Genomic DNA, 114,243 nt, shown 5'->3' with positions numbered 1-114,243 from the left:
GCAGCTCGCCCTGGGCCTTGGCCTTGTCCAGCAGTTCGACCCCCACTTCGCTCCAGCGCAGGAAAGGTCCGCTGCGGTCGAGCCCCTGGGCCTGCTGGTCGAGCGACAGGCGGACGCCCGCCCGGACCATGGGGTCCGTCTGCAGGCGGTAGGCGTGCAGGACCACGGTGTCCACCAGCTGCTGCACCATGCAGGCGCGCTCGGGGATGGGCACGTTGAGGTCCTGGGCGTGCAGGACGCCCTCGGCGAGGTGTTCCTTCGAGGGGAAGTGGAAGTACAGGGCTCCCTTGGTCACTCCGGCGCTGGCGAGGATCTCGCTGACGGTCGCCGCCTGGTAGCCGCGTTCCTCGAAGATCCTGGCTGCCGACGAGAGGATCGCGTGCCGGGTCCGGACCGCCCGCTCCTGCTTCGCCATGCCGGCCTCCTCCTGTCGATGAGCCCGGAGACCCAATAAAAAAACCGTCCAGTTTGTATATTACAGCTGTTTGGTGTTTGCGTACCCCCTTCCAGCCGTACGACATTCAATCAGTTGTGGAAAAGCATCGCCGGAGGAGCAGGAGTCCATGGACGGATCGCATGACGGCGTGGCCTCGGCGGGCGAAGGAGACCCCCGGTGATCCTGGTGACCGGGGCGACGGGGACGGTGGGCCGGGAACTGCTCGGGCGGCTTGCGCCCGGCCGGCGTGTCCGCATCATGGCCAGGCATCCCGCGAAGGTGGCCGGGGCGGCCGCGACGGCGGAGACGGTCGCCGGGGACTACAGGGATCCGCGATCGTTGGCCAGGGCGCTGGACGGCATACGGACGGCGTTCCTCGTCACGACCAGCGTCGCCGGTGACGACGACGACCGGTTCGTCCGCGCGGCACGAACGGCCAAAGTGCAACGGGTGGTGAAGCTCTCCGCCGCCACGGTGCTGGACGAGCAGGCCGATGATCTCATCACCCGTTGGCAGCGCGCCAACGAGGATCTGCTGCGCGCCTCCGGCCTGGAGTGGACCCTGCTGCGCCCGCGCGCGTTCACCTCCAACGCCCTGTCGTGGGCGCCGTCCGTCCGGTCCGCGCGCACCGTTCGCGCGCTGCACGGGACCTCGGGCAACGCCTGTGTGGACCCGAGGGACGTCGCGGAGGTCGCCGCACGCGTCCTGACCGAGGAGGGGCACGCCGGCCGCGCCTACACGCTGACCGGACCCGAGGCCGTCACCGCGGTCGGGCAGACGCAGCAGCTCGGCCGGCTGCTGGGCGTCCCGCTGCGTTTCGAGGAACTCACCCCGGACGACGCGCGCGCCGCACTCGCACGCCGTTATCCGGCGCCGGTGGTCGAAGCGCTGCTGGAGAGCGCGGAACGCCAGCGCGCAGGCGCGAAGGCCGGGGTGGAGGACACCGTCGGCACACTGACCGGCCGCCCGGCGGGCACGTTCGGTGCGTGGGCCGAGGACCATCTGGCGGCTTTCGCACCGGGCGGGTGACCGGCGGGCGGACCCGAGTGGCATCCGCTTCCCCCAAAGAGCTGCGGCCTCCCCGGGGGAAGCGGATGCCCGAGGGCGGTCACCGGAGGGGCGGGGCCATGGTCACGGTGCACCGGAACACGGTCGCCCCGCCCTGCCGGCCGGTGACGAGCACGGTCCTCGCGCCCTCCTCGCCCGTCCCCGAAACCAGGCACGCCTCGATCGCACAGGGGGCGTCCAGCTCGACGTACCGCAGGAACTCGCTGGCGACGGCGAGCGGCAGGCGGGCGTGTCCCAGGGTCGCCGCCGCGGCCTGGCGGGCGGCCTCGAGGAGCAGCATGCCGGGCACGTGGTCGACCATGTGGTCGAAGAGCACGGGGTGGCGGGTGTCCACCCTCAGCTGCCACCGGTCCGGCTCGCCGACGGGGGAGAGGACCACGTCCATGGGGGACATGCGCCCGACGGTCTGCGGTGGCTCCGGGGCCGTCAGCGGGAGGACGCGCGCGCAGCCGGGGTCGCGGACGGCACGCAGCCGCTGGTGGATCCGGGGGGCGATGCACGTCAGCGTGCCGCCTCCGGTCGCGACGAGGTCGCCGTCGCGGTAGATCTCCACCTCGATGCGGAACCCCGTCACCTCGCCGCGGCGCTCCTTCACGTCACGGCACCTGACGTCGAGTTCGAGCGAGGCGGGAGTTCCGTTGACGCGCAGATGCGCAGGCCGTACCGCCACGCTGAGATCGCTCACGAGGAAGTGGTGGCCGAACGGGACCCCGTACTCGGCGTGCGCCAGGAGCAAGCCGCTCTGGCGGATCGTCTCGGCGGCGATCAACGGGTCGTGGCAGCCGTCGACGTTCGTGAAGAAGCTGTGCCCGCGAGGCCACTGGGCGGCCAGGGCGAAGTGGTGATCGCCCCTGCGCGCCCAGTCGGTCAGCATGACCTCGGCGACGCTCGCGCGGTGAACGAGTTCCTTGGGAACAGTACTGGTCAGAGGCTGGAGGGCGAGGACGCCGCCTCCTGCGGGGGCTGCATGGCCCCCCAGACCCGTCATGCCGGGTATCACGCGGTTCATGCGGTACGTACTCGTAGACATGGTTCCCCCGAGCCGCCTAGGCCTTGGCCTGAATGTGGGTGCTGGATCCCCGAGGACATGGAAGATACATACCACCCGGTTTAATTTCTAGAAGGAATGCGAAGTTCCAATGTGCAATATGTGGACCGAGTAGTTCCAAATATGCAGAGGAGTGCCCGTATCCCTTCATGTCGACCCGAAACGGGCAAGCCGTCCGCGGTCGCGGCGCCGTGGACCACCTGCGGTCCACGGGGTGTGCGGGAGGCGTCACCCGCCCGCCCCTCGAGTCGCCCTCGAGCGGACTGTCCGACGGTGTCTTTCGGGGAAAGGGAAAGACCCTGATCAAGGCAGGTCGTCGGCGGCCGGGCGAAGCGAACCGGCCGTGGTCCGGGTGTTGCCCCGCCGCGGGAAGGCGCGGTGGCCGTGGGTGGGGAGGCGCCGGTGGCCGGATTTCGTCGACGGCTGGATCCGCGTCCCGGCGCATCGGAAAACAGCGCCGAAGCGGCACTGGCTTCGCTGTATCTTCGCAGGTAAAATAGAGACCGCGTGTGCGGTTTGTTATCATCGTCCTCGTCGGCCGGGCCGCGAAGGTCCATGAGTGAGGAGCGCAAGTCCGATCCCATGGGCCCGTGTCGCGCGGCTCGGTGGGCGGCCGCGCCGACCACCCGGACACGCCTGCGGGTACGCGCCCGGTCCCTCGCGGGGCCTCGTGCGAACCGCGCCGGTCTGTCTTCCCGTGTGCACGCGCGGGCGCGGCAACCCGCCCCCGGCAGGCGCCGCACGAGCAGGCACGAACGTGAGAGCCGGTCCGCTGTGCGGCCGGCCGACCGCAGTCAGGGGAGATCCGTCGATGGTGAAGCAGGAGCGTGCCGCGCGCACGCGCGAGTCCTTGGTGCGAGCGGCGGCCGAGGTGTTCGCACGAGACGGCTTCGCTGTGGCCTCGCTCACCTCCATCAGCAGGAGGGCCGGAGTGAGCAATGGTGCGCTGCACTTCCACTTCGAGAGCAAGCAGGCCCTGGCGCGCGGGGTCGAGGACGAGGCGGCCGCCGTGGTCCGTGCGATCGCCGCCTCGGCGCAGACGGGCAGCCCCGATCCGCTGCAGCGGCTCATCGACGCCACCCATGCCCTGATGGAGCGGCTGGACCAGGACGTCGTGGTCCGGGCCGGCTTCGAGTTGGGCAGCGGCCCGCCGCGCCGCGACAGGGCCGTGGATCTGCGCGGACAGTGGCAGAGCTGGGTCGAGGAGGTGCTCGAGGACGCCGAGCGCGAAGGCGTCCTCGCCCAGGGGGTGTCCGCCGCCGATGCCTCGGTCACGGTGGTGGCGGCGACCGTCGGTTTCGAGCAGCTCGGCGCGGACGACCGTACGTGGACGTCGGCGCAGACGCTGGTGCAGTTCTGGGATCTGTTGCTGCCCCGGCTGGCCTCGGCCGACGTCCTGAGCGGGCTGAAGCCCGGTGGTGCGACGGCCGCGGCGTCCCGCCCGGGATAGACGGCGCGTGCAGTCCCGCCCGGACCCGGCCGGGACCGCTCCCTCGACGCGGCGGTCCTGTGCCGGGACAAACTGCTGCGCGACGAGGTACTGCCGGTGCTCGCCGCCGCGTTCGGCCGGCTGCGGCACGGCACTGCCTCGCCCGCCGAGTCCCTCGGCTGCGGCGAGCGTCGCCAACGCGAGGGACGCCTCCGGACACCCCGCAAACGCATCGAGACGGGCGTTGGCGAGGACCGGGAGGGGCGAGAGCTCCGGCTGAGGAGGCGGCTCGGCAATCAGCGCAGCAGAGCCGCAACGCTCTCCCGAACGCGTCGAACAAAACCCGGCCACCAGCCGCGCTGGACATCGCGACGCACGGACAGACGTGCGGTCCAGCCATCCTGTAGCAGGCCTCAAGGGATTGAGTCTCGTTGACATCCTCCCCCTCTTGAAAGAGGGGGATTCCAACCCAAAGGGGTTGAGGTTCACGGGCGTTCGGACGGCCGGTGGCCGTTGTCGCCCCTCCGGCACCGGCTGTGCGCCGGGGGCGGGGGATCCCGCCCTGTCCTGCCGCGACGTTGACTGATGCGTTCTTGTCGGCGTTGCAGGTGAAGCCGCAGGAGGAACAGACGGACTCGGCTTGGCTATTGCGCGAGTTCTTGTCGATTTCTTCGCGCGGTCAGTCGAACGGGGCGGCCCGCAGGGTCGAGGTGAACACGGGCCGGCCCTCCTGGCGGCCCGTGACGAGAACCGTCTCCGGGTCCTCGGGCGCGGCCTTGGGCAGGCGCAGGGCCTCGATCAGGCAGGGCAGGTCCAGCTCCACGTACCTCATGAAGGCGCAGTCGAGGCCGAGCGGCAGGATCGAGGGTCTGTCCAGGACCGCGGTCGCCGCCTGGCGGGCGGCCTCGAGGAGCACCATGCCCGGAGCGTGGTCGGCCTGGTGGTCGAAGAGGGTGGGGTGGCAGGTGTCCACGCGCAGTTGCCAGCGGTCCGGCTCGCCGGTGGGGGAGAGGACCACGTCGGTGGGTGAGAAGCGCCCCACGGCGGCCGGGGCCACCGGAGCCGTCGGCGGGAGGGGGCGGTCCCCGGCGTCGAGGACGCGCTGCGGACGCAGCCGCCGGTACACGGCCGGAGTGATGGTGCTGAAGGAGATCCGTCCCGACGCGGCGAGCCGCCTCTCGCGCAGCACCCTGGTCTCGACACACATGCCGGCCAGCCGGTGGCCTCGCTTTTTGATCTTCGAACAGGTGACGTCGAGGTCCAGTGCGGCGGGCGTCCCGCCGACCCGTATCTCCTCGGGACGCACGGTGAAGGCCAGCTCGTCCAGCAGGAACTGGTGGGCGAAGGGAACGCCGAACTCGGCGTGGGCGAGCAGGGCACCGGCCTGGCAGATCGTTTCAGCGGCGATCAGCGGGTCGTGGTGGGTTCCGTTCACGGGAGTGAAGAAGCTGTGGCCCCGCGGCCATTGGGCGGTCATCGCGAAGTGGGCGTCGCCCAGGCGCTGCCAGCCGGTGAGCACGACCTCGGCGACGGCTGCCCGGTGCACCAGTTCCCTGGGGACCGTGGTGGTCAGGTGCCCGTGAAGCGGTTCGGTCGACCGGAAAGGTGACTGAGCGGCTTGCGTCGTCGTGTGCTCGATCGACGGACCTTCGAACCGGAACGTGCTCGCGTTCATCGCTCCCCCTGAAACGAGACGGAGATGGCTGTGGAGGAAAATAGGGGGCAACCGGTTTGGTTTCCAGAGGAATCGGAGCCTCCGTACGGGATCGTTCGCCGTCGCCGCCCGCGGTCGGTGGCACCGCTGTGCGCAGCCCGCCCCTTCTCCGGCTCACAGCGTGGGTGGCGGTTCGGGCCGCCTGCTCCGGCGCCTCTTGAGCGGCACTGAAGTGCCTCTGTAGCGCGGTACCGGACGGTGGCCGGAACCGAGAGGAGCGGACATGGGTGAAGCGGACGTCACACCCCTCGCGCTGCGGGTCGAGCGCGGACGGGCCGACGATGACGAACTCGCCGCGGTGGCCGTCGTGCTGTGCTCACTGCTGGCCGGGCGGACGGCGGTGACCTGTGAGCAGGAGCCGCTTCCCGCCGTCCCGTCGTGGCGCCGTCCCGAGGACCCCGGCGGCGAGTGGCGTTCCCCGTACGGCTGGCGATAGAGCCATGAGCGCCGGCCGCGAATCGGCAGGCGCTTTTTCCAACGCTGATTCACGCGCGTGCCAGCCCTCACCTCATGTAAACCGCATAGCGGTTTGTCGACTGGGTGCAGTCCGGCCGCGCTCATGAGGGAGGCAGGCACAGTGACAGTCCTCAATGACATTCTCCAAGTGACCGCCGAGCCTTCGGACGCGCGCGGCCGGGTGGCGGAACTGCACGCGATCCGTGCGGAGGCGCTGCGCGGCCCCAGTGAGAAGGCGACCGAGGCGCAGCACGCCAAGGGCAAGCTGACCGCCCGGGAGCGCATCGAGCTGCTGCTGGACGCGGGCTCGTTCCGGGAGGTCGAGCAGCTGCGCCGGCACCGGGCGACGGGTTTCGGCCTGGAGGCCAAGAGGCCGTACACGGACGGTGTGATCACCGGCTGGGGCACGGTCGAGGGCCGTACGGTCTTCGTGTACGCCCATGACTTCCGGATCTTCGGCGGCGCGCTGGGTGAGGCGCACGCCACGAAGATCCACAAGATCATGGACATGGCCATCGCGGCCGGCGCGCCGCTGGTGTCCCTGAACGACGGCGCGGGCGCCCGTATCCAGGAGGGCGTCTCCGCGCTGGCCGGCTACGGCGGCATCTTCCAGCGCAACACCAAGGCCTCCGGGGTCATCCCGCAGATCTCGGTGATGCTGGGCCCGTGCGCCGGCGGCGCGGCCTACTCCCCGGCGCTGACGGACTTCGTGTTCATGGTCCGGGAGACCTCGCAGATGTTCATCACGGGCCCGGACGTGGTCCGTGCGGTGACCGGCGAGGAGATCACCCAGAACGGCCTCGGCGGCGCCGACGTGCACGCCGGCACCTCGGGCGTGGCGCACTTCGCGTACGACGACGAGGAGACCTGCATCCTTGAGGTCCGCTACCTGCTCTCCATGCTTCCGCAGAACAACCGCGAGTACCCGCCGCGCGCGGAGTCCGCGGACCCGGCCGACCGCCGCAGCGAGGTGCTGCTGGACCTGGTTCCGGCCGATGGCAACCGCCCGTACGACATGGCCAAGGTGATCGAGGAGCTCGTCGACGACGGCGACTACCTGGAGGTCCACGAGCGCTGGGCGCGCAACATCATCTGCGCCCTGGGGCGGCTGGGCGGCCAGGTGGTCGCCCTGGTGGCCAATCAGCCGCAGTCGCTGGCCGGTGTGCTCGACATCGAGGCCTCGGAGAAGGCCGCGCGGTTCGTCCAGATGTGCGACGCCTTCAACATCCCGATCATCACGCTGCTGGACGTGCCCGGCTTCCTGCCCGGTGTCGGACAGGAGCACGGCGGCATCATCCGCCACGGCGCCAAACTGCTGTACGCGTACTGCAACGCCACCGTCCCGCGGATATCGCTGATCCTGCGCAAGGCCTACGGCGGCGCCTACATCGTCATGGACTCCCAGTCCATCGGCGCCGACCTGACCTACGCGTGGCCCACCAACGAGATCGCGGTGATGGGCGCCGAGGGTGCCGCCAACGTCATCTTCCGCAAGCAGATCGCCGAGGCCGAAGACCCCGAGGCCATGCGCGAGCGCATGGTCAAGGAGTACAAGGCCGAGCTGATGCACCCCTATTACGCCGCTGAGCGCGGCCTGGTCGACGATGTCATCGACCCGGCCCAGACCCGCGAGGTCCTCATCAACTCGCTGGCGATGCTCCGCAGCAAACACGCGGACCTGCCCTCTCGCAAGCACGGCAATCCCCCGCAGTGACGGAGCACTCGATGGCCGAACAAGAACGTGCGGTGCGAACGCGGGAGAGGCTGATCGGATCCGCCGCCGAGACCTTCTGCCGCGAGGGCTTCGCGGTGGCGTCCCTCTTCGTGATCAGCGCACAGGCCGGAGTGGGCAGCGGAGCGCTGCACTTCCACTTCGCCGGCAAGGCGGCCCTGGCCGACGCCGTGGAGAGCGCCGCGCTGGACCGGTTGCGGATCATCGCCGGGGTGGCGTCGCGGGAGGGGGCGGGCCGGCTCCAGTGCCTGGTCGATGTGACCCACGGGCTCGCCCTCGGGCTGCGCGGGGACGTGGTGCTGCGGGCGGGTTTCGGGCTGGGCCGCGACACGGCCCGTGTGACGCCCGGCGGTCTGCGTGAGCACTGGCGGTGCTGCGTCGAGGAGGCCGTGGCGGAGGCCGGGAAGGCGCGGGAGCTGCGGCCGGGGGTGGCGCCGGAGAACGCCGTGACCGCGGTGGTGGCCGCGACCGCGGGCTTCGAGGCGCTCGGCTCCCGGGAAGAGGTCTGGCTCATGCCGCGTACGATCGCCCGCTTCTGGGAGCTGCTGCCGGCGCTGGCGGCAGGGGACCGCCTCGCGGCGTTGGAACCGGAAGGATCATCCGGCGACTAGGAAAGACCAGGCGGTTTGTTTCCGCTCGCTGATGAAATCTCGACCCCGGCTGCCCATGTACCGCGTTTCATCAGGTGAGGGCAGGTGCGGCAGATGGCCCCTGCTCTTCGCGAAGAGCAGGGGCCGGGGCCGCTTGCGTGCGGCAGTGGGGAAGGTTTCGGACATGTCGTGGTGACCCTCTTTCGCCGGTGTTCGGCTGGATCGGTGCGCCGACTTGCCTGGAAATACAGGTCAATTGGCGCCCGGATGGGAGCAGCTGGGGTGGTCATGGAGTCAATGAGTGGCTGGAAATAGTCTGCCAGACCCCCCAGATGGGCATCTGGGATTGACAAACCGACCGTGCTGTTTTTTTATCAAGGGGTCCGGTTGGCTGCACACCCGGGCCCCGGCAGCGGGAAACGCGGGAAACGCGCAGGCCGGGAACGGCTCCAGGCGACCTTTGGGGAAAACGTGGACATCGAAGTGCTTGGTGCGCTGTCCGTTCATGAAAACGGGGTGTCGATCACGCTGACGGCACCCAAGCCGCGGCAGGTCCTGGCCCTGCTCGCGCTCCACGCCGACCATGCGGTCCCTGTGGCCACGCTGATCGAGGAGTTGTGGGAGCAGAACCCGCCGCGCAGTGCGCGCACCACGTTGCAGACGTACGTCCTGCAACTGCGCGAGCTCATCGGCGTGGCACTGGCGTACGGCGAGAACGAGCGCTGCACCCCGAAGGACATTCTGGCCACTCTCCCCGGCGGCTACCGCCTGGAGACCCGTGGCGGAAGCGTCGACTACCGGGAGTTCGAGCGCAGGGCCGGTGCCGGCTACCGGGCGATGGACGCCGACGACTACCAGGGCGCCGCGCGCCGGCTGGCGGACGCGCTCTCGCTGTGGACCGGTCCCGCGCTCACCGACGTACAGGCCGGGAGCCGGATCGAGACGGAGGTCAGGCGCCTGGAGGAGCTGCGCCTGTGCGCGCTCGACCAGCGCATCGAGGCGGATCTGCGCCTGGGCCGCCACCGCGAGCTGCTGTCGGAGCTGACCGTCCTGGTCAAGCAGTACCGCCTGCACGAGAGCCTGCACGGTCAGTTCATGCTGGCGCTGCACCGCTCGGGCCGACGCGGCGAGGCGCTCAACGTCTACCAGCGGCTGCGCACCATGCTCGTCTCCGAGCTGGGCCTTGAGCCCTCGGCCGCGCTGAGCAGGCTGCAGCGCTCCATCCTGATGGCGCACCCCGAGAGTGCGGCCCCGCCCAAGGCGACTCTCCCGGTGACCGCTCCGGCGGGGGCCGGCGGCGGGCGGCTCGTGGCGCGGACGAACTGACCGCCCTGGCCTCGCGGCAGCCGGCGGCATGACCACTGAAGCCCTTCTCCCGACCCCTCGAACGGGGGGTCGGGAGAAGGGCTTCAGTGCTGTGCGCGGGGCGTCGAGGGCGGCCGTCAGCGGCTCGCCGCGCGGTCCGTGGCCAGCTGCTCGAAGCGGTCGGTCAGTTCTCGCTGCTGCCGGCTCAGGACCTCGATCTGGTGGCGCAGCCGGGCCACCTCGGCGCCCAGCGGGTGCAGGCCCGCCGCCCCCTCCGTTTCTCCGGTTTCTCCGAGTGCCGGGTCCTGCCGGTGGCGGATCGACTCCATACGGCCGCGCAGTACGGGCCCTGGCTCCACTCCGAGGTCGTGCACGAGCCGGCGTCGCGCCCGGTCGTAGACGCCCAGTGCCTCGGCCTGGCGCCCGCACTGGTACAGCGCGGTCATGAGCAGCTCGTAGAACCGTTCACGTAGCGGGTGAGAGGCCGTCAGCTCCGCCAGCTCGCCGGCGACCTCCCCGGCCCGGCCGGCCCGCAGGCAGGCGTCGTACAGCGTCTCCAGGGTGATCAGCCGGCTCTCCTCCAGCAGCGATGCCTCGGTCGAGCAGATGGTGCCGCGGCCCGCGCCCTCCAGCGCGGGGCCGCGCCACAGCGCCAGCGCCTCGCGCAGGACCTCGGCCGAACGGGCCGGGTCGGTGGCGGCCAGCGAGCGGCCCCGGGCCGTGAGGTGGTGGAAGCGCTGGGCGTCGGTGCCGGCCCGGCCCAGGCGCAGTACGTAGCCCAGCGGGCGGGTCACGAGCCACTCGTGGTGGCTCTCGCCGGAACCGGAACCGGAACCGGGTGCGGGGACGGGCAGCAGCCGGCGCAGCCGGGCGATATGGGTCTGGAGGGCATTGGCGGCGTTGGCGGGCGGATGTTCACCCCACAATTCGTCGACGAGCCGGTCCGGGGAAACGACCTGGCCGGCCTTCACGACGAGCGTACCCAAAAGGGCGCGCTGCTTGGCGCCGGCCGGCGTGATCCGCATATCGGCGCGCTCGCCGAAGACCTGGACGGGACCCAGGATCCCAAACTCCATCTCATCCTCGCACGGGGAGAGTCGGCAAGTACGCGGCCGTAGATCCGTATTCGGCATTCACTCAGAAATGGCCGCGGACAGATCCTTTCGCTCTTACCGGACTCTAGGCGCTTCTCGGCGCCAGCGGAGGATTTGTCAGCCGTACGCGGGGAGTCGTGGAGTGTTCCTTGAGGGGGATTCAGGTGCCTCGCGTTTTCACGGCTGGTCGCCGGTCAGGTCCGGAAAGCCTACCTGCACCCCGCGCCGATGCCAGGCGCTCAGCAGTCGCAGCAGGGTCTTCGGATCGGGCAGGCCCTGCAGCCCGGGCGGGCCTGCAGCCCGGGCTGCAGGGCCTGCGGCCTGGTCCCGGGCGAGTCGGTTCAGCAGCCCGCGGGTGAGCGGGTCGGCGCTGCGCGCCGTCGAATCCGTTGCCATGGCCGGAAACCTAACAGCGCCGCCTAGGGCGCCGGAAGAGAACTCGGTCGGCCGATATGGGCCTTTACATGACACGCCGGTGTTTTCTCGGCGCTGTGTCGGCTGCCTGTGCGCCGGGTCCGGCGGCCCCATTGGAAGGTCGCTCAAGACGCACTCAATTTCTGCATATGCGACGGTCGGGGGAGGATATGGTGCCACTCGTCCGCCGTCGACGGAAAAGACAAGAAGGGCCGGAAGGCGACACTATTGAAAACTCGAACACCGACTTGTTGCCGAAGTCGGCCGGCAAAGTGCGGAGGGGAATAATGAAGATCAAGGTCCTGGGTCCGTTGAATGTCGAAGTCAACGGTATATCGGTCGTCCCGACTGCGGGCAAGCCGCGCCAGATCCTGGCGCTGCTCGCGCTCTACCCGGGCAGGGTGGTGCCCGTGTCCACGCTGATGGAAGAGATCTGGGGCACCCACCTGCCACAGAGCGCGCTGACCACGCTTCAGACCTACATCCTCCAGCTGCGTCGCCGACTGGGCACCGCCATGGGCCCGGACGCGCCCGGCTCGGCCAAGGACGTGCTCGCCACCCGGTACGGCGGCTACCTGCTCCAGATCCCGGCCGAGGCGGTCGACGTGCGCGCGTACGAGTGCCTGGTGGCGGAGGGGCAGCAGGCGCACGAGGACGGCGAGGACGCCCGGGTGGCCAAGTGTCTGCGCGCGGCACTGGACCTGTGGGAGGGGCCCGCGCTGGTGGACGTACGCGTCGGCCCGATCCTCGACATCGAGGTGATGCGGCTGGAGGAGAGCCGCCTCGTGGCCCGCGAGCGCCGCATCGACGCCGACCTGCGGCTGGGCCGGCACATCGAACTCATCGCCGAGCTCACCGACCTGATCGCCCGCCACCCCCAGCACGAAGGGCTGCACTCGCAGGCGATGGTCGCGCTCTACCGGTCGGGCCGGCAGGCCAGCGCGCTCGACGTCTACCGCCGGATGCGCCAGCGGCTGATCGCCGAGCTCGGCGTGGAGCCCTCGCCGCAACTCCAGCGGCTGCACCAGGCGATGCTCGCCGTCGACCCGCGCCTGGACGTGGCCAGCGGGCCGCGGCGCACCTCGACCTTCGATCTGTACGCAGCCTGAATCGAGCACCACTCAAGCCACACAGGTGAGGCTCGGGCCGCGGCGGCGCCGTACGACGAACGTTTCCGCACAGCTTCCCTGAGGAGGGCGACCGATGGCTTCGCTGACGGCGGTAGAGGGGGCGGTGGGGCGGCGGGTACGACTCCACTGCCTTGCCCACGCGGGCGCGGGGGTGGCCAGCTACCGTCGCTGGCCCGGCGCGGCCGGGCCGGGCGTGGACGTCGCGGCGCTGGTGCTGCCGGGCCGTGACAGCCGGCGGCGGGAGCCGCGCATCACCGAGCGCGCAGGACTCCTGGCGGATCTGCTGCCTCCGCTGCTGGAGGCGGCCCGGTCCGGACCGTACGCGCTGTACGGCCACAGTCTGGGCGCCCTGGTGGCGTACACGCTCACCCGGGCGCTGGCGGACGCCGGGGTGCCGCCGCCCCTGTTCCTCGCGGTGGGCGCCTGCCTGCCCCCGCACGCCAGTGCCGCCTTGGTGGCCGCGGCGGAACACTCCGACGAACTGCTGCTGCCCCTCCTGGGTGAGCTCGGCTCGCTGCCCAAGGGAGCAGCCGCCCACCCCGGCGGGCTATGGCACCGCAGTGTGCTGCCTGTCCTGCGCGACGACCTGCGCCTGGCCCGAGCCCTGCGCCAGGCGGCCCTGGACCCCGTCACCGGCGGATCCGTGGACCTGCCCCTGCTCGTCTTCGCGGGCAGTGACGATCCGCTCGCCGTGCCCGCCGCCCTTGAAGAGTGGCGGCAGTGGACCACCGGGCCGATCACCGTACGCACCGTCGACGGCGACCACTTCTTCGCGGGCGCGGACGTACTGCCGGCCCTGGTCGGCGAGGCCTGCCGCGAGTACGAGGCGGCGGATGCCGCCGGGACCGCGGCGAGCGCGAGCGCGGGGGGTGTGCGGTGAAGCGCGTGGTCATCACCGGGGTCGGCGTGGTGGCCCCCGGAGCCGTCGGCACCGCCAACTTCTGGTCCCTGCTGACCTCGGGCCGTACCGCCACCCGGGGCGTCACCCTCTTCGACGCCGCCAGCTACCGCTCGCAGGTCGCCGCCGAGGTCGACTTCGACGCCGCCGCGCACGGCTTCACCCTCGCCGACACCGAACGCATGGACCGGGCCGCCCAGTTCGCGCTGGTCAGCGCCCGGGAGGCGATGGCCGACAGCGGCCTGCACGCCGTACTGGCCGCAGGGAACCGGCTGCGCACCGGGGTCAGTCTGGGCAACGCGGCAGGCTGCACCACCGGGCTCGCCACCCAGTACGCGCTGCTGAGCGACTTCGGCAGCACCTGGACCGTCGACCACTCCCGGGCCGCCGAGTGCCTCTACGACTACTTCGTGCCCAGCTCGCTGGCGGCCGCCGTGGCCCGCGACAGCGGCGCGCAGGGCCCGGTCAGCCTGGTCTCCAGCGGCTGCACCTCGGGCCTGGACGCGATCGGGCACGCCGCCGAGCTGATCCGCGAGGGCAGCGCCGACATGATGATCGCGGGCGGGGCGGAGGCACCGATCTCTCCCATCGCCATGGCCTGCTTCGACCGCATCCGCCTCACCAGCCCCCGCAACGAGGACCCCGCCACCGCCTCGCGCCCCTTCGACCGCACCCGCGACGGCTTCGTGCTCGGCGAGGGCGCGGCCGTGGTGATCCTGGAGGAGTTGGAGCACGCGCGCCGCCGGGGCGCCCACGCGTACGCGGAGCTGTCCGGCTTCGCCTCGTACAGCAGCGCGCACCACATGACGGGGCTGCGGCCGGGCGGCCAGGAAATGGCCGACGCCATCCGGGCGGCACTCGACGAGGCGCGGCTGAACCCGGTCGACGTGGACTACATCAACGCGCACGGGGCCGGCACCCTGCACAACGACCGGCATGAGACGCACGCCTTCAAGCAGGGACTGGGCGACCACGCCCGGCGCGTCCCGGTCAGCTCCATCAAATCGATGATCGGACACGCGCTCGGCGCCGCCGGAGCCCTGGACGTGGTGGCCAGCGTGCTGGCCATCGAGCACAGTACGGTGCCGCCGACCGCCAACCTGCACCAGCCCGACCCGACCTGCGACCTGGACTACACACCGCTGTTCGCCCGCGAGCAGCGCACCAGTACGGTGCTCAGCGTCGCCAGCGGCTTCGGCGGCTTTCACGCCGCCACCGTGCTGACCCGGCCCCGGCTGCGGGAGACGGCATGAGCGGCGTCAACGGCGCGAGCGGGGGCGTGCGCAGCCGGGCCCGGGTGCTGGTCACCGGCATCGGCGTGGCCGCGCCCAACGGGCTGGGTACCGAGGCCTGGTGGAGCGCCATGCTGGAGGGCCGCAGCGGCATCGTCCCGATCACCCGCTTCGACGCCTCCGGCTACCCGGTGCGGATCGCGGGCGAGATCCGCGGCTTCGTCGACGAGGACCACATCCCCAGCCGCCTGCTCCCCTCCACCGACCGGGTGACCCGCCTGAGCCTGGTCGCGGCCAAGGAGGCCCTGGAGGACTCGGGTGCCGACCCGGCCGCGCTGCCCGGCTACCGGGCGGGCGTGATCACGGCCAGCTCCGCAGGCGGCACCGAGTTCGGCCAGCGAGGGCTGGAGGCATTGTGGGGCAAGGGCGCCCAGTACGTCAGCGCGTACCAGTCCTTCGCCTGGTTCCACGCGGCGGGAACCGCCGAGATCTCCATCCGGCACACGCTGCGCGGCCCCGCCTCCGCCATGGTCAGCGAGCAGGCGGGCGGGATCGACACGCTCGCCCGCGCCCGGCGCGAGATCCGCAAGGGCGTGGGCCTCATGGTGACCGGAGGCGTCGACTCGGCGCTGTGCCCCTGGGGCTGGGCCGCGCACCTGGCAGACGGCCGGCTGAGCACCGACCCCGATCCGGCGCGGGCCTACCGGCCCTTCGACGCGGAGGCCCGCGGCCATGTCGTGGGTGAGGGCGGCGCGCTGCTGGTGCTGGAGGACGCGGCGGCCGCCACCGCGCGCGGCGTCAGCGGGTACGCCGTGGTGGCCGGGTACGCGGCGACCTTCGACGGCGAGCCTGGGGAGGAGCGGCTCAAGGAGGCGGCCGAACTCGCTCTGGTTGATGCCCGGGTGGGACTGGACCAGGTGGACGTGGTGTTCGCCGACGGAGCCGGGGAGCGGGCCGCCGACCGGGCCGAGGCCGAGGCGCTGGCCGCGCTGTTCGGGCCGCACGGGGTGCCGGTGACCGCGCCGAAGTCGATGACGGGCCGGCTGGGCGCCGGGGGTTCCTCACTGGACCTGGCGGCGGCGGCGCTCGCGCTGCGCGACAAGGTGGTGCCCCCGACCACCGGGACGCGGCGGGTCGCCGCGGACTGCCCGCTGGATCTGGTGACGGGCGCGGCGCGGGAGCTGCCCGGGCTGCGGACCGTGCTGGTGCTGGCGCGGGGCAGGGGCGGCTTCAACTCGGCCGCGGTGTTGCGGGCGGCCGATGCCTGAGCCGGCCTGCGGAAGGATGGGCAGGCCGGTTGTTCGCAGACCGGCGGCTCGACGGACCGGCGCCGCGGGGACCGCACGCGCCGGAGAGGGAGATCGCACGGACCGCTTCGGACCGGCTGAGCGCTGACGAGGAGGGCGCGGACGAGTCTCACGCTTCGCATCCCCAAAGAACTCCACGCCCGGCTCACCGCCCGGGCCCCCGCTGACCGGCGGCCCCTCAACGCCGAGATCCTGCACCTGCTCGAGATCGCCCTCGAAGCCGTCAAGGCGACGACGAATCGCCCTGACGGCGATTCCTCTGCCCCTGCCCTGCTCCGCAGCAGCTCGCATTCACCCCCCGGCCTGAAGGCCGGGGCACCCCGCAAGGAAACGAGGTGGAGGGCGCGCCGGCCGCGGGCTTCGGGGCCGGCTGGGCGTACCAGGAGGAAGCGTGAGCCGTTGCTGAGCCCGTAGTCAGGTCTCAGCCTTCCGGGCATTTCTGCCTGGAAGGTCCGTCACGTCACCAGAGCTTCAGGGGCTCGGCTTGAGGACGGTCTCCCGTTTCTGTCTGCTGCTGGTGCGGCAGGGTTGCGCCACCTGCCCGCCCCGTCCCCGTCTTGCGGCGGGGGCGGGTGGTGCGGGTCTTGTGGTCGGCTCCACGGGGCTTCGACACCGCCGGGGCGGTGTCCTGGTCTCCGGCCACTCCGGTACCAGTCGTGCAGGCTGTTGCTGCGAGGGCAGCGAGGTTTCGTGCCGCGTTCGTGTCCCGGTCGATGACCAGGCCGCACGCGTCGCATGCGTAGGTCCGCACGTGCAGCGGCAGTTTGGCTTTCACTGTGCCGCACCCGGAGCAGGTCTTGGAGGAGGGGAACCAGCGGTCGGCCGCGATGATGCGGGTGGCGTGGCGCTGGCGGGTCTTGTAGGTGAGCTGGCGGCGGATTTCGCCGAATCCGGCGTCGGCGATGTGCCGGGCCAGGCGCCGGTTCTTCACCATGCCGGCGACGTTGAGGTCCTCGATCACGACGGTGCCGTACTCGCCGGCAACGCTCGTGGTGAGCTTGTGCAGGGCGTGCGCGCGGAGGTTCGCGACCCGGTGGTGCACGCGGTTGCGCTGGGCGTTGGCTTTTTCCCACCTGCGGGAGGGTTTCTGTCCGGTGCGCTGGTCCGGGCCCCGGCGCCGGGAGACGGTGCGGGAGGCGCGGCGCAGCTGCTTCAGCGCGGTGCTCAGGTGCCGCGGGTTGGGGACCTCACGGATCTCGCCTGCACTGTCGGCCATGACGGCCAGGGTCTTGATACCGAGGTCGATGCCTACCGCGACCTGGGGGCGGGTGACTCGGACGAGGTCGCGCTTCACCTCCACCTGGAACGAGGCGAACCAGCGTCCGCACTCGTGGCGGACGGTCGCCGACAGGATGCGCGCGGTCCCGGCCATGATGCGGGCGAGGAGGCCGCCAGTGGACTCGCGCGTGCGGATCGCCCCGAGGCGGGGCAGGGTGACGTGCCGGCCGTCGGCGTCGACACGGATGGTGCCGGTGGTGAACCGGCAGGACAGACGCGCCTTCCGCTTCGACTTGAACCGCGGCGCACCCATCCGGACGCCCTTGCGCTTGCCGTTCTTCGACTTGGCGTAGTTGTCGAACGCGGCCGACGCGTTGGCGAGGCCGGTGTTGTACGCCTCCTTGGAGTTCTCCTCCCACCAGGCAGCGAAGCGCGGATCAGTCTTCTTGGCCTGGTTGAACTCCTTGCGCAGCGCGGGCAGCGACCACGGCCGCCACTCGGTGAGCCGGTCGGCGGGGATGCCGTAGGACTCCTCCGCGCGGCGTTGCCACCAGGATGCGGTCACCCAGCCGACAGCCCAGTTGTACGCCGCGCGCGCCGCACCGCAGTGCGAGCGCAACGCGTGCTCCTGGGCGGCGTTCGGGTCCAGCGCGAAGCGGTACGCCTGCACCACGAACCCGGGCTGCGGCCGGAACTTCTTCACTCGAGGGCCTCGCCGGTCGCCACGGCCACCGCGCGGGCGGCCCGGGTCTTCGCCGCCCGCTGCCCGTACAGGCGGGCGCACATCGAGGTGAGCACCTCGGTGACGTCCCGCACCAGGTCGTCTGCTGTCTCGGCAGGGTCGAGGACGACCAGGCGCCTGCCGGACGCCGACAGCGCGGCCTCGAGGTGCTCGACGCCGAACCGGGTCAGCCGGTCACGGTGCTCGACCACGATCACAGCCGTGCCCGGGTCGGAGAGGAGCAGGTGCAGCTTGCGGCGGCGCCCGTTCAGCCCCGACCCGACCTCGGTCATGACCTCCGCGACGGCCAGGACCAGTCCGTTCGCGCCGGACACCACCCGCGCGGCCTGCCGATCCAGGTCGGCCCTCTGGTCTGCTGACGACACGCGGCAGTACGCCACCACGCGTCCGGACGGCTGGGCGGCAACCTCGTCGACCAGCCACGTCCCGGACGGCGCCTGGCGGACCGGCACGGGCATCTTCCCGTCCTTCACCCACCGCCAGGCGGTCTGGTAGCTCACGCCCTGCTGACGCGCCCACTCCGACAGCCTCACAAAACCAAGCTACGTGAGATGTCTGACCAGAGACGACTATGAATGATTAGAAAATCCATAGCAGCTGTCACCCCTGTTGCGCCGTGCCGCGGAAGTCTTGGACACCCCGGCGGCGCGCAGCCCGAAGCCGCCCACCAGGACGGGGGTGGCCGGGTGGGCGGCGGTCACGAGCCGGGCCGGGGAAGGGGAGCTGCCCGGGACGCCGGAGGCGTCGTCCGTCAGGTCGACGCCGCCTGAGCTTCCGCCCGGAGAGTCTCGGCGGCCGGGCTCGAGGACGGCTCAAGCGGCGGGGGCTCGAACCCTCCCGCGAGACCGGCGTACGTCCAAAAGGGGAGGCCGGGCCTTCGGATCGAGGCGGACGCAGCGGGTGGCTGGAGCCGCGCTCCAGTCAAGCCCATGCGGTCTGCGAGCGGTTCCGGACAGTGTCGTGGGTACGGCCGTCAGCCCAGCGCCGCACGACAAGGTCTGTCGGCGGCCCTCAGCGGCAGGCGGACGGGTTCGCCGGTGCGAGGTCACCGGCGCAGTGATGGCACCGTGCCGGGCGGAGGTCGGAGTCCCGCCGCAGCCCGGACGCCGCCGGTCGGAGCCGGCCGGCGTACGAATGAGGAGGGTGTGGAAGATGTCGGATGCGCGTGTGCACCGCACGGTCCACGAAGTGATCGCGGCGGCCCCGGCCGGAGTGATGTACGGGCTGATCGCGGACGCCACCCGGTGGCCGTTGTTCTTCCAGCCCTGTGTCCATGTCGAGCAGCTCGACTTCGACGGGAAGCGGGAGCGGTTGCGCATGTGGGTCACCGCGGGCGAGACCGTCAAGTCCTGGGTGTCCAGCCGGCACCTGGACGTGGAGCGGCTGCGCGTGGAGTTCACCCATGACCTGCCCGCCGCGCCCACGCGGTCCATGAGCGGCGTGTGGACGGTGGTGCCGCTGGGTGAGTACGCCGCCAAGGTGACCCTGGAGCACTCCTTCACCGTCGCCCGGGACGTGCCGGCGGACGTGGCCTGGGTCGAGCAAGTCACCCGCGACAACAGCCGCGCCCAGCTGGACCGGCTGGCCGAGCTCGCCGAGCGCTGGACGCGTCTGGACGACCTGGTGTGGTCCTTCGAGGACACCGTACGGGTCGACGCCCCCGGCGAGCCGGTGTTCGACTTCCTGTACCGGGCGCGGGACTGGCCCGCCGGCCTCCCGCACGTCAACCGGGTCGACCTGGTCGAGGACGAGCCGGGAGTACAGCTGATGTCCATGGGCAGCCTGTCCGTCGACGGCGGCGCGCACAGCACCGAATCGGTGCGCATCTGCTTCCCGGGCACCCAGCGCATCTGCTACAAGCAGACCCGGACCTCGCCCCTGCTGACCGCGCACACCGGCGAGTGGTCGATCGAGCCCGACGAGTCCGGGGTGAACCTGACGGCCCGGCACAGCGTGCTGCTGTGCGAGGAGAACATGGAGAGCGTGCTGGGCGAGGGCACCGACGCGGTGGCCGCCGGCCGGCACGTGCGCGAGGCGATGGGCCAGGCAGGCCTGTCCGTACTGCGCCACGCCGCGCAGTACGCCATCGACTCGATCCGCGTCCTGTGACCGCGGTCCAGGACACCATGGTCCCCGCACGGGACGAAGGTGAGGCGGCGCCCGCCACCGCGTCCGAGCGCGCCGCCCGGCTGGAGGCGGCCCTCGGCGACCCCCTTGATCCGGACAACCCGCACGGACACCTGGCGCTGCTGCGCGCCGACGAGGCCCGCGACGCGCCGGCGGCCACCGAGGCACTGCTCGCCGAGGCGGGCCTGGGCGCCGAGTTCGTCCCGTACGACCTCGGCGGCCGGCTCACCGATCTGGAGGAACTCGCGCGGGTACTGCGCCCGTTGTTCCGCCGCGATCTCGCGCTCGGCTACGGATTCGGCATCACCTCGCTCTTCGCCGCCTGCGCGGTGTGGACCGCGGGGGACGAGCCGCAGCGCCGGGCGCTGGCCGCGCACCTCCTCGACGGAGGCCGGGTCACGATCGTGCACCGCGAGGTGGCGCACGCCAACGCGATCCTGCGCAACGAGGTCGAGGCGGAGCCCGGTCCGGACGGCGGCTGGGTGCTCAACGGGCACAAGGACACGGTCATCAACGCCCACCGCGCCCAGGCCTTCGTCGTGTACGCGCGCACCGCGCGCGAGGAGGGTCCGCGCAGCCACTCCGTGCTGCTGCTCGGCCCCGAGCCGCCCGCCTCCGGCGAGGTGCGCAGGCTGGGCAGGGTCGAGATGCCGGGCATGCGCGGCGCTCACTTCTCCGGACTCGAATTCGCCGATGTGGCCGCGGGACCCGAGGCGCTGGTCGGCGAGGTCGGCGAAGGGGTGTCGCTGGCGCTGCGCAGCTTCCAGATCAGCCACTGTCTGATTCCGGGCGTGGTGCTGGCCGGCGTGGACAGCGTGCTGCGCCAGGCGGTGCGCGCGGCCGTGGAGAACCGGCCCGACGGATGGCCTGCCCGGCGGTGGCAAAAGGTGCTCGCCGGGGTCTTCGCGGACCTGCTGGCCTGCGACAGCATGGCCGTCACCGGGCTGCGGGCGATGAGCCTGCTGCCGGAGGACTCGTACCTGCTGGCCGCCGCGGTCAAGTACACGATGCCGGACCTGCTGCGTGAGGACCTGGAGGAGCTGGCGACCGTGCTCGGCGCCCGCGGGTACGACCGCGGGCCGCTGCACGGCGGCTTTCAGAAGCTCGTACGGGACCTGCCGGTGGCCGGTCTCGGACACGCGGGGACGGCCGTATGCCAGGCGGTGCTGGTGCCGCAGCTGCCGGCGCTGGCGCGCACGGCGTGGTTCCGTACACCGGAGCCGCCGGCGGGGCTGTTCGAACCGGGGGCGCCGTTGCCCCCGTTCGACCACCGGCGCCTCGCGCACTCCGGTACGGACGACCTGCTGACGGCGACTCTGGTCGGCGCGGCGGGCCGGCTGGCGAAGGGGCGCTCCGGGTACGCCGACGGGTCGCCGCACGCGGTGCTGGCGGGGCTCGCGCAGGCGTTCGTGGCGGAGCTGAGGGTGCTGAGGGCGCGGTGCGCCGCGTTGAGCGCGCCGGTCGGCGGCACCGGATTCGATGCGCAGGCCTGCGCGCTGGCCGACCGGTACGCGCTGGTGCTCGCGGCGGCGGCGGTACTCGGCATGTGGGAGGGGCAGGCCGGGACCGGATCGTTCCTGGAGGAGCCCGCCTGGGCCCTGCTCGCGCTGAGCCGGATCGCGCGGCGGCTGGGGGCGGTGGTGCCGAACCTTCCCGAGAGCGTGGTGGGCTCGGTGCTCGGTGAGGTGCTGGAGCGGTGCCGGGAGGGGCGGAGCCTCGACCTGTACGGGACGGCGCTGGCGGGCTGAGGCGTGCGGTGACCTCGCCCGCCCGCCTTCGGGTCACGGCACCGGAGACGTGTCGGGGCGGTGGACGAACGCCTCGGCCAGATCGCCGTCCGCCCCGCGGGACCGGGACGGACGGCACTACACGCAGGAGACGACGATGGACCAGGTGAGATGCGCCGCCCCCCTTCGTGTGCCGCGGCCGCACGGTCCGTGGCACGGGGTGAAGGAGAACCTGACCGGGCTCGGCAACGCGGTGGTCCACACGACCTGGAGCGAATGGCTGCCCAGCGTGCTGACCACACCCCGGCTGCGCGAGCTGCTCGGGCCGGACTGGGACCGCTACCGGCGTACCCCCGACGCCACCGTGCGCTACCGCTTCGCGGCCGCCCGGCTGCTCATCAAGTACACGGCGGCGGCGGCGCTCGGCATCCCGCCGGAGTACCTCGACCTGGCCTACCGGCTGGGAGGGCGCCCCTATCTGCGCGGCTTCGACCAGATCGAGCTGAGCCTGTCCCACACCGGCGACCTGATGGCCGTCGGGCTGAGCCGCACGGGCCGGATCGGCGTGGACGTGGAGCTGGCCGGCCGCAACGTACGGCTGGACCTGCTGGAGGCGCAGATCCTGACCCCGGCCGAGGCGGCGGAGATCGCCGGGTTGCCGGAGGCGGAGCGGGTCCCGTACGCGCTGAAGCTGTGGACCCTCAAAGAGGCGTACAGCAAGGCGCTCGGGCAGGGGCTGCGGCTGGGCTTCAAGGAGTTCGGCTTCAAGGAGTCCGGCTTGACGGGCGCGCGGCTGCACGCCGCGGACGGCAGCGCGGCGACCCGGGGGGAGTGGGGCTTCGCCACGCACCCGGTGATGGGCCGCTACCTGCTGAGCACGGCCTGCCACGACGCGGGGCTGTACACCGCCAACGACACGTCGGTGGGGACCATGCTCGACCAGGGGTTCCTGTCGGCGATGAACCAGAGCGCGAGCTGACCTGCGGCCTGGGTCCGGGGCTTGAGGGTCCGGGGCTTGAGGCGCTCTGCGGCGGACTTCGAGGCGCGCCAGCGCTCTGCCAGGTCCCCGGCAGCGGGTTGCTCCACAGTGGACCCGGGAGTGCCGCGCCCTCGGGCGCCCCGCTCTCCGGGTCCCCCGGCGTTCCGGGCGCCCCGTACGGGATGATCTGGACCGGAGGAGGGCGACCACATGGCCAGGCCGAGCCGCCCGCGCGCGGGCCGGGGACGAGGCGGTCGCCAGGCAGGCTCCGCCCTGCCGCTGACCTGGTGGCAGCACGACCTGCTGCTGGACTCACTGGAGCACCGCGGCACCGGCCGCCACGTCGAGCAGCTGTCCTGGCGCTGGTGCGGACCGCTGGACACCGAGCGGTTCACCGCAGCCTGGCAGTCCGTCACCGACCGGGAGACGGTGCTGCGCGCCGCCGTCGACTGGGAGCCGTGGCCGCGCGTGGTCCTGCACGACCGGGCCGCCGTCGAGGTCGTACGCCACCGGGCCGGCGCCGTCGACTGGGACGAGCTGGTGGAACGCGACCGGCTGCGCGGCTTCGACCTGCGCGGCCCCGGACCGCTGCGGGTCACCCTGGTCGACGACCCGGCGCCCGCCGCGCGCGTGCTGCTCACCTTCCACCACGCACTGCTGGACGCCTGGAGCGTGTTCGTCCTCCTGGACGAGTTCTACCGGGCCTATCTGGCCGGCGGCGCGCTGCCCGGAGGGGAGAGGCGGCCCGACATCCGCGACTGGGCGCGCTGGCTGGAGCACCAGGACCCGGGCCCGGCACGGGAGTTCTGGACCCGGACGGTACCCGAGGGCGCGCCTGCCGTGCTGCCCGCCGCGCCCGGCCCGGACACCCTGGAGAGCGGCTGCGGCCGCGCCGAGGCGCGCTTGTCGGCCCAGGAGGCCGAGCGGCTGTACCGCTGGGCCGCGGCCCAGGCGGTGCCCGAATCCAGTGCACTGCAGGCGGTCTGGGCGATGCTGCTGTATCGCGGCGCGGGCCTGAGCGGCCCCGCGCAGGTCGGATTCGGCGTCACCGTTTCAGGGCGCGGCATCGCCCTGGAGGCCGTTGAGCGGCTGCCCGCGCCGATGCGCAACTGCCTTCCGATGTCCGTCCAGGTCGATCCGGCGCACCGGCTGGGGCGGCTGCTGACGGTGCTGCGCGACCGCGCGCTGGACATGGCGGCGTACGAGTGGGTCTCCGCCGGGCAGATCCACGAGTGGACCGGCCGGGCCACGGGCGGCGGGCCGCTGCTGGCGAGCCTGGTAGCCGTCGGAAGCGTGCCGCGCCCGCCGCGGGAGCTGCGCGCCGGGCTGGCCGACCACGGCGTGCGGATCGAGCCGCTGTACGCGAGCGGTGCGCACACCGCCTTCCCCGTGGCCCTGCTCACGCAGCGCGGCCCCGACGGCTCGCTGACGCTGACCGCCGCACACGACCGGTCCCGGATGTCCGGAGCCGATGCGGTCCGTCTGGTCGGCCACTGCGCGCGGCTGCTGCGCGAACTGCCCGCCACCAGCGCCGAGACGACGCTCGCCCAGGTGCTCGCCGTCCTCGAAGGGGACGAGCCGCCGCGGATCGCCCAGCGGCGCGGCTCGGCCGCTCAGCGGGCGGCACGCTTCCGCCTTCACTCGATCGGTGAGCGATCCGACGTCGAGTGGATCCCTAGCGGGTCTTGACACCGTGGGACGACTCATCGTGAAGGAGCCGCCCATGTTCACCTACGACATCAGGCAAGATTTCCGGGAGGTCGAGATGTTCTTCTTCGGCTTGGTCCCGGTGGGGGTCGCGCCGCCGCTGCGGCTGGCCGGCGTGGACGAGGACGACACGGAGTTCCTCGAGGAGTCCACCATCGTCCGCGGTATCGACTAGCCCGTGTCGTACGGGACACCACCGGCCGACCGGCTTGCCGGCCCTCTCTCCGCTCGGCTCTCCACCCGCCTCTGCGCTCACCCGACCATTCGCGTCGCGCGGCTGCGCCGTGTTGTCCGGCTCGCCGTGAGGGGTGCGGATCCGGCCGTCGGCCGCCCCGTCGGCCCGGCCCTCTGGGTGGCCCATGGCCGAAACCAGACGGTTCCGAGTGGAACTCGATCCATCGCGTAGCGCCGCTCCAGCCCCGGCCGAGCGGTCTTTTGCACGCTGCCTGCCTGGACCCGGGCCGCCTGGCGGACCGGGTCGGCCACCGCCGGGTCCGCCCCCGTGCGGGACGGCGCCGCCGGCCTCGCCGCGGCCGTCGAGCACCAGCGAAAGAAAGGAATCACCCGATGTCGCTGTCGAAGCAGCGCGCCGGCGCACCGCAGGTGTCGCCCTCGGTCGAGGCGTTTCTCAACGACCCCGAGCACGCGGGCGTGCTCACCACCGTCAGGCCCGACGGGACACTGCACACGGCGCCCGTACGGTTCACCTGGGACGGGACGGCCGGCCTTGTCCGGGTCATGACCGTCGCCTCCTCGCGCAAGGCGCGCAACCTGCTGTCCGACCCCGGCGGCCGGGTGGCGATCTGCCAGGTGCAGGGCTTCACCTGGGTCACGCTGGAGGGCTCCGGCACGGTGGTGCGCGAACCTGAGCGGGTGGCCGAGGGAGTCAAGCGGTACGCCAAGCGGTACCGGTCGGCGCCGCCGAACCCGCCCGGCCGGGTGGTGATCGAGATCGAGGTCGACCGGGTACTGACCCTCAACACCTGAGCAGTACCTGCGCACCACCGCAGCCCCGGCACCCGAGCGCGCGGCGGCAGCCTTCCCGGCTGCGCCGCGCGCTCACCCGTATCGCGCGCGCCTACGCGACCGGCGGAGGAGTGCCGTCCGCCCACAGCAGGCGGAAGGACAGCAGGGTCAGCCGCCATCCGACGGGGGTGCGCAGGGCCTCGCCGTTGACGAAGGTGCCGGTGGTGAACAGCGGCGCGAGCACGCCCTGCGGCGGGACGTGGCGCGGGTGGTGCACCTGGGTGGAGATCAGGTTGGCGCGGAGGGTGGCCCGGTCCCCGTCCAGGACGACCACGGCCGGGGAGCCCAGGTGCTGGGTGGCGGCGAAGGACGACAGGGCCTTGCGGTGGAACCCGGCCATGCCCTCGGTGCCCTCGTGCCGGCTCATCGGCGGGAAGGCCACCACCGCGTCCGGGGTGAACAGCTCCGCCGCCCAGGCGTCGTCGAGTTCTTCGTCGTCGAGGGAGACCAGATAGCGGTTCAAAAGGGCCGCCACAAGAAGGCTTGCGGTGCCGGATTCCTCGAGGATTTTGGTGGAGGTCATCCTTGAGAATGCGCCTGGCCCGTCCCGTCCGGGCAACCCCGCCTGACAAAGATCTGACATTGCTGACGCTTTTCTGTCATTGATTGTCGAAGGTCTGTATCAATCCGTCTTTACGCCCCGCCCGGGCCCTCGTGATACTGGCCGAACACCAGTGGGAAGAGGCGGGATGAGCACCTTTGATGTAGATGCCATTGTCGTGGGAGCCGGGCCCACCGGACTCATGCTCGCGGGCGAGTTGAGGCTCAATGGAGCCTCGGTGATAGTCCTTGACAAACTTGCCGAGCCGATTATGGAATCCCGGGCGCTCGGCTTTTCTGCGCGGACCATCGAGGAATTCGCCCAGCGCGGCCTGATCGCCCGCTTCGGCGAGGTCGGCGTCATTCCGGTCGGCCACTTCGGCGGCGTCCCGCTCGACTACCAGGTGCTCGAAGGCGGCTCGTACGGCGCCCGCGGCATCCCGCAGGCCCGTACCGAGGGCGTCCTCGGCGGCTGGGCGCGCGAACTGGGCGCCGAGATCCGCCGCGGCGTCGAGGCCACCGGCCTGGCCCAGGACGCCGAGGGCGTGACGCTCACCGCGCAGGGCGCGGACGGCACCCTCACCCTGCGCGCCCGTCACGTGGTGGGCTGCGACGGCGCCCGCAGCATCGTGCGCAAGCTCGCCGGCATCGACTTCCCCGGTACCGAGCCGGCCGTCGAGCTGCGCTTCGCGGACGTGGCCGGCGTACCGCTGCGCCCGCGCTTCAGCGGCGAGCGCGTCCCCGGCGGCATGGTGATGGTCATTCCCATCGGCCCGGACCGCAGCCGCGTCATCTACTTCGACAGCGCCGAGCCTCTGCGCAAGAGCCCCGAGGCGATCACCTTCGAGGAGGTGGCCGCATCCTGGCAGCGCCTGACGGGCGAGGACATCAGTGGCGCCACGCCGCTGTGGGTCAGCTCCACCACCGACAACAGCCGCCAGGCCGCCGAGTACCGGCGCGGCCGGGTCTTCCTGGCCGGTGACGCCGCGCACATCCACCTGCCCATCGGCGCGCAGGGCATGAGCGCGGGCATCCAGGACGCGGTGAACCTCGGCTGGAAGCTCGCCCTGGACATCCAGGGCCGGACGCCCGAGGGCCTGCTCGACACCTACCACGCCGAGCGGCACCCGGTCGGGGCCCGGATCCTGACCAACACGCTCGCCCAGCGCATCCTCTACCTCGGCGGCGACGACATCACCCCGATGCGCGAGGTCTTCACCGAGCTGGTGGAGAACCACGAATCGGTCCGCCGCCACCTCGTCGGCATGGTCACCGGCCTCGACATCCGCCACGACGTCGGCGCGGGCGACCACCCGCTGCTCGGCCGGCGCCTGCCCGACCGGGAACTCGTCGTCGACGGCGAAAAGACCTCGGTCTTCGCGCTGCTGAACGCCGGCCGCGCCGTGCTCCTCGAACTCGGCGGCGACCACGGCCTGCGCGAGGCGGCCGCTGGCTGGGCCGACCGCGTCGAGGTGGTCCGCGCCGACCAGCCCGACTGCGACGCCCCGGTGGACGGCATCCTCGTCCGCCCCGACGGCTACGTCGCCTGGCTCGCGCCCGAAGGCGCCGGCTCCGAAGGCCTCACCGACGCTCTCACCCGCTGGTTCGGTCCCGCCGGCTGAGCGCTTTTCCGTCCCGCTCCGTCCGTACCCTCCACAGGAAGCGAAGAAGAATGCCTTTCATCTCCCTTGAGGACAAGCACCTGACCGTCCTCAACCTCTTCACCACCGACGCGCCTGAGAAGCAGGACAGCCTGATCGAGGAGATGCGGAAGATCGTCGACGCGGCGACGTACGACGGCTGGATGAACAGCACCGTGCACGCGGGCGTCGACAGCCTGGGCACCGCCAACTTCATCCAGTGGCGCAGCGGCGAGGACCTGGAGCGGCGATACGAGGGCGAGGAGTTCAAGCACCGCACCCTCCCCGTCTTCGGCGAGATCACCACCTCGATCAAGCTGCTGCAGAACGAGGTCGCCTACACGCTGACCTCGGGCGCCCTCGACGGCAAGGTCGAGGTCGGCCCGCACCGCGACGACTACACCGTCCTCGGCGTCTTCTCCGTGACCGACGACGGCCAGGACGAGGCCATCGACGCCCTCGGCAAGGGTCAGGACTTCTTCGCCGAGGTCCCCGGCTTCCGCTCGCACGTGGTCCTCAAGGGCCTGCGCGCCCGCGGCCTGGACGGCAAGTTCGTCGTCTCCTACTCGCAGTGGGACAGCAAGGAGGCCTACGACTCCTACCGCGACCAGGCCCCGGAGCAGCAGTCCGCCGCGCGCCAGGAGGCCCAGAACCGCGTCCGCGCCGTCTCCACCGGCGCCCCGTACATCAACTCGTACACCGTGGTGCACTCCCGCTCTGCCGGCGAGTGAACCGGCGCGCTTTCCACGGCGCGACGGGACCGCAATGCCCTGGACGCCCGGCACCCCGCTCAGGGCGCCGGGCGTCCCGCGTACGTGCCCCCCATCCATGAGAAGGCGCACTGTGCACCCGCTCCGGCGGAATTCGAGAATCCCCCGTGCGGCGCGCTATCGCCAGGCGGGACCGTCAAGCCAGTGGCGAATTCAGGCCGCCACACAGGCCGCGTTTGCACCGCGCTCTCCCGCGCACACGCTGAGGAGCCAAACCTTATGCACAGCACGTTGATTGTCGCCCGGATGGCAGCAGCCTCGTCCGTCGATGTGGCAAAGCTGTTCTCCGAATTCGACGCGACGGACATGCCCCAGCGCATGGGAACGCGGCGCCGCCAGTTGTTCTCGTACCGGGGCCTGTACTTCCACCTCCAGGACTTCGACGAGGACAACGGAGGCGAGCTGATCGAGCAGGCGAAGGGCGACCCGCGCTTCGTCGGGATCAGCCAGGACCTCAAGCCCTTCATCGAGGCCTACGACCCCAAGACCTGGCGCTCACCGGCCGACGCGATGGCCGCGCGCTTCTACAACTGGGAAGCGTCCGCATGACCCGCCGACGCGTCGTCATCACCGGAATCGAGGTGCTCGCCCCCGGTGGTGTCGGCAAGGAGAGGTTCTGGAACCTGCTGAGCGAGGGCCGCACCGCCACCCGCGGGATCACCTTCTTCGACCCCGCGCCCTTCCGCTCCCGGGTGGCCGCCGAGATCGACTTCGACCCGTACGCCCACGGGCTGACCGCGCAGGAGGTGCGCCGCCTGGACCGGACCGCGCAGTTCGCGGTGGTCGCCTCGCGCGGCGCGGTCGCCGACAGCGGCATCGAGCTGGGCGGGATCGACCCGCACCGCATCGGTGTCACCGTGGGCTCCGCGGTCGGCGCCACGATGAGCCTCGACGAGGAGTACCGGGTCGTCAGTGACGGCGGCCGGCTCGACCTGGTCGACCACGCCTACGCGGTCCCGCACCTCTACAACCACATGGTGCCGAGCTCCTTCGCCTCCGAGGTCGCCTGGGCCGTGGGCGCCGAGGGCCCCTCCACCGTGGTCTCCACCGGCTGTACCTCCGGCCTCGACTCGGTCGGCTACGCCGTCGAGCTGGTCCGCGAGGGGTCGGCGGACGTGATGATCGCAGGCTCCTCGGACGCCCCGATCTCCCCGATCACGATGGCCTGCTTCGATGCCATCAAGGCCACCACCCCCCGCCATGACGATCCGCACAGCGCCTCGCGCCCCTTCGACGGCACCCGCAACGGGTTCGTGCTGGGCGAGGGCACCGCCTTCTTCGTGCTGGAGGAGCTGGAGAGCGCCAAGAAGCGCGGCGCGCACATCTACGCCGAGATCGCCGGCTATGCCACGCGCTCCAACGCGTACCACATGACGGGCCTGCGCCCCGATGGCCTGGAAATGTCCGAGGCCATCAACGTCGCCCTCGGCGAGGCCCGCATGAACCCCGAGGCGATCGACTACATCAACGCGCACGGCTCGGGCACCAAGCAGAACGACCGGCACGAGACGGCCGCCTTCAAGCGCAGTCTCGGCGACCACGCCTACCGCACGCCGGTCAGCTCCATCAAGTCGATGGTCGGGCACTCGCTCGGCGCGATCGGCTCCATCGAGATCGCCGCGTCCGCCCTGGCCATGGAGTACGACCTCGTACCGCCCACGGCCAACCTGACGACGCCCGACCCCGAGTGCGACCTCGACTACGTCCCCGTCACCGCGCGGGAACAGCTGGTCGACGCGGTCCTCACGGTCGGCAGCGGATTCGGCGGCTTCCAGAGCGCCATGGTGCTGGCCAGCCCTGAAAGGAACCTCGTATGACCGCGTCGGTAGTGGTCACCGGCCTCGGCATCGCCTCCCCCAACGGGCTGGGTGTCAAGGACTACTGGTCGGCGACTCTTGGCGGAAAGAACGGCATCGGCCGGATCACCCGCTTCGACCCGTCAAGTTACCCCGCCCGCCTGGCGGGTGAGGTCCCCGGCTTCGTCGCCGAGGACCACCTGCCCTCACGCATCCTGCCGCAGACCGACCGGGTCACCCGGCTCGCGCTGGTGGCCACGGACTGGGCGCTGCAGGACGCGGGCGTCGACCCCGCGGAGATGTCCGGGTTCGACATGGGCGTCATCACGGCCTCGGCCGCGGGCGGCTTCGAGTTCGGCCAGGGTGAGCTGCAGAGCCTGTGGGGCCGGGGCAGCCAGTACGTCTCGGCGTACCAGTCCTTCGCCTGGTTCTACGCCGTCAACAGCGGCCAGATCTCGATCCGCAACGGCATGAAGGGCCCGGCCGGCGTCGTGGTCAGCGAGGGAGCCGGCGGCCTCGACGCCGTCGCCCACGCCCGCCGCCAGATCCGCAAGGGCACCTCGCTGATCGTCACCGGAGCCGTCGACGCCTCCATCTGCCCGTGGGGCTGGGTGGCCCAGCTGTCCACCGGCAAGCTGTCCACCAGCGACGAGCCCGCCCGCGCCTACCTGCCCTTCGACCGCGACTCCCGCGGTTATGTGCCCGGCGAGGGCGGCGCGATCCTCATCACCGAGGACGCCGACGCGGCGCGCGCCCGCGGCGCCCGCATCTACGGCGAGATCGCCGGCCACGGCTCGACGATGGACCCCAGGCCCGGCAGCGGCCGCGAGCCGGGCCTGCGCAAGGCCATCGAGCTCGCCCTCGCCGACGCGGGCGTCGACTCCGGCGACATCGACGTCGTCTTCGCCGACGGCGCCGGCGACCCCGAGCCGGACCGCATCGAGGCCGAGGCGATCACCGCCGTCTTCGGAGCCCGGGCCGTCCCGGTGACCGTGCCCAAGACAATGACCGGACGCCTGTACTCGGGCGCGGCCCCGCTGGACCTGGTCGCCGCCTTCCTCTCCATCCGCGACGGGATCATCCCGCCCACCGTGCACGTCGACCCGTGCCCGGACTACTTGCTCGACCTGGTCCTGGGCCAGCCGCGCCCGGCACCGGTGCGCAGCGCGCTGGTCCTGGCCCGCGGCAGCGGCGGGTTCAACTCCGCCATGGTCGTGCGCGCCGCCGAGTAGGGCGGCCTCGTCCGCACGTACGCCACCACCCACGCAGCATCATGATGAAAGGGACTCCACCATGGCCACCAAGGCGTTCACCCTCGACGACCTCAAGCGCATCCTGAAGGAGGCCGCGGGCGTGGCCGAGGGCGTCGACCTGGACGGCGACATCCTCGACACCGAGTTCGACGTGCTCGGCTACGAGTCTCTCGCCCTGCTGGAGGCCGGCAGCCTCATCGAGCGCGAGTGCGGCATCTCCCTCGACGAGGAGGCCGTCAACGACGCGCACACGCCGCGGACCTTCATCGACGTCGTCAACATGCAGCTCGCGCCTGCCACGGCTGCCTGAAGGGATCCGGACATGACCCAGCACGCCACCCCCAAGGTCGCCGTCGTCACCGGCGCCACCAGCGGCATCGGCCTCGCCTCGGCGCGTCTGCTCGCCTCGCAGAACCACAAGGTGTTCATCGGCGCCCGCAACGCCGACAACATCGCCGCCACCGTCAAGGAGCTCCAGGCCGAGGGCCTGGACGTGGACGGCGCGGTCGTCGACGTCCGCGACACCGCCTCGGTGGACGCCTTCGTCCAGGCCGCCGTCGACCGCTTCGGCACCGTCGACGTCGTGGTCAACAACGCCGGCCGGTCCGGCGGCGGACCGACCGCCGACATCACCGACGAGCTGTGGCAGGACGTCATCGAGACGAACCTCAACAGCGTCTTCCGCGTCACCCGCGCCGTGCTCAGCACCGGCGGCATGCGGCACAAGGACCGCGGCCGGATCATCAACATCGCCTCCACCGCGGGCAAGCAGGGCGTCGTCCTCGGCGCTCCGTACTCCGCCTCCAAGCACGGCGTCGTCGGTTTCACCAAGGCGCTGGGCAACGAGCTGGCCCCCACCGGCATCACCGTCAACGCGGTCTGCCCCGGGTACGTCGAGACCCCGATGGCCCAGAAGGTCCGCCAGGGCTACGCGGCCGCCTACGACACCTCCGAGGACGCCATCCTCGAGAAGTTCCAGGCGAAGATCCCGCTCGGCCGCTACTCCACCCCGGAGGAGGTCGCCGGCCTGGTCGGCTACCTGGCCTCGGACACCGCCGCCTCCATCACCTCGCAGGCGCTCAACGTCTGCGGCGGCCTGGGCAACTTCTAGCAGGGCCCGCCCCCACGCACCCCCCGAACACCACCTGAGGAGAACCCGTCATGACCACGCGTGAGGTCGAGCACGAGATCACCGTCGGCGCCCCGGCCGCCGCCGTGTACCAGTTGCTCGCGGACGTGAGCAACTGGCCGCGCATCTTCCCGCCCACCATCCACGTGGACCAGGTCGAGGCCGGGGGCGCCGAGGAGAAGATCCGGATCTGGGCGACCGCCAACGGCCGGCCGAAGAACTGGACCTCGCGCCGCACCCTGGACCCGGCGGGCCTGCGCATCACCTTCCGCCAGGAGGTCCCGGCGGAGCCCGTCAAGCACATGGGCGGTACCTGGATCATCGAGCCGCTCGGCGAGGCGGAGTCCCGCGTCCGGCTGTTGCACGACTACAGCGCCATCAACGACGACGCGCACGACCTGCTGTGGATCGCGCAGGCGGTAGACAAGAACAGCACCTCCGAGCTGGCCGCGCTCAAGGTCAACGTCGAGGCGGCGCACGCCGCGGAGACCGAGGAGCTGACCTTCTCCTTCACCGACACCGTCCAGGTCGCGGGCTCCGCCAAGGACGTGTTCGACTTCATCAACGAGGCCCAGCTGTGGGCCGAGCGGCTCCCGCACGTGGCCGTGGTGCGCCTCGAGGAGGACACCCCGGGCCTGCAGGAGCTGGAGATGGACACCCGCGCCAAGGACGGCTCGGTGCACACCACCAAGTCGTACCGGGTGGTCTTCCCCCACGACAAGATCGCCTACAAGCAGGTCACCCTGCCGGCGCTGATGACCCTGCACACCGGCGAGTGGACGTTCGTCGAGACCGACGAGGGCACCGCCGCATCCTCGCAGCACACCGTCAGCCTCAACACGGAGAACATCGCGCGCATCCTCGGAGACGAAGCCACCGTCGCCGACGCCCGCGCGTACGTGCACACGGCGCTGTCCACCAACAGCTGCGCCACCCTCGCGCACGCGAAGGCCTACGCCGAGTCGAAGGCCTCCTGAGCATGGCGCCCGACCTTGCAACGGGCGGTGCCGAACCGGCACCGGGCGGCGCGGGCCGCCCGGACCGGCTCGGCACCGAGGTCCTGGTCGTCGGTGCCGGACCCGTCGGGCTGATGCTCGCTGCCGAACTCGCACGCGGCGGCGTGGACGTGGTCGTGGTCGAGAAGCGCAAGGCCCCGTCCACCGAGTCCCGGGCCTCCACGCTGCACGCCCGTACCATGGAGATCCTCGACGCGCGGAAACTGCTGCCCGACGTCGGCACGCCGCCCCACGAGCCGCGCGGCCACTTCGGCGGCCTCCCGCTCGACCTCACCCTGCCCAGCACCCACCCGGGCCAGTGGAAGGTGCCGCAGACCAAGACCGAGGCGGTCCTGGAGGAGTGGGCGATCTCGCACGGCGTCAACATCCGGTGCGGCCACGAACTGGTCGCTGCCGGCGAGGTCGGCGAGTACGTCGAGGCCGAGGCCGTCGGACGGGACGGAGTCCTGCGGCTGCGTGCCCGCTACCTGGTCGCCTGCGACGGCGAGGACAGCACCGTACGGCGGCTGACCGGGGTGGACTTCCCCGGCCACGACGCCGGCCGGGAACTGCTGCGCGCCGACATCGAGGGCATCGACATCCCCAACCGGCGTTTCCAGCGCCTGGAGCGGGGGCTGGCCATCGCCTGGCGCAACGACAAGGGCGTCACCCGCGTCATGGTCCACGAGTTCGGCTCGACGGCCGGCCCGCGCACCGCGGACGCTCCGTTCGAGGAGGTCGCCACCGTCTGGAAGCGGGTCACCGGAGAGGACATCAGCGGCGGTACCCCGCTGTGGGTGAACTCCTTCGGCGACGCCTCCCGGCAGCTCGCCTCCTACCGGCACGGGCGCGTCCTGTTCGCGGGGGACGCCGCCCACCGGCAGATGCCGGTCGGTGGCCAGGCCCTCAACCTCGGTCTGCAGGACGCCTTCAACCTCGGCTGGAAGCTCGCGCTCACCGTGCGCGGGCTGGCTCCCGAGGGCCTCCTCGACACCTACCACGAGGAGCGGCACGCGGTCGGCCGCCGGGTCCTGGCGAACATCCGGGCCCAGGCCCTGCTGCTGCTCGGCGGCCCCGAGGTGGAGCCGCTGCGCGCGCTGGTGGTCGAGCTGACCGGCCTGGAGGAGGCACGGGCCCACCTGGCCGGGATGATCAGCGCACTCGACGTGCGCTACCCGGTGCCCGGCCCCGCGCACCCGCTGCTCGGCGCCCGGCTGCCGCACACCGTCGTGCGGTCCGGCGGGCGCGAGCGCGGCAGCACTGCCGAGCTGCTGCGCGCCCGCGGCGGTCTGCTGCTCGACGTGGACGGGACCGGCGTACGGGTGCCCGCCGGCTGGGCCGACCGGGTCACCGCGGTCGCCGGCGACCCGGAGCCCGGCTCGCTCCCCGGTGAGCCGGGGGCCGTTCTCGTACGGCCCGACGGCCACGTGGCGTGGGTGGGCCGGGACGAGGTCGGGCTGGCCGAGGCGCTCGACCGCTGGTTCGGCCCGGCCCGCCCACCGACCCCCTGAGCGTCCCCGGAGCGGGGGCACGTCCGCAATCCCCCCCACGATTGCGTCCCCACATGTACGTCCGCACCCCGCCGCACACCCACGCACAACCCAGTCACCAGTGATCCCCACTGTCAGGAAGGACAGCCCATGCAAGGGAGCGAAGGGACAGCGGCGGACACCGACGTCATCGTCGTCGGCGCCGGCCCGACCGGACTGATGCTCGCAGGCGAACTGCGCCTGGGCGGAGCTCGCGTCGTCGTGATCGAGAAGCTGGCGGCGCCTACCGGGCAGTCCCGTGGCCTGGGCTTCACAGCCCGTGCCATGGAGGTGTTCGACGAGCGCGGGCTGCTGCCCCGGTTCGGCCAGGGCGAGACCCTCGCCACCAGCCCCGTAGGACACTTCGGCGGGGCCCAGTTCGACTTCACCGTCCTTGAGGACGCCCACTTCGGCGCCCGCGGCATCCCGCAGGGGCAGACCGAGGCCGTGCTGGAGGGCTGGGCCGCCGAACTCGGCGCCGACATCCGGCGCGGCTGGGAGTTCGTCTCGCTCGCCGGCGGCTTCCTCGACGGGGACCACGTCGAGATCACCGTCCGTACGCCCGAGGGCGACGAGCAGCGGCTGCGCGCCGCGTACCTGGTGGGCGCCGACGGCGGCTCCAGCCGCGTCCGCAAGGCGGCCGGCTTCGAGTTCCCGGGCACCGACGCCACCCAGGGCATGTACCTCGCCGACGTCACCGGCTGCTCGCTGCGGCCGCGGTTCCTCGGCGAGCGCCTGAGCAACGGCATGGTGATGGCGGCCCCGCTCGCCGAGGGCGTGGACCGGATCATTGTCTGCCCCGACGGCCGGCCGGCGCACGACCGCGAGCGGACCGTCACCTTCGAGGAGGTCGCGGAAGCCTGGCAGAGCATCACCGGCGAGGACATCTCGCACGGTGGCGCCGACTGGGTGTCCTCCTTCACCAACGCCACCCGCCAGGCCTCCGAGTACCGGCGGGGCCGGGTGTTCGTGGCCGGCGACGCGGCGCACATCCACCTGCCGGCCGGCGGCCAGGGCCTGAGCACCGGCGTGCAGGACGCGGCCAACCTCGGCTGGAAGCTGGTCGCCGTGGTCCGCGGCGACGCCCCCGCGGCGCTGCTGGACACCTACCACGCCGAGCGGTGGCCGGTCGGCCGCCGCCTGCTGGCCAACACCCGTGCCCAGGGGATCGTCTTCCTCGGCGGCGCGGAGTCGGACCCGCTGCGCGAGCTGTTCGGCGAGCTGGTCCGGTACGACGACGTCAAGCGGCACCTGGCCGGAGCGGTCAGCCACCTCGACATCCGCTACGACCTCGGCGCAGGTGAGGACGCCCACCCGCTGGTCGGCCGCCGGATGCCGGCGCGGCTGCTGGTCGGCGCCGACGGCGAGCAGCGCACCACGCGACTGCTGCACCTGGGCCGGGCCGTACTGCTCGACTTCGCCGACGATGCCGGGGCGCGCCGTACGGCAGCCGGCTGGCAGGGCCGCCTCAACGTTCACACCGTGTCCGCCAAGCCGGTTGACGGCCCGGACGTACTGGTCGGCGTCCCCGCGCTGCTGCTCCGTCCCGACGGGTACGTGGCCTGGGCCGGCGAGCCCGCGCAAGGGCTCGCGGCCGCACTGGAGCGGTGGCTGGGAGCCGCTTCCGCCTGACCACCTCAGGGCGCCGCAGCCCCCGCCCCGCCGTCCGACCGGCGGGGCGGGGGCTCCGGCGTGCGGGGGGCGACGTACGGGGCGGGCACGCGGAAAGCCCCGGTTCCGCGTCGGGGAAACGCGGAACCGGGGCAGCTCAGGGCGGCGCGTCAGACCGCGATGGCCTCCACGACCGAGACGGCCGCAGCGGTCTCCACGACCCGCTCCAGCTTGAAGCCGGCCTTCGCCACCAGCTCCGCGTACTGCGACCGGGTACGCTCCTTGCCGCCCACGAGCAGCAGCAGCCACAGGTCGACGAGCTTGCCGGAGTGCGGCCCGTCGCCCTCCGGGACCACCATCTCCACCAGCAGCAGCTTGCCGCCCGGCTTGATCGCGGCGCGCACGTTGCGGAGGATCTGCAGAGCCTGCTCCTCCGGCCAGTCGTGCACGATGTGCTTGAGGACGTACGCGTCCGCACCCGACGGCATCGGGTCGAACAGATCGCCGTCGGCCAGGGCCACGCGGTCCGCGACACCCTGCGCCGCCAGGAACTCCGCAGCGCCGTTCGCGGCGATGCGCGGGTCCGAGAGGATGCCCTTGGTACCGGGCGCGCTGTCGAGGATGCCGGCCAGCAGCCCGCCGTTGGCTCCACAGAAGTCCAGGACCGTGCCGAACTGCGAGAAGTCGTACGCGGCCACGACCGGTGCGGTCTCGGTGGAGGACATGTTGCCCATCCCGCCGATGAACACCGCACCGTATTCCGGATTCTGCATGAGGTATTCGAAGGCGCCCATTCCGCGCCGCTTCGGCAGGCTCGGCTCGCCGGTTCGCACCGAGTCCAGGAAACCGTTCCAGTCGTCCCAGTGCGTCGGGTGGCCCATCAGCACACAGAGGTCGCGCATCGTCACCGGGTGGTCGGCGCGCAGCGCGTCGGCCATCGGAGTCAGCGCCCAGAGGCCGTCGTCCTGGCGCGTGAACACGCCCTGGGAGGCGAGCAGGCGCAGCACCCGGCCCAGCGCCTCGGCATCCGCGCCGACCTCAGCGGCCAGGTCTTCGATCGGTCGCGGACCGGCCTGCAGGGCCTCGGCCACGCACAGTTCGGCGGCGGCGTACAGGGCCTGGGTCACCATGGAGCCCATGGCCAGTTCGAGCAGGGCGAACGGGGGCGGGGCCAACTCCCGGACCTGCTTCTGCAGGTCCGCCCGGGTCTTCTCCGCGGCGCGGACGACTTCGGGGGGCGGCACAGCGGGCATGTGGTTCCTCCATGGCAAGAGCGAGAACTCTGTCCCAACCGCCGGAAGGGACCCGTCCCGCCACGGTAAGGAAGAGGGATAGACCCGCCCTGGAAAGCGACTTGTACATATCTGGAGCGGGGCGGACGCCTCGCACGCCCCAGGAGTTTCGCCGCGGCCGCCGGACGGCCGGCCCAGAACTGCTCGGCGGCCACTCGACGTGGGCCGGAGACCGGTTCGTTCGGGACGAAGTACTGGGCATCCTTGGCCCGGCATCGCGTTGCGCAGTCCGACGCCCCTGGAGGTCGTCCGTGTCCGTTCGTACCGAGCCGTTGCTGAGTCCGTAGTCAGGTCTCAGCATTCCGGGCATTTCGGCCAGGAAGGTCCGTCACATCACCAGAGCGTTAGGGGCTCGGCTTGAGTACGGTCTCCCGTTTCTGTCTGCTGCTGGTGCGGCAGTGTTGTGCCACCTGCCCGCCCCGTCCCTGCCTTGCGACGGGGGCGGGTGGTGCGGGTCTTCCGGTCGGCTCCACGGGGTTTCGACACCCGGGGGGTGTCCTGGTCTCCGGCCACTCCGGTACCAGTGACTGCGGTTGCTGCGAGGGCGGCGAGGTTGCGGGCTGCGTTGTCGTCCCGGTCGATGACCAGGCCACAGGCGTCGCATTCGTAGGTCCGGATGTGCAGCGGCAGTTTGGCTTTCACTGTGCCGCACCCGGAGCAGGTCTTGGAGGAGGGGAACCAGCGGTCTGCCGCGATGATGCGGGTGGCGTGGCGCTGGCGGGTCTTGTAGGTGAGCCGGCGGCGGATCTCGCCGAATCCGGCGTCGGCGATGTGCCGGGCCAGGCGCCGGTTCTTCACCATGCCGACGACGTTGAGGTCCTCGATCACGACGGTGCCGTACTCGCCGGCAACGCTTGTGGTGAGCTTGTGCAGGGCGTCCGCGCGGAGGTTCGCGACCCGGTGGTGCACGCGGTTGCGCTGGGCGTTGGCCTTCTCCCACCTGCGGGAGGGCTTCCGCCCGGTGCGGCGGTCGGGGCCGCGTCGGCGGGAGACCGTGCGGGAGGCCCGGCGGAGCCGTTTCAGGGCGCTGTTCAGGTGCCGCGGGTTGGGCACGGTGCGGATCTCGCCGGTGCTGCCGACCGCGACGTCGGGGCGTGCGACGCGGCGGATGTCCCGCGCGGTCTCGACCTGGAAGGCGACGAGCCAGCGTCCGCGTTCGTGGCGGACGGTCGCGGACAGGATGCGCGCGGTCCCAGCCTGGACACGGGCGAGGAGCCCGGCCACGGGCTCGTGCGTACGGATCGTGCCGAGCCTGGGCAGTGTGACGTGCCGTCCGTCGGCGTCGAGGCGGATGGTGCCGGTGGTGAACCGGCAGGACAGGCGCGCCTTGTGCTTCGACTTGAACCGGGGCGCACCCATCCGGGCGCCCTTGCGCTTGCCGTTCTTCGACTTGGCGTAGTTGTCGAACGCGGCCGACGCGTTGGCGAGACCGGTGTTGTACGCCTCCTTGGAGTTCTCCTCCCACCATGCAGCGAAGCGCGGATCAGTCTTTTTGGCCTGGTTGAACTCCTTGCGCAGCGATGGCAGCGACCACGGCCGCCACTCGGTCAGCTCCGCCCCGGCGACGCCGTACGTCTCCTCGGTCCGGCGCTGCCACCAGGACGCGGTCACCCAGCCGACAGCCCAGTTGTACGCCGCGCGCGCCGCACCGCAGTGCGAGCGCAACGCGTGCTCCTGGGCGGCGTTCGGGTCCAGCGCGAAGCGGTACGCCTGCACCACGAACCCGGGCTGCGGCCGGAACTTCTTCACTCGGCGGCCTCGCCGGTCGCCACGGCCACCGCGCGGGCGGCCCGGGTCTTCGCCGCCCGCTGCCCGTACAGGCGGGCGCACATCGAGGTGAGCACCTCGGTGACGTCCCGCACCAGGTCGTCCGCGGTCTCGGCAGGGTCGAGGACGACCAGGCGCCTGCCGGACGCCGACAGCGCGGCCTCGAGGTGCTCGACGCCGAACCGGGTCAGCCGGTCACGGTGCTCGACCACGATCACAGCCGTACCCGGGTCGGCGAGAAGCCGATGCAGTTTGCGACGGCGCCCGTCCGGCCCTGACCCGACCTCGGTCACGACTTCCGCGACGGCCAGGACCAGTCCATTCGCGCCGGACACCACCCGCGCAGCCTGCCGATCCAAGTCGACCTTCTGGTCTGCTGACGACACGCGGCAGTACGCCACCACGCGTCCGGACGGCTGGACGGCCACCTCATCGACCAGCCACGTCCCGGACGGCGCCTGGCGGACCGGCACGGGCATCTTCCCGTCCTTCACCCACCGCCAGGCGGTCTGGTAGCTCACGCCCTGCTGACGCGCCCACTCCGACAGCCTCACAAAACCAAGCTACGTGAGATGTCTGACCAGAGACGACTATGAATGATCAGGAAATCCATGGCAGTTGTCGCCCCCCTCGCCGGAGACCGGCGCGCCGTGTGCACCCTGCCCGGGGACGCCCTCCTCGGCACCCCGGCCGGCGCCGCGCCCGAGCGGGCCACCGCTCCCGCCGAGGTGCAGGCCCATGCGCTTCCGCCACCGAGACGGCATCAGCGTCCATCTCTCGTACTCGACCGGCGTGCACCCGGCCGAGACCCCTGACGGGCTCCCCGCCCACCTGCGTAGCTCGTCGACGGCATGGCCGCCGAACCCGCGTTCGCCCGCGACCTGCTGACGGAGCACGGCCTGAAGGAGCTGCCGTGACCACCCTCTCCACCGCCGCGGCTGCGGCCCCGCCGCACACCGCGCACCGGCAGTTGCCTCGCGCGGGTGAGGAACGGACCTCAAGGATCGCCTGAGCGATCCTGCGGTCCCGCTGCACCGCCCCTCGACCCCCCTGGTCTTTTCTGAGGATCAACCGTCTGTATGGAGGAATCGAAAATGGCAAAGAGCGCGATCATCGTGGGCGCTGGGCCGGTCGGTCTGATGCTCGCGGGCGAGCTGCGGCTCGGCGGCGCGGACGTCGTCGTCTACGACAAGCTGCCCGCTCCCAGCGGCGAGTCGCGCGGCCTTGGGTTCACCAGCCGTACCGCGGAGGTCTTCGACCAGCGCGGGCTGCTCGGCAGGCTCGGCGACATCCGCTGGGGCAAGCAGGGCCACTACGGCGGTGTCCGCATCGACTTCTCCCTCCTGGACGAGAGCCACTTCGGCATCATGGGCCTGGCCCAGTCCGTCACCGAGGACATGCTCGGCCGCTGGGTCGACGAGCTCGGCGTCGAGGTGCGCCGCGGCTACGACCTGACCACCCTGACCGAGACCGAGGACGGCGTGGTCCTCGGCTTCCAGGGCCCCGACGGGTACACCGAGGCCACCGGCACGTACGTCATCGGCTGCGACGGCGGCAAGTCCACCGTGCGCATCCTGGCCGACATCGACTTCCCCGGCGACGAGGCCACCCGCGGCATGTACCTGGCCGACGTCGTCGGCGCGGACGTGCGCATGAGGCCCATCGGCGAGCGCATCGAGGGCGGCGGCATGGTGCTGTCCGTCACCCTGGAGCCGGGTGTGGACCGCATCGTCATCCACGAGCCCGGCGTCCGCCCGCACCACGGCGAGGGCGAGCTGGAGTTCTCGGAGCTCGCCGACGCCTGGCAGCGCATGACCGGCGAGGACATCCACGGCGCCTCCGCCTCCTGGATGTGCGCCCTGACCAACGCCACCGGCCTGGCCGCCCAGTACCGCAAGGGCCGCGTCTTCCTCGCCGGCGACTCCGCCCACGACCACGCCCCGCTCGGCGCCCAAGGCGTCAGCGTCGGTCTCCAGGACGCCGTCAACCTCGGGTGGAAGCTCGCCGCCGTGCTCGGGGACCGGGCGCCCGAGTCCCTGCTCGACACCTACCACGCCGAGCGCCACCCGATCGGTGAGCAGCTGATGCGGGACGTGCACTCCATGTCGATGCTGTACCTCGCCGGCGAGGAGATGGAGCCGCTGCGCGCCGTCGTGCGCGAACTCGTCACCCTGCCCGAGGCCGCCCGGCGGCTCGCGGGCCGCGTCTCCGGCCTGCACATCAAGTACGACGTGGGCGCCGAGGGACACCCCTTCCTGGGGCTGCGGCTGGCCCCGCACCGAGCCGTCGAGCGCGCCGACGGCAGCCGTACGAAGGTCGCCGAGCTCCTGCACGCAGGCCGCGGCGTGCTCATCGTCTCGGACGGGGACGGCGGCCCGGCCGAACTCGCCGCCCGCTGGGCCGACCGCGTGGACGTCATCACCGGCGCCTGGGCCGACCAGGAGGCCGACCACCCGGGCGCCCCACAGGCCGTGCTGGTCCGCCCCGACGGCTACATCGCCTGGGTGGCGCCGGCAGGCGGCGACCTCGAAGCCGCCCTCACCCGTTGGTTCGGGGCGCCCGCGGCTGTCTGACGGCCCGCCGCATGACACCCCCCGGCCGCCCGCGCCCCCGAGGAGGGGCCGGAGCTGATCGGCCGGTACCTGCTGGTCTTCTTCGCCTGACCACCGCCGACCTGGCGCTGCCCCATGCGCGGCAGCTCTGATGTTTGAGGAGTAAGACATGGCAAAGGGCGCGATCATCGTCGGCGCCGGGCCGGTCGGGCTGACGCTCGCCGGCGAACTGAAATTGGGCGGCGTGGACGTCGTCGTCCTCGAGAAGCTCCCCGCGCCCAGCGGCGAGTCCCGCGGCGTGGGCTTCACCCGCCGCGCGGCCGAGGTCTTCGACCAGCGCGGCCTGCTGGAGCGCTTCGGCGACGTCGAATGGGCCCAGGGCCACTTCGGCGGGGTCCACATCGACTTCTCCAAGCTGGACGACAACCACTTCAGCGTCCGCGGCATCCCGCAGTTCCGCACCGAGGAGATCCTCGAAGGCTGGCTGAAGGAGCTGGGCGTCGAGATCCGCCGCGAACACGAGGTGCTCGGCTTCCGCGAGACCGAGGACGGCGTCGTTGTCGAGTACGAGGGCCCCGCCGGCCGCGGCGAGGAGAGCGCCGGCTACCTGGTCGGCTGCGACGGGGCGCGCAGCATCGTCCGCCGGCTCGCCGGCATCGACTTCCCCGGCTGGGAGCCCACCCGCGGGATGTACATGGCCGACATCGTCGGGGCGGACGTACGCCAGCGCCCCATCGGCGAGCGCGTGCCCGGCGGCATGGTCATGGCCTTCAACCTGGAGGACGGCGTCCACCGGATCGTCATCCACAACGAGTCGCTGCGGCCGCCGGAGGACAAGAGCGGCCTCACGTTCGAGACCATCGCCGACGCCTGGCAGGACATGACCGGCGAGCGCCTGCACGACGCCGAGGTCCGCTGGATCAGCTCCTTCACCGACACCACCCGCCAGGCCGCCCAGTACCGCAAGGGCCGGATCTTCCTGGCCGGCGACGCCACCCACATCCACATGCCGGCCGGCGCGCAGGGCATGAGCGTGGGCGTGCAGGACGCGGTCAACCTCGGCTGGAAGCTGGCGGCCACCATCAACGGTTGGGCGCCCGAGGGCCTGCTCGACACCTTCCAGTCCGAGCGGCACCCGGTCGGGGAACTGCTCATGCGCAACACCCGCGCCCAGACCAAGCTCTACCTCTCCGGCGAGGAGATGGAGCCGCTGCGCGCGGTCATGCAGGAACTCGTCCAGGACGTCGCGGTGGCCCGCCACCTGGCCGGCCAGGTCTCCGGCCTCGACGTGCGCTACGACATCGGCTCAGGCAGCCATCCGCAGCTCGGCCTGCGGCTGCGCCCCGACACCCCGCTCAAGCTCACCGACGGTAGCCCCGCCACCGTGCGGGACCTGCTCAAGCCGGCCCGCGGCGTGCTGTTCGTGACCCCCGCGGCGGCCGACTCCGACGCACTGCGCGCCACCGCGGCGCGCTGGGGTGACCGGGTGGACACGGTCACCGGCGACTGGGCCGAGGGCGAGGGGGCCGTGTCGGACGCCCCGCACGCGCTGCTGGTCCGCCCCGATGGCTACATCGCCTGGGCCGCCCCGGACGAGGCCGGCCCGCATGAGGCGTTGGAGCGCTGGTTCGGAGCCGTCTGAGCGAGTTCTTCAGCGCTGATCTGCTGTGTGGGCTGATCTCCCCGTTCGAGGAATGTGAAGAGCTGTCGGCAGATTGCACGCTTGAGGCAGCGTCCGGAGCGCGGCCCCAACACCCAGGCGGCGCCCGCGCTGCGCGGGACCGGCCCGAGAGCACCCCCCGCTCCACGCGAGGGGTTGGCAACTGCTGCTCGTTGACTGTGCGCAAGCATGTTCTGGCGTGAGTGGGTGAGTGTCGGCGACCTCTGTCCGCGCGAAGTCCGAGGGGGAACGGAGGTTCTTGTCTCGAATGGGTGACCTTTTGCGGGTGGTGATCGTTGGGTGGGGTGACGGGGTGTTTGGGCCGGTCTGGGCTGGCGGTGAGCGGGTTGGGTGGGTTGCGGGTGGTGAGGGCGTCGTTCGTGGTGCCCGGTCCCTCGGGTGTGGCGGTCCGGGACCGGCTCAAGGGGCTGACGGTCGGGGACGAGAGGGTGCTTCGGCTGGTCGGCGGCCATCTGGGTTCGCTGGCGTCGGGGGACCTCAAGTTGCGGTGTGCGGCCGGTCTGGAGCACGACAACGAGTCGTGGGCGTCGCGCAAGCGGGAGCTGACCGGGCTGTCGTCGTCGCGGTGGGCGGGGTCGTTGACGAAGGCCACGCATGACCTGTGGGCGTTGGCCCGGCGTGGCCAGGCCGCGCACATCCGGCAGCTCGAGGTCGGGGTGAAGACGATCCGGCACCGGCTGTCATTGCCTCTCGGGGAGAAGGGCAGTAAGCGGGCTGCTGGTGGTTATCGGAGTCGGCGGGAGTGGCATGCCAAGACGCGTCGGCTGCGGGTGCTGGAGGACCGGCTGGCTGTGGCCAGGGCCGACTGGGCGGCCGGGCGGGTGCGGGTGGTGCGGGGCGGGAAGCGGCTGCTGACCAGCCGCCAGCACCTGGAGCAGGCGCAGCTCACCGAGCCGCAATGGCGTGCGCGGTGGGAGGCGTCGCGCCGGTTTTTGCAGGCGGACGGTGAGTCCGGCAAGCGGTACGGCAACGAAACGATCCGGGTCAGCCCCGACGGCCAGGTGAGCATTCGGCTCCCGGCCCCGCTCGCCCCCCTGGCCAACGCTCCGCACGGCCGCTACGTCCTGGCGGCCAGGGTGTCGTTCGCGCACCGGGGTGCGACATGGCGGGACCGGGTCGGGACCAACCGGGCGGTGGCCTACCGCATCCACGAAGACGTCCAGCGCCAACGCTGGTACCTGACCGCCTCCTGGACCATCCCACCCACCCCCAGCATGCCCCTGGCCGCTGTCCGGGCGGGCGGCCTGATCGGCGTGGACACCAACGCCGACCACCTCGCGGCCTGGCGGCTGGACCAGCACGGCAATCCGGTCGGCGCCCCGCGCCGCTTCGACTACGACCTGTCCGGCACCGCCGACCACCGCGACGCCCAGGTGCGCCACGCCCTGACCCGCCTGCTGCACTGGGCCACCCGTCACCGCCTGGCGATCGCGGTGGAAGATCTCGACTTCACCGCCGAGACCAGCCGGGAGAAACACGGCCGCCGAAAGAAGTTCCGCAAACTGATCTCCGACATGCCCGTGGCCCGGCTGCGCGCCCGCCTGGTGTCCATGGCCGCCGACCTCGGCATCCCGCTGGTCGCCGTCGACCCCGCCTACACCAGCAAGTGGGGCGCCCAGCACTGGCAGAAACCCCTCACCAGCACCACCAGGAACACCACCCGCCACGGCGCGGCCGCTGTGGCCATCGGAAGGCGCGCCCTGGGGCATCCGATCCGGCGTCGGACGGCACCGCCCCGTACCCACCAGAGCGATGGGTACGGGCATCGGACCGTCCAGGCCCGACCGGCCACCCCGGGGCGTGAGGAAACCCGCCCCCGCATCCCCGGACCACGGACACGATCCGTGCCGCCCGGACGCGCAGCGAACGCGGTCAACCAGAACGCCCAACACCGTCCGGGGCGTTCGACTGAGCATGAGTCCTGGCAACAGGACTCACTCCCGCTCAGTCTCTAGGAACGGTGCTCTTCGCGTGTCACGGGGCCCGTACGCGTGCCCGACCGGCCCGGACGGCGCCCGAGACCGGTCCAGGACCGGTCTTCCACTCGGATCCGAGCACTGGTTGAGCGGCGGGACCGACCGTTGGCGGACACCACCCTGACCCCCGGGGGCAGGCCGGGCAGGCACACCGGCGGGGCCGACGCGTCGGCCCCGCGGTCCAGCCGTCCCCCGTCTCCTGAGCGGAGTGCTTCGTGACTAGCGGACGTATGGAAGTGTGCCTTGTCGGCGCCGGACCCCGCGGGCTGTCCGTACTGGAACGGCTCTGTGCGCAGGAGCGGAAGTCCCCCCGCTGGGACCAGCTGACCGTGCACATCGTGGAACCGGACCCACCGGGCTCCGGCCGGGTCTGGCGGCCCTCCCAGTCCCGGCACCTCCTGATGAACACCGTCTCCTGTCAGGTCACGGTCTACACCGACACCAGTGTGGCCATCGAAGGGCCGCTGGAGGAGGGTCCGAGCCTGTACCAGTGGGCCAAGGCGCTGGGCCCCAGCGCTCTGACGCCCGGAGCGGGCACGCCGTACGACGACGAGACCCTCGCCGAGGCCCGGGACCTCGGGCCGGACACATACCCCACCCGCGCCTTGTACGGCCAGTACCTGACCTGGGTGTTCGGCCGGGTGACCGCGAGCGCGTCCGCGAACACCACCGTCCGTGTGCACGCCTCGCGCGCCGTGGCCCTGGAGGACGCCGAGCCCGGCACGGGCCCCAGCGGGGCGCAGACCGTGCTCCTGGAGGACGGCACCCGGCTGACGGGCCTGGGCGCGGTGGTGCTCGCGCAGGGCCACGTGCAGGTGCGGCCGACCGACGTGGAGCGGGAGTTCGCCGCGTACGCCGCCCGGCACGGGCTGACCTACATCGCGCCGAGCAACCCTGCGGACGTCGACCTGTCCACCGTCGCCCCCGGCGAGACGGTGCTGCTGCGCGGCCTGGGCCTGAACTTCTTCGACTACATGGCGCTGTTCACGCACGCTCGCGGCGGGCTGTTCGAACGCGTCGACGGCCGCCTGGTGTACCGCCCCTCGGGCCGCGAGCCGCGGCTGTACGCGGGCTCCCGCCGCGGCGTGCCGTACCAGGCGCGCGGCGAGAACGAGAAGGGCGCGCACGGCCGCTACCACCCGCGGCTGCTGACCACCGATTTCGTGGCGTCCCTGCGCGCCCGGGTACGGGGCGGGGAGCCGATCCGCTTCGGCACCGAACTGTGGCCGCTGATATCCAAGGAAGTGCGCACCCTCTACTACGAGACGCTCCTCGCGCAGCGCGCGGAGCCGGCCGCGGTGGCCGCCTTCGGGGAGGCGCTCCTGCAGGCAGGGGATGACGAGGCCGAGGACCTGCTGCTCAGCGCGGCCGGTATCGGCAACGACGAGCGCTGGGACTGGGACACGGTCGCCCGGCCGTACGACGGGCAGGTCTTCCGGGACCTGGCCTCCTTCCGCAGCTGGCTGCGCGGCTACCTCGACGAGGACGTGCGCCGGGCCCGGGAGGGCAACGTCAGCGGCCCGTTCAAGGCAGCCCTGGACCTGCTGCGGGACCTGCGCAACGAGCTGCGTCTGGCGATCGACCACGGCGGCCTCGACGCCCACTCGCACCGCGACGAGCTCGACCGCTGGTACACGCCGCTCAACGCCTTCCTGTCGATCGGTCCGCCGGCCTCCCGCATCGACGAGATGGCCGCCCTGATCGACGCGGGCATCCTCGACGTAACCGGTCCGGGGCTGCGGGTGGCCACCGACCCCCTCGACCCCGCGGGCGCGGCCTTCGTCGGCACCTCCCCGGACATAGCCGACCTGCGGGTGCGGGCCACAGTGCTGATCGAGGCCCGACTGCCGGAGATCGACGTGCGGCGCACCGCCGATCCGCTCATGGACCGGCTGCTGAGCACCGGTCAGGCCCGGACCCACCGCATCGCGGGCGCGGACGGCTCGTCCTACGAGACCGGAGGCCTGGCCGTCTCGCAGCGCCCGTACCACCTGCTCCAGGGGCAGGGGGTGCCGCACCTCAGACGGTTCGCGTACGGGGTGCCCACCGAGGCCGTGCACTGGGTGACCGCGGCTGGCATCCGGCCGGGCGTGGGCTCGGTGACGCTGGAGGACTCCGACGCCATCGCGGCGGCGGTGCTGGCGCTGCCGGAGCCGCGCCCCGCGCTGCGGCTGCCCGGGACGCCGGCGGTCGCGGCGGGGCCGGCGATGTCCGGCAACGCGGGTGCGGGAGCGGTTGCGTGAGCCAGGCCGCCGTCCGCACCGCGGGCCCGGACACGGGGCTGCTGTCCCCGGTCCGGGCCGGCACGCCCGTCGAGGCCGCCGTCGCCGACGACGGCTGGGTCCAGGCGATGCTCGACGCCGAGGCTGCGCTGGCCCGCGCCCAGGCGCGGTGCGGCACGGTCCCACCGGCGGCGGCCGCCGCGATCACCGCCGCCGCCCGGGCCTCGGACTTCGACACCAGGGAGCTGGCGCTGGCCTCGCGGGAGACCGCCAATCCGGTGGTGGGCCTGGTCGCGGCGCTCACCGCGCGGGTCGCGGCCCGCTCGCCGGAGGCGGCCGAGTACGTGCACCGCGGCTCCACCAGCCAGGACATCTTCGACACCGGCGCGATGCTGGTGGCGACCCGGGCCCTGCGGCTGATCGTCGCGGACCTCAGGGCGGTGGCCGACGCCCTCGCCGGCCTGGCGGCCGACCACCGGGACACGGCGATGGCGGGACGCACCCTCGCCCTGCACGCCGTACCCACCACCTTCGGGCTGAAGGCGGCGGGCTGGCGCCAGCTGGTCCTGGAATCCATCGAGCGGCTGGAGCGGCTGGCCGAGGGCGGCCTGCCGGTCTCCTTGGGCGGCGCGGCCGGCACACTGGCCGGCTACCTCCAGTACGCGGGCGACGGCGCCGACCCGGCGACCGTCCTGGCCGAGCTGGTGGACGCCTTCGCGGACGAGACCGGGCTGGCCGCACCGGTGCTCCCCTGGCACGCGCTGCGCACGCCGGTCGCCGACCTGGGTGCGGCCCTCGCGCACACCACCGGGGCACTGGGGAAGATCGCCGTCGACGTGCTGGTTCTGGCCCGCACCGAGATCGGGGAGCTGGCCGAGCCGGCGGTGGCCGGGCGGGGCGCCTCCTCGGCGATGCCGCACAAGCGCAACCCGGTGCTCTCGACGCTGATCCGCTCCGCCGCCCTCCAGGTCCCGGCGCTGGCCGCCGTCCTCGTGCAGTGCCTGCCGCACGAGGACGAGCGGTCGGCGGGGGTCTGGCACGCCGAGTGGCAGCCGCTGCGCGAGGCGCTGCGGCTGACCGGCGGGGCCGCGCACACCGCCGTGGAGCTGGTCCGCGGGCTCACCGTGTGCCCCGAGCGGATGGCGGTCAACCTGGAGGTCACTGGCGGGCAGCTCGTCTCCGAGCGGGTCTCCGCCGTGCTCGCCCCGAGGCTGGGCAAGGTGGCCGCGAAGGAACTGCTGACGCGGGCGTCGCTGCAGTCGGCCGAGACGGCCCGCCCGCTGGCCGCCGTGCTGGCGGAGTCCGACGCGCTGCGGGGGGTGCTCACGCCCGCGGAGCTGACCGCGCTGCTCGACCCGGCCGGTTACACCGGTGCGGCCGGGCCGCTGGTCGACCGGGCGCTGGCCGTCGGCCGCTTCGACGCCGATACCTGAGGGCTGTCCGCAGAGTCCCGCCTGCCCCGCGCCCGGCTGTTCCTCCTGGACGGTCGAAACGACGCAGGAGCAGCGTGGATCTCGGACCTCCGGTACCGGAGGAATTCGGTCCACGGGCGCGGGGGCGAGGCGTCAGACGGTGCCGAGGCGGAAGCCGACGCCGCGGACGGTGACGATCCAGCCGGGGTTGCCCAGCTTGCCGCGAACGCTGCTGACGTGGGTGTCCACGGTGCGGCGCGACCAGGAGTTGCCCCACACCTGCTGGAGCAGCTGCCTGCGCGGGACGACGGTGTCGGGATGCTGCGCCAGCAGGCACAGCAGGTCGAACTCCTTGCGCGTGAGGGTGACCGGCGCGCCGTCGACGGTCACCTCGCGGGAGCCGACCTCGATGCGCAGCCGGCCGTGCCGGATCTCCTGGGCCGGGCCCGCGGCCGCCGTCGGCTGCCACTGCGTGCGGCGCATGACGGCCTCGATCCGGGCCAGCAGCTCGCGGATCCCGAAGGGCCTGGTGACGTAGTCGTCCGCGCCCGCTTGGAGTCCGAGCACGCAGTCGATCTCGGACTCGCGGGAGGTGACGATGATGAGCGGCACCCGGCTGACCGACCGGATCGCCCGGCACACCTCCAGCCCGTCCAGGTCCGGCAGTTCGAGGTCGAGCAGGACGAGGTCGGCGCTGCCGTAGGCCTGCAGGGCCGCGCCGCCGTGGGCCGCCCTGGTACAGGTGTGGCCGTGTCGGCGCAGCTGGTGCGACAGCCCGTCCCCGGCGTCGGCGCCCACGACCAGGATGTGCCGACCGGAGACCGCGGGCGCCGGCCGGGGTGCGGCCCTGCCCAGTCCGTCGCGGGGCGACGTCTGACCGAGGGCGCCCGGTCCGGGCACGCTCTGGACGGGGCTCCTCTGGCCGGGCGCGTGCTGGCCGGGGGGCCACGCGCCAGAGGATCCGGGGCGCGGCGGCCACGCCTCCCGTACCAGCGCGCGGGCCCGCGGCTCATCGTGCTCGGGGTGTGGAGCGGACGTCTGGTGCTCCGGCAGTGCCTGTGCCTGAACCTGACTCATGCCTCCCCCGGGGGGTCGTGGCGAGGCCGGACCGGTTCGGCCGCCGCCCGCGCCGACGCTAGCGGTGTGCGGTCGAATCCTGGTGCAGGGCCGGTCCAGGGTCCGCCCGGCCGCTCGCCGTCCGCGGCCGGCCCGCCCCCTACACCGCGAACACCTCGGTGGCGCCGTGGTTCGGGTCGCCCGCCCGCAGGTGCAGCTCGCCCGCCCCGGGCAGCATGACCACCGAGGCCACCGTCCTCTCCAGGCGGTAGATCCCGTGGTCGGCGATGCATACCGGTGGCCGGCACAGCACCGCGAAGTGCTCCTCCGCAGGGGCCTGTGGGTCGAGTCCGGCCAGCCCCTTCGTCACGGCCTCCAGCCGGTCGTCGGAGTTGACGCGGTCGGGGGCCGACTGCCGGTCGAGCGGGGTGAAGTCCTCGTGCAGGTAATGGTTGGTGTGCACGGCCTCCCGCGAGGCGGGCTCGGTCACCCGCAGCCCGGTCCCGCACACCTCGGCGTACACCGCGCGCCGCCGGTCGCACAGCACCAGGTTGCGCGAGCTGGACAGGGTGAGCCCGGCCAGTATCTCCAGGGCCTCGTCCACGCTCCCGGCACGGTCCAGCAGGTGGCGGATGGTCAGGTACGGCGTGACGCCGGGCCGCCACAGGCCGTCGGTCACCAGGTTCAGCCCGATTGCGAGCCCGTCGCTGTTCATGCCGAGATACCCGAGCAGGCCCGCGAAGCTGAGCACCGTCACCCGGCGCGGCCCGCCCGCCCGGGCCAGCGACAGCACCGCGATGTGGCTGTCGATGTCCGCGTTGAGGTCCACCGTCTGCGCCAGCACCGGCCGGGCGGCCGGCCCGGTGCGCGCGTACGCCGTGCAGTCCCCAGCGCTCGGCACCCCGGTGTAACCCATGACCTCGCGGCGCAGCTGCAGCAGCCACGCCTCGTCCTCGGAAATCCCGGCCCCCGCCGCCAGCCCCGCGACCTCCTCGGCGAGGTCCGGGACCGCCGCCGTGATCTCCGCGCGGTACGTGGTGATCGACGGCAGCAGCCCGGCGAACGTCAGCGGCCGGTCGGTGAGGGGCTCCAGCCGCGCCAGGCCGTCGCGGAGGAAGCCGCGCAGCGGGCCGGCGAGTGCCGCCCCGTGGGTGCGGCCCAGTTCGAAGGGGGTGCCGGCGGCCTTGACGTACGCGACGCTCATGCGGAGGCGGCCGCCTTCTTCGGGCCCTGGGAGAGGGCGTCGAGCACCTGCGGCCACTCGGCGCGCAGGATGCTGTAGAAGACCGCGTCGCGGCGGCGTCCGCCCGGCATGTAGTTGAAGGAGCGCAGGGTGCCCTCCTCGGTGGCGCCGATGTTGCGCAGGCCCTTGCGGGCCTGGACGTTGAGCTCGTCCGTCTTGAACTCCACCCGCTCGGCCTCCAGCACCTCGAAGGAGTGCTGGAGCAGCAGCAGCTTCGACCAGTGGTTGATGCCCTTGCCGCGGAAGTCGTGGCCCAGCCAGGAGGCCCCGATCTCCAGTCGGCGGTCCTTCTCGGCGAAGCTCAGCAGGCTCATGCTGCCCGCGATCCGGCCGCTCTTCCTGTCGGTGATCACGTAGACGGCGCGGCGGCCGGCGGTGTGCTCGGCGAGGTTCGAGTCGAAGAACGCCTCGAAGTCCGCGTCGTCGCCGACGACGACCGTGAAGTAGCGCCAGATCTCGGGGTCGAGGGCCACGGCGCGGATGCCCTCGCGGTCCGCCTCGCTGAGCGGGGTCAACAGGACGTGCTCGTTCTCCAGCGTGGTGGCGGCTTTCTCGGACCAGCTCATGGTGAGGGACTCCATAGGGCGAAGAGGGGATGGCAAGAGGATGGTGGGGCGAGTCCGGACAGCCGGGTCGGGCTTTTCCGGGATCAGTCCGGATCAGTCCGTCAGCACACGGAGTTTCTCCAACCGGCTGTGCACCACGTCGTGGTGGACGAGGAAGTCCTCGGGCTCGCGCGGGCTGCTCCGCACACCCTCCTCGGCCAGGGCCTCGCCGAAGTTCTGCCCGTACTCCGCGGTGCGCTTGGCCGCCGCCTGCACCGCCCGGTAGGCCTGGTCGCGTTCGACGCCGGCCTCCAGCAGCTCCACCAGCACCGACGACGAGCACACCAGCCCGTTCGTGGCGGCGATCGAGTCCCGCATGCGGTCCGTGTCGATACGCAGGTTCTCCAGCAGGTCCGCGGCCCTGACCGTCTGGAAGTGCGCGACCATCAGCGCGTCCGGCAGCAGCACCTTCTCGACCGCCTGGTGGGCCAGGTCCCGCTCGTGCCACAGCGCCACGTTCTCGAGCGCCGTGTTGGCGTACCCGCGCAGCAGCCGAGCCAGTCCGCACAGCAGCTCGCTGCCCGTCGGGTTGGCCTTGTGAGGCATCGCGCTGGAGCCCTGGTAGGCCTCGACGCGCTGCTCCTCGACCTCGCGCACCTCGGTACGCTGCAGCAGCCGCAGCTCCAGGGCGATCTGCTCGATGCAGGCACCCAGCACGGCCACCGCCTGGATCAGCTGGGCGTGCCGGTCGCGGGCCACGACCTGGCTGGGGGAGGGCTCGACGCCCAGCCCCAGCTGCTCGCACACGTACGTCTCTACGGCCGGGTCGATCAGCGAGTACGTGCCGACCGCGCCCGACACGGTGCCCACGGCGACGGCCTCGCGGGCGGCGGCCAGCCGCTGCAGGGACCGCTCGACGGCGAAGGCGTAGCCGCCCAGCTTGTGGCCGAGCGTGGTGGGCTCGGCGTGTACGCCGTGGGTGCGGCCCACCATCACCGTGTCCCAGTGCTCGAAGGCCCGGTCGACGAGCACCTTGCGCAGCCGCTGGGCGGCGGAGGTGAGCACGTCCGTGGCGCGGGCCAGGGTGAGGCCGAGGGCCGTGTCGACCAGGTCGTAGCTGGTCATGCCCAGGTGCACCCAGCGAGCGGAGGACTCCGGCATCTGCTCGGTGTACGCGGTCAGGAAGGAGATCACCTCGTGGTCGCGTTCCTTCTGGATCTCCACGACCCGGGACGGCAGCGGGGCCGTGGCCGCGCGCATGTCGTCGAGGACCGCGGCCGGTACGCGGCCGAGCCGCACCTGTGCCTCGGTCGCGAGGATCTCCACGCGGACGTAGGTCTCGTACCGGTACTCGTCCGAGAAGAGGTGCGCCATCTCAGGCAGGGTGAAACGAGGAATCATGGGACAGCCTTCGTCGGTTGCGGTTGCGGTTGCGGTTGCGGTTGCGGTGGTCGTGGTCGGGCCTCCCGGGCGTCAGAAGGCCGCGAAGTACTCGCGCTGCTCCCACTCGGTGACCTGGCCCGGCACCGGGGCGGCCTGCAGGGCCCAGGCCTCGTACCGGCGCACCTCGCTTTCCTTGAGCCTGGCCAGACAGGCGGCCAGCGGGTCGCCCAGCAGCCGGGCGGCCCGGCCCGCCGTGAACGCCTCCAGTGCCTCGCGCAGGGACTGCGGGACGGCGTCCGAGCCCTCGCGGGGCCCGTCGGCCGAGCCCCCGGCGAGCCCGTCGAGGCCCTCGATGCCGGCGAAGAGCTGGGCGGCGATGTTCAGGTACGGGTTCGCGCTCGGCTCGCCGACGCGGTTCTCGATGTGCGCGCCGGCCCCCGAGCCGACCACGCGCAGCATGGCCGTGCGCGACTCCAGGCTCAGGCTCACCCGGGTCGGGGACAGGGCGTGCTGCGTGCCCAGGCGCTGGTAGCCGTTGACCGTGGGCACCGACAGCAGGAACAGGTCGCGCAGCCAGTCCCGCAGGCCCTCTGCGTACGCCTTGCTCGTGGGGGAGAGCCCCACCGAGAGGCCCTCGGAGCTGAAGACGTTGCGGCCGGTGGCGGTCTCCAGGACGGACTGGTTCAGGTGCCAGCCGCTCGGGTCCGCCCCGGCGATCGCCGGTTGCGACATGAACGAGGCATGCAGGCCCCGGGCCGCGCACCAGCGCTTGGTGAAGACGCGGAAGAAGAGCATCGCGTCCGCCGTGTCCAGCGCCGACATGGGGTCGAACGTGGTCTCCACCTGCCCGGGGCCCATCTCGTGCTCCATCGACCGCACCGGCAGCCCCAGGCCGAGCAGGGCGAGGGCCAGCGGGTCGGTGACCGGGGCGACCGTGTCGTACGCGGCGTCCAGGTTGAACTGGTAGCCCGCGTTCATCGCGGCCACCCGCGGGGCCGGGCCCTGCAGGCCGAAGCCGTTCCCCTCGTTGCCCGGCTCGTCGTCCAGGCGGCGCGCCAGGTACCACTCGACCTCCAGGCCGAGTACGGGCGTCAGCCCGCGGCCGGCGTAGCGGTCCAGCACCCGGTGCAGCACGTGCCGCGAGGACAGCGGGTGGGGGCGGCCGTCGCGCAGGTACTCGTCGCCGATCACCCAGGCCGTGCGCGCCCCCTCGCCAGGCAGCACCAGGAAGGTCAGCGGGTCGGGCACGAGCACGAAGTTGCCCAGGCCGGCGATCTCGTCGACGCCGATGCCGTGCTCGCCCCGGTAGTCCACCGCCGTGGTGCAGGCTGTGTCCTTCAGGAACGGGCCGGGGCTGTAGTTCATGCCGTTGCGCAGCACCCCGCGGAAGGTGCGGGCGGTCAGTGTCTTGGAGCGCACCAGGCCGTGCGGGTCACCCCACACCAGACGGACGAAGTCGATCCCGTCCAGCCCCGCCCCGATCCGCTCGGCGGCCGCCAGCCGGGCGTCGTCCCACAGCCCGTGTTCGGCGACGAACGCGTGGCTCCCGACGCTGCCCTCCGTGGCAGGGGTCGACCATGATCTGGAATACATGACGGGGAGCGTCCTTTCGTCAGGAGGTCGACAGGGGGCGTGTCAGGGGCGACGGAGGTCCCCGCAGGCCGGCGGCCGGCCCGCGGGGAGTCGGCTAGCCGACCCGGGACCGGGGCGGCTCCGGGGCGGCCCCCTCGACCGGGGTGCCGGTGATGGACCTCCAGTGCCAGGCCGAGTCGAAGGCCGTCACATCGGCCTGCTCCCCCTGCTCGGCGAGCGCGGCCGCCTGCTGCGTCATCCGGGCGATGAAGGCGGCCACCCGGTGCGCCGCGAGCATCTCCTGCTCGGTGTACGGCTCCCCGTCGGCGCGGACGATACGCAGGTCCATGAATCCGTTGAAGGGTCGGCCGCACACCTCGACCGACTGGGGGCTGCGGATCGTGAAGCGCACCATGTTGTTGACGTGCCCGTGGTGGTGCTGGTCGGAGAAGTGGGCGATGTCGGGGATGGTGGGCGGCACGAAGTGGTCGCGCTCCAGGACCTTTGAGGTCCGCGGCAGGTTGCCGGCGATGAAGTGCCAGGAGTTGTACTGCATGCGCGAGGACATCGCCCAGGCGGTGTCGGCGAGCGTGGCGAGCGAGTCGCCGTAGTGCCGCCGGGCCTCCTGCGCGGGGACCACGCAGCAGAAGAAGTCCGTGATGCCCCAGGCGCTGATCTCGTCCCAGGCCTCCGCGCGCAGCGCGCGGACCAGCTCCGGCAGCGACCGGATGCCGCGGCTCATCGAGAAGTCGGCCCTGAACGCGGCGGTGGTGGCGGCGACCGCCTCGTACACGACCGCCTCCAGACCGGTGCCGAACTCGCCGTAGGGGCGGGCCAGCCAGGCCGGGTCGGCGTCGTCGGCGAGCCGCAGCTCGGCCAGCTGGTCGCCGACCACGGGCAGCGTGGCGCGCAGGTGGTCGGTGACCTGCCGGTCCCGGTCCGCGGCCACCTTGCCGTGCGGGGCCGCTACCTTCTCCACCTTGTGGATCAGGGCGCCGTGGATCTCGCGGTACAGCTGGACGGTGCGGGTCACCTCCGGGCGGTGCGCGCCCAGCCCCGTGGCCAGGGCCATCAGCGCGTCGATGCCGGCGTCGGGACCGGCCGCGGGGATCCGCTCCCCGCCCAGGGCTCCGTTGTAGTTGCGGCGGGTGCGCTCCAGCAGCCGGCCCACGTTCTCCGGGGTGAGCTGCGAGCCGTTGACTTCTTCGATGCGGCCGTACCCGGCCGAGCGGATGAGCAGGCTGATGCCCACGACCAGCAGGGCGTCGTGGTCCGACCACAGCTCCAGCGGCAGGCCGGCCAGGCTGGCGAACACGCAGTCCGGGTGGCCCGGCCACAGCGTCTTGCCCACGACCGTGTTGGTGTCGCGGAAGTTCGTGTACTGCTTGTCCTCGACGTAGAGCATGAAGGGGGCGGTGCGCCGCGCACCCTCGGTCAGCTGCGCCAGCAGCGCCTCGCGACCCTCGCGGCCCTGCTCCGCCAGCCAGCGGCGGCTGTCGGCCGCGTCGCGGTCGAACCGCTCCTGAGCCGTCGTCACCTCGCGCTGGTAGTCGTCCAGGTGCCGCAGGGTCCACGGAACCCGCAGCACGCCGGCGACCAGCGTGTGCTGCTTGGCGAGCGGCTGCTGGGAGGGAACGCGGACGACGACCCGGCCGCCGGTGGTCAGGCCGATCTCACCGAGGAACACGGTGCGCTCCGCGGGGTCCGCGACGGCCCCGGCCGGTTCGCGTGCGGCTCCGGACAGGCCGGCGACGACCTTCAGCGCGGCGGCGTCCGCGGTGCGCAGGGCGCCCTCCTGGACCTCCGCGGGCACGTGTCCGTCGAGCGTGAGCAGGGTGTCCAGGGCCGCGCGTATGTCGGCGGCGGCCGAGGCCTTCCGCCACACCCGGGCCAGCAGCCCGGGGAACCCGGCGTCCTCCTCGCGTACCCGGTCCGGCTTGGGCGTGGCGCCCGCCGCCAGGCCCAGGCGGCTGGGCCGCCGGCTCTGGCGCTTGCGGGAGTTGGCGGCTCGACGGGATCCTTCGCGGTCTACGGGCGCGGTCATGCGGTGCCTTTCCCGGTGAGTGCGATGTGGCTCCACATCGCGTCGTCGGTGGGCGTCCAGTCCTCGTCGACGTAGATGCAGTCGACCGGGCACTCCAGGACGCAGACGGGGCAGCCCGAGCACAGCTCGGAGATGATCACGACGTCGAGCCCGCGGTCGAAGATCGCGCCGAATTGTTCCGGGCAGCTGCGCAGGCAGCTGTCGCAGGTGATGCACTCGGACGTCTCGATGCGGCGCGGGGGCTTGGTCCAGTTGCCGGCGCGGCTGCGCGTGGCGATCCGCAGGTCTCGCCCGGACGGCACATCTGAAGAAGCGTTGTTTTCCACGGGCATGAGACCCCTTAGGCGTCGTGTCGATGACGGCTCGAACGGACGCTTCGAGCATCCGGGGTTCCTCTGGACCAACTCCTGAACCCCGGTCGGGGCGTGCTGGAGCGTCACACCCGGGACGCCGTCACGCCGGCCGGGCAGGAGCGTTTCTTAGAACTGACGGCCCCGGATCGCTGGCGTCACTCAAGCTGAGCGCGATGCGTACACGGCAGGCTGCTGATGGATCTACACGTTGTGAGGTGCGTATGACACAGCAGCAGAAAGGGCCGTTGAGTGCATTCGGGAGCGTTACGGTGAGCCCCTGGCCCTTGCACGGATCGCAGAAAGCGCTCTGCTCAGCCGGTTCCATTTCACCTGACTCTTGCGAGGATGCCCCGGCGTTCACGCCGGGGAGGAATCGCATCCTGCTTACGGCAGTGTGGAGCGTCGCCGTGTGCGGTGTCTGGGGCGCGGAGGGCCCGCGGGGCCGCCGCGGGCGGAGAAGGCGAACATGTGTGCCCTCGTTCGCTGGTTGTGGTGGCTGTGTCGTGAGGAGGGTACGGGTGTGCGTGTGCCGCACGTACGGTCTCGTGGTGGAAGCCGGGTGAGCGGGAGTCGGGATGTGTGGGAGGGGGCGTGGTGTCGGGGGTGAAGGGGGCCGGTGAGGGCGGGCATGCCCGGTACACGTACCGGCTTCGCGTGTCGTCGACGGCTCGTACGGCGCTGCTGGCGGAGTGGGACCGGTGCCGGTGGATCTGGAACGAGTGCGTCGCGCGTTCCAGGAAGGCCCACCGTGAGGGGGAGAAGTGCGGTCCCGCCGTGCTGGACAGGATGCTGACCGGGGCCCGTGCCATGACGCCGTGGCTGGCGGCGGGTTCGTCGGTGCCGTAGCAGCAGATCGTCCGGGACTTCGGCAGGTCCCGCGCCAAGGTGCTCAAGGACATCAGGGATCGGCTGCCCGTCAGGCAGCGGGCCGGGATGCCCGGGCACAAGAAGAAGCACGGCTGTGATCCGACGCTGAACTACACGCGGCGGGGTTTTCGGCTCAAGGACGGGCGCCTGCACCTCGCGGGCGGGACCGTCCTGACGGTGGTGTGGTCGCGGGACCTGCCCGCCGAGCCGTCCAGCGTGCGCGTGTACCGCGACAGCCTCGGCCACTGGTACGCCTCGTTCGTCGTCCCCGCCGAAGTCCGGCCGCTGCCCGCCACCGGCCGGGTGATCGGGATCGACTGGGGTGTGAAGCAGACCGCCACCACCACCTCGGACGCCCACGACCTCCCCCACCCCGAACACGGCAGGAAAGCCCGGGCGAAACTGACCCGGTACGACCGGATGACGGCCCGCCGCAGGCCCGAGAAGGGGCAGGCTGCGTCGAAGGGCTACCGCGAGGCGAAGCACCTGCGCGCCAAGGCGCACAAGAAGGTCGCCCGGCAGCGGCAGGACACCGGACGCAAATGGGCGAAGAAGGTCGTGCACGACCACGACGCCATCGCGGTGGAGGATTTCCGGCCGAAGTTCCTCGCCAAGTCGACCATGGCCCGCAAGGCCGCCGACGCCGCCATCGGCGCCACCAAGAAAGCCCTGCTGGAGATGGGCCGCAAGCACGGGCGGGACATCCGCCTCGTGCACCCCGCGCACACCACCATGGACTGCGCACAGTGCGGAGCGAGAACCAAGCACGCACTGCCGCTGTCACAACGCACCTACACCTGCACCGCGTGCAAAACCGTGTCCCCCAGGGACAAGAACTCCGCACGCGTGATGCTGCTCCGGGCCGGTCTCGACCCGACTGGCGTCGAGGGCGCAAGACCTCCTGGAGCGCTGCTCCAGGAGGCGGCCTGAGCCAGGAATCCCCTCCCTTCAGGGAAGGGGAGGTTTCAAGGCATCATGTCCTGCCTGGTCTTGAGCCCCTCGGCGAGCAGGCTCCATTCCTTGCCGATGCGCTCGGCGATCGGGGCGATGACGCCGAGCCAGTGGGCCGGAACCACGTCGATCAGCTCCCGCCAGCCGTCGTCCGGCTCGGCGGCGTGCAGCTGCATCCAGCGGAGGAACTCCCGGCCGCCCGCGGTGTAGCGGATGGTGGGATCGGCGGCCATCTTCGCCGCCACCGTCGTCCAGGCCGGAATCTCGTCGGTGCGGTCCCTACGCTGCGGCGCGCTGTCGATGCTCGGTGCCACCTGCAGCGGCACATGGGCTGCGCCACCGGAATCCGCGCCGCCGGGAACTGCCGAGACGGGCCGCGACGGTTCCCCGGACAGCTGTACGGACCGCACGGGGTGGACGGGGTGGGCGGGGTGGACGGATCGCAGGGGCTGCGCCGCCGCGTCGGGTGTCCGGCGGCCGCTGCGCTCGGGGCTTTCGCCACGCCGCAGCCGGGCGCTCACGTCGTGGACCGTGCCGAGCGACACGTCGGTCTCCCGGGCGACCTGACGGAGCGGGGCGTTCGGGTGCTCGGCGATGTACTCGGCGGCCCGCAGCCGGCCCTCGCCCGGGCCCACCGGACGCCGCCTGCCGTCCCGGCCGATGCGCTTGCCGTCGAGCGGTGTTCCCTCACTCGACTTCTCGCGCAGCGACGCGATCGTCTTCGCGCTCAGCCCGGTGATGCGGGCGACGGCACGGTCGGACCAGTCCGGGTGGGAACTCAGGACACGCTGGGCTCCGGACACGCGGTCGGTCTTCGACAGCGGCAGTCCGTGCGAGACGTTCGCCTTCATGGCGATGACGAGCGCCTCGGAGTTCGAACAGTCGACGAAGCGCGCCTTGATGCTGCTGTCGCCGCGCAGCTTGGCGGCTTCCAGCCGGTGCAGGCCGTCGATGATGCGGTAGCCGTCGATCTGGACCAGAACGGGCGGCAGCTCCGCCGAGCCGGCCGCGTCGACGAGAAGCTGGATGTGCGCGGCGTCCGTGCCGCTCCGGCGCAGAGACACGCCCGCCGACAGCGCGTTGACGAGGATGTCGCAGGCGGGAAGCTGCTCGAGGTTCTTCAGATCGAATTCGCTGCGGGCCGACGCGTCGACGCCTTCCGTCCTGACGGAGCCGAACGCGTTCGTGATCAAGATGGCCTGCGCGCTGCTCTGAGCCATTCCTTCACTTCCTCTCTGCTGCCGCTGCCGATGAGCATCGCAGGAGGGGCTCCAGCTGCAGTTGAGGGGAGATTGAAGTTTCCTGGAAATGCAGGACAGCGGGTGTCCGCCGGACCGGCGGACACCCGCCGCGGCAGCACCGCGGCGACGGCCGGCAGGGCGGCCGCCCGGAGTGCGAGCATCCCTGCGGGCCACGAGGCGGACCGTGCGGCGGGCTGTGTGGCGAGGCGGTCGAATACCTTCGCGGTGAGCGTGCCGGGGGAGACGGTGAACCACAGCGCGGGTAAAGGGGTCCCCGTCTGTGATATCAGGAAGGTCATTCCGTTCAGTAGGCGTCGGCCTGCCCGGTTTTGAACGATGGCCGCCGCTTTACGTAAACGGCTATTTTATTTCCGTTATGGCTCTCCGCGGAAGCGGATGTTGCATCTGCCTACTTTCCTCAGTTGAACCCGGAAATCCATGAAGGTGGCTATGAAATCATTCGTGAATGGTTCGGCGAGCACGGGGCGGCCAGTGATCGGGATCTGTGCGCGGACCGCGCCGGTCACGTTCCAGGGCAGCGAGATGGTCGTCAGCTTCGCGCTCCAGTCTCACCTGGCCTTCCTGACCGCGGCGGGCTGCACGCCCCTGCTGCTTCCGCTGCTGCCCGGCGTCGAGGCCATGGCGGACCGGATCGACGGCCTGCTGATCCCGGGTGGCCCCGATGTGGATCCGGCGCTGTACGGAGAGAACCCGCACTCCGGCACGCGGGCGATGACCCCGGAAGCCGACCGCGCCGAACTGGTGTTGATCCGGGCGGCACTTGACGCCGAGCTGCCCGTGCTGGGCATCTGCCGCGGCATGCAGCTGCTCAACGTGCTGCACGGAGGCACGCTGCACCAGCACCTGCCCGAAGTCACGGGCCACGATGGCCACCGCCCGAACACGCCGTCCTTCACCCTCGGCTCCCACCCGTTGAAGCTGGAGCCGGGCAGCCGGATCGCCGGTGTCCTCGACGAGGACGTGCCGGTGACGGCCTGCCATCACCACCAGGCCGTCAACCGGCTCGGTGCCGGCCTCACCGCCACCGGCTGGGCGGAGGACGGTACCGTCGAGGCCGTCGAAGTCACGGATCGCCCCTTCGCCGTCGGCGTGCAATGGGAAGCAGGATTCACACCCGACCAACGACTTCATCACGCACTCGTGCACGCTGCCGGACGCTGACCCGCAGGTCTTCGGTGATCACCGAACGTGCCCCGCCCCGGGCGAACCTCTCAGTCATGTGATCCGATGAACCCGGCGGCGCCGGTGACGGGAATGCCGTATTTCCCCTCAGGGTTTCCGGTTCGCGTGCTGAGAAAAGCCGGAAGGGCGGAGGCGGGCCTTGTCCCGGCACCACCCGGCCGCCCTCGTTGCCGGCGCCGCCGCCCGACAGCGTGGTGAGTGGTCGGGCCGTTTCGCAGGCGCCCCGGGATCAGCCCCGCATCAGCCCTGGATGAGCCCGAGGACGTCGCCGTCGAGGTCGGTGAAGGTGGCCACCAGCCGGCCGCCGCCGACGTAGTGGTCCCCGTCGGTCTGCGGCTCGCTCATCGGTTCATTCTGACTCCAGCAGGTTTCGAGCCGCTTCAAGGACCCCCTTGCCACGCTGTGTGCGCCGTGCATCCAGAAGGGGTATCCATGAAAAAGCTCGGATTGGTAAATGCGGTGATCGTGATCGGCCTGTCGGTTCCGGCCGTCACGCCCGTGGCGGCGGCCGAGGGGGCTGCCGCGCCGACCACGGGAACAATCGCCTGGTCGCCGTGTCCTGACATCGACCCGAACCTCGGTGCGTTGCTCAAGGGCCTGGAGTGCGGCTCGGTGGAGGTCCCGCTCGACTACGCCCAGCCCGGCGGTCAGAAGATCAAGCTGGCGCTGACCCGCGCCAAGCACACCGTCATCGACGACCAGTACAAGGGCGTCGTGCTGCTGCACCGCGGCCAGTGGCCCGGCCCGATCAGCCGCGACATGCCCACCCGGTACGCCAAGGGCACGACCGGGCTGGCGAAGGACGTTGGCGCCGCTTACGACTGGATCGGCTTCGACCCGCGCGGCGTCGGGGCCAGCGAGCCGGCGATCGTGTGCGACCCGTCCTACATCAACCCGGTGCTGGCCGACCCCGTGCCGAAGACGGCCGAGGACGAGCAGAACGCCGTGTCCAAGGCCGAGGCGTACGCCAAGAGCTGTGGTGACAAGTACGGCGACCTGCTCAACCACTTCACCACCAAGGACTCCGCGCGCGACCTCGACCAGATGCGGATCGCGCTCGGCCAGGAGCAGATCACCTACTACGGCATCGACTGGGGCGGCTACCTCGGCTCGGTCTACGCGACGATGTACCCGACCCGGGTGAAGCGCATGGTGCTCGACAGCGTGCCCAGCCCCAGCGGCGTGGGGTACCAGAACCAGATGTTCAAGAACATCACGTCCGAGTACAACGGCGGGATCTTCTTCGCCTGGGTCGCCAAGTACGACTCCGTCTACCACCTCGGCACGACCGCCGACGAGGTCGAGGCGAACTACTACAAGGGCCAGGACGCCCTCCGTGCGGCGCCGGTCGACGGCAAGATCGGACCGGGCGAGTGGGCGAACGTCTTCGAGCAGGTCGTCTACCGCAGCTGGACCTGGGTGAGCCGCGCGAAGATACTCTCCGACTTCGTGGTGCGCGGTGACGCGACGGCGCTGCGCGCCGACTCCCCGACCCCGGGCTTCCCTCAGCAGAACCGCGTCGCGATGACCAACGCGGTCAACTGCACCGACGGCCGGTGGCCGAAGGACTGGAAGGTGTGGAGCGCCACCCTCGCCAGCCAGTACGCCGCCGGGAACCACCTCCTGACCTGGAGCAACGGCTGGTACAGCGCGCCGTGCGCGTTCTGGCCGGTGCAGACCCAGGCTCCGGCGCAGGTCGGCAACGGCAGCGCCAACGTCCTGCTGGTGCAGCCGCAGTACGACAGCGCACACGGGATGTTCGGCGCTCTCGACATGCGTATCCGGTTCCCCAACTCCCGTCTCATCATGGAGTTGGGCGGCCACAACGTCGGCTCGGCGCTGTCGGCGAACAACAACCCCTGCCTCAACACCTACGTCAGCGACTACCTGAGGGACGGCACTCGTCCCACCTCGTCGTGGGGCATCGACGCCACCTGCCAGGCGCCCGAGGACCCGGTGCCGCCGACGGCCTGATCCGTCGTCAGCCGGGCCCCGCATGATCACCATGCGGGGGCGACAACTGCCATGGATTTCCTGATCATTCATAGTCGTCTCTGGTCAGACATCTCACGTAGCTTGGTTTTGTGAGGCTGTCGGAGTGGGCGCGTCAGCAGGGCGTGAGCTACCAGACCGCCTGGCGGTGGGTGAAGGACGGGAAGATGCCCGTGCCGGTCCGCCAGGCGCCGTCCGGGACGTGGCTGGTCGATGAGGTGGCCGTCCAGCCGTCCGGACGCGTGGTGGCGTACTGCCGCGTGTCGTCAGCAGACCAGAAGGTCGACTTGGATCGGCAGGCTGCGCGGGTGGTGTCCGGCGCGAATGGACTGGTCCTGGCCGTCGCGGAAGTCGTGACCGAGGTCGGGTCAGGGCCGGACGGGCGCCGTCGCAAACTGCATCGGCTTCTCGCCGACCCGGGTACGGCTGTGATCGTGGTCGAGCACCGTGACCGGCTGACCCGGTTCGGCGTCGAGCACCTCGAGGCCGCGCTGTCGGCGTCCGGCAGGCGCCTGGTCGTCCTCGACCCTGCCGAGACCGCGGACGACCTGGTGCGGGACGTCACCGAGGTGCTCACCTCGATGTGCGCCCGCCTGTACGGGCAGCGGGCGGCGAAGACCCGGGCCGCCCGCGCGGTGGCCGTGGCGACCGGCGAGGCCGCCGAGTGAAGAAGTTCCGGCCGCAGCCCGGGTTCGTGGTGCAGGCGTACCGCTTCGCGCTGGACCCGAACGCCGCCCAGGAGGCCGCACTGCGCTCGCACTGCGGTGCGGCGCGCGCGGCATACAACTGGGCTGTCGGCTGGGTGACCGCATCCTGGTGGCAGCGCCGGACCGAGGAGACATACGGCGTCCCCGAGGGCACGCTGACCGAGTGGCGGCCGTGGTCGCTGCCATCGCTGCGCAAGGAGTTCAACGCCGCCAAGCACACGGACCCCCGGTTCGCCTCCTGGTGGGAGGAGAACTCCAAGGAGGCGTACTCCACCGGTCTGGCGAACGCGTCGGCCGCGTTCGACAACTACGCGAAGTCGAAGAACGGCAAGCGGCGCGGCCGGCGGATGGGGACGCCGCGCTTCAAGTCGAAGCACAAGGCGCGCCTGTCCTGCCGGTTCACCACCGGCACCATCCGCCTCGACGCCGACGGACGGCACGTCACCCTGCCGAGGCTCGGAACCATCCGCGTCCACGAGCCCACCGCCAAGCTCCTGCACCGCGTCCAGGCCGACAGGGCGCGGATCCTGTCCGCGACCGTCCGTCACGAACGCGGACGCTGGTTCGTGTCCTTCCAGATCGAGGTCAAACGCGACCTCGTCCGCGTCGCACGGCCCGAAGCCGCGGTCGGCATCGACCTGGGCGTGAAGACTCTCGCGGTCATGGCCGACAGCACCGGTGAGATCCGCGAAGTGTCCAACCCCAGGCGTCTGGACAGCGCCCTGAAGGAGCTGCGCCGCGCCTCCCGCACCGTCTCCCGCCGCCGCGGTCCGGACCGCCGGACCGGACAGCGGCCCTCCTCCCCGTGGAAGAAGGCCGACTCCGTCCGCAACAAGGTGCACCACCGCATCGCGAACCTCCGCGCCAACGCCCTGCACAAGCTCACCACCGCCGTGGCTGCCAAATACGGCACCGTCGTGGTGGAGGACCTGAACGTCGCCGGGATGCTCCGCAACCGGCGCCTGGCCCGCAGGATCGCCGACGCCGGATTCGGGGAGATCCGCCGCCGGCTCACCTACAAGACCCAGCGCAACGGCTGCCGCATCCTGGCCGCCGACCGCTGGTACCCCTCCTCCAAGACCTGTTCCGGGTGCGGCGCGGTGAAAGCCAAGCTGCCGCTGCACGTGCGGACCTACGAATGCGACGCCTGCGGCCTGGTCATCGACCGGGACGACAACACCGCACTCGCCGCACTCGCGGCAATCGCAGCAACAGGTACCGGAGTGGCCGCAGACCTGGACACCCCCAAGGTGTCGAAGCCTCGTGGAGCCGACCACAAGACCCGCACCACCCGCCCCCATCGCAAGACAGGGACGGGGCGGGCGGTGCCCACCTCATCCCACTCTCGTTCTTCTGGGACGGGACCGCCATCCTCATCTCGACCCCGCGCGGTTCCGTGACCGGTCGCAACCTGCTGGCGGACGGCCGGGTGCGCGTCGGCCTCGGCCTGACGCGCGACGTCGTGATCGTCGACGGCGACGCGGAGCCGGTGGACGTCGCCGAACTCGGCGGGACGGCCGACGCCTTCGCGGCCAAGACCGGGTTCGACCCGCGCGAACTCGACCAGCCCTACCAGTACTTCCGCGTACGGCCCCGGCGCATCCAGGCCTGGCGGGAGGCCAACGAGCTGGCCGGACGCACGCTGATGAGCGACGGCGTCTGGCTCGGCTGAGTACCTGGGAGGAACCCCGGAGGAACCCCTTCCCCCGAGGCACGTAGTCGGCCGGTCACCCGCGTGACCGGCCGGCGGCTTTTCGGAGTCCAGTCGTTCTTGACCAGGGTTGCGGATGACGTTGTCAGGCTGTGCGGGAAAAGCCATCTGAATTCTGGAAGGGCGAACATGACGTCAATCGAGGTTCCGGTCCTGATCGTGGGCGGCGGCGGGTGTGGCCTGTCCGCCTCCGTCTTTCTCTCTGACCAGGGCATCGACCACCTGCTCGTGGAGCGGCACGCGGACACGTCGAGGGTGCCGAAGGCGCACTACCTCAATCAGCGCACGATGGAGATCTTCCGCCAGCACGGGATCCGCGATGACGTCCTCGCGGAGGCGGCGCCGCTGGACAAGTTCGGCAAGGTGCGCTGGGCGACCACGTTCGCTGGTGACGGGCCGATCGACGCTCGCCGGATCCATGAGATGGACGCCTTCGGCGGTGGCGAACTGACGGAGCGCTACGGGGCGGCCGGGCCGGAACTGCCCTCGAAGCTGCCGCAGATGTGGCTGGAGCCGATCCTGCGTCGTCACGCGGAGCAGCGCAGTCCGGGGCGGATCCTCTTCAGCCACGAGGTGATCGACTTCTCCGACGAGGGCGACCACGTCGTCGCCGAGGTGCGCAACGTCGAGACCGGCGAGGTCATCACGGTCAAGGCGCAGTACCTCCTCGGCGCCGACGGCGGCCGCTTCGTCGGCTCCAAGGTCGGCATCGAGTTGCAGGGCCCGCCCAGCAACGTCAACACGACGACCGTGTACTTCTCCGCGGACCTGTCGCAGTGGTGGGAGGAGGGCACGCTCATCACGCACTACCTCAGCCCGGAGGACCCCGACCTCTCCGTCAACCTCATCGAGATGGGTCCGAGCTGGGGCAAGGCCTGCGAGCAGTGGGGCCTGCACATGGCCCCCGGCCCGGCCGGCCGCTGGGACAACGAGACGGTCGTCGACCGCATCCGTGAAGTGCTGAAGGTGCCGGATCTGGAAGTGACCGTGCACAAGATCACGGACTGGATCGTGAACGCGGTCCTCGCCGACAAGTACCGGGTCGGCCGGGTGCTGATCGCGGGCGACGCCGCGCACAAGCAGCCGCCCGCCGTGGGCCTCGGCCTCAACACCGGCATCCAGGACGCGCACAACATCGCCTGGAAGCTGGCTGCGGTACTGAACGGCAGCGCGCCCGAGAGCCTGATCGACACCTACGAGGCCGAGCGCCGGCCTGTAGGCCGCGAGAACGTCGACTGGGCGGTCTCCGCCGCTCAGCACCACCAGGCGGTCATCGACGCCATCGGCGGCGGCCACAACATCCCGGCGGGGCGCCGCGGGCAGCGTCTGGCGGCGTACTTCGACCCGTCCCCGCTCGGCGACACTGTGCGGGCGCGGGCCCTGGAAATATTCGACACCCACCGCGGCGGCTGCCAGTCGTTCGAGATGGAGATCGGCTTCGCCTACGAGGAGGGAGCGGTCGTCTCCGACGGCACCGAGCGCCCGGCCCGCGTCCCCATGCGCGACGAGCACACGCCGACGTCGCGCCCCGGCCACCGGTTGCCGCACGCCTGGATCACCCGGGACGGCGAGCGCCTGTCCACCCTCGACCTGACGGGCAGGACCGGCTTCACGCTGATCACCGGCCCGGAGGGGACGGCGTGGAGCGAGGCGGCCGCACGCGTGGCGGAGAAGTTCTCCGTCCAGGTCAACGCGGTCCGCATCGGCGACGGCGCCGAGTACGCCGACGTGGACGGCGGGTGGGAGGCCGTCCGGCAGATCACTGGTGCCGGCGCGCTCCTGATCCGTCCCGACCAGCACGTGGCCTGGCGCAGCACCGGCGCCGGCAAGGACGCGGAGCAGGCGCTGACGGAGGTCTTCGCCACGATCCTGGACCGCTGATGCGGTCAGGGATCCGATCAGGATCCGATCAGAGATCCGGTCAGCGATCCGAGCGCTGACCGGATCTTCTGGTGCCGCGACGAAGACCGCCGCTTCCGCGACGCGGAACGGGCAGGACGAGAAGGGCCGTGCCCGGGCACGGCCCTTCTCGTCCTGCCCGTAAGCCGGCGCACGCATGCCGAATCCACTGGAGTGATCACTTCGGGATCACTCCAGTGGCATCCTCCCCCTCTTAAAAGAGGGGGATTCCAATCCAGGTGGGTTGAGGTTCACGGACGCTCGACCGCTGTTCGGGCGGTGTCGTCCCTCCGGCACCGGCTGATCGCCGGGGGCGGGGACGTCTTCGACCCGGCCCGGGGCCTTGTGCCCGGTGCGTTGGCGCAGCAGGCCCCAGCCCTGCGCGAGGATGGCCCGGTTCAGCCCGGCTTTCTGCCTGACCTGTCTGCCGGGCTGCTCGGTGGTTCCGCTGGCCGAGCGGGTCATGTTCTTGATGTTCAGCTTCTCGAACCGCACCAGACGGTAGGTGCGGGCGAGCATCGTGCTGGTCTTCTCGCACCAGTCCTTGCGCCGGTCTGCTTCACGGGCCTTGATACGGGCGGCCTTGGCGTACTCGGCGCTCTTGCGCTCGCTTTCCTTCAAGGCGCGTGCGGCACGTCGCTGGTGTTTGCGGACCTGCGCGCGTTCCTTCACGGTGAGCTGCGGGCAGTTCAGCTTCCGCCCGTCGGAGAGGGCGGCGGTGATGGTCACGCCCCGGTCGATACCGATGACCTCGCCCGTACCGGGCGGTGCGGCGACCGGTGCGGGGACGACCGCGAAGGCGATGTGCCACCGGCCGTTGCGCAAGGTGACACGGAACGTCTTCGCGGCGGGCAGGTCGGTCCGGGTGAGGCGGAAGCGGACCCAGCCGCAGCCGGGCACCTTGACCCGAGCCCACCGCCGGTTGAGCTGGTGCACCACCACGGAGCGGCCCATGACCTGCCTGCCGGTCTTCGCGTTCAGCTTCGGTGAGCCGTCCTCGGTCAACTCCGGCACCCGGTCGGTGCCGATGACACGCTCAACGCCGAGATCCTGCACCTGCTCGAGATCGCCCTCGACGCCAGCAGGGCAGAGGAATCGCCCTGACGGCGATTCCTCTGCCCTGCTCCGCAGGGGCTCGCATTCACCCCCGGCCTGAAGGCCGGGGCACCCTGCAAGGAAACGAGAAGGAAACGAGGTGGATTCGGGCTCACACCCCGACTGCGACCGAGTCAGCTACAGCAGCCTTCTTCACGACGGGGAGGATCTGGTCGACGGCCCTCCGCGAGGTCATCATGCAGACACCGACGCCCACGCCGTCGTACACCGCACCGCAGACCGCGAGTCCGGGCTGGGTCGCCACGGTCTCACGGATCCGCCGCACCCGGTCCACGTGGCCGACGGTGTACTGCGGCAGGGCGCTCTCCCAGCGGCTCACGCGGGACGCCACCGGGACACCGGTCACGCCGGTGGCCTCGGCGAGCTCGGCCGTCGCCAGCGCGACCAGGTCGGCGTCGTCGAGCTGGAGCAGGTGCTCCTCGCCGAACCGTCCGAGCGAGCAGCGCACGATCTCCACCTCGCCCGCCAGGTGCGGCCACTTCACCGTGGTGAACGTGACCTCCTTGACGGCCTTCCCCTCCTCCGCCGGCACCCGGTAACCGGCGTAGCCGCGGCCCGAGAGCCCGCTCGGGAACGCCGTGCGCGGGTAGGCGAGCGTCACCATGGCCACGCTGGCGTACGGCACCTCGGAGAGCGCCGAGACAGCGGAGGACGTACCCGGGACCCCGGCGAGCAGGCTGCCCGTCGGGCCGGCCGGGGTGGCGATGATGACCGCGTCGGCGTCGATGACCTCCGAGTCGGTGGCCGACCCCACGGTCACCTGCCAGCGGTCACCCTTGCGTGTCAGGTCCCGGACGGGGGTGCCGGTGCGCAGGGCCGTGTCCGGCGCGGCGTCCAGCACCTGCTGGACGATCGCCGCGGGCAGCGTGCCGAAGCCGCCCTCGAGGGTGGCGACGCTCACCGGCGGGGGCTTCTCGCCCTCTTGCAGGTGCGGCACCAGCGAGCCGGCCGCGTCCGCGAGCGAGATGTGATCGCGGGACGCCCTCGCCAGCGGGGTCAGGGTGGCTTCGAACGAGAGGTCCGAGGCACGCCCGGCGAACACACCGGCGAGGAACGGCTCGACGAGGCGGTCCACGACCTCCTGGCCGAACCGCCCGCCGACGAAGGACGCGACCGAGATGTCGCCCTTCAGGTCGAACGAGGGCAGCACGAGGTCCTGCTGCGCCCGCTCCACGCCCTCGGCGGACAGCACCCCGGACCGGGCGAGGTCGTCCATGTCGCAGGGCACACCCATGAACTGACGGTCGGGCTGGTGCCTGATCGTGCCCCCGGTCCAGATCGCCGACGCGGTGACGGGGCCCGCCGACATGATCTGCTCGCCGAGTCCCGCCTCCTTGATCAGGCCGGTGGTCTTCTTGCGGTTGGCGTACAGCGACTCGGCGCCCTCGTCGACCGCGACTCCTGCCACGTCGGAGACCAGCAGCTTTCCGCCCAGCCGGGACGAGGCCTCAAGGAGCGTCACGCGCACCGGCTCGTTCCGCAGGTGGAACGCCGCCGCCAGTCCCGAGATCCCGCCACCGACGATGACCACGTGGGGCTTGCCGCTCGCCTGAGCCTGTTCGCTCCCAGTCATTCCACCAGCTCCTTCATGGTTACGGTGTCGTAAGGCCCGTACGGTCGGCGCCGAGACAGGCCGTGGGCAGTCTGGCCGAGCGCCCCGGACCCCGGGTGGAGGGCGCCTTGAAGGCGGGCCGAATCTTTCGCGATTGCTCGCCGGTCGGCTGTTCGACCGCGGGCTTTCGGCATTTGAACAGGGTGGTTCGACGGCAGCATCGGAGGTGCCCGGGCATTTGCGTTTCGTACCGTGAACGTATTAATTCATTGCTTAAAAACCGGGCGCAGGATGTTCCGCTCGCCGCCTCCGCGTATCCGGCGAATTGGCGTTCCGGAGGCATTGGAACCTGGACCTCACGAAAGGGAAAAACGTGCCGTTCGAGAAGGTCGCGCTCATCACGGGCGCCAACAAGGGCATCGGATTCGCCATTGCGAGGCAACTCGGCGAGCAGGGGATCATCGTTCTCATCGGCGCCCGGGACGAGGTGCTCGGCAAGCAGGCCGCCGACGCGCTGGCAGACGAAGGCGTCACGGCCGTGCCGCTCCGGCTCGACGTGACGGACCCGGCCTCCGTGGGGGAGGCGGCCCGCGAGATCGAGCGGCGGTTCGGGCGCCTGGACATCCTGGTGAACAACGCCGGCATCGCGGGCGGCTTTACCGGGACGCCCAGTGAGGCGACCGCCGTCGACCTGCGGGAGGTCTTCGAGACCAATGTGTTCGGGGTGGTCACCGTGACCCACACGATGCTGCCGCTGCTGCGCCGTTCTCCGGCCGGCCGCATCGTCAACCTGTCCAGTCACGTGGGCTCGCTGACCCTGGCCTCGGCTCCGAGCGGCCCTCTGGCGGGCCTCAACATGATCGCCTACCAGTCCTCGAAGACCGCTCTGAACGCGGTGACGTTCGCGTACGCGAAGGAGCTGCGGGAGACCCCGATCAAGGTCAACGCGGCGCTCCCCGGAGTGGTGGCGACCGACATCAACCAGAACCGCGGGTTCCGGTCCCCCGCCGAGGGCGCGGAGATCGCCGTCCGGCTCGCCACGCTGGACGAGGCCGGCCCGTCGGGCCAGTGCCTGTCCGACGACGGCCCCGTTCCGTGGTAGCGCGCAACGTCACCATCCCGCGAGGGACCTCGGCCGTTCGCGGCCATCACACCTGACAGCCGGGCCGGGCAAGGACCGGCGGGCACACAACATGGAGGCAGACAGTGGCGGTTGCAGAGACGATCCTGGTGACAGGCGGCACCGGCCGGCAGGGTGGGGCGGTCGCCCGCGAGCTGCTGCGGCGGGGTTTCTCCGTGCGCGCCCTGGTCCGCGACCCGCAGAAGGCGCAGGCGCGGGCGCTGGAGGAGGCGGGCGCGGTCCTCGTCCGCGGTGACATGGACGACGAGGCGTCGCTGGCGGCGGCGACGGAGGGTGTGTACGGGGTCTTCAGCGTGCAGACCTTCCGGGGCGCCGGCGGCGTCGAGGCCGAGATCCGCCAGGGCAAGGCGGTGGCCGACGCCGCGGTGCGGGCCGGGGTGAAGCACTTCGTCTACAGCTCGGTCGGCGGTGCGGACCGGGACACCCGCGTCCCGCACTTCGAGAGCAAGCTGGTGGGTGAGCAGTACCTGGCGACGCTCGACCTGCCGACCACGGTGCTGCGGCCGGCGATGTTCCACGACATCCTCCTCGACATCGCCCCCCGCGCGAGGCAGGGCGAGCTCGTCCTGGCCATGTGGCTCGACCCCGAGACCTCGGTGCAGATCATGGCGACGAGCGACATCGGCGCCTTCGCCGCGGACGCCTTCGAGAACCCGCAGGAATGGATCGGCCGGACGGTCGACATCGCCAGCGACGAGCTGACCGGGCCGCAGATGGCTGCGGCGTTCGAGGCCGTCTCCGGCATCCCGACCCGCTTCCAGCAGCTGCCCATCGAGCCGCTGCGCGCGGGTCGCCCGGACCTGGCCAACATGTTCGACTGGTTCGAGCGTGACGGTTTCCAGGCAGACCTGACCGAACTGCGCAAGAACAGGCCGAACCTGGTCTCCGTGGAGGCGTGGCTGAAGGACAACTGGACCGCCCCGGCGGTCGCGGCCCGCGGCTGACGCCCGAGCCGGCCGTGGTGGACGCCGGGGCTCAGGCGAAGATCGGGTTCCGGGTCCGGGTGCGCTTGAGCTCGAAGAACCCGTCGGTCTCGGCCACCGCGAGCACGCCGTCCCAGAGCTTCACCGCGGCCTCCCCCCGCGGTGTGGGCGTCACCACGGGTCCGAAGAAGGCCACCCCCCCCACGGCGATGACGGGGGTGCCCACATCGGTGCCGACGCGGGCGATGCCGTCGTGGTGCGAAGCACGCACCGCGCTGTCGAACGCGTCGGACCCGGCCGCGTCGGCCAGGGCGGGATCGAAGCCCGAGGCGGCCAGGGCCGCCTCGTAAGTGGCCCGCTCCTTGGGCGCCTTGTCGAGGTGGAACCGGGTGCCGAGTTCGGTGTAGAGCCGGCGCAGCGCCCCGGGTCCGTACGTGTGCTCGGCGGCGGCGCAGACCCGTACCGGCTCCATTCGCAGGGCCAGGTCACGGTGCCAGCGCTCGTCCAGGTCCGCGCGTCCCTCGTTGAGCAGCGTCAGGCTCATGATGTGCCAGCGGATCTCCAGGGGCCGTCGCTCTGCGACCTCAAGGACCCACCGGGATGTCATCCACGCCCAGGGGCAGCTCGGGTCGAACCAGAAATCCACCGGGGTCGGGGTGTCGTGTGCCAACGTCGGCCTCCTCAAGGCGATTGCGAGTTCGCGGTCGGCACAGCCTGACAAGCGGGGTCGGATTCCCGGTTGAGTGTTAGTAGAGGTGGGCTCCGTTCAAACGCGAGAATTCCCCGGTTGAACATTCTTGTCAATGACGTGAGAAACTTGGCCGGTTGCGGCGGAGAGAAGCGTCGACTTATCGTCTGGAATCCGAGAAAAGACACTCTGAGGGGAAAGCGATGTCCGCATCGGCCGAGGTCCGCGACCAGTCGGATTCCTACGCGCTGCTCGAATTGATTCAGGGTGCCGTCATCACCCAGGCGATCTCCGTCGCAGCCCGGCTCGGCATCGCCGACGTGCTCGCCGACGCGCCGCTTTCCGCCGAGGACATCGCACTGCGGGTCGAAGCCGACCCGCGGGCGACCCACCGGATCCTGCGCGCGCTGTCCGGCCACGGAGTCTTCGCGGTCCGTCCGGACGGCCGGTACGAGAACACGGCGCTGTCCAACAAGCTCCGCGAGGACGCGCAGGACTCGATGCGGAAGTTCGCCCAGCTGATGAGCCACCCCCTGCTGCACGAGGAGTGGGGCCACCTGCTCACCACCGTGCAGACCGGCGAGGCCAACCTGCCCAAGCTGCGCGGCATGAGCACGCTGGACTTCTTCCACGCGAACCACGCCTACGCCGCCGCGTTCTTCCAGGCGTTCGGCAAGGTCTCGGAGTCGGAGACCGACCCGGTCCTGGCCGCCTACGACTTCTCCCGGTTCCGCACCGTCGTGGACGTCATCGGCGGCCGCGGCTACCTCCTGGCGGGGGTCCTCCAGCAGGCGCCGAACGCCAAGGGCGTGCTGTACGACTTCGAGATCGCGACCGTGGACTCGGCCTCGCTCTTCGAGGAGGCCGGCGTCGCGGACCGCTGCACCGTCGAGCACGGCGGCTACCTCGGCAAGCTGCCCAAGGGCGGTGATGCGTACCTGTTCAAGCGCATCATCCACAACTTCTCCGAGGAAGACGCTTTGACCGCCCTGCGCAACGCACGCGAGGCGATCGGCCCCGACGGCAAGCTGCTCTGCATCGAGTACCTGCTCCCCGAGAACAACGAGCGCCACATCGGCCACACCATCGACCTCTGGCTGATGCTGATGATCGGTTCCCAGGACCGCACCCTCGCGCAGTACACCGAGCTGTTCGCCAGGGCGGGCTTCAAGATCAGCAGGGTGATTCCCACCGCGTCACCGATCTCGATCATCGAGGCGATCCCGGTCTGACGGCCCTGTCCGGCGTCCTCTCACCTTCCAGCGCACCGCTATCACACAGGAGAACTCCCGATGGCTCAACGGATGGGCAACCCCTCCCTGGTCGTTCCCGGCGCCCTGCAGCCCCTGCTCGACCTGTCCGAGGTCATCGGCAAGGTTGGCGTGCCGCAGTCGACCCTCGACTTCATCCGGCTGCGCGTCGCCGCGCTCAACGGCCGGGTCTACACCTTCCCGGCCGAGCCCGCGGACAAGCGCCTGCCCCTGGTGGACACGTGGCGGACCGAGCCCTCCTTCACCGACGCCGAGCGCGCCGCCCTGGAGCTGGCCGAGGCCGTCACCGTGCAGACCGACGCCCGGAGCGCGCCGTCGGACGAGGTCTGGGCGAACTCCTCCAAGCACTACACCGACGTGCAGCTCGGCGCCCTGATCATGCACATCAGTCTGGTCAACTTCTGGAACAGGGTGAACGTCGCCACCCACCAGGACGACGCGGTCTGGCGCTGAGGAAGAGGAGACATCACCGTGTTGAAGCTCATCAACGCCGGCCTGGGCCGGACCGGCACGACATCACTCCAGGTGGCCCTGGAGCGGCTCGGCCTCGGGCCCTGCTTCCACATGTTCGAGATCGTCGACGACGAACAGCGCCTCGCCCGGTGGGAGCGGATCATCTGCGACGGCGAGCGCCCCGACTGGGCCGCGCTCTACGACGGCTACACCTCCGCGGTGGACGGTCCCTCCACCGTCTACTACCAGCAGATCAGCGAGGCGCTCCCCGGGACCAGGGTGGTCCTCACCGTGCGCGACGCCGAGGGCTGGTACAAGAGCACCTACGACACGCTGTACCAGTTCGCGCTGCGGACCATGGAGCACCCGCCCGAGCCGGGCTCCCGGCAGGCCCGGCTGTTCCGCGTCGTCAACGCCCTGGTCTGGGAGGGCCTCTTCGACGGCCGGTTCTCGGACAAGGACCACGCCATCGAGGTCTACCACCGGCACACCGAAGACGTCGTGCGCGCCCTCGGCGCGGACAACGTCCTCGTGTACGACGTGCAGCAGGGGTGGGAGCCGCTGTGCGCGTTCCTCGGGGTCGAGGTTCCCGACGAGGAGTTCCCGCGCGCCAACAGCTCCGAGGAGATGCGTCAGCGGATAGCCCAGGCAGCCGGCGCCGGCCCGGTTCCTGCCGGTTGAGTCAGCGAGTCCCGGCATCACGACGAGAACGGCAGCCGGCGTCCTCGGACGCCGGCTGCCGTTCTCGGGTTCTGGGCGCGCCCCGTGGGCCCGCGCCGATCACCGGCGCGGGCTCACGGCATTGCGTGTGTGTGGTTGCCGCCCGCGTGCAGATGGATGGCCGGCGACACCACGAGGGGCCGCATCATGTGCTGCTCGTGCTCCAGCATGTGGCAGTGGTGGACGCCCCTGCCGACGACGGGGAACCGGACCGCCACGGTGACCAGCTCGCCCAGCGTGGCGTTCGGCGTGATCTGGCCCGCCGTACCCACCCGGATGACGTCCTTCTCTCCGAGCTCGTGCGCTTCCAGCACCCCCGCGGCCTTGAACGCGATGGGCCTGGCCGAGCCGCGGGTGGCGCGGTCGAACCCGGTGATGTCGTAGTTCTCGCGGGACTGCACCTGGAAGTGCGACAGATGGATGTGCATGGGGTGCGGGGACGCGGCGAGGTTGAGGTACTTCCAGATCTCCACGCTGCCGAGCGCGGCGGTGAACGTCCTGCCGTCGTCGTACGCCATCGCCGTCCTGCGCAGCGTCTTGACGGTGCCCTCGGCGTCCCGGACCTGGATGGTCCCGGGGGACGGGAACGTGATCCCCGCCGGGTCGATCTCCTCCATCTCCCACAGCTCGGGAATGTTCGTCGAGCCGGGACCGACCACGACCACCCACCGGGGGGCGACGTCGTGGGGCAGGTCGTGGTGGGTGAGCCGCTTGAACGTGGGCGAGATGACCTCCGGCAGCACAAACCGGTTGGACGGGCGCTGGTCCGCGACGCGGAACTGCATCACGTCGGGCTCCAGCAGGTCGTTGGGCTTGTCGGAGGCACCGGGCGCGATGCCCTCCAGCGTGTTGACCAGCTTCAGGGCCTGCCCCCGGAACGCGCTGAAGTCGATCAGTACGTCGGCGCGCTCGCCGGGGGAGAGGTTGAGCGCCCCCTCGACGGTCAGCGGCTTGTCGATCAGGCCCTGGTCGGTCCCGATCACCCGCAGCGCACCCGGGACGGGCCGGCCGTCCGACAGCAGCATCAGCCGGTATATCCGGGAGTTCGCGGCGTTGACGATCCGGAACCGGTACCAGCGCGGCGCGACCTCCAGGTACGGCCAGACCACCCCGTTGACCAGGGTGTATGGGGCCGCGTGGGTACGCATGAGCCGCTGCGGGCCGATCATCTCCACCTTGTGGACCAGCCGGCCGGCGAGGGCACCGGACTCGTCCACGTCGAAGTTGCGGTCGCTGAGGATCAGCGGCACGTCGCGGGCACCGTCGGGCAGGTCGAGCGCCTCCTCCTCCTCGTTGCGGGAGAGGAACAGGCCCGCGAGCCCGGCGTAGACGCTGAAGCGGCTCACGTGGTGGGTGTGGTCGTGGTACCAGAGCGTGGTCGCGGCCTGGTTGTTCGGATAGGCCGACAACTGCACGTCGCCCGGGCCTATGAGATTCTCCATCCAGCCGTCGTTGCCGCCGCCGGTCAGCATGCCGTGCAGGTGCACCGCGGCCCACGGCGCCAGGTCCGACACGTCGGGGACCACTTGGGTTCCCGACGTGCCAGGGTAGTTGGAGAGCGGGTCGGGTGAGCGGCCCGTGGTCGAGCCGAAGTCGACGGCCTTGACGGGGATGTTGCCCGTCAGCTGGTTCTCCCAGACGATCCGCAGCGGACGGCCGCTGACCGTCTGGATCGTCGGGCCCGGGTAGACGCCCTCGTACGTCCACATCGTCACCGGCGGCATCTCCGAGTGCACGGTGACGTCGGCGGTGCGCATGCGGACGGTCAGCTCGTCATGGTCGCCGCGGTCGCGGGGGCGCAGCACCGGCGGGACCCGCAGCGGATCCCTGAACTTCGTCAGCTTCAGCTCGGGCGCCGTCGGCTCGGGCCCGCCGGCCGTCAGGGCGGCCGCACCATCTGACTTGAAGAAGGGGGCGGCGGTCACCAGGGCGCCCAGCCCGGCCATGGCGCCGTAACGCAGCAGCGTGCGGCGGTTCGGCCCGGATGGCTCGAATGTTTCGGAAGCTGTGGGATCCATGCGCCCGACGGTAGGGGCGGCCGCTCTCGTCGAACTCGAGCTCGGCTCCAGGACGTGCCTTTCCGGCAGGGCCCGGCGCCGGTGGACGGCCCTGCCACTTCGGCAAGGCCGTCCGGGAGGCGGATTTCAGACCGCTACAGGCTCGGTGTCCCGGTTGATGAGCGTCGCGTAGTGGCCACCGCGCAGGAGCAGCTCGTCGTGGGTGCCGCGCTCGGAGACCCGGCCCCGGTCCAGCACGATGATCTCGTCGGCGTTGCGGACGGTCGACAGCCGGTGGGCGACCGTGATGGTGGTACGGCCCACGCTGGCCGCGTCGATGGCCTTCTGTACGGCCTGCTCGGTATGGGTGTCCAGGGCGCTGGTGGCCTCGTCGAGCACCAGGATCGGCGGGTCGCGCAGGATGGTGCGGGCGATCGCCAGCCGCTGCTTCTCGCCGCCGGAGAACCGGTACCCGCGCTCGCCGACCACCGTGTCGTAGCCGTCGGGCAGCAACATCAGATAGTCGTGGATGTGGGCGATCCGCGCCGCCGCGAACAGCTCCTCGTCGGTCGCGTCGGGCTTGGCGAACCGCAGGTTGTCCGCGACCGTGGCGTGGAACAGGTACGTCTCCTGGGAGACGACGCCGACCGCGGCCGTGAGCGTGTCGAAGGACAGGTCGCGTACGTCGACCCCGTCGATCGTGACGGAACCGGCCGTGACGTCGTACAGCCGCGGGATGAGGTAGCTGAGCGTGGTCTTTCCCGAGCCGGTCTCTCCGACGATCGCGAGGCTGCGGCCCGCGGGGACGGTCACGTCGACGCCGACCAGCGTCGGCTGCTCCGTTCCCGCATAGGAGAAGCCGATCCCCCGCATGCGCACCTCCCCCCGCAAGGCGGCCGGCTCGACCGGCCGCTCGGGCTCGGCGATGTCAACGGGCAGGTCGAGGTACTCGAAGATGCGGCCGAACAGCTCGAGAGAGCCCTGGATCTCGATCCCGACGGTCAGCAGCCGCTGCGCCGGGCGGAACAGGCTCTGCTGGAGGGACGTGAACGCGACCAGGGAGCCGATGGAGATGGCCATGTGGCCGTTGTCCGAGGTCAGCCCCGAGACCCAGTAGATCATCGCCGGCATGGAGGCTATGACGATCCAGATCGTGGACTGGTACCACAGGCCCGCGGTGGTGACGCGCACCTCGACGTCGGTGAGCTTGCGCGACTGCCGCGCGAAGTTGTCGGTCAGGGAGTGCGAACGGCCCATGGTGTGGCTGAGCAGGATCCCGCTGATCGACAGCGACTCCTGCATGGTCGACGACAGCTCGGCGAGCTGCCTCTGCCGGTCACGGGTGATGTTCCGCCGCTGGTTCCCGACGCGACGGCTCACCAAGGCGAATGCCGGAAGCATGAGCATGGATGCGAGCGTCAACCGCCAGTCGAGCAGGAACATGGCGGTGGTCGCGGCGATGACGACCGTCACGTCGGACAGCAGCGCCGTGGCGGTGGTCGTAATGGTGACCTGCATCCCGCCGATGTCGTTGGAGATGCGCGACTGCACCTCGCCGGTACGGGTGCGCGCGAAGAAGGCCAGCGACATCCGCTGGAGGTGGGAGTACACCGCCGTGCGCAGGTCGTGCATGACGAGCTGGCCCACCGTGGCCGACACGTGCGTCTGCCAGACGTTGAACGAGCTGGTGGTGACCGACACCATGATCATGCCGAGGGAGAGCAGGGACAGCAGCCCCAGCCTGTCCTGCGGCAGCGCCGTGTCCATGATCTCGCGGATCAGGAACGGGTTGACGAGGGCGACCAGGGAGGAGCCCGCGACCAGCAATACGACGGACAGCAGCTGCCTCCGGTACGGGCGGAACAGCCCGAGGATGCGTCGCAACTGGCCGTCTTTCATCAGTGCCTGGGGACGCGTGGTGCCCGAGCCGGCGCTGCTCACCCTGGCCTCCTTCTCTTGTTGGTCAGTTCCAGTCGACAAAACGCAGGAGACCGCGGAGTTGAAGCCGCCGGGGCCCCGCGCCGGAACGAGAGCCGTGGACACGGGCATGTGCCGCGGCGTGGTCACCAGATCCAGGTCGTGCCTATCCCAGCTGTCTGACCAGTGCCGTCCATGGGGCGAGCTCCGCTTCTGGCAGCGGTGGCACGCACGGCTGGTCGGCAGGCAGGGCGGCGGATTCCTTCCATGCGCAGGGGGGACACATGTCGCCCCGCGCAAACCCCGTCCACATCAGGCCTTCGCCCAATGTCTTCCATGGAAATCGCATAGCGGACCTGGGCCTCGCGCCCATATCGATCTCCGTTCGTAGGGGAACCGCCCGAGGTCATCTTGTGCAACGGTGCTCAACAGGACGTCGGGACCGTGTCGAGTTCCGCTGGAGGACGGGCGCCTCAGCGCGCTGCCAGCAGTCCGCGGCTGCGCAGCACCCGGCGCTCCAGCGGGCTGAAGAACAGCAGGTCGATGGCGACGCCGACGACGAAGATCAGGATGATGCCGAGCAGCACACCCGGCATGTCGGAGAACTCCCGCTGGTTCTGCAGGTAGCGGCCGAGGCCGATCCCCAGATCGGGGGAGGAGGCGATGAGCTCGGCGGCCATCAGCGACCGCCAGGAGAACGCCCAGCCCTGCTTCAGACCGGCCAGGTACCCGGGCAGGGCGGCGGGCAGCAGCACGTGCCGGGCGCCGCGCAGACCGTTCGCACCGAGCGTACGACCGGCCCGTAGGAACAGAGGCGGCACCTGGTCGACCCCGGCGATCAGGCCGTTGGCGATCGAGGGCGCCGCACCCAGCAGAATCACGGCGTACATGGCCGAGTTGTTGATGCCGAGCCAGATGACGGCGGCCGGCACCCAGGCGACCGAAGGCAGCGACTGCAGGCCCGTCAGCACCGGCCCGATGGCGGCCCGTATCGGCTTGACCCGGGCGACGAGCAGGCCGATCGGCGTACCGATCGCGACGGCCGCCACGAAGCCTGTGACGCCGCGCCAGAGGCTGGTCCAGATGACGGAGAACAGGGTGCCGTCGCTCCAGAGGAGCGTGAGCGCGTGCCACACGTCGGCCGGACTCGACAGCTTCTCGGGGCTGGCCAGGTGCAGGCTGTAGGCGAGCTGCCAGAGACCGGCGACCAGCACGACGCCCAGGATCGGCGGCAGCACTTTCGCCCTCAGTACCTGGCTGAACGAGGCGCGCTGCGCGTGGCCGGCCTCCAGTGCGTCCAGGCCGGCCCCCAGTGCGTCGAGGCCGGCCCCCAGCGTGTTGAGGCCGGCCCCCGCGCCGTCGCGGCGGGCGGCGCGGCCGCTCGCCGCGGGCCGGGTGTCAGTGCTGGACATGGCGGCGTATCTCCCCACGCAGGTGCTCGGTGATTTCGATGGACAGCGCCGCGACCTCGGCGGATTCGCCCCGCAGCGAATGCGGCAGGTCGACGCGCCACTCCCGGGCGATCCGGCCGGGCCGGGACGACAGCAGGACGACGCGCTGGGCGAGGCGCACGGCCTCTCTGACGTTGTGGGTGACGAACAGGACGGTGAGCTTGCGCTTGTTCCAGATCCGGGTGATCTCCTCGTGCAGGACGTCCCGGGTGATGGCGTCGAGTGCGGCGAACGGCTCGTCCATCAGCAGTACGGTGCTGCCCTGGGCGAGCGCGCGCGCCATGGCCACGCGCTGGCGCATGCCGCCGGAGAGCTCGTGCACCCGCTTGCGGTACGCGCCGCCGAGGCGGACCAGCTCCAGCAGTCGCTCGGCCTCGGGCCTGCGGTTCTCGCGCGGCACGCCCGCCAGGCGCAGCGCCAGCTCGATGTTCCGACCCGCGCTCAGCCACGGGAACAGCGCGTGGTCCTGGAACATCAGCGACGGCCGGGTGCCGGGTACGTCGATGGTTCCGGCGCTGGGCTCGTCGAGCCCCGCCACCAGGTTCAACAGGGTGGATTTGCCGCAGCCGGAAGCGCCGAGCAGGGTGACGAACTCGCCCGGGGCCACGTCCAGGTTGATGTCGTCGAGCACGACGGAGCCCGCACCGGGGCGGCCGAAGGCCTTGGAGACGTGCGAGAGCCGGACCGCTGGGTAGTCGTCCGTGGTCTCGACGACGGGGACGCACTTCGGGATGGTCAGTGCCGTGGTCATTGCGGAAACCTCCTGCGGGCGTGGACGGGGGCACTGCGCGGAGCTACGGGGTGCGGGTCGTCACTTGACGCCGAGCCCGGCGTCCGCCACGGCGGGCCGGCCCGCCGCCGTGAGTACCTTGTTGAGCAGGGTCAGGTCGACGATCCCGGAGAGTTCGGGCTTGTCGAGCAGGCCCGCGGCGACCGCGTGGTCGGCCCCGGTCTGCAGGGTGCCGGCCAGCGGGTCGTCGATGAAGTCGATGCTTGCCCACGCGGGGTCGAGGATGGCGGGCGGCAGCGCATTGCCCGTGTCGGCCTTGATCTGCAGGTTGGCGTCGGCCTTCGCCTTCTCCGGGTCGGCCTTGATGAAGGCGTTGGCCGCCAGCGAGCCGCGCAGCACGGCCTCGACCACGTCGGGGTGCGCGGTCAGGAACTTCTGCGAGACGATGATGTCGGTGGTCACGAACTTGCCGTCCGGCCACAGCGACTTCTCGTCCAGCAGGACCTTCGCGCCGAGCGTGACCAGCCTGGAGGCGGTCGGCTCGGGCACCCAGGCGCCGTCGATGGAGCCGGACTTGTACGCCTCCGGCACCACCTTGTTCTCCGTACGGAGCACACTGACGTCGCCCGAGCCGGAGGCCGCGTCCACCTTGTAGCCCTTGCCCGCCAGATAGTTGAGCAGGGCGACGTCCTGGGTACCGCCCAGCTGCGGGGTGGCGAGCTTCTTGCCCCGGAGGTCGTCCAGCGAGCTGATCTTCGCCGGGTTGACCACCAGCTTGACACCGCCGGAGGCTGCGCCGCCGATGACCCGCAAGGACGTGCCGTGCGACTTGACGTAGCCGTTGATCGCCGAGCTCGGGCCGATCCAGCCGATGTCGACCGAACCGGCGTTGAGCGCCTCGATTTCGGCTGGACCGGCGTTGAAGAACTGGGACTTGATCCGGGTCGACCCCAGCTCCTTCTGGAACAGGCCGTCCTGCAGGCCCACCAGGGCGGTCCCGTGCGTGAGGTTCGGGAAGTAGCCGATCTTCACGGTGTCGGCGGAGAGCTTCGCACCCGAGGCGCCGTCGGTCTGCTTCGCCGGGGCTGCCTCGGCACTGGAGCCGTAGCCGCAGCCCGACAGCAGTCCGGCAGCCGCGGTCACCGCTACGGCCGCCATGGCCACGCGCCCGATCGTCTGGTAGTGCATCAGACCCAGTCCTCCTCGTTGGTTGCTTCGGCTGCGCGCCGTACGGTCTCGAAGGGCTCATCCGCCATGCCGGCTGCGAGGGTGGTGCCGTCGGCCGGGTCGATCAGCAGGAACGAGCCCGTCCGGCGGTTGTCGGCGTAGGGGTCGAGCGCGAGCGGCTCGGCCGTGCGCAGCACGACGTGGCCGATGTCGTTGACCTGCAGGCCCTCGGCACCGGGACGCCGTTCGAGCGTGCTGATGTCGATCCGGTACGAGATGTCCTTGACCACGGCGCGCACGGTGCGGGTGGTGTGCTTGAGCAGGACCTTGGCGCCGACGTGCAGGGGGCGCTCGTTGAGGTGACAGACGCTGGCCTCGATGTCCTTGGTGGGCGCCCCGGCCGTGCCCCCGGCCGCGATCAGGTCGCCGCGCGAGACGTCGACGTCGTCGGTGAGCCGGACGGTGACGGACTGGGGCGCCCAGGCGACGTCCGTCTGCGTGCCGAGCGCGTCGATGGCCGCGACGGCAGTGGTGTGGCCGGAGGGCAGGACGGTGACGGCGTCCCCGACCCGCAGCACGCCGGAGGCGATCTGGCCGGCGTAGCCCCGGTAGTCGAGGTGCTCGGCAGTCTGCGGGCGGATCACGTACTGGACCGGTAAGCGGGCGGGCTCCTCTCTCGGGTTGCTGCCGACCGGGACGGTCTCCAGGTGCTCCAGCAGGGTCCGGCCGCCGTACCAGTCCATGGTGGCGGAGTGCTCGACGACGTTGTCGCCGGCCAGCGCGGAGAGCGGGATCGCCACGACGTTCTTGACCCCGAGCGTGGCGGCGTACGAGGTGAACTCCTCGGCGATCTTCGCGAAGACGCACTCCTCGTAGCCGACGAGGTCCATCTTGTTGACGGCCAGGACCACGTGGGGCACCCGCAGCAGGGCGGCGACCGCGGTGTGCCGGCGGGTCTGCTCGACCATGCCGTTGCGGGCGTCGACGAGTACGACCGCGAGGTCGGCGGTGGAGGCGCCGGTGACCATGTTGCGGGTGTACTGCACGTGCCCGGGGGTGTCGGCGAGGATGAACCGGCGGCGGGCGGTGGCGAAGTAGCGGTAGGCGACGTCGATGGTGATGCCCTGCTCCCGCTCGGCCCGCAGGCCGTCGGTGAGCAGGGCCAGGTCGGGGGTGTCCTGTCCGCGGCCGGCCGAGACCTGTGCGACGGCCTCCAGCTGGTCGGTGAGGACCGACTTGGAGTCGTGCAGCAGGCGGCCGACCAGGGTGGACTTGCCGTCGTCCACGGAACCCGCGGTGGCGAAGCGCAGCAGCGTGGTGGCGCTGAGCTGCTCGGTGGTGGTGGTCATCGCTAGAAGTACCCTTCGCGCTTGCGGTCTTCCATCGCGGCCTCGGACATCTTGTCGTCGGCCCGGGTCGCGCCCCGCTCGGTGAGGCGGGAGACGGCGATCTCGGCGATCACCGCGTCGAGCGTGGCGGCGTCGGAGTCGACGGCGCCGGTGCAGGACATGTCGCCCACGGTGCGGTAGCGGACGAGCCGTTTCTCGACCGTCTCGCCGTCCTTCGGGCCGCCCCACTCGCCGGCGGTCAGCCACATGCCGCCCCGCAGGAAGACGTCCCGTTCGTGGGCGAAGTAGATCTCCGGCAGTTCGATCTTCTCGCGGGCGATGTACTGCCACACGTCCAGCTCGGTCCAGTTGGAGAGCGGGAAGACGCGCACGTGCTCGCCCGGCGCGTGGCGGCCGTTGTAGAGCTGCCACAGCTCGGGGCGCTGGCGGCGCGGGTCCCACTGGGAGAACTCGTTGCGCAGGGAGAAGACGCGCTCCTTGGCGCGGGCCTTCTCCTCGTCGCGGCGGCCGCCGCCGAAGACGGCGTCGAACTTGTGCTGCTGGATCGCCTCGGTCAGCGGGACGGTCTGCAGCGGGTTGCGGGTACCGTCGGGGCGCTCCTTGAGCTTGCCGGCGTCGATGTAGTCCTGGACCGAGGCCACGTGCAGGCGCAGGTTGTGCTGCGCCACCGTGCGGTCCCGGTAGTCGATGGCCTCGCGGAAGTTGTGACCGGTGTCGACGTGCAGCAGCACGAACGGCACCGGTGCCGGTGCGAACGCCTTGAGCGCCAGGTGCAGCATGACGATCGAGTCCTTGCCGCCGGAGAAGAGGATCACCGGCTTCTCGAACTCGCCCGCCACCTCGCGGAAGATGTGGACCGCCTCGGACTCCAGCGAGTCCAGGTGCGTCAGCGCGAAGGGGTTCCCCGACGCCTCGATCAGGCGATGGGTCATGGTCGTCATGCCAGGCCCCTCTCGGTCAGGAAGGTGTGTAGCTCGGCTGCGGAATCGGCCACCGAGCGGCCCTGCGTCTGGATGCGCAGCTCCGGGCTCTCAGGTGCCTCGTACGGGTCGTCGACGCCCGTGAGACCGGAGATCTCGCCGGCCGCCTGCTTGGCGTACAGGCCCTTCACGTCGCGCTGGGAACAGAGCGTGACCGGGGTGGCCACGTGGATCTCCAGGAACGGTGTGGCGCGGGCGGCGTGCCGGGCACGGACGGCGGCGCGGGAGTCGGCGTACGGGGCGATGACCGGAACCAGCGTCTTGACGCCGTGGGAGGACAGCAGCCCGGCCACGAAGCCGATCCGCTGCACGTTGGTGTGCCGGTCCTCACGGGTGAAGCCCAGGCCCGCAGAGAGGAACGCGCGGATCTCGTCGCCGTCGAGCACCTCGACCTCGTGTCCCTGGGCGCGCAGGCGCTCGGCGAGGGTGCGGGCGAGAGTGGTCTTGCCCGCGCTGGGCAGCCCGGTCAGCCACACGGTGGCGCCGCGCGCAGCGGCCGGGGCCGCCTCCGCGGTGTCCCCGGCGGCCAGGGTGTGAGCCGTGGTCACGGTGATGTTCTCCCGGGAGGTAGATGGCGTACTTCAGGGATGGGTCGTACGTCCCCCGCGCTGCAGGGCGTCGGCGCGGGCAGGGGCGGCGGGACCTTTCAGGCGGTGGCGAACTCGACCAGCGTCCGGCCGAGCACGTCCATGTCGATCCGGTGCCAGGATCCGGGCAGCTCGAGGCCCCGGCCGTTGGGCAGGGCCGCCGCGGTCGCCGCAGCCGCCGCACGCAGCCAGGCGCTGGTGCTGTCGCTGTTGAGGACCAGCGTCTCCGTCCGGAATCCGGCGAGTTGGCCGGCCGGGACGGTGAAGTCGCCGCAGATCTTGACGTCGTACAGCAGCGTGTGAGCGTTCGCCTCGTTCATCGCCCAGATCGGGCTCCTGCGCCACTGCGCGACATCGTCGGGGGTGAGGCCCAGGACGGGGCCGAGGAAGTACTCGGCCGCCTCGTCGCGCCGGTCGCCTTCCTCCAGGATGGCCCGGAGCGTCTCCGCGGAGTTCGACGGGGGCTTCGGGAACCCCTCGACCCGGAAGAACGGCTCGTGGAGAGCCAGCTTGGCGATCGACGTGCCCGCGAGCGCCGCCTGGAGCGCCACGTTCGCGCCCGTGGACCCGGCGAACACGGCCGCTGAGCCGCCCGCCTCCTCGATCACCGCCTGGAGATCCTCGATCTCCCGCTCGACGGCGTACTCGGGAGCGTCACCGCTCTGGCCGCGCCCGCGGCGGTCGTAGGCATACACGGTGCAGTGCTGCGCCAGCTCGGGAACGAGCTCGTCGAAGATCGTGTGATCGCGGAACGCACCGTTGAGCAGCACGAGTGGGGGGCCCTCGCCCGACTTGTCGTAGGCGATCGTCGTGCCGTCCCGGGAAACGACCTTGCGCATCACGCACTCCTCGTGCCGACCGGAGGTGCTCTCACCTCGCCCTGTGTCTGCAGCTTCGAATGCGCCGGTGCATAACCGGTCGAGAACCGATAGCGGCCCGCTTGCACCGCCTGCTGCCCCCGGCGGCGCCCAGTAGCTGACCTGCGGTTCTTCCCGGGAGAACGCAAACAGCCGTTCTTCACGCTTCGAGGTGTCGACCAACGAAGCGCTGAGGAACGGCTGGTGCGTAGGGCGTCGGAGGCCTGCTCCCGGGTCAGCCCCGCAGGGTGGCGATGGCCTTCTCGATGCGCCGCCGGCGCGTCTCGGGCATCTTCGCGCTCTCGACGGCACGCACGTGCTCGCGCTTGCGGCTGTACGTGAGGTGGTCGTACGCGGCGCGGGCGACCGGGTCGTCGTCCAGGGCCCGGGCGAAATCCTCCGGCTCGACGACGACGCGCGGCTCGGTGTCGAGCTCCAACTCGACCTCGACCTCCTCGCCGATCTCGACACCCGCGGCCTGCCGGTTGGCGTGGCTGAGGCCGATCAGGTGGCGGCCGCGCAGGAAGGCGACCCGGCTCTTCCAGGAATGCCCGTTGAGCGTGATCGTCACCGGTGGCCGCGAGCCCTCGCCGAGAGCTTCCACCACCTCGGGCGGAACCAGCAGGCCCCGCATGGGCTCGGGCGGCTCGACGTGGGACAGAAACTTCATGATCTACCTCTGATCTTGCGAGAGTGCCCCGGCCTTTAGGCCCGGGAGGATGTCAACTCCTGTTGTTCTGCCGGCTCGCCGCGGATCCGGCCCGCCCGGCTCCGGTGGCCGCTCCCGCTTCCCGCACGGCCCATCGCCGTGTCCGGGACGGCTGTGAGGCAGGGAACCGCGGCTACTCGGCGTAGGGCTGGTCGGTTCCCTGGGCGCTGAAGCCGAGACTCCAGACGTAGCCGTCCGGGTCGGCGAAGGTGCCGCCGTACCCGCCCCACGGCAGAGCGCCGGCGGGCTTGAGGACCGTGGCGCCGGCCTTCGCGGCCTCCGCCATGATCTCGTCGACCCGTGCCTCGCTGCGGACGACGTAGGTCAGGACCAGTCCGCTGAAGCCGCTGCCCTCATGGTCCGTGCCCACCTGGTCGGCCAGTCCTTCGCGGCTGTAGAAGCCGACGGGCGAGGCGCCGTCCGATTCGAAGAACACCGAGATGCCGTAGTCACTCTGGACCTTCCAGCCGAGCCCCTCGGTGTAGAACTGCTTGGCCCGGTCCATGTCCCGAACGCCGAGAAGGATCGAGCTGACGTGTGCCTTCATGTCGTACTCCTTGAGCTGTAGAGGTATACCTGTCGGACATCCGGGCCGGGGCCCGGCTGTCACAGGGACAAAGGTCAGGACGGTGTGGGGGCGGCAGCCTCCCAGACGAACCCGTCCAGGTCGGTGAAGGCGTCGGCGGTGCTGCCGAGGACGATGCGGTGCGAGCCCGTGCCGTCGGCGGGGACGCCGACCTCCTTGGCCAGGGCGCGGCGCTTGTACAGCGCCATTTTGACGGGGTGGGACTGACCGGGGGCGAACTCGACGTACATGCTGCCGACGCTCTTGGTCACGGTCATGCCCCGGCCGACGTAGAACTGCTTGGTGGCCCTCACCGCCTCGACGCCGATCAGCAGGACGACCTCGTCGATCTCGCGGGTGTCGGGGCCGGTGTCCTTCTTCGCCGAGGTCGCGATCTTCCAGATCGTCCCGTCCGGGGCCTGGAGGACGCCGCTGTAGCCCCACAGCGACTTCGCGGCGGGCTTCAGGACCGTGGCGCCGGCGTCCACGGCGGCACCGATGAAGCCGTCGACGGTGGCCGGCCCGGACACCGTGAGCGCCAGGGTGAAGCCGCGGAATCCGGTGGAGTGCGCCTGGGACGCCCGCAGGTGCAGGTACGTGTCCACGCCGAAGGCGCTGTAGAAGTGCCGGGCGGCCTCGAGGTCGGCCACCTCAAGGGTGACGGCCGCGATGGACGTGGTAACTGGGGTGGAAGTGGTGGTTGCCATGACCATCACCGTAGGGGCCGTGCGGCGGCCGGGGCTTCTCGATTCCTGACCGGTCTTGAGACCTGCTTCGCCACGCACGCCGGCATCCCCTCCACCTTGATCGCCGACCCGGCATCGCGGGGGGCACCCGCAGCATCGGCATGGTCGGCCGCCGCTTCCGCCGCCTGGCGCCGGAAGGCCCCGGGCGGCATGCCGACCAGCTCGGTGAAGCGGGTGGTGAACGTGCCCAGCGACGCGCAGCCGACCGCGAAGCAGACCTCGGTGACGCTGACGTCGCCCCGCCGCAGCAGCGCTGTCGCCCGCTCGATGCGACGCGTCATCAGGTACGCGTACGGCGACTCACCGTAGGCGGCCCGGAACTGCCGACTCAGGTGCCCGGCGGACACGTCCACATCACGGGCGAGCGCCTCCACGTCCAGTGGCTGCGCGTATTCCCTGTCGATCCGGTCGCGGACGCGGCGCAGCCGCGCGAGATCAGCCAGGCGCTGCGCCTGGATGCGTGCACGCCGCCATTCAGGCTTGCACATGAGAACCCTCTCCTTCGTCTTTCGTCTTCGTTTTCCTTCGACGTGTCGGGGTGCCCACTCTGGTGCGCCGCCGCGTTCCTTATGGGCGGTGGCGATGTCGGCCCGCACGGCTGCATCGGTACCCGCACTGCTCAGCGAAGCTCCTGGATGCGGACCAGGTTGCCCGCTGGGTCGCGGAAGGCGCAGTCGCGGATGCCGTACGGCTGCTCGGTCGGCTCCTGGACGACCTCGGTGTCACCGGCCTGCACCTTCTCGAACGCGGCGTCGACGTCCGGGGTGGCCAGCAGGATCCATCCGTAGGTGCCCTTGGCCATCATCTCCGTGATCATGCGGCGCTCGTCCTCGGTGATGCCGGGATCGGCGGCAGGCGGTGTCAGCAGGATCGAGGTGCCCGGCTGACCGGCCGGGCCTACCGTGATCCAGCGCATCCTGCCCTGGCCGACATCGCTGCGGACCTCGAAACCGAGGACGTCGCGATAGAAGGCGAGCGAAGCGTCCGGGTCGTCATGCGGCAGAGAAGCCGTGTGAATGGTGATGTCCATGGCGAGCAGGCTAGAGGCGGCTCCGTGAACCGAGCTTCTCGATTCCTGACCGATCCGGACACGCCCGGACGTTCGCGAGCATGTCACGCGGAGCGCACTCGCTCCCCGCGACAGAGCCGTTGCTGAGTCCGTAGTCAGGTCTCAGCATTCCGGGCATTTCGGCCCGGAAGGTCCGTCACATCACCAAAGCGTCAGGGCTTCGGCTTGAGTACGGTCTCCCGTTTCCGTCTGCTGCTGCTGCTGCGGCAGGGTTGCGCCACCTGCCCGCCCCGTCCCTGCCTTGCGACGGGGGCGGGTGGTGCGGGTCTTGTGGTCGGCTCCACGAGGCTTCGACACCTTGGGGGTGTCCAGGTCTCCGGCCACTCCGGTACCTGTTGCTGCGATTGCCGCGAGGGCGGCGAGGTTGCGGGCTGCGTTGTCGTCCCGGTCGATGACCAGGCCACAGGCGTCGCATTCGTAGGTCCGGATGTGCAGCGGCAGTTTGGCTTTCACCGCGCCGCACCCGGAGCAGGTCTTGGAGGAGGGGAACCAGCGGTCGGCCGCGATGATGCGGGTGGCGTGGCGCTGGCGGGTCTTGTAGGTGAGCCGGCGGCGGATCTCGCCGAATCCGGCGTCGGCGATGTGCCGGGCCAGGCGCCGGTTCTTCATCATGCCGGCGACGTTGAGGTCCTCGATCACGACGGTGCCGTACTCGCCAGCGACGCTTGTGGTGAGCTTGTGCAGGGCGTGCGCGCGGAGGTTCGCGACCCGGTGGTGCACGCGGTTGCGCTGGGCGTTGGCTTTTTCCCACCTGCGGGAGGCCTTCCGCCCGGTGCGGCGGTCGGGGCCCCGGCGCCGGGAGACGGTGCGGGAGGCCCGGCGCAGCTGCTTCAGCGCGGTGCTCAGGTGCCGCGGGTTGGGGACCTCACGGATCTCGCCTGCACTGTCGGCCATGACGGCCAGGGTCTTGATACCGAGGTCGATGCCGACCGCGACGTCGGGGCGTGCGACGCGGCGGATGTCCCGCGCGGTCTCGACCTGGAAGGCGACGAGCCAGCGTCCGCGTTCGTGGCGGACGGTCGCGGACAGGATCCGCGCCCTGCCGGCCTGGACGCGGTGCAGGAGCTTGGCGGTGGGCTCGTGGACGCGGAGGGTTCCGAGCCTCGGCAGGGTGACGTGCCGGCCGTCGGCGTCGAGGCGGATGGTGCCGGTGGTGAACCGGCAGGACAGGCGTGTCTTGTGCTTCGACTTGAACCGGGGCATCCCGAGCTGCTTGCCCCGCCGCTTGCCCTGCTTGGACTTGGCGTAGTTGTCGAACGCGGCCGACGCGTTCGCCAGACCGGTGGAGTACGCCTCCTTGGAGTTCTCCTCCCACCAGGAGGCGAACCGGGGGTCCGTGTGCTTGGCGGCGTTGAACTCCTTGCGCAGCGATGGCAGCGACCACGGCCGCCACTCGGTCAGCGTGCCCTCGGGGACGCCGTATGTCTCCTCGGCCCGGCGCTGCCACCAGGACGCGGTCACCCAGCCGACAGCCCAGTTGTACGCCGCGCGCGCCGCACCGCAGTGCGAGCGCAACGCGTGCTCCTGGGCGGCGTTCGGGTCCAGCGCGAAGCGGTACGCCTGCACCACGAACCCGGGCTGCGGCCGGAACTTCTTCACTCGGCGGCCTCGCCGGTCGCCACGGCCACAGCGCGGGCGGCCCGGGTCTTCGCCGCCCGCTGCCCGTACAGGCGGGCGCACATCGAGGTGAGCACCTCGGTGACGTCCCGCACCAGGTCGTCCGCGGTCTCGGCAGGGTCGAGGACGACCATGCGCCGGCCGGACGCCGACAGCGCGGCCTCCAGGTGCTCGACACCGAACCGGGCCAGCCGGTCACGGTGCTCAACCACGATCACAGCCGTACCCGGGTCGGCAAGAAGCCGGTGCAACTTGCGGCGGCGCCCGTTCAACCCCGACCCGACCTCGGCCACGACCTCCGCGACAGCCAGGCCCAGTCCATTCGCGCCGGACACCACCCGCGCAGCCTGCCGATCCAGGTCGGCCCTCTGATCGGCTGACGACACACGGCAGTACGCCACCACGCGCCCGGACGACGGGGCGGCAACCTCGTCGACCAACCACGTCCCGGACGGCGCCTGACGGACCGGCACGGCCATCTTCCCGTCCCTCACCCACCGCCATGCGGTCTGGTAGCTCACGCCCTGCTGACGCGCCCACTCCGACAGCCTCACAAAACCAAGCTACGTGAGATGCCTGACCAGAGACGACTATGAATGATTAGGAAATCCATGGCAGTTGTCGCCCCCGAGGCCCCGTCAGCCGCTCTCCAGGGGCAGCTCCTCGGACTCCCCGCCGCCTAGGTCCCGCGCGGCTGCAACTCCACGGTGGTGCCCCGCCCCGCGGACCGGCCCCAGGGACACGAGATGTGCGGCTGCCGGCGGCCGTCCCCCCGCCGTCCTGGGAACCCGGCGCACGCCCGGCGGAGTTTCTCGGGGCGGGCCCGCCTCCGGTGTTCGCGGGCTTCGGCAGCTTCGTCGCGGGCGGTCCCGAGCACCCGTCCGCGCTCCTGGTGAAGGCCTTCCGTACCGCTGGCGGCCGCGATCCGTGAGGCCCTCGTGATCCCGCCTTCCCGTCCCCGCGCACCGGCCGACAGGACGGCCTCGCGGCCGTCCTGTCGGCCTCTGGGGAGTGCCTAGCTCCAGGCGGCGCCCGCGGGCTCCTGGACGGTGGCGTTCAGCCGGTTGAAGAAGTTCGTCGTCGCGATCATGAGGATGATCGCGGCGAGCTGCTGCTCCGTGAAATGGTCGGCGGCCTCGTCCCAGACCGCGTCCGGCACGGCCTGCCCGCTGTGGTCGGCCAGCCGGGTGGCGGCCTCGGTCAGTGCCAGGGCGGCGCGCTCGGCGTCCGAGAAGAACGGCGCCTCGCGCCAGGCAGCGACGGCGTGCAGGCGCTCGTCGGTCTCCCCGGCCTTCTTGGCGCCCGTGACGCCGGCGTGGACACAGGAGCTGCAGCCGTTGATCTGGCTCGCGCGCAGGTGCACCAGGTCCAGCGTGTGTTGGTCGACCCCGCCCTGGTGAATGGCCTTGTAGAGGTTCTGAATGCCCTTCATGGCGTCCGGCAGAACCTTGGCGGCGTTCGTCATACGAGCCTTCATCGGGTGCTCCCTCAGTGGTGTTCTTCGTTCTTCCGTCCGTCACAACACTGACGGATCCCGCCCTACGGGGGGGACCGGCGAACGAGGCAAACCTTTCGAGCGGCGGCACGCCCCCTCCAGTGACCAGCGGCGATTAGGGAGCCTCATGCGCGTCTGTATCACTGCTTGAGCGAGCCTCATGCGTGCCTGTGCCACCGCTCCAAGGAACCTCATGCGTTCCTGTGCGACCGCACAGCTGACGGGTGGCAGGTCCAACAGTGCGATTTCACCCCGACGTTCCCCTATCGCGGCACCCGGTCGTACGTGCTGCTCGACGGGATCGGCAGCAGCGGCGAGGTGCGCGACCGGGCCCGGGCCACCGCCCGCCGCCTCGTCCGCGCCGCCGCCAAGGAGGGCGCGGAGCGGGGCCTGCGCGCGGTGCACTCCGCGATCGCGGCCGCCCCCAGGGCATCCAGGTCTCCACGTTCCGCCGCGAGCCCTGACTGCACACCGTCCGCCTGACGCGCCGTCCGTACCCGCGCCCGGCCGTCCGTCCGTGCATCCGTGGGTGGCCGGGGCGCCGGCGCATCACCTCGGCAGGAGACCGCTGACCACCTGGCCCGTCGGCTCCGCGGCCGCCATCCTTCTCGTCCGACCGCCCCGCCCCCATCCTCCCCGCGCCGCCCCGGGCCCCTTCCCGGGCTGAGCTCCCGCATAGCGCGCCCCCTGCTCGACCGCATAAGGCTGAGGTCAGGAATTCGGCCGGAAACGGACCGCCATCGGGCGAGGGAATCCGAGTTCAAGCCAACTCCAGGGACGCTCCACCAGGACTCCATCCCTCTGGTGAAGAACCTTTGTGTACCCAGTTCCGTACGAGCCCCCGCTCCACGGCTCCTGACCCTCGGTGAGCGTCACATGACGATCCAGACCCCGGCACCATCCCCCACAGAAACGGTTCCACCGCCCGTTCCTTCCCCCACCGTTGTGAGCCGATACGCTGCCTTCGTCGCCGGCCGGCGCTCCAAGTGGGTCGTGCTTGTGCTGTGGTTCCTGCTCATGGGTATCGGTGGCTCGCTGGCCGCCGGCCTGGCAGACGTACAGGACAACGACCCTGAGGCATGGCTGCCGTCGAGCGCCCAGTCGACCAAGGCGGTGCAGCTCGCGGAGCAGTACTTCGCCGACAAGGACTCCAGCACCGCAGTCGTCGTCTACGCCCGCGAGGGAGGCCTCACCCAGGCCGACCTGTCCCGGATCGACGGCGATCGTGCCCGGCTCGCCGACAAGGTGGCCATCGGCAAGGTCTCCCCTGCCGTGGTCTCCGAGGACAAGGTCGCGGCCTTCGTGAGCGTTCCGCTGCGCACCTCGCCCAGCGACAACAAGGTGCTCACCGACAAGGTGACCGAAGCCGGCAAGCTCACCTCCGACGGCGCCCCCGCTGGTCTCGACATCAAGATCACCGGCGAGGCCGGGAGCATCGCCGACTTCGCCGAGGTCTACTCCGGCATGGACGGCGCGCTGCTGGGTGTCGCGCTCGGCGTGGTGGCGCTGCTGCTGCTCGTGACCTACCGCAGCCCGGTGCTGTGGCTGATTCCGCTGATCACCGTGGGGCTGGCCAGCCAGGTGGCGAGCGGCGTGGTCTACCTCCTCGCCAAGCATGCGGGGCTGATGGTCAACGGTCAGAGCGCCTACGTACTCATGGTGCTCTCGGTAGGCGTGGGCACCGACTACGCCCTGCTGCTCATCTCCCGCTACCGGGAAGAGCTGCACCGGCACGAAGACCGCCACACGGCGATGTCGCTGGCCGTGCACGGCTCGCTGCCGGCCCTGGCCGCCTCCGCCGCGACGGTGACGATCGCGTCGCTGTGCCTGGTGTTCGGCAGCATGAACAGCACCCAGGGTCTGGGACCGGTCGTCGCCATCGGTGTGGTCCTGGTGTTCTTCGCCATGACCTCGCTGCTGCCGGCGCTGCTGGTGATCCTGGGCCGCTGGGTGTTCTGGCCCGTGAAGCCGCGCGTCACTGCGGGATACGACCCGAACTCGGCGCAGGGGCACGGCACCTGGGCAAAGATCGCCGAGGCCGTGGGACGGCGCCCGCGCGCGGTGTGGATCGGCACGGCGCTGGTGCTGGGCGTCATGGCGCTGGGCATCGCCGGCGTACAGACCGGCCAGACGCAGGCGGAGCAGTTCACCGGCAAGGTCGACTCGGTCACCGGCCAGCAGGTTCTGGCCAAGCACTTCCCCGCAGGCTCGTCTGCTCCTGCGGATGTGTACGTCCGCGACGCCGGGGCCGAATCCGCGACGGCCGTCGTCGCCAAGGTGCCCGGTGTGTCCTCCGTCAGCGCCCAGGTGGCCAAGGGCGGCTGGACGCACCTGACAGCAGTGCTCCGCGACGCTCCGGACTCCGCGGCCGCCAAGGACACCGTCCGGGACATCAGGACGGCGCTGGACGGATCGACCGGGCCGGCAGCCGACGCGGTCGTCGGGGGCCAGAGCGCGGTGGCGCTCGACGTCTCCGAGGCGCAGGGTGACGAGGAGACGCTGCTGATCCCGCTGATCCTCGCGGTGGTGCTGGTGATGCTCTTCATCCTGCTGCGGGCGAGCATCGCATCCGCGGTGCTGCTCGGGTCCGTGGTGCTGTCGTTCGCGGCGGCCGTCGGCACGGCCTCGCTGCTGTTCCACGCACTCGACCACGCGAAGATCGACCGCGGGCTGGTGCTGTTCGGCTTCATCTTCCTCGTCGCGCTGGGCGTCGACTACACCATCTTCCTGATGACACGCGCAAAGGAAGAGGTGCGGCTGCGCGGGCACCGCGAGGGAATCCTCACCGCGGTAACGGTGACCGGCGGTGTCATCACGTCGGCGGGTGTGGTGCTGGCTGCCACGTTCTGCGTCCTTGCGGCCATCCCCACGGTGAGCGCACTGCAGCAGGGGCTGCTCGTAGCGGTCGGCATCCTCCTCGACACGTTCCTGGTACGCAGTCTGCTGGTTCCGGCGCTGGCCCTGGACCTGGGGCCGCGCTTCTGGCGGCCGGGCCTGACGCCACAGGAGACGGCGCCGCACGAGTCCGCGAAGAGCCGGGCCGAAGCGCCGTCCACCGTCTGAGTTTGCGGTGTGACGTCGCGGGTCACTCGACGAGCTGATCCGCGGTTCTTCCCGGGACGACGCAGGCGGCCGTTCCTCACGCTTCGAGGTGTCGACCAACGAAGCGCTGAGGAACGGCCGCTGCGTTTGTGTGCCCCTTCCCCTGACCTGACGCGACGGCCTGCTCGTCTGCTTGACATCCTCCCCCTCTTAAAAGTAGGGGGATTCCAACCGAGGTGGGTTGGGGTTCACGGACGCTCGACCGCTGTTCGGGCGGTGTCGTCCCTCCGGAACCGGCTGAGCGCCGGGGGCGGGGATCCCGCCCTGTCCTGCCGCGACGTTGATGGCTGCGTTGGTGTCCGCGTTGCAGGTGAAGCCGCAGAAGGAGCAGACGAACTCGGCTTGGCTCTTGCGCGAGTTCTTGTCGATCCATCCGCAGGCACTGCATCGCAGGCTGGTGTAGGGGGCGGGGACGTCTTCGACCCGGCCCAGGGCCTTGTGCCCGGTGCGTTGGCGCAGCAGGCCCCAGCCCTGCGCGAGGATGGCCCGGTTCAGCCCGGCTTTCTGCCTGACCTGCTTGCCGGGCTGCTCGGTGGTTCCGCTGGCCGAGCGGGTCATGTTCTTGATGTTCAGCTTCTCGAACCGCACCAGACGGTAGGTGCGGGCCAGCATCGTGCTGGTCTTCTCGCACCAGTCCTTGCGCCGGTCGGCGTCCTGGAGCAACTGGTCGCCGACGGCACCACGGTCCTGCTGACCACCCAGTACCTGGAAGAGGCCGACCACCTGGCCGATCACCTCGTGGTGCTGGACCGCGGCAGCGTCATCGCGCAGGGCACCCCGGCGCAGCTCAAGGTCGATCTCGGCTGGGCCACGGCCGTGGCCCAGCCGACACCTACCGCAGCGGCCGGGTCCTGCTCGCGGGTGACGCCGCCCACGACACGCCCCCGCTCGCCGGCTGGGGAGTGAGCACGGGCATCCAGGACGCGGCCAACCTCGGCTGGAAGCCGGCCGCCGTGGCGAACGGCACGGCCCCCGACAGCCTGCTCGACACCTACCACGCCGAACGGCACCCGCTCGGCGAGCAGTTGATGCGCAACACGCACGCCGCGACCATGTTCTACCTCAGCGGTCCCGAGATGGACCCGCTGCGCGCACTCGTGCGCGAACTGGTCACCGACGGCTCCGCCGCGGGGCACTTCGCGGGCATGGTGAGCGGACTCGGCGTCCGCTACGACATGGGACCCGGCACCGCCGGACCGCTGGGCCTGAGGCTGAACCCGGACCGTGAACTGGAACGGGCCGACGGCACCCGGGTTCGGGTGGCCGAACTGCTGCGCCCGGCACGGGGGGTGCTCATCGGCGCCGACGGCTCCGCCGCGGCCCCCGAGCCGGCCGCCGCCTGGGCGGACCGGGTTGACACCTTCACCGGCAGCTGGCCAAGGAGTCCGCCACGGACGGTTCCCTGCTGATCAGGCCCGACGGGCACATCGCCTGGGCCGCGCACGGCGGGGGAGACCTCGCCCAGGCACTCGGCCGATGGTTCGGTCCGGCCCGCAGCGCCGCGAAGGTCTAGTCCCGCTCCGGCGCCCTGCGGGGCGCCGGAGCACCGATTTCAGGAAACGGCAGGGACACCTTGCCCTCAAAGAAGGAGACAAGGCAGCGATGACCTCCCCCATTCTGGTCACCGGTGGCACGGGCGACCTAGGACGGCACGTCGTGCCGCTGCTGCACGCCGCGGGCCGCGACGTCCGGGTTCTGAGCCGCCACCTCCACGACAACAGTGAAGGCATCGAGCACTACGCGGTCGACCTCAACAACAGCGACAGGCTCCAGGACACCATCCGCGGCGTCGACACCATCCTGCACCTGGCGGGCGGCCCCAAGGGCGACGACAAGATCACCCAGAACCTGGTCCGCGCGGCGAAGAAGGCCGGCGGCGTCCAGCACATCGTGCACATCTCGGTCATCGGCACGTACACCATGCCGCTCGGATGGTTCCGGGTCCAGCTGGAGGCCGAGAAGGCCATCACCGAATCCGGCATCCCGTGGACCATGCTGCGTGCCGCCCAGTTCCACGACATTGTCTGGTCCATGGCCGAGAAGATGTCGAAGATGCCGGTCGTGCCCGTCCCCGGTCTGCAGTTCCAGCCGGTCGACTCGCGTGAGGTGGCGGCCCGTCTCGTGGAGCTGACGCTCGGCCGGCCCGCCGGGCTGGTCCCCGCACTGGCCGCTGGGCGACCTGCTGCGCAGCTACCTGCACTCCCAGGGCAAGTGGCGTCCGCTGATGCCCATGCGGATGCCCGGCAAGGCGGGCAACGCCTACCGCGCGGGCGAGAACCTGGCACTGAAGAACAACGACATCGGCAAGCGCACCTGGGAGGCGTTCGTCGCCGAGCGCTCGGCGGCCTGAGCGCCTGCCCGTATCCCAAACGCCGCTGCCGGGGCTCCCAAGAGCCCCGGCAGCGGCGTTCATCCGCAGGTGCAGACGGGCTCAGCGCGGCTCCAGCTCCTTGACGAGCGCCCGCTCCACCGGTGTGAGCGGCACCTCCCAGCACAGCCGCTCCGGGTGTCCGGGCACGGGGTCCTCCAGCCGCAGGAACCGCTCCGGGTGTTCGGGATCCACCCCCGTGTAGTAGCTGCCGTATGCCTTCAAGGCGCTGTACACCTCACTCAGGCAACGGCGGGCAAATGAACGCATCATGTCCGACCTCACTTCAGGGCCGTGGTGACGGGCCGTTCAGCCCACCTTCCGGGGGTGCGGCCGAGAAACACTGGACAGCCGCCTCAAGCACGGTCGAGAACCGCTCCACCGCCGTCCGTGCCCGCCTCGGCCCGCAACCGGCTTCCGCCGGTGTCCCGCCCGGGCAGGCCCTTACCCGTCGGCTGACGGCGCGGCCGGTGGCCAGGCGCGGACCAGCCGCGCGCAACCGCACGCCGGACGGCCCGGACCACCCGGCGGGCCCTGCCGCGCCACGCTTGCGGCGACGCCGGGCGAGCTCCCCGGACGGGCCGGCCGGAGCCGCCCGGGAAGCGTTCAACTGCGTTCCCGCGTCCGCAGTCGCACGCGGCACGTGCCGGTTAGATCGAAAACACGCCGAAAAGGCCGCCGACCCGCCGAAGAGAGGACGCCTTGACTTCCTCTCCCTCCTGAGGGAGGGGGATTCCTAGGGCTCGCCCTGTGGGGTTTCCTGGTTCGTCGCCGACTGCCCGCCCGGAGTGCTCCGTTGAGGTCTTACGCCAGCTCCACAGGCTGTCACCGCCAGCTTGGCGGCCAGCAGGTTCTTCGCCGCGTTCACGTCCCGGCCGTGGACCGTGCCGCAGCCGCATGTCCAGGTGCGGACATTCAACGGCATCCGCTCCTGGAGGGTGCCGCAGGCGGAGCACAGCCTGGAGGAGGGGAACCACCGGTCGACGGCGATCACCCCACGTCCGTACCACCGGGGTCCGGGCGGGGTGCCCGGTCCTTTAGGGCCGGGGTGAATGCCCGCTCCCGCGTAGCGGGGCAGGGGCGGCCGTTATGCCTCCTGGGCAGAACGGCGTTCACCATCCGCGACGGCGCGGCGTACGAGCGATACGAGCCATGAGTTCAGGGAGCGGTCGTCGGCCTCGGCGGCGGTCTTGGCCTGCTCGTGCAGATCGTCGGGGAGTCTCAGGTTCACATGCTTCATGGGACCATGATGAAGCTAGAATGGTCCCATGTCACGTTTCCGTATGTACCCGATGCCGCGGCAGGAGCAGCAGATGTTGCTGCACTGTGCGCACGCCCGGTACGTGTGGAACCTGGCGGTCGAGCAGCACGCGCACTGGTATCCGGGCCGCAGGGCGGCGCCGGGTTTCGCCGGGTAGTGCCGTCAGCTCACCGAGGCCCGGCGCGAGAGCGAGTGGCTCGGCAGTGGGAACGCGGATGTTCAGCAGCAGGCGCTGAAGGATTTCGCCCGGGCCAAGAGTGCCCGCTTTATGTCAGGGTTCGGTGAGCCGACCTGGCGCAAGAAGTACCGGCACGAGGGCTTTCGTGTCATCGGCACCGACCGGGTGGGGGAGTTGGCCGAGGACGGCTCGCCGAAGCTGAACGCGAAGACCGGCAGGCAGGTCATGGGCCGGTCCGTGGTGGTGCACCAGCTGAACCGGCGGGGGGCTCGGGTCAAGGTGCCCGGCTGCGGCTGGGTCCGCTTCCGCCTCACCCGGACCGACCTGCCCGCCGCGAAGACGTTCCGTGTCACCTTGCGCAACGGCCGGTGGCACATCGCCTTCGCGGTCGTCCCCGCACCGGTCGCCGCACCGCCCGGTACGGGCGAGGTCATCGGTGTCGACCGGGGCGTGACCATCACCGCCGCCCTCTCCGACGGGCGGAAGCTGAACTGCCCGCAGCTCACCGTGAAGGAACGCGCGCAGGTCCGCAAACACCAGCGACGTGCCGCACGCGCCTTGAAGGAAAGCGAGCGCAAGAGCGCCGAGTACGCCAAGGCCGCCCGTATCAAGGCCCGTGAGGCCGACCGGCGCAAGGACTGGTGCGAGAAGACCAGCACGATGCTGGCCCGCACCTACCGTCTGGTGCGGTTCGAGAAGCTGAACATCAAGAACATGACCCGCTCGGCCAGCGGAACCACCGAGCAGCCCGGCAAGCAGGTCAGGCAGAAAGCCGGGCTGAACCGGGCCATCCTCGCGCAGGGCTGGGGCCTGCTGCGCCAACGCACCGGGCACAAGGCCCTGGGCCGGGTCGAAGACGTCCCCGCCCCCTACACCAGCCTGCGATGCAGTGTCTGCGGTTGGATCGACAAGAACTCGCGCAAGAGCCAAGCCGAGTTCGTCTGCTCCTTCTGCGGCTTCACCTGCAACGCGGACACCAACGCAGCCATCAACGTCGCGGCAGGACAGGGCGGGATTCCCCGCCCCCGGCGCTCAGCCGGTTCCGGAGGGACGACACCGCCCGAACAGCGGTCGAGCGTCCGTGAACCCCAACCCACCTCGGTTGGAATCCCCCTCTTTTAAGAGGGGGAGGATGTCAAGGAGGAGTTCAGATGACCGCGGGAGCACGCCACCCCGCACGCCGTCCGCGCACCGCGTCCAGCCGCCGCCGGTCGAGCGGCGACGCGCGGCGGTCCAGCCGGGCCGCGAGCAGCCGCGCCGCCCGATCGTACTCGCCTCCCGCGATCAGGGCGTGCAGCAGGGTCTCCTCCACCACCTCCTGCTGGGCCTTGCTGGCACCGGTGCGCGCCAGCAGGGGAAGCAGCGGCGGAAGCTGCCGTACCGCCTGCCGCCAGTCCTCCCGGACGACGGCCGACAGTGCGTCGCACAGCGGAGCGACCACCAGCGCGAACACCGCCTGGTGGTGGGCCAGCGCGTGGGCCCGTAACTGCCCGAGGGCGTCGAGGTTCCCGGCCGCGGCGAGGGCCAGCGCGCTGTGCAGGGCTGCGAAGCTCGTCGCCGGTGCGTCCAGCCAGTGCTGTGGAGCGGCGTGCAGCAGTTCGGCGACGGGCAGATCGCCACTCCAGCTGTCCGTCATGCGCGCCCGCCACAGCATCGAGGCGGAGTCGACCAGCAGTCGGCCCCCGCTCACCTGGCAGGCGATGAGTTCCCGGCGGTAGCGGCGCAGCAGTGCGGGCCGGTTGTCGAGGGACAGCTCGTGCAGGGCGGCGTGCCAGGAGACGTGGGAACGGTGACCCGCTCCGTCTCCGTGCCGGCGTAGCCACTCGTCCAGCCAGGCCAGGCCGGCACGGTGCTCGCCGGTCTCGTAGTACACGTGGGCCCGGGCGTGGACGGCGTGCCCTGCACGGGGCTGTGCGGCGAGTGCCCGGGAGGCCAGGGTCTCGGCCTCTTCCCAGCGCTCCTGTTCCTGCCGGACGAAGGCCAGTTGCCCCAGATACCACCAGTCGTCCCCGTAGGTTCCCGACAGCCCCTCGACCAGTGCCCATGCCTCCTCGGCGTGGGTCACACCGTTGAAGGAGACGGTCGGTACAGCCGCGCTGACCGCCAGTGCGTCCCGGGGATGGTCGGCGATGTGGCTCAACAGGGCTGCTTTGCCCCGCTCCTCGGTACCGGTCAGGCAGGCGTCCACCGCGGCGACCAGGCTGCGTTCGCGGTCGTTTGCCCGTACGGCTGCGGCCCGTCGGGCGGACGTGAGCGCCGGGGGCGTCTGCCCGGCGCCTCCGGGCTCGTGGCTGAGCAGTGCCAGAGCCGCGTGGCCGACGGCGAAGTCCGGGTCGACGGCGACGGCTTCGGTCAGCAGTTCCTCGGCGCCGAGGCTGCCCGCCAGGATGCGTTTCAGGGCCCGGTCGTACAGCTCCGCTGCCTCGGGCGACGTGCTCAGGCGCTGCCCGTAGTGGTCGGTCGGTGCGGGGGTACGGCGGTCGGTGAGCACGTCCAGCAGGTTGCCGGCGACCTCGGCGGCCTGTGCGCGGATCTCCGGAACGGCGGTGGTCTCCAGCAGGTTCCCGCGCCGCGCGGCCCCGATCGTCCACAGCCGCAGGGCCGGGGCGCCGGCCGCGGGCACCAGCCGCCCGTCGCCGGCGGTGTCCAGCCCCAGACCGGCGGGGCCGGTGCGGCCGTATCCGCGTTCCAGTACGGAGCGCACCAGGGGATCCATCGTGGCGCGCGGGCCCGTCCGAGCGCCGGTGCAGTTGACCACCGCACCGACCCGCAGCCGTGTGCCGTCGCTGAGGGCGACCTCCACCGCGCCGTCGACCGGCACGGCACCGGCCACCTTCCCGGCGCCGGTTCGCAGCAGGCCCGACGTCAGCAGTCCGCGGAGCGTGGCCGCGGTCGCGGGTGCCATGCGGTGGCGGTGCACCTCCCAGGTCCGCAGGTCCTCGTCGAGGAAGCGGGCCCGGTCGGCCGCGGGCAGTTGCTGCCACAGCGCCGCCGTCAACGGGCGCAGCCCGTCCAGGGCGGGGCGCCAGTCCCCGCAGGCGCGTCGGGTGGCGGACAGGTGCCGTCGCACGCTGCGGCGCAGCGCGTCGAGACCGCGTGTACCGTCCAGGTCCGGCGGCGCCTCGGCCGGCGGGGCCGCGGAGGGCAGGTGCTCCTGGGGAAGGAGCCCGTGGCGGGACACCGCGTACACCACACGGTCCGGGCGGGCCAGCGTGGCGGCCAGGTCGACCATGGTCAGACCGGTGCCGACGAGCAGGACGTCCCCCTTCCCGGCGGGGCCCTCGAGAGCGCCCGGCGCCCAGGGGTCGGCGACGAAGCGCCCGGATTCCCTGAGTTCGGCGCCGGCCCAGTCCTGTGCCGGGGCGAGGCTGCCCAGCGCCAGTACGGCCGCGTCCACCCGCAGCTCACCGCCGCCGGCGAGCCGCAGAGCCGGCCCGGATCCCTGCTCGCGTACGGCGACGACTTCGTCCCGCACCCGGTGCAGGCGGGCGTGCCCGCAGGCGTCGGCGGTGCGCTCGACGATGTCGGTCAGGTACTGCCCGTACACCTGGCGGGGGACGAAGTCACCGGGCGCGGCGTGCGGGTTCCGGTCCGTCAGCCAGCGCAGGAAGTGCCCGGGGTCGTCGGGGAAGGCACTCATGCGGCCGGCGGGCACGTTGAGGAGATGGCGCGGATCGGACGTGCCGTAGGCGACACCCGGCCCGGTTCGCCCGGCCGGGTCGATCAGCCATATCCCGACCGTTTGGCCGAGCCTGTCGGCCTGCCGCATCAGCTGGACCGCCGTGAGCGACCCCGCCGCGCCGGCTCCGACGACTGCGACGCGGCGCATCAGAGCCGACTTCCCGCGCCCGTGGCGTCGTCCGTGCGGACGCCGGTGAAGCCCCCGCCCGCCGTGCCGCCGGCCGGGGCGGTCGCGGGGCCGTCCCCCGTCTTCTCGCAGGGGGTCGTGCTGCCGTCACGGGAAACGACCTTGCGCATATGCACTCCTCACGCCGAACGGAGGTCTCTCACCCCCACCCGGAGGCATCTTTGGGCACCTCGCTCGACCACGGGTCGAGGAACGGTCGCGAGGCAGGTGAACCCCGGTCATACGCAACTCCGTATCCGCAAGAGGGGGGAGAGGAGGTCCCGGCCTGCGGGCCGCGGTGGGGCAGCAGCCGGGACGGGACGGCGGAAAGTTCGCCAACGGCCGGAGACGGCATCTGATCGTTGATCAGGACGGCCTGTCGGTCGACCTGCTCGTCACCCCCCGCCGACGTCCAGGAATGCGCCGCCGCCCGCGTCCTGCTCACCCGGCTCCATGCCGCCCACCCGACAACGCACTCGCGGAGTCGTCCAACGCAACGTTCAAACGCGAAACACTGCAGGGCGCCAAGGCAGGGCTTCGGCGTAGTCGCGTGATGCCCGGTTTGTGATCATCCGAGGCCGAGGAGCATGAGCGGGCGATGAGGGTTACGGGCGTTGTGGCGGAGGCCGGCCGCGATGTTCTTCGCTCCGGCTGTTCGGAGGGCTCCGATGGCGAGGTTGCGCCAGGTGGCCATGGCGCGGGGCGTGTTGCCGGTGCGCACTTGTGAGGCGTCCTCGGCGAAGGTGGTGTCGCGGACGTGGTGCAGGGCTTCGATCTTCCAGTGGTCCCGGACGAGTTGGGCGAACTCGGCCGGGGTGGCCTGCTCGGCGGTCAGGCTGGTGACGGCGTAGACGGTCTTGATGGTGGTCCTGCCGGTCTTGCGGTCGGTGCGTCGGCGCTTGATCTGGACGGCCTGGCGGGCTCCGGGGAAACGGAGGCTGTTCACGGTGGCGACCTTGATGCGGCGGATCTCCGAGCGCCCGTGGCCGATGCCCCGGGTGCGGCCCTGAAGCGGGATGTCCTTCCAGGGAAGGGACTTGAGCTGTCTTCGGAGCTTCTTCTGGTTGCCCTTGACGATTGAGGTGCTGCAGGCGCTCGGTCAGTTGGCGCTGATCGGCGAGATTCTGCTGTCGACGTTCGCGAGACTCTATTGCTGAGCGGGCTGTTGTCTAGCTTTCCGATGATCGGGAACTTATAGATTTCGACACCGGGGAAGCTCACCCCGTGCACCGTCACCGTAATCATCTCGGGAGAGATGTTGAGGGCGCTCGGGGCGGTATTGAAAGCTTGCGTGCTCTCATAGATGAGCCGGTTGTTCGCAGCCGCCTATTTCTTCAGCTGTTCGTCGAGCCACTTGGGTAGCCAACCCTTCTGGGTCGGCTACAAGGCCGCTATTTCTGCTTCACGTTGAAGTATTTTGCCCCGGCCTGTGAGGTCAGCCACTGTGCCTCCATGCTTCTCACGCGGTGTTGTACGGCGCTAGGCTCACGACATGGACACCCTGATTGTTCAGTCAATCCTGCTCACTGTGGCGGCAGGATGCCTTGTGTTCGGGCTCTACTGGCCGTGGGCGCTTTGGACGCTGAAACGACGTGGGGAGCTGGCGGAGGTGGTGCGGCGCGGCGAGAGCTGGGCCGGGGGAAGTTTCAGCTACATGCTCATATTCGTGGATCACGAGGGTGAATTCCAGGCGATCAGCGCCTCGACCATTATTCGCGAAGGAAAGAAGGTCCCCCTGACGCGATGGGACGAAGTTCAAGTGATCTACGATAGACGGAGACCTGCCAGGGCGAGGGTTCATCCCATTGACTGGAGCGAGGTCGGCCTACTGATTTACGGAATCATTCCAGCTGTGATCCTGATCGTGGTCGCACTGAATCTCTGAACGCCCGCCATCATCCGCTCAGGGTTTCGGGGTAGTCGTCTGACGTCCGGTTCGTGGTGGCCTGCCAGCTCCGGTGGGGCGGGAAATAGTACAGGCACGCCTTCCAAGATCATGGAGTTCTATACGCCCCGTGATCCGAGTGGAAGATCATGCCTGCCGACACATCATCGCTGATTTCGCCTGCCCTTGACCAACTCCGGGAGCATCCCGAGGTCGTATCAGAGGAGGTCCCGGGCCTGCTGGAGCGGCTGGCCGAGGTGCCGGACCCGCGTGATTCGCGCGGGGTGCGTCATCATCTGGCTGTCGTGCTCGCACTCACCGCGTGTGCTGTGCTGGCCGGAGCAACCTCGCTGCTGGCGGTTGGCGAGTGGATCGCCGATGCCCCGCCGCGCGTGCTGGAGCGGGTCGGCGCCCGCACCGATCCGCTCCAGCCCCGGCGGGTCCTGCCCTCCGAGACAACGGTCCGTCGACTGCTGGGCCGCATCGACGCCGACGCGCTGGACCGGGCCGTCGGACACTGGCTCGCGGACCGATGCCCGAAGCCGGCCGGGCTGCGCGGCCTCGCGGTGGACGGCAAGAGCCTGCGGGGCGCGGCCAGGGCGAAGGGCCGGAAGATCCACCTGCTCGCCGCACTCGACCACACCACCGGCCTGGTCCTGGCTCAACTGGACGTCGGGGAGAGGACCAACGAGATCACCTGCTTCCAGCCCATGCTGGACAGCGTCGCCGACCTGACAGGAACCGTCGTTACCAGCGACGCGATGCACACCCAGCACGAGCACGCCGCATACCTCCTCGCCCGCGCAGCCCACTACATCGCGATCGTCAAGGGCAACCAGAAGAAGCTCCGAAGACAGCTCAAGTCCCTTCCCTGGAAGGACATCCCGCTTCAGGGCCGCACCCGGGGCATCGGCCACGGGCGCTCGGAGATCCGCCGCATCAAGGTCGCCACCGTGAACAGCCTCCGTTTCCCCGGAGCCCGCCAGGCCGTCCAGATCAAGCGCCGACGCACCGACCGCAAGACCGGCAGGACCACCATCAAGACCGTCTACGCCGTCACCAGCCTGACCGCCGAGCAGGCCACCCCGGCCGAGTTCGCCCAACTCGTCCGGGACCACTGGAAGATCGAAGCCCTGCACCACGTCCGCGACACCACCTTCGCCGAGGACGCCTCACAAGTGCGCACCGGCAACACGCCCCGCGCCATGGCCACCTGGCGCAACCTCGCCATCGGAGCCCTCCGAACAGCCGGAGCGAAGAACATCGCGGCCGGCCTCCGCCACAACGCCCGTAACCCTCATCGCCCGCTCATGCTCCTCGGCCTCGGATGATCACAAACCGGGCATCACGCGACTACGCCGAAGCCCTGGGCGCCAAGGGCTGGACCAGCGAGCGCGAGGCCCGCCCGGCGGCGTTCCGGTGGCTTCATCGCTACAACACCCGGCGGCGTCACTCCCGACCCGGACAACACAGTCCCATCGGCTACGAGAAGGCACTCGCCGCAACTTCAACTAGAACTGTCCGGCCGATCAAGAAACAGATCGATCCAGCTGGCCTACCTGGGGTGCGATTGTGGACGCATGAGCGATCTCAAGGTGCCGCCACCCCCGCCCAGTCGTGAGGAGGCGGCTGCTCGATGGCAAGCACTGGCCGCGGGTGAGGTGATCCGTGAGGCCGTCCATTCATGGGCAGCCTCATGGGTAGAAGACGAGGTAGAACGCGGTTTCGCTCCTTTGGTCTTCGGGGCCCTGCAGTATCTGCATGGTTTCGACCTGTGCCAGGATCCGAATCGTCCGGGAGTCGTCTGGCACGGCATATCGGACGAGGGCAAATGGATTCATTCGCTCGACGACATCGCCAGTGGACTGGCCCGTTGGCAGGCGAGATGCGAACCCCACGACGCGGATCCGCTGGCCTGGCCACAGACGGAAGACGAACGTCTGAGAGCCCTCATCCAGGCCAGGGAGGCCGAAGACGGACAGGGGTAACCTGCCGCGACCGGGCCTTACGAGCGAATCCAGAGGGCCAGGGCGGCTGCTGTGACGGTGCCGAGGAACACATGGCCACGCTTGTCGTAACGCGTTGCCACGGCCCGGTAGTTCTTCAACTTGTCGATAGCCCGCTCGACGGTGTTGCGCTTTCCACCTCGGATACATACCCGGCTGGGAACACGAGGGCGGCCGGCGCCTGTCCTGGGGCACTGGCGAGGACGAGAACCTCCGCCACGGACACGTTTGTTCGCCTGCCGTTCTCGATGTTAGAGATGACTGTCCGCGGGATGTTCGCACCAAGAGCTGCGCACCTGTCCGAGACTGCGGGGACCGTTTCGCCGCGGCGGCACGCTCGGACGTCTGGCGCCGGTCCCGCTGCCTGCGCACCTTCGACGTCTCGCCGGGACCGACGCCCACTGCCGTCAGCCCGGCCGAGGTGACGGCGTCGAGCAGATCCGGTCAGCAGGCCACCTGCACCTCGTGCCCGGCCGTCCGCAGCGACCACGCGAGCGGCACCAGGTTGAACACATGCGCCTTCCAGGGAAACGGCACGACGAGAACTCGCACAACGCACTCCTTTCAAATCGTGGGCCATTGAATTCTGTTCGCCGTCCTGCTTGTTCAGGCCTGCTTGTTCAACCGTGGGGACTCGGCAGTTGAACAAGATGTTCAGCCCGTCAACAACGCGGAAAAAACCGTGAACTTGACAGAGCCGAGCATTCGACGGGATGGTCGATCCACTCGATTGCCGATCCATCCGAGGAGGTGAATCAGATGAAGACGCTTCGTCAGTGGAACGCTCTGCGCTCGCAGCGAAAGGGCGGTGTCCGCCCGGCCGGTAAGTACTTCAAGTGGGCGGCCTGATCAGGGCGGTCTTGTGGCCTGTGGAGGGTGCTGGCACCCTCCACAGGCCAGGGTTCTCGGCCTCAGGGATATCTGACCGTGGCAATCGAGGTGGGATCAGTGCACAGGTGGAGTTACGAACGTTTTGCCGTCGAGCAGAAGACTTTGAACGGGCTGGTGGATCGTTTTCTGGCCCCGGAAGCATGGCAGAAATCGCACGAACCGCTGACCGGCGAAGAACGCGCCGAACTGCGTGAGACGATCGCCGGACTTCGGCACCCCCAGGTCATCGAAGAACTCTGCGCGATGGCGGCGACCCACCCCCGTGCGGATGTCCGCCTGACGGTTCTCGAAGGTGTCGGGCCGTTCACGGCCACTCTTCCCGCGGCGCGGGAATTCCTGGTCTGGCTGCTCGGCGACGACGAGGACTTCATCGTGTTCTCCGCCGCGAAGATCGCCGGCCGGAACCGCATCGGCGAGGCCTACGAGGAGCTGCTGCACATCACCGGACCGGCCGAGGCCGGCCTGTTCCGCAGCACCAAGCCGGTGGGCATCGGCGCCGCCGTCGTGGCCAAGGCGATGGACGAGATCCTCGGCGCAAAAGACCGCGCGGCCAGGCTGGAGATCGAGCGGGAGCACACCAGGACCGGCCAGTTGCCGCAGGGAACCGCACTGGGCGAACACTGGGACTACGACCCGCAGAACCTGCCCCGTCCCGTTCCCGAGGGCATGGTGCTCGTCCCCGCGTCCGAGTTCGTCGCCGGAATCGGCATGGACGACGTCGTCCATCCGCTCTACGACGTGGACGACGCGGCCCCCCGGCAGACCCGCTACCTGCCCGACTTCCTCATCGACCGGTACCCGGTGACCAACCGGGAGTACGACCAGTGGGCGCAGAGCCCGCAGGCCGCCGAGCACGCGCTGTGCCACCCCGATGAGCCCGAGGACAAGGACCACCGCCGCGGGATCGTCGGCGACGCCCGGTTCGGCCCCGACCACCCCGCGACCGGTGTCGACTGGTTCGACGCCTACGCCTACCTCGCTCACGTCGGCAAGCGGCTGCCGACCGAACTGGAATGGGAGAAGGCCGCACGGGGCGAGAGTGGATCCCTCTATCCGTGGGGCGACGAATTCGACCCGGACGCGCTGCGCTGGTTCGGTGCCTCCTTCGGCGAAGCGCAGAGCCTGGAGCACTGGCGCGACACCCTGAGCACCTTCGACGAGACAACTCCCGCGGTCACCACGGTGCCGGTCGGCTCCCACCCCAGGAACGTCAGCCCCTACGGCGTCGCGGACCTGGTCGGGAACTGCTGGGAATGGACGGACACCAACTTCTTCACCCGTGACCGGATGAAGCCGATGATCTCCGGCAGGCCCCGCACCGAATGGGCGACGGCCGAGGAGACCTCGGTGGTCATCCGGGGTGGCGCGTGGACCTCCATGCGGGAGCAGGTCACGGCGTACTTCCGCGGCAAGGACCTCTTCACGGACCGGCACAACGAGATCGGGTTCCGAGGGGTGATCCGGTGAGTTCGCCGCAGCGCATTCCGCGGTTCCGTTACGACGGCACGGTCACGGCGGAACAACGCGCCTTCTACGAGCAGTACGGGTTCGTCATCTACCGCGGCGTGTTCGACGCGCAGGACGTGGAGGTCATCCAACGCGACGCCGAACGCCTGGAGCGCGACACACTCGACGGGAAAGTACCGGCCGAGCACCGCGACCAGGTGATCAAGCCCTCGTACGATGAGAACGGCCGGGCGACCCTGCACCGGCTGCCCTACTTCACCCTGCACTGCGCGGACACCCGGGAACTGATCGAGCGCCGGAAACTCGATGCGCTCGGCCCCGGCCTGCTGGGAAGCCCGACATGGCGGTTCGAGGACGCCGTCGACGGAGCCGTGTGGCAGATGAAACGGGGCAAGCGAAGCTCCTACAGCGCGCTGGACTGGCACCTCGACTTCCCGCACGACCTCCCGCTGACCCCCCTGGTGAACGTGGGCATCTACCTGGACGACGCCACCGTCCGCAACGGCTGCCTGATCCTCGTGCCCGGATCCCACCGGTATCCGCCGCGGCGACTGGAGACCTTGGGACTTCCGCTCGAAGCCGAGGCGGGCGACGTCATCTGCCACACCTACAACATCCTCCACCACTCCGGCCCGGTGCTCGACGACACCAGCCGGGCGACGCTGTACGTGTACTACTCCGCGGGACAAAAGCCCTCGGCGGGCACGGCGTACAGCCACCGGGCGGGCGAGGATTTCGCCAAGATGATCACCGGAGCGGAGGCCGACGCGCGATGACCACCACCCCGGACGTTCCGTCCGAAGTCCTGCAGATCGCCGCCTGGGCCGACGGGCCCACGGCGGAACGCGACGCCCTGCTCGACGGCTACCTGCGCACCCTGGAGCAGCTCGCCGACCCGCACCTGCTCGAAGAATGCCTCGCGGTCGGCCTGCTGCACGACACGCCCGGGATACGGCGCCAGGCCCTGGCCGCCGCCGTACGGCTCGCCCCGGAACTGGCGGCGGAGGCCGTCGGCTGGGCACTGGCCGACCCGGACGAGACCGTGCGCGGACCCGCACTCGCCTCCCTGGCCACAACACCGGCCCTGCGCTCGGCAGGCGGCCCCTCCGCGCTGCACGCCCTGCTGGCCGTCCTCGGCCGGTCACCGGACCAGATCGCCGCGGGCGTCGGGAACTACGTGACGGTGGCGGACGCGCACGCACTCGCCTCGGCACAGACACTGCTCGCCGACACGGCACTGGCCGGCACGGTCCTGGAGGACCTCCCCGTCCCGCTGTCGGCCGACCGGCTGCCCAGCCGGCTCTCCCCGGACGGGATGCGACACGTCCCGGCCGGACGGCTGCGCCGCGGGACGCACCCCGGCGGGGAACACTCCTTCGGCGACCCGGGCGAGCCCGCGGTGGACGAGGTCACGGTCGAGGGGTTCTACCTGGACACCTGCCCGGTCACCAACGACGAGTACGACGCGTTCGTCGCCGACGTCGGTGCCCAGGGCCACCTGTGGTGCCACCCGGACGAGCCGAGGAACACCGACCACACACGCTCCACCGCCGACGACCCCCGCTGCGCCGGCGACCACCCGGTGACCGGGGTCAGCTGGTACGACGCGGTGGCCTACGCCGCCTGGTGCGGCAAGCGGCTGCCCACCGAGGACGAGTGGGAGCGGGCCGCCCGGGGAGACGACCACCGGCACCACCCCTGGGGTGCCGAGTTCCGGCCCGAGCTGGTGCGGGGCCTGCACTCGGTACTCGGACAGGACGCCGGGACGGTCCTGGACCGCCGGGCGTGGCTGCGCCGGCTCGCGGATCTGTCCTTCGCCGAACTGCCCGCGCTGACCGGTCCGGTGAACCTGCCGGGCGGCGAATCCCCCTTCGGCGTCCGGGACATGTGCGGCAACGTGTGGGAGTGGACGTCCACCCGGTTCCTGGACGGCCTCCCGCTCCAGCCACGCTTCGGCACCATGGACCCGGGCGACCTGTGGGGTGAGTGGTCGGCCGAGGTCAGTGTCCGCGGCGGGGCGTGGAGTTCGCCCCCCGCGCTGCTCACCGCGGTCAGCCGGGCGGGCAAGGCGCTGGTGACCAGGAGCCCGGAGATCGGGTTCCGCTGCGCGGCGAGCGAATCCGAGGTGCCTGTTCGATGACCGCAGTACGGCGAATCCAGCGGGTGCTGCCCGAGGGCTACACCCGCTGTCTCGCCAACCCCGACTTCCGCCGGCTGCAGCCCGGATTTCTGGTCTCCTTCCTCGGCGACGGCATGAGCTTCGTCGGTGTGGCGTGGCTGGCCGTCGAACTGGCCGCTCCGGCCGACCGGTCCCTCGTGGTGGGGCTCGCCGTCGCCGCCTACAGTCTGCCCGCCGCGATCGGCTCCCTCACGCTGGGACGCTGGCTGAGCGGGCGCAACGCCAGGAGCCTGATCCTGGTGAACGCGCTCCTTCGCGGCGCCCTGTTCGCACTGATCCCGGCGTTGTACTGGACGGGGCTGCTGGACACCGCGACCTACATCGCCCTGCTCGCCATCTCCTCGGTCCTGCACGCCTGGGGGATCGCCGGCCGTCAGACGTTCGTCGCCGAGACCCTGCCGGCCAAGGACCGGCTGGCCGGCCACGCGCTGGTGGGCAGCCAGGAACAGCTGTCGTTCATCACCGGACCGCCGCTGGCCGGTCTGGTCACGGTCGCGTTCGGGCCGGCCGCGGTGCTGGCCGCTGACGCGGTCAGCTATCTGTACCTCGCCCTCGTGACGGCCCGGGTGCGCGGCGACGGCACCCTCGAGCGCCGTCCCGCGGTGCCGTTGCGGCGCAGCGGCAGGACCCTCGCCCGCCACCCGGAGCTGATGGGCCTGCTCGCGCTCTCGTTCGTCTTCTACCTGCTGTACGGGCCGATCGAGGTGGCGGTCCCGGTTGTCGTGGCCGAGCGGATGGGCGGGGACCCCACCGCCCTCGGATGGATCTGGGGCGCGTTCGGCGTCGGCGCGGTGATCGGGACCTGGGTCACCGGAACGCTGCGGCGGCTCCCGCTGTGGCCGACCGTACTGGGCATCGTGGCCGGCTGGGGGCTGGCGATCCTCCCCTTCGCCCAGTTCGGCACGCTCGCCGCGGGCATCGCGGGCTTCGGCCTCGGCGGGCTGATCTACGCACCCTACGGACCGGTGACCATCACCCTGCTGCAACAGAAGGCACCCATCGAGGAGTTGGTGAGCCTCAGCGCCTTCCGCAGCGCGATCCTCGTGATCGCGACCCCGCTGGGCGCGGTGCTCGGCGGCCCCCTGGTCGACACGCTCGGCGCGTCGGACACCATCAAACTGTCCGGCCAGACCACCGTCGGCCTCGCCGTCCTCGGCACGGTCCTGATCCTGCTGGTACGACGGCGTCGGCACCGCGGGGAGCGGCAGGAACCGCTCCTGAGCATCGAGCGGCGATAAGCCCTCCCAGGACCTGCGCGACAGACCGGCGCCGTGAGCCACTTCGTCATTCCCAGCGCCAGGGACCCAGACACAAGGAGTTCCGATGAAACTCGGGCAGGAAGAGATGCGCAGCCGGTTCGAGGGCGAGCGGGCCGTCCGGCTGGCCACGGTCGACGAGCGCGGGCGCGCCCATGTCGTGCCCGTCATCTTCGTGGTCGACGGCGACGTCTTCTACTCACCGACCGACAAGCCGAAGAGCGGGAACCCGCGGCCCAAGCGGCTGCGCAACCTCGACCGCGACCAGCGGGTCACGGTCCTGGCCGACTGCTACGACGAGGACTGGCTGAAGGCGTGGTGGGTACGGCTGCGCGGCACCGCCCGGGTGATCGAGGAGGGCCCGGAGCGCACGCGTGCGCTCGGCCTGCTGG

The 114,243-nt window shown here is 71.0% G+C and carries 103 protein-coding genes and 4 pseudogenes (2 of these 107 only partly in view); 60 read left to right on the top strand and 47 right to left on the bottom strand.

The window, feature by feature from the left end; translation table 11 throughout:
* Nucleotides 1-415, bottom strand: partial view of a ScbR family autoregulator-binding transcription factor gene (locus OG485_RS00995; RefSeq protein WP_328663484.1) — the 5' portion only. Its footprint begins 254 nt before the window's first position; 415 of the gene's 669 nt are visible here — the first part of the coding sequence; its start codon is at nt 413-415; the stop codon falls past the left edge of the window.
* A 198-nt stretch (nt 416-613) separates the two neighbouring features.
* Between OG485_RS00995 and OG485_RS00990 the strand changes: the two genes are divergently transcribed.
* Nucleotides 614-1,465: an NAD(P)H-binding protein gene (locus OG485_RS00990; RefSeq protein WP_328663482.1), complete on the top strand. Its 852-nt coding sequence runs from the start codon at nt 614-616 to the stop codon at nt 1,463-1,465.
* A gap of 79 nt (nt 1,466-1,544) precedes the next feature.
* Here the strand turns inward: OG485_RS00990 and OG485_RS00985 are convergent, their stop codons facing one another.
* Nucleotides 1,545-2,534: a ScbA/BarX family gamma-butyrolactone biosynthesis protein gene (locus tag OG485_RS00985; protein WP_328663480.1), complete on the bottom strand. Its 990-nt coding sequence runs from the start codon at nt 2,532-2,534 to the stop codon at nt 1,545-1,547.
* Nucleotides 2,535-3,363: 829 nt separating this feature from the next.
* Between OG485_RS00985 and OG485_RS00980 the strand changes: the two genes are divergently transcribed.
* Nucleotides 3,364-4,002 carry a ScbR family autoregulator-binding transcription factor gene (locus tag OG485_RS00980; RefSeq protein WP_326783046.1) on the top strand — a complete coding sequence of 213 codons (639 nt, stop codon included), beginning with the start codon at nt 3,364-3,366 and terminating at the stop codon, nt 4,000-4,002.
* Between the two features lie 658 nt (nt 4,003-4,660).
* Here the strand turns inward: OG485_RS00980 and OG485_RS00975 are convergent.
* Nucleotides 4,661-5,656, bottom strand: coding sequence for a ScbA/BarX family gamma-butyrolactone biosynthesis protein (locus tag OG485_RS00975; RefSeq protein WP_328663478.1), 996 nt, complete (start codon nt 5,654-5,656; stop codon nt 4,661-4,663).
* A gap of 262 nt (nt 5,657-5,918) precedes the next feature.
* Here OG485_RS00975 and OG485_RS00970 point away from each other — a divergent pair, with 262 nt between their 5' ends.
* The 4 genes from OG485_RS00970 to OG485_RS00955 all read left to right on the top strand — a co-directional run bounded on the left by OG485_RS00970 (nt 5,919) and on the right by OG485_RS00955 (nt 9,799).
* Complete coding sequence (locus tag OG485_RS00970; RefSeq protein WP_326783044.1) at nt 5,919-6,131, top strand: acyl-CoA carboxylase subunit epsilon; 213 nt, start codon at nt 5,919-5,921, stop codon at nt 6,129-6,131.
* Between the two features lie 123 nt (nt 6,132-6,254).
* Nucleotides 6,255-7,865 (top strand): acyl-CoA carboxylase subunit beta, encoded by a 1,611-nt coding sequence (locus tag OG485_RS00965; RefSeq protein WP_443048637.1) that lies wholly within the window; start codon nt 6,255-6,257, stop codon nt 7,863-7,865.
* A gap of 11 nt (nt 7,866-7,876) precedes the next feature.
* A complete protein-coding gene (locus OG485_RS00960) occupies nt 7,877-8,494 on the top strand; it encodes a ScbR family autoregulator-binding transcription factor (protein WP_328663473.1) in 618 nt (205 codons plus the stop codon).
* Between the two features lie 450 nt (nt 8,495-8,944).
* Nucleotides 8,945-9,799, top strand: coding sequence for an AfsR/SARP family transcriptional regulator (locus tag OG485_RS00955; protein ID WP_326783041.1), 855 nt, complete (start codon nt 8,945-8,947; stop codon nt 9,797-9,799).
* A gap of 116 nt (nt 9,800-9,915) precedes the next feature.
* On the opposite strand, the gene OG485_RS00950 is transcribed toward OG485_RS00955, so the two are convergent.
* Both OG485_RS00950 and OG485_RS00945 read right to left on the bottom strand, forming a co-directional pair.
* Entirely contained in the window at nt 9,916-10,854 is a 939-nt protein-coding gene (locus OG485_RS00950; protein WP_326783040.1) for an AfsR/SARP family transcriptional regulator, read from the bottom strand.
* 195 nt (nt 10,855-11,049) lie between these two features.
* The gene (locus tag OG485_RS00945; RefSeq protein WP_328663469.1) at nt 11,050-11,268 is read right to left on the bottom strand and encodes a hypothetical protein; all 219 of its coding nucleotides are present in this window, start codon (nt 11,266-11,268) and stop codon (nt 11,050-11,052) included.
* Nucleotides 11,269-11,573: 305 nt separating this feature from the next.
* On the opposite strand from OG485_RS00945, the gene OG485_RS00940 reads away from it, so the two are divergent.
* The 5 genes from OG485_RS00940 to OG485_RS00920 all read left to right on the top strand — a co-directional run bounded on the left by OG485_RS00940 (nt 11,574) and on the right by OG485_RS00920 (nt 16,267).
* Nucleotides 11,574-12,395 carry an AfsR/SARP family transcriptional regulator gene (locus OG485_RS00940; RefSeq protein WP_326783038.1) on the top strand — a complete coding sequence of 274 codons (822 nt, stop codon included), beginning with the start codon at nt 11,574-11,576 and terminating at the stop codon, nt 12,393-12,395.
* A 94-nt stretch (nt 12,396-12,489) separates the two neighbouring features.
* Entirely contained in the window at nt 12,490-13,296 is an 807-nt protein-coding gene (locus OG485_RS00935; RefSeq protein ID WP_328663467.1) for a thioesterase II family protein, read from the top strand.
* On the top strand, nt 13,293-14,567 hold the full coding sequence (locus tag OG485_RS00930) for a beta-ketoacyl-[acyl-carrier-protein] synthase family protein (protein ID WP_328663465.1): 1,275 nt from the start codon (nt 13,293-13,295) through the stop codon (nt 14,565-14,567). Before OG485_RS00935 ends, OG485_RS00930 begins: the two co-directional genes overlap by 4 nt.
* Nucleotides 14,564-15,814: a ketosynthase chain-length factor gene (locus tag OG485_RS00925; protein ID WP_328663463.1), complete on the top strand. Its 1,251-nt coding sequence runs from the start codon at nt 14,564-14,566 to the stop codon at nt 15,812-15,814. The genes OG485_RS00930 and OG485_RS00925 overlap by 4 nt, the downstream gene beginning before the upstream one ends.
* Before the next feature lie 123 nt (nt 15,815-15,937).
* Nucleotides 15,938-16,267 (top strand): toxin-antitoxin system HicB family antitoxin, encoded by a 330-nt coding sequence (locus OG485_RS00920; protein WP_328674205.1) that lies wholly within the window; start codon nt 15,938-15,940, stop codon nt 16,265-16,267.
* A gap of 46 nt (nt 16,268-16,313) precedes the next feature.
* Here the strand turns inward: OG485_RS00920 and tnpB (OG485_RS00915) are convergent, their stop codons facing one another.
* On the bottom strand, nt 16,314-17,774 hold the full coding sequence (gene tnpB, locus OG485_RS00915) for an IS607 family element RNA-guided endonuclease TnpB (RefSeq protein ID WP_328663461.1): 1,461 nt from the start codon (nt 17,772-17,774) through the stop codon (nt 16,314-16,316).
* Nucleotides 17,771-18,346 carry an IS607 family transposase gene (locus OG485_RS00910; RefSeq protein WP_328663459.1) on the bottom strand — a complete coding sequence of 192 codons (576 nt, stop codon included), beginning with the start codon at nt 18,344-18,346 and terminating at the stop codon, nt 17,771-17,773. Before OG485_RS00910 ends, tnpB (OG485_RS00915) begins: the two co-directional genes overlap by 4 nt.
* Nucleotides 18,347-18,965: 619 nt before the next feature.
* Between OG485_RS00910 and OG485_RS00905 the strand changes: the two genes are divergently transcribed.
* From OG485_RS00905 to OG485_RS00880, 6 genes are all read left to right on the top strand, one after another.
* Entirely contained in the window at nt 18,966-19,922 is a 957-nt protein-coding gene (locus OG485_RS00905) for an aromatase/cyclase (RefSeq protein WP_328663457.1), read from the top strand.
* Nucleotides 19,919-21,688, top strand: coding sequence for an acyl-CoA dehydrogenase (locus OG485_RS00900; protein ID WP_328663455.1), 1,770 nt, complete (start codon nt 19,919-19,921; stop codon nt 21,686-21,688). Before OG485_RS00905 ends, OG485_RS00900 begins: the two co-directional genes overlap by 4 nt.
* A 136-nt stretch (nt 21,689-21,824) precedes the next feature.
* A complete protein-coding gene (locus OG485_RS00895; protein ID WP_328663453.1) occupies nt 21,825-22,646 on the top strand; it encodes a 4'-phosphopantetheinyl transferase family protein in 822 nt (273 codons plus the stop codon).
* Between the two features lie 210 nt (nt 22,647-22,856).
* On the top strand, nt 22,857-24,335 hold the full coding sequence (locus OG485_RS00890) for a condensation domain-containing protein (RefSeq protein ID WP_326783030.1): 1,479 nt from the start codon (nt 22,857-22,859) through the stop codon (nt 24,333-24,335).
* Between the two features lie 34 nt (nt 24,336-24,369).
* Nucleotides 24,370-24,528, top strand: coding sequence for a hypothetical protein (locus OG485_RS00885; RefSeq protein WP_326783029.1), 159 nt, complete (start codon nt 24,370-24,372; stop codon nt 24,526-24,528).
* A gap of 392 nt (nt 24,529-24,920) precedes the next feature.
* Nucleotides 24,921-25,340, top strand: a complete 420-nt coding sequence (locus OG485_RS00880; RefSeq protein ID WP_326783028.1) for a pyridoxamine 5'-phosphate oxidase family protein — start codon at nt 24,921-24,923, stop codon at nt 25,338-25,340.
* 91 nt (nt 25,341-25,431) lie between these two features.
* On the opposite strand, the gene OG485_RS00875 is transcribed toward OG485_RS00880, so the two are convergent.
* Complete coding sequence (locus OG485_RS00875; protein ID WP_326783027.1) at nt 25,432-25,902, bottom strand: nuclear transport factor 2 family protein; 471 nt, start codon at nt 25,900-25,902, stop codon at nt 25,432-25,434.
* A gap of 166 nt (nt 25,903-26,068) precedes the next feature.
* Between OG485_RS00875 and OG485_RS00870 the strand changes: the two genes are divergently transcribed.
* The 10 genes from OG485_RS00870 to OG485_RS00825 all read left to right on the top strand — a co-directional run bounded on the left by OG485_RS00870 (nt 26,069) and on the right by OG485_RS00825 (nt 36,663).
* Nucleotides 26,069-27,541, top strand: coding sequence for an FAD-dependent monooxygenase (locus tag OG485_RS00870; protein ID WP_328663448.1), 1,473 nt, complete (start codon nt 26,069-26,071; stop codon nt 27,539-27,541).
* A 50-nt stretch (nt 27,542-27,591) separates the two neighbouring features.
* Nucleotides 27,592-28,290 (top strand): antibiotic biosynthesis monooxygenase family protein, encoded by a 699-nt coding sequence (locus OG485_RS00865; protein ID WP_326783025.1) that lies wholly within the window; start codon nt 27,592-27,594, stop codon nt 28,288-28,290.
* 258 nt (nt 28,291-28,548) lie between these two features.
* Nucleotides 28,549-28,878 carry a TcmI family type II polyketide cyclase gene (locus OG485_RS00860; RefSeq protein WP_326783024.1) on the top strand — a complete coding sequence of 110 codons (330 nt, stop codon included), beginning with the start codon at nt 28,549-28,551 and terminating at the stop codon, nt 28,876-28,878.
* Complete coding sequence (locus tag OG485_RS00855; RefSeq protein WP_328663444.1) at nt 28,875-30,146, top strand: beta-ketoacyl-[acyl-carrier-protein] synthase family protein; 1,272 nt, start codon at nt 28,875-28,877, stop codon at nt 30,144-30,146. Before OG485_RS00860 ends, OG485_RS00855 begins: the two co-directional genes overlap by 4 nt.
* Nucleotides 30,143-31,357, top strand: a complete 1,215-nt coding sequence (locus OG485_RS00850) for a ketosynthase chain-length factor (protein WP_328663442.1) — start codon at nt 30,143-30,145, stop codon at nt 31,355-31,357. The genes OG485_RS00855 and OG485_RS00850 overlap by 4 nt, the downstream gene beginning before the upstream one ends.
* Nucleotides 31,358-31,418: 61 nt before the next feature.
* Nucleotides 31,419-31,688 carry an acyl carrier protein gene (locus OG485_RS00845; protein WP_326783021.1) on the top strand — a complete coding sequence of 90 codons (270 nt, stop codon included), beginning with the start codon at nt 31,419-31,421 and terminating at the stop codon, nt 31,686-31,688.
* A gap of 12 nt (nt 31,689-31,700) precedes the next feature.
* The gene (fabG, locus tag OG485_RS00840; RefSeq protein WP_328663440.1) at nt 31,701-32,489 is read left to right on the top strand and encodes a 3-oxoacyl-ACP reductase FabG; all 789 of its coding nucleotides are present in this window, start codon (nt 31,701-31,703) and stop codon (nt 32,487-32,489) included.
* Between the two features lie 50 nt (nt 32,490-32,539).
* A complete protein-coding gene (locus OG485_RS00835; protein ID WP_328663438.1) occupies nt 32,540-33,484 on the top strand; it encodes an aromatase/cyclase in 945 nt (314 codons plus the stop codon).
* 2 nt (nt 33,485-33,486) lie between these two features.
* A complete protein-coding gene (locus OG485_RS00830) occupies nt 33,487-35,013 on the top strand; it encodes an FAD-dependent oxidoreductase (protein WP_328663436.1) in 1,527 nt (508 codons plus the stop codon).
* Between the two features lie 129 nt (nt 35,014-35,142).
* The gene (locus tag OG485_RS00825) at nt 35,143-36,663 is read left to right on the top strand and encodes an FAD-dependent monooxygenase (protein WP_326783017.1); all 1,521 of its coding nucleotides are present in this window, start codon (nt 35,143-35,145) and stop codon (nt 36,661-36,663) included.
* Between the two features lie 149 nt (nt 36,664-36,812).
* Here the strand turns inward: OG485_RS00825 and OG485_RS00820 are convergent, their stop codons facing one another.
* From OG485_RS00820 to OG485_RS00810, 3 genes are all read right to left on the bottom strand, one after another.
* Entirely contained in the window at nt 36,813-37,895 is a 1,083-nt protein-coding gene (locus OG485_RS00820) for a methyltransferase (protein WP_328663433.1), read from the bottom strand.
* 372 nt (nt 37,896-38,267) lie between these two features.
* Entirely contained in the window at nt 38,268-39,683 is a 1,416-nt protein-coding gene (tnpB, locus tag OG485_RS00815; RefSeq protein ID WP_328663432.1) for an IS607 family element RNA-guided endonuclease TnpB, read from the bottom strand.
* Entirely contained in the window at nt 39,680-40,255 is a 576-nt protein-coding gene (locus OG485_RS00810; RefSeq protein ID WP_328663405.1) for an IS607 family transposase, read from the bottom strand. The genes tnpB (OG485_RS00815) and OG485_RS00810 overlap by 4 nt, the downstream gene beginning before the upstream one ends.
* A gap of 57 nt (nt 40,256-40,312) precedes the next feature.
* Here OG485_RS00810 and OG485_RS00805 point away from each other — a divergent pair, with 57 nt between their 5' ends.
* The 6 genes from OG485_RS00805 to pcaB all read left to right on the top strand — a co-directional run bounded on the left by OG485_RS00805 (nt 40,313) and on the right by pcaB (nt 49,565).
* Nucleotides 40,313-40,516 (top strand): hypothetical protein, encoded by a 204-nt coding sequence (locus OG485_RS00805; RefSeq protein WP_328674851.1) that lies wholly within the window; start codon nt 40,313-40,315, stop codon nt 40,514-40,516.
* A gap of 279 nt (nt 40,517-40,795) precedes the next feature.
* Nucleotides 40,796-42,274, top strand: a complete 1,479-nt coding sequence (locus tag OG485_RS00800) for an FAD-dependent monooxygenase (protein ID WP_328663430.1) — start codon at nt 40,796-40,798, stop codon at nt 42,272-42,274.
* A gap of 148 nt (nt 42,275-42,422) precedes the next feature.
* The gene (locus OG485_RS00795; RefSeq protein WP_328663427.1) at nt 42,423-43,895 is read left to right on the top strand and encodes an FAD-dependent monooxygenase; all 1,473 of its coding nucleotides are present in this window, start codon (nt 42,423-42,425) and stop codon (nt 43,893-43,895) included.
* Between the two features lie 365 nt (nt 43,896-44,260).
* A complete protein-coding gene (locus OG485_RS00790) occupies nt 44,261-45,889 on the top strand; it encodes an IS200/IS605 family accessory protein TnpB-related protein (RefSeq protein WP_328674204.1) in 1,629 nt (542 codons plus the stop codon).
* 236 nt (nt 45,890-46,125) lie between these two features.
* On the top strand, nt 46,126-48,153 hold the full coding sequence (locus OG485_RS00785) for an FAD/NAD(P)-binding protein (protein WP_443048636.1): 2,028 nt from the start codon (nt 46,126-46,128) through the stop codon (nt 48,151-48,153).
* Nucleotides 48,150-49,565 carry a 3-carboxy-cis,cis-muconate cycloisomerase gene (gene pcaB / locus OG485_RS00780; protein WP_328663425.1) on the top strand — a complete coding sequence of 472 codons (1,416 nt, stop codon included), beginning with the start codon at nt 48,150-48,152 and terminating at the stop codon, nt 49,563-49,565. The genes OG485_RS00785 and pcaB overlap by 4 nt, the downstream gene beginning before the upstream one ends.
* Nucleotides 49,566-49,697: 132 nt before the next feature.
* On the opposite strand, the gene OG485_RS00775 is transcribed toward pcaB, so the two are convergent.
* From OG485_RS00775 to OG485_RS00745, 7 genes are all read right to left on the bottom strand, one after another.
* Complete coding sequence (locus OG485_RS00775) at nt 49,698-50,621, bottom strand: response regulator transcription factor (protein ID WP_389287053.1); 924 nt, start codon at nt 50,619-50,621, stop codon at nt 49,698-49,700.
* A 139-nt stretch (nt 50,622-50,760) separates the two neighbouring features.
* On the bottom strand, nt 50,761-51,804 hold the full coding sequence (locus tag OG485_RS00770) for a C45 family peptidase (RefSeq protein WP_328663422.1): 1,044 nt from the start codon (nt 51,802-51,804) through the stop codon (nt 50,761-50,763).
* Nucleotides 51,801-52,409: a GNAT family N-acetyltransferase gene (locus OG485_RS00765; protein ID WP_328663420.1), complete on the bottom strand. Its 609-nt coding sequence runs from the start codon at nt 52,407-52,409 to the stop codon at nt 51,801-51,803. The genes OG485_RS00770 and OG485_RS00765 overlap by 4 nt, the downstream gene beginning before the upstream one ends.
* A gap of 93 nt (nt 52,410-52,502) precedes the next feature.
* On the bottom strand, nt 52,503-53,789 hold the full coding sequence (purB, locus tag OG485_RS00760; RefSeq protein ID WP_328663418.1) for an adenylosuccinate lyase: 1,287 nt from the start codon (nt 53,787-53,789) through the stop codon (nt 52,503-52,505).
* Nucleotides 53,790-53,861: 72 nt separating this feature from the next.
* A complete protein-coding gene (locus OG485_RS00755) occupies nt 53,862-55,364 on the bottom strand; it encodes a glutamine synthetase family protein (protein ID WP_328663416.1) in 1,503 nt (500 codons plus the stop codon).
* Nucleotides 55,365-55,458: 94 nt separating this feature from the next.
* Nucleotides 55,459-57,387, bottom strand: coding sequence for a hypothetical protein (locus OG485_RS00750; protein ID WP_328663414.1), 1,929 nt, complete (start codon nt 57,385-57,387; stop codon nt 55,459-55,461).
* Nucleotides 57,384-57,713, bottom strand: a complete 330-nt coding sequence (locus OG485_RS00745; protein WP_326783006.1) for a 4Fe-4S dicluster-binding protein — start codon at nt 57,711-57,713, stop codon at nt 57,384-57,386. Before OG485_RS00745 ends, OG485_RS00750 begins: the two co-directional genes overlap by 4 nt.
* A 681-nt stretch (nt 57,714-58,394) precedes the next feature.
* Between OG485_RS00745 and OG485_RS43855 the strand changes: the two genes are divergently transcribed.
* Together OG485_RS43855 and OG485_RS00740 are read left to right on the top strand one after the other, a co-directional pair.
* Complete coding sequence (locus OG485_RS43855; protein WP_443048635.1) at nt 58,395-58,586, top strand: hypothetical protein; 192 nt, start codon at nt 58,395-58,397, stop codon at nt 58,584-58,586.
* Nucleotides 58,587-58,592: 6 nt separating this feature from the next.
* Nucleotides 58,593-59,537 carry an RNA-guided endonuclease InsQ/TnpB family protein gene (locus OG485_RS00740; protein WP_443048887.1) on the top strand — a complete coding sequence of 315 codons (945 nt, stop codon included), beginning with the start codon at nt 58,593-58,595 and terminating at the stop codon, nt 59,535-59,537.
* Nucleotides 59,538-59,572: 35 nt separating this feature from the next.
* Here the strand turns inward: OG485_RS00740 and OG485_RS00735 are convergent, their stop codons facing one another.
* Nucleotides 59,573-60,778, bottom strand: a complete 1,206-nt coding sequence (locus tag OG485_RS00735; RefSeq protein ID WP_328663412.1) for a ParB/RepB/Spo0J family partition protein — start codon at nt 60,776-60,778, stop codon at nt 59,573-59,575.
* Nucleotides 60,779-61,249: 471 nt separating this feature from the next.
* Between OG485_RS00735 and OG485_RS00730 the strand changes: the two genes are divergently transcribed.
* From OG485_RS00730 to OG485_RS00705, 6 genes are all read left to right on the top strand, one after another.
* A complete protein-coding gene (locus OG485_RS00730) occupies nt 61,250-61,981 on the top strand; it encodes a gamma-glutamyl-gamma-aminobutyrate hydrolase family protein (protein ID WP_328663410.1) in 732 nt (243 codons plus the stop codon).
* Between the two features lie 453 nt (nt 61,982-62,434).
* The gene (locus tag OG485_RS00725) at nt 62,435-63,976 is read left to right on the top strand and encodes an alpha/beta fold hydrolase (RefSeq protein ID WP_328663407.1); all 1,542 of its coding nucleotides are present in this window, start codon (nt 62,435-62,437) and stop codon (nt 63,974-63,976) included.
* 110 nt (nt 63,977-64,086) lie between these two features.
* Nucleotides 64,087-64,662, top strand: a complete 576-nt coding sequence (locus tag OG485_RS00720; RefSeq protein ID WP_328663405.1) for an IS607 family transposase — start codon at nt 64,087-64,089, stop codon at nt 64,660-64,662.
* Nucleotides 64,659-66,101 (top strand): IS607 family element RNA-guided endonuclease TnpB, encoded by a 1,443-nt coding sequence (gene tnpB, locus OG485_RS00715; RefSeq protein ID WP_328663402.1) that lies wholly within the window; start codon nt 64,659-64,661, stop codon nt 66,099-66,101. Before OG485_RS00720 ends, tnpB (OG485_RS00715) begins: the two co-directional genes overlap by 4 nt.
* Nucleotides 66,098-66,373 carry a hypothetical protein gene (locus tag OG485_RS00710; RefSeq protein WP_328663401.1) on the top strand — a complete coding sequence of 92 codons (276 nt, stop codon included), beginning with the start codon at nt 66,098-66,100 and terminating at the stop codon, nt 66,371-66,373. The genes tnpB (OG485_RS00715) and OG485_RS00710 overlap by 4 nt, the downstream gene beginning before the upstream one ends.
* Nucleotides 66,374-66,541: 168 nt before the next feature.
* On the top strand, nt 66,542-68,293 hold the full coding sequence (locus tag OG485_RS00705; protein WP_326782995.1) for an FAD-dependent monooxygenase: 1,752 nt from the start codon (nt 66,542-66,544) through the stop codon (nt 68,291-68,293).
* Nucleotides 68,294-68,500: 207 nt separating this feature from the next.
* On the opposite strand, the gene OG485_RS00700 is transcribed toward OG485_RS00705, so the two are convergent.
* Together OG485_RS00700 and hemG are read right to left on the bottom strand one after the other, a co-directional pair.
* Entirely contained in the window at nt 68,501-69,367 is an 867-nt protein-coding gene (locus OG485_RS00700) for an RNA-guided endonuclease InsQ/TnpB family protein (protein WP_328663399.1), read from the bottom strand.
* Nucleotides 69,368-69,518: 151 nt separating this feature from the next.
* The gene (gene hemG, locus OG485_RS00695; RefSeq protein ID WP_328663397.1) at nt 69,519-71,000 is read right to left on the bottom strand and encodes a protoporphyrinogen oxidase; all 1,482 of its coding nucleotides are present in this window, start codon (nt 70,998-71,000) and stop codon (nt 69,519-69,521) included.
* Between the two features lie 352 nt (nt 71,001-71,352).
* On the opposite strand from hemG, the gene OG485_RS00690 reads away from it, so the two are divergent.
* Both OG485_RS00690 and OG485_RS00685 read left to right on the top strand, forming a co-directional pair.
* On the top strand, nt 71,353-72,081 hold the full coding sequence (locus OG485_RS00690; protein WP_328663395.1) for an SDR family oxidoreductase: 729 nt from the start codon (nt 71,353-71,355) through the stop codon (nt 72,079-72,081).
* Nucleotides 72,082-72,185: 104 nt separating this feature from the next.
* Entirely contained in the window at nt 72,186-73,064 is an 879-nt protein-coding gene (locus tag OG485_RS00685; protein ID WP_326782991.1) for an NmrA/HSCARG family protein, read from the top strand.
* Nucleotides 73,065-73,095: 31 nt separating this feature from the next.
* Here OG485_RS00685 and OG485_RS00680 read toward each other — a convergent pair whose 3' ends face one another.
* Nucleotides 73,096-73,713: a mycothiol-dependent nitroreductase Rv2466c family protein gene (locus OG485_RS00680; protein WP_326782990.1), complete on the bottom strand. Its 618-nt coding sequence runs from the start codon at nt 73,711-73,713 to the stop codon at nt 73,096-73,098.
* A gap of 221 nt (nt 73,714-73,934) precedes the next feature.
* Between OG485_RS00680 and OG485_RS00675 the strand changes: the two genes are divergently transcribed.
* Genes OG485_RS00675 through OG485_RS00665 form a run of 3 tightly spaced genes read left to right on the top strand, consistent with a single transcriptional unit; the run spans nt 73,935 to nt 76,136 of the window.
* Complete coding sequence (locus OG485_RS00675; RefSeq protein WP_328663392.1) at nt 73,935-74,963, top strand: methyltransferase; 1,029 nt, start codon at nt 73,935-73,937, stop codon at nt 74,961-74,963.
* A 60-nt stretch (nt 74,964-75,023) separates the two neighbouring features.
* Nucleotides 75,024-75,455, top strand: coding sequence for a carboxymuconolactone decarboxylase family protein (locus OG485_RS00670; RefSeq protein WP_326782988.1), 432 nt, complete (start codon nt 75,024-75,026; stop codon nt 75,453-75,455).
* A gap of 18 nt (nt 75,456-75,473) precedes the next feature.
* The gene (locus tag OG485_RS00665) at nt 75,474-76,136 is read left to right on the top strand and encodes a sulfotransferase family protein (protein WP_328663390.1); all 663 of its coding nucleotides are present in this window, start codon (nt 75,474-75,476) and stop codon (nt 76,134-76,136) included.
* Between the two features lie 113 nt (nt 76,137-76,249).
* Here the strand turns inward: OG485_RS00665 and OG485_RS00660 are convergent, their stop codons facing one another.
* The 17 genes from OG485_RS00660 to OG485_RS00580 all read right to left on the bottom strand — a co-directional run bounded on the left by OG485_RS00660 (nt 76,250) and on the right by OG485_RS00580 (nt 93,393).
* Nucleotides 76,250-78,193, bottom strand: coding sequence for a multicopper oxidase family protein (locus tag OG485_RS00660; RefSeq protein ID WP_328663387.1), 1,944 nt, complete (start codon nt 78,191-78,193; stop codon nt 76,250-76,252).
* A gap of 126 nt (nt 78,194-78,319) precedes the next feature.
* On the bottom strand, nt 78,320-80,071 hold the full coding sequence (locus tag OG485_RS00655; protein ID WP_328674202.1) for an ABC transporter ATP-binding protein: 1,752 nt from the start codon (nt 80,069-80,071) through the stop codon (nt 78,320-78,322).
* A gap of 491 nt (nt 80,072-80,562) precedes the next feature.
* Nucleotides 80,563-81,501 (bottom strand): ABC transporter permease, encoded by a 939-nt coding sequence (locus OG485_RS00650; protein ID WP_326782985.1) that lies wholly within the window; start codon nt 81,499-81,501, stop codon nt 80,563-80,565.
* Entirely contained in the window at nt 81,488-82,291 is an 804-nt protein-coding gene (locus OG485_RS00645) for an ABC transporter ATP-binding protein (protein ID WP_328663385.1), read from the bottom strand. The genes OG485_RS00650 and OG485_RS00645 overlap by 14 nt, the downstream gene beginning before the upstream one ends.
* A gap of 60 nt (nt 82,292-82,351) precedes the next feature.
* Entirely contained in the window at nt 82,352-83,458 is a 1,107-nt protein-coding gene (locus OG485_RS00640) for an aliphatic sulfonate ABC transporter substrate-binding protein (protein ID WP_442813917.1), read from the bottom strand.
* Entirely contained in the window at nt 83,458-84,786 is a 1,329-nt protein-coding gene (locus OG485_RS00635; protein ID WP_328663382.1) for a sulfate adenylyltransferase subunit 1, read from the bottom strand. The genes OG485_RS00640 and OG485_RS00635 overlap by 1 nt, the downstream gene beginning before the upstream one ends.
* Before the next feature lie 2 nt (nt 84,787-84,788).
* Entirely contained in the window at nt 84,789-85,718 is a 930-nt protein-coding gene (gene cysD / locus OG485_RS00630; RefSeq protein ID WP_326790619.1) for a sulfate adenylyltransferase subunit CysD, read from the bottom strand.
* A 5-nt stretch (nt 85,719-85,723) separates the two neighbouring features.
* Complete coding sequence (gene cysC, locus OG485_RS00625) at nt 85,724-86,314, bottom strand: adenylyl-sulfate kinase (protein ID WP_442813916.1); 591 nt, start codon at nt 86,312-86,314, stop codon at nt 85,724-85,726.
* A gap of 98 nt (nt 86,315-86,412) precedes the next feature.
* Nucleotides 86,413-87,192 (bottom strand): alpha/beta fold hydrolase, encoded by a 780-nt coding sequence (locus tag OG485_RS00620; RefSeq protein ID WP_328663380.1) that lies wholly within the window; start codon nt 87,190-87,192, stop codon nt 86,413-86,415.
* 253 nt (nt 87,193-87,445) lie between these two features.
* Entirely contained in the window at nt 87,446-87,880 is a 435-nt protein-coding gene (locus tag OG485_RS00615) for a YdeI/OmpD-associated family protein (protein ID WP_326782981.1), read from the bottom strand.
* Between the two features lie 172 nt (nt 87,881-88,052).
* Nucleotides 88,053-88,466 (bottom strand): VOC family protein, encoded by a 414-nt coding sequence (locus OG485_RS00610; RefSeq protein ID WP_328663377.1) that lies wholly within the window; start codon nt 88,464-88,466, stop codon nt 88,053-88,055.
* A 74-nt stretch (nt 88,467-88,540) separates the two neighbouring features.
* Nucleotides 88,541-89,197, bottom strand: coding sequence for a glyoxalase (locus OG485_RS00605; RefSeq protein WP_328663375.1), 657 nt, complete (start codon nt 89,195-89,197; stop codon nt 88,541-88,543).
* On the bottom strand, nt 89,197-89,718 hold the full coding sequence (locus OG485_RS00600) for a helix-turn-helix transcriptional regulator (RefSeq protein ID WP_328674201.1): 522 nt from the start codon (nt 89,716-89,718) through the stop codon (nt 89,197-89,199). The genes OG485_RS00605 and OG485_RS00600 overlap by 1 nt, the downstream gene beginning before the upstream one ends.
* 131 nt (nt 89,719-89,849) lie before the next feature.
* The gene (locus tag OG485_RS00595; protein WP_328663373.1) at nt 89,850-90,260 is read right to left on the bottom strand and encodes a VOC family protein; all 411 of its coding nucleotides are present in this window, start codon (nt 90,258-90,260) and stop codon (nt 89,850-89,852) included.
* A gap of 180 nt (nt 90,261-90,440) precedes the next feature.
* Nucleotides 90,441-91,898 (bottom strand): IS607 family element RNA-guided endonuclease TnpB, encoded by a 1,458-nt coding sequence (gene tnpB, locus OG485_RS00590; RefSeq protein WP_328663370.1) that lies wholly within the window; start codon nt 91,896-91,898, stop codon nt 90,441-90,443.
* The gene (locus OG485_RS00585; protein WP_328663368.1) at nt 91,895-92,470 is read right to left on the bottom strand and encodes an IS607 family transposase; all 576 of its coding nucleotides are present in this window, start codon (nt 92,468-92,470) and stop codon (nt 91,895-91,897) included. The genes tnpB (OG485_RS00590) and OG485_RS00585 overlap by 4 nt, the downstream gene beginning before the upstream one ends.
* 461 nt (nt 92,471-92,931) lie before the next feature.
* Nucleotides 92,932-93,393: a carboxymuconolactone decarboxylase family protein gene (locus OG485_RS00580; RefSeq protein WP_326782977.1), complete on the bottom strand. Its 462-nt coding sequence runs from the start codon at nt 93,391-93,393 to the stop codon at nt 92,932-92,934.
* 165 nt (nt 93,394-93,558) lie between these two features.
* Here OG485_RS00580 and OG485_RS00575 point away from each other — a divergent pair, with 165 nt between their 5' ends.
* Together OG485_RS00575 and OG485_RS00570 are read left to right on the top strand one after the other, a co-directional pair.
* A complete protein-coding gene (locus OG485_RS00575; protein ID WP_328663366.1) occupies nt 93,559-93,894 on the top strand; it encodes a hypothetical protein in 336 nt (111 codons plus the stop codon).
* A gap of 462 nt (nt 93,895-94,356) precedes the next feature.
* Nucleotides 94,357-96,474, top strand: a complete 2,118-nt coding sequence (locus OG485_RS00570; protein ID WP_328663364.1) for an MMPL family transporter — start codon at nt 94,357-94,359, stop codon at nt 96,472-96,474.
* A 189-nt stretch (nt 96,475-96,663) separates the two neighbouring features.
* Here the strand turns inward: OG485_RS00570 and OG485_RS00565 are convergent, their stop codons facing one another.
* Complete coding sequence (locus OG485_RS00565; protein ID WP_443048634.1) at nt 96,664-97,248, bottom strand: RNA-guided endonuclease InsQ/TnpB family protein; 585 nt, start codon at nt 97,246-97,248, stop codon at nt 96,664-96,666.
* 68 nt (nt 97,249-97,316) lie between these two features.
* Between OG485_RS00565 and OG485_RS00555 the strand changes: the two are divergent.
* Nucleotides 97,317-98,026, top strand: a pseudogene (locus OG485_RS00555) (FAD-dependent monooxygenase).
* A 143-nt stretch (nt 98,027-98,169) separates the two neighbouring features.
* Complete coding sequence (locus tag OG485_RS00550; RefSeq protein WP_328663359.1) at nt 98,170-98,967, top strand: SDR family oxidoreductase; 798 nt, start codon at nt 98,170-98,172, stop codon at nt 98,965-98,967.
* On the opposite strand, the gene OG485_RS00545 is transcribed toward OG485_RS00550, so the two are convergent.
* The 3 genes and pseudogenes from OG485_RS00545 to OG485_RS00535 form a co-directional block, all read right to left on the bottom strand.
* The gene (locus tag OG485_RS00545; protein ID WP_326782971.1) at nt 98,945-99,118 is read right to left on the bottom strand and encodes a DUF6059 family protein; all 174 of its coding nucleotides are present in this window, start codon (nt 99,116-99,118) and stop codon (nt 98,945-98,947) included. The genes OG485_RS00550 and OG485_RS00545 overlap by 23 nt on opposite strands.
* Before the next feature lie 499 nt (nt 99,119-99,617).
* Nucleotides 99,618-99,890: pseudogene (locus tag OG485_RS00540) on the bottom strand (zinc ribbon domain-containing protein); the annotation flags it as partial.
* Between the two features lie 78 nt (nt 99,891-99,968).
* Nucleotides 99,969-100,121 (bottom strand): YlcI/YnfO family protein, encoded by a 153-nt coding sequence (locus OG485_RS00535; RefSeq protein ID WP_328663354.1) that lies wholly within the window; start codon nt 100,119-100,121, stop codon nt 99,969-99,971.
* Between the two features lie 28 nt (nt 100,122-100,149).
* Between OG485_RS00535 and OG485_RS00530 the strand changes: the two genes are divergently transcribed.
* Together OG485_RS00530 and OG485_RS00525 are read left to right on the top strand one after the other, a co-directional pair.
* Nucleotides 100,150-100,299, top strand: coding sequence for a helix-turn-helix domain-containing protein (locus tag OG485_RS00530; RefSeq protein ID WP_328663352.1), 150 nt, complete (start codon nt 100,150-100,152; stop codon nt 100,297-100,299).
* 69 nt (nt 100,300-100,368) lie between these two features.
* Nucleotides 100,369-101,442 (top strand): annotated as a pseudogene (locus OG485_RS00525) (RNA-guided endonuclease InsQ/TnpB family protein); the annotation flags it as partial.
* A gap of 25 nt (nt 101,443-101,467) precedes the next feature.
* On the opposite strand, the gene OG485_RS00520 reads toward OG485_RS00525, so the two are convergent.
* From OG485_RS00520 to OG485_RS00510, 3 genes are all read right to left on the bottom strand, one after another.
* Complete coding sequence (locus OG485_RS00520) at nt 101,468-104,149, bottom strand: FAD/NAD(P)-binding protein (RefSeq protein WP_328663351.1); 2,682 nt, start codon at nt 104,147-104,149, stop codon at nt 101,468-101,470.
* Complete coding sequence (locus OG485_RS00515) at nt 104,149-104,298, bottom strand: hypothetical protein (RefSeq protein ID WP_328663349.1); 150 nt, start codon at nt 104,296-104,298, stop codon at nt 104,149-104,151. The genes OG485_RS00520 and OG485_RS00515 overlap by 1 nt, the downstream gene beginning before the upstream one ends.
* Before the next feature lie 437 nt (nt 104,299-104,735).
* The gene (locus OG485_RS00510; protein WP_328674200.1) at nt 104,736-105,245 is read right to left on the bottom strand and encodes an ISAs1 family transposase; all 510 of its coding nucleotides are present in this window, start codon (nt 105,243-105,245) and stop codon (nt 104,736-104,738) included.
* A 414-nt stretch (nt 105,246-105,659) separates the two neighbouring features.
* On the opposite strand from OG485_RS00510, the gene OG485_RS00505 reads away from it, so the two are divergent.
* The 3 genes from OG485_RS00505 (at nt 105,660) to OG485_RS00495 (ending at nt 108,040) form a co-directional block, all read left to right on the top strand.
* The gene (locus tag OG485_RS00505; protein WP_328663347.1) at nt 105,660-106,052 is read left to right on the top strand and encodes a hypothetical protein; all 393 of its coding nucleotides are present in this window, start codon (nt 105,660-105,662) and stop codon (nt 106,050-106,052) included.
* Nucleotides 106,053-106,201: 149 nt separating this feature from the next.
* Nucleotides 106,202-107,383 (top strand): ISAs1 family transposase, encoded by a 1,182-nt coding sequence (locus tag OG485_RS00500; RefSeq protein WP_328663345.1) that lies wholly within the window; start codon nt 106,202-106,204, stop codon nt 107,381-107,383.
* 249 nt (nt 107,384-107,632) lie between these two features.
* A complete protein-coding gene (locus tag OG485_RS00495; protein ID WP_328663343.1) occupies nt 107,633-108,040 on the top strand; it encodes a hypothetical protein in 408 nt (135 codons plus the stop codon).
* A 17-nt stretch (nt 108,041-108,057) separates the two neighbouring features.
* Here OG485_RS00495 and OG485_RS43850 read toward each other — a convergent pair.
* Nucleotides 108,058-108,306: pseudogene (locus tag OG485_RS43850) on the bottom strand (hypothetical protein); the annotation flags it as partial.
* Nucleotides 108,307-109,063: 757 nt separating this feature from the next.
* Here OG485_RS43850 and OG485_RS00485 point away from each other — a divergent pair.
* The 5 genes from OG485_RS00485 to OG485_RS00465 form a co-directional block, all read left to right on the top strand.
* On the top strand, nt 109,064-110,416 hold the full coding sequence (locus tag OG485_RS00485) for a formylglycine-generating enzyme family protein (RefSeq protein WP_328663340.1): 1,353 nt from the start codon (nt 109,064-109,066) through the stop codon (nt 110,414-110,416).
* The gene (locus OG485_RS00480) at nt 110,413-111,192 is read left to right on the top strand and encodes a phytanoyl-CoA dioxygenase family protein (protein WP_328663339.1); all 780 of its coding nucleotides are present in this window, start codon (nt 110,413-110,415) and stop codon (nt 111,190-111,192) included. The genes OG485_RS00485 and OG485_RS00480 overlap by 4 nt, the downstream gene beginning before the upstream one ends.
* Entirely contained in the window at nt 111,189-112,556 is a 1,368-nt protein-coding gene (locus tag OG485_RS00475; protein WP_328663337.1) for an SUMF1/EgtB/PvdO family nonheme iron enzyme, read from the top strand. Before OG485_RS00480 ends, OG485_RS00475 begins: the two co-directional genes overlap by 4 nt.
* The gene (locus OG485_RS00470) at nt 112,553-113,833 is read left to right on the top strand and encodes an MFS transporter (RefSeq protein WP_326782937.1); all 1,281 of its coding nucleotides are present in this window, start codon (nt 112,553-112,555) and stop codon (nt 113,831-113,833) included. Before OG485_RS00475 ends, OG485_RS00470 begins: the two co-directional genes overlap by 4 nt.
* Before the next feature lie 85 nt (nt 113,834-113,918).
* Nucleotides 113,919-114,243, top strand: partial view of a TIGR03668 family PPOX class F420-dependent oxidoreductase gene (locus OG485_RS00465; RefSeq protein WP_328663328.1) — the 5' portion only. The gene runs 170 nt beyond the window's last position; only the first 325 of its 495 coding nucleotides appear in the window; the start codon lies at nt 113,919-113,921; its stop codon lies beyond the right edge, outside the window.

The sequence above is a fragment of the Streptomyces sp. NBC_00328 genome, from assembly GCF_036139655.1.
Classification (GTDB): domain Bacteria; phylum Actinomycetota; class Actinomycetes; order Streptomycetales; family Streptomycetaceae; genus Streptomyces.
The sequence above is the reverse complement of the archived record's forward strand: the minus strand, read 5'-3'. Positions and strand labels throughout refer to the sequence as shown.

Bases quoted from the DNA above. Each gene is read 5' to 3' on its own strand.
- OG485_RS00985 (WP_328663480.1), bottom strand. From the start codon at position 2,534: ATGTCTACGAGTACGTACCGCATGAACCGCGTGATACCCGGCATGACG.
- OG485_RS00980 (WP_326783046.1), top strand. From the start codon at position 3,364: ATGGTGAAGCAGGAGCGTGCCGCGCGCACGCGCGAGTCCTTGGTGCGA.
- OG485_RS00975 (WP_328663478.1), bottom strand. From the start codon at position 5,656: ATGAACGCGAGCACGTTCCGGTTCGAAGGTCCGTCGATCGAGCACACG.
- OG485_RS00970 (WP_326783044.1), top strand. From the start codon at position 5,919: ATGGGTGAAGCGGACGTCACACCCCTCGCGCTGCGGGTCGAGCGCGGA.
- OG485_RS00965 (WP_443048637.1), top strand. From the start codon at position 6,255: ATGAGGGAGGCAGGCACAGTGACAGTCCTCAATGACATTCTCCAAGTG.
- OG485_RS00960 (WP_328663473.1), top strand. From the start codon at position 7,877: ATGGCCGAACAAGAACGTGCGGTGCGAACGCGGGAGAGGCTGATCGGA.
- OG485_RS00950 (WP_326783040.1), bottom strand. From the start codon at position 10,854: ATGGAGTTTGGGATCCTGGGTCCCGTCCAGGTCTTCGGCGAGCGCGCC.
- OG485_RS00945 (WP_328663469.1), bottom strand. From the start codon at position 11,268: ATGGCAACGGATTCGACGGCGCGCAGCGCCGACCCGCTCACCCGCGGG.
- OG485_RS00940 (WP_326783038.1), top strand. From the start codon at position 11,574: ATGAAGATCAAGGTCCTGGGTCCGTTGAATGTCGAAGTCAACGGTATA.
- OG485_RS00935 (WP_328663467.1), top strand. From the start codon at position 12,490: ATGGCTTCGCTGACGGCGGTAGAGGGGGCGGTGGGGCGGCGGGTACGA.
- OG485_RS00925 (WP_328663463.1), top strand. From the start codon at position 14,564: ATGAGCGGCGTCAACGGCGCGAGCGGGGGCGTGCGCAGCCGGGCCCGG.
- OG485_RS00905 (WP_328663457.1), top strand. From the start codon at position 18,966: ATGTCGGATGCGCGTGTGCACCGCACGGTCCACGAAGTGATCGCGGCG.
- OG485_RS00895 (WP_328663453.1), top strand. From the start codon at position 21,825: ATGGACCAGGTGAGATGCGCCGCCCCCCTTCGTGTGCCGCGGCCGCAC.
- OG485_RS00890 (WP_326783030.1), top strand. From the start codon at position 22,857: ATGGCCAGGCCGAGCCGCCCGCGCGCGGGCCGGGGACGAGGCGGTCGC.
- OG485_RS00885 (WP_326783029.1), top strand. From the start codon at position 24,370: ATGTTCACCTACGACATCAGGCAAGATTTCCGGGAGGTCGAGATGTTC.
- OG485_RS00880 (WP_326783028.1), top strand. From the start codon at position 24,921: ATGTCGCTGTCGAAGCAGCGCGCCGGCGCACCGCAGGTGTCGCCCTCG.
- OG485_RS00875 (WP_326783027.1), bottom strand. From the start codon at position 25,902: ATGACCTCCACCAAAATCCTCGAGGAATCCGGCACCGCAAGCCTTCTT.
- OG485_RS00870 (WP_328663448.1), top strand. From the start codon at position 26,069: ATGAGCACCTTTGATGTAGATGCCATTGTCGTGGGAGCCGGGCCCACC.
- OG485_RS00865 (WP_326783025.1), top strand. From the start codon at position 27,592: ATGCCTTTCATCTCCCTTGAGGACAAGCACCTGACCGTCCTCAACCTC.
- OG485_RS00860 (WP_326783024.1), top strand. From the start codon at position 28,549: ATGCACAGCACGTTGATTGTCGCCCGGATGGCAGCAGCCTCGTCCGTC.
- OG485_RS00855 (WP_328663444.1), top strand. From the start codon at position 28,875: ATGACCCGCCGACGCGTCGTCATCACCGGAATCGAGGTGCTCGCCCCC.
- OG485_RS00850 (WP_328663442.1), top strand. From the start codon at position 30,143: ATGACCGCGTCGGTAGTGGTCACCGGCCTCGGCATCGCCTCCCCCAAC.
- OG485_RS00845 (WP_326783021.1), top strand. From the start codon at position 31,419: ATGGCCACCAAGGCGTTCACCCTCGACGACCTCAAGCGCATCCTGAAG.
- fabG (WP_328663440.1), top strand. From the start codon at position 31,701: ATGACCCAGCACGCCACCCCCAAGGTCGCCGTCGTCACCGGCGCCACC.
- OG485_RS00835 (WP_328663438.1), top strand. From the start codon at position 32,540: ATGACCACGCGTGAGGTCGAGCACGAGATCACCGTCGGCGCCCCGGCC.
- OG485_RS00830 (WP_328663436.1), top strand. From the start codon at position 33,487: ATGGCGCCCGACCTTGCAACGGGCGGTGCCGAACCGGCACCGGGCGGC.
- OG485_RS00825 (WP_326783017.1), top strand. From the start codon at position 35,143: ATGCAAGGGAGCGAAGGGACAGCGGCGGACACCGACGTCATCGTCGTC.
- OG485_RS00820 (WP_328663433.1), bottom strand. From the start codon at position 37,895: ATGCCCGCTGTGCCGCCCCCCGAAGTCGTCCGCGCCGCGGAGAAGACC.
- OG485_RS00805 (WP_328674851.1), top strand. From the start codon at position 40,313: ATGGCAGTTGTCGCCCCCCTCGCCGGAGACCGGCGCGCCGTGTGCACC.
- OG485_RS00800 (WP_328663430.1), top strand. From the start codon at position 40,796: ATGGCAAAGAGCGCGATCATCGTGGGCGCTGGGCCGGTCGGTCTGATG.
- OG485_RS00795 (WP_328663427.1), top strand. From the start codon at position 42,423: ATGGCAAAGGGCGCGATCATCGTCGGCGCCGGGCCGGTCGGGCTGACG.
- OG485_RS00775 (WP_389287053.1), bottom strand. From the start codon at position 50,621: ATGAGTCAGGTTCAGGCACAGGCACTGCCGGAGCACCAGACGTCCGCT.
- OG485_RS00770 (WP_328663422.1), bottom strand. From the start codon at position 51,804: ATGAGCGTCGCGTACGTCAAGGCCGCCGGCACCCCCTTCGAACTGGGC.
- OG485_RS00765 (WP_328663420.1), bottom strand. From the start codon at position 52,409: ATGAGCTGGTCCGAGAAAGCCGCCACCACGCTGGAGAACGAGCACGTC.
- purB (WP_328663418.1), bottom strand. From the start codon at position 53,789: ATGATTCCTCGTTTCACCCTGCCTGAGATGGCGCACCTCTTCTCGGAC.
- OG485_RS00755 (WP_328663416.1), bottom strand. From the start codon at position 55,364: ATGTATTCCAGATCATGGTCGACCCCTGCCACGGAGGGCAGCGTCGGG.
- OG485_RS00750 (WP_328663414.1), bottom strand. From the start codon at position 57,387: ATGACCGCGCCCGTAGACCGCGAAGGATCCCGTCGAGCCGCCAACTCC.
- OG485_RS00735 (WP_328663412.1), bottom strand. From the start codon at position 60,778: ATGGCTCAGAGCAGCGCGCAGGCCATCTTGATCACGAACGCGTTCGGC.
- OG485_RS00730 (WP_328663410.1), top strand. From the start codon at position 61,250: ATGAAATCATTCGTGAATGGTTCGGCGAGCACGGGGCGGCCAGTGATC.
- OG485_RS00725 (WP_328663407.1), top strand. From the start codon at position 62,435: ATGAAAAAGCTCGGATTGGTAAATGCGGTGATCGTGATCGGCCTGTCG.
- OG485_RS00705 (WP_326782995.1), top strand. From the start codon at position 66,542: ATGACGTCAATCGAGGTTCCGGTCCTGATCGTGGGCGGCGGCGGGTGT.
- hemG (WP_328663397.1), bottom strand. From the start codon at position 71,000: ATGACTGGGAGCGAACAGGCTCAGGCGAGCGGCAAGCCCCACGTGGTC.
- OG485_RS00675 (WP_328663392.1), top strand. From the start codon at position 73,935: ATGTCCGCATCGGCCGAGGTCCGCGACCAGTCGGATTCCTACGCGCTG.
- OG485_RS00670 (WP_326782988.1), top strand. From the start codon at position 75,024: ATGGCTCAACGGATGGGCAACCCCTCCCTGGTCGTTCCCGGCGCCCTG.
- OG485_RS00660 (WP_328663387.1), bottom strand. From the start codon at position 78,193: ATGGATCCCACAGCTTCCGAAACATTCGAGCCATCCGGGCCGAACCGC.
- OG485_RS00655 (WP_328674202.1), bottom strand. From the start codon at position 80,071: ATGAAAGACGGCCAGTTGCGACGCATCCTCGGGCTGTTCCGCCCGTAC.
- OG485_RS00650 (WP_326782985.1), bottom strand. From the start codon at position 81,501: ATGTCCAGCACTGACACCCGGCCCGCGGCGAGCGGCCGCGCCGCCCGC.
- OG485_RS00645 (WP_328663385.1), bottom strand. From the start codon at position 82,291: ATGACCACGGCACTGACCATCCCGAAGTGCGTCCCCGTCGTCGAGACC.
- OG485_RS00640 (WP_442813917.1), bottom strand. From the start codon at position 83,458: ATGCACTACCAGACGATCGGGCGCGTGGCCATGGCGGCCGTAGCGGTG.
- OG485_RS00635 (WP_328663382.1), bottom strand. From the start codon at position 84,786: ATGACCACCACCACCGAGCAGCTCAGCGCCACCACGCTGCTGCGCTTC.
- cysD (WP_326790619.1), bottom strand. From the start codon at position 85,718: ATGACCCATCGCCTGATCGAGGCGTCGGGGAACCCCTTCGCGCTGACG.
- OG485_RS00620 (WP_328663380.1), bottom strand. From the start codon at position 87,192: ATGCGCAAGGTCGTTTCCCGGGACGGCACGACGATCGCCTACGACAAG.
- OG485_RS00615 (WP_326782981.1), bottom strand. From the start codon at position 87,880: ATGAAGTTTCTGTCCCACGTCGAGCCGCCCGAGCCCATGCGGGGCCTG.
- OG485_RS00610 (WP_328663377.1), bottom strand. From the start codon at position 88,466: ATGAAGGCACACGTCAGCTCGATCCTTCTCGGCGTTCGGGACATGGAC.
- OG485_RS00605 (WP_328663375.1), bottom strand. From the start codon at position 89,197: ATGGTCATGGCAACCACCACTTCCACCCCAGTTACCACGTCCATCGCG.
- OG485_RS00600 (WP_328674201.1), bottom strand. From the start codon at position 89,718: ATGTGCAAGCCTGAATGGCGGCGTGCACGCATCCAGGCGCAGCGCCTG.
- OG485_RS00595 (WP_328663373.1), bottom strand. From the start codon at position 90,260: ATGGACATCACCATTCACACGGCTTCTCTGCCGCATGACGACCCGGAC.
- OG485_RS00580 (WP_326782977.1), bottom strand. From the start codon at position 93,393: ATGAAGGCTCGTATGACGAACGCCGCCAAGGTTCTGCCGGACGCCATG.
- OG485_RS00535 (WP_328663354.1), bottom strand. From the start codon at position 100,121: ATGAAGCATGTGAACCTGAGACTCCCCGACGATCTGCACGAGCAGGCC.
- OG485_RS00530 (WP_328663352.1), top strand. From the start codon at position 100,150: ATGTCACGTTTCCGTATGTACCCGATGCCGCGGCAGGAGCAGCAGATG.
- OG485_RS00520 (WP_328663351.1), bottom strand. From the start codon at position 104,149: ATGCGCCGCGTCGCAGTCGTCGGAGCCGGCGCGGCGGGGTCGCTCACG.
- OG485_RS00515 (WP_328663349.1), bottom strand. From the start codon at position 104,298: ATGCGCAAGGTCGTTTCCCGTGACGGCAGCACGACCCCCTGCGAGAAG.
- OG485_RS00505 (WP_328663347.1), top strand. From the start codon at position 105,660: ATGGACACCCTGATTGTTCAGTCAATCCTGCTCACTGTGGCGGCAGGA.
- OG485_RS00500 (WP_328663345.1), top strand. From the start codon at position 106,202: ATGCCTGCCGACACATCATCGCTGATTTCGCCTGCCCTTGACCAACTC.
- OG485_RS00495 (WP_328663343.1), top strand. From the start codon at position 107,633: ATGAGCGATCTCAAGGTGCCGCCACCCCCGCCCAGTCGTGAGGAGGCG.
- OG485_RS00475 (WP_328663337.1), top strand. From the start codon at position 111,189: ATGACCACCACCCCGGACGTTCCGTCCGAAGTCCTGCAGATCGCCGCC.
- OG485_RS00470 (WP_326782937.1), top strand. From the start codon at position 112,553: ATGACCGCAGTACGGCGAATCCAGCGGGTGCTGCCCGAGGGCTACACC.